The sequence below is a fragment of the Hahella sp. HNIBRBA332 genome, assembly GCF_030719035.1.
Taxonomy (GTDB): domain Bacteria; phylum Pseudomonadota; class Gammaproteobacteria; order Pseudomonadales; family Oleiphilaceae; genus Hahella.
Genome location: NZ_CP132203.1, coordinates 4266200 through 4381542 on the forward strand (window position 1 = coordinate 4266200; position 115343 = coordinate 4381542).

The 115343-nt window shown below is 54.9% G+C and carries 111 protein-coding genes and 1 riboswitch (2 of these 112 running past the window's edge); of the genes, 68 read left to right on the forward strand and 43 right to left on the reverse strand.

Translation table 11 applies throughout. The features are described from left to right. From amaB to O5O45_RS18780, 3 genes are all read left to right on the forward strand, one after another. Nucleotides 1-762, forward strand: the 3' portion of a protein-coding gene (gene amaB, locus O5O45_RS18770; RefSeq protein ID WP_305900886.1) for an L-piperidine-6-carboxylate dehydrogenase. The gene continues 741 nt to the left of window position 1, outside the view; only the last 762 of its 1503 coding nucleotides appear in the window; the start codon falls outside the window, past its left edge; it ends in the stop codon at nt 760-762. 412 nt (nt 763-1174) lie between these two features. Continuing rightward, nucleotides 1175-2218, forward strand: a complete 1044-nt coding sequence (locus O5O45_RS18775; protein WP_305900887.1) for a DUF1338 domain-containing protein — start codon at nt 1175-1177, stop codon at nt 2216-2218. A 79-nt stretch (nt 2219-2297) separates the two neighbouring features. Beyond that, entirely contained in the window at nt 2298-2924 is a 627-nt protein-coding gene (locus O5O45_RS18780) for a DUF6942 family protein (RefSeq protein ID WP_305900888.1), read from the forward strand. Here O5O45_RS18780 and O5O45_RS18785 read toward each other — a convergent pair. Next, nucleotides 2905-5385: a M48 family metallopeptidase gene (locus O5O45_RS18785; protein ID WP_305900889.1), complete on the reverse strand. Its 2481-nt coding sequence runs from the start codon at nt 5383-5385 to the stop codon at nt 2905-2907. The genes O5O45_RS18780 and O5O45_RS18785 overlap by 20 nt on opposite strands. A 228-nt stretch (nt 5386-5613) precedes the next feature. Here O5O45_RS18785 and O5O45_RS18790 point away from each other — a divergent pair, with 228 nt between their 5' ends. Continuing rightward, entirely contained in the window at nt 5614-7191 is a 1578-nt protein-coding gene (locus tag O5O45_RS18790) for a CRTAC1 family protein (protein ID WP_305900890.1), read from the forward strand. 390 nt (nt 7192-7581) lie between these two features. Beyond that, entirely contained in the window at nt 7582-8043 is a 462-nt protein-coding gene (locus tag O5O45_RS18795) for an EF-hand domain-containing protein (RefSeq protein WP_305900891.1), read from the forward strand. Between the two features lie 127 nt (nt 8044-8170). Here the strand turns inward: O5O45_RS18795 and O5O45_RS18800 are convergent, their stop codons facing one another. Then, entirely contained in the window at nt 8171-8641 is a 471-nt protein-coding gene (locus tag O5O45_RS18800) for an OsmC family protein (RefSeq protein ID WP_305900892.1), read from the reverse strand. A gap of 395 nt (nt 8642-9036) precedes the next feature. On the opposite strand from O5O45_RS18800, the gene O5O45_RS18805 reads away from it, so the two are divergent. The 6 genes from O5O45_RS18805 to O5O45_RS18830 all read left to right on the forward strand — a co-directional run bounded on the left by O5O45_RS18805 (nt 9037) and on the right by O5O45_RS18830 (nt 18911). Then, nucleotides 9037-10392 carry an HD-GYP domain-containing protein gene (locus tag O5O45_RS18805; protein ID WP_216735633.1) on the forward strand — a complete coding sequence of 452 codons (1356 nt, stop codon included), beginning with the start codon at nt 9037-9039 and terminating at the stop codon, nt 10390-10392. A gap of 628 nt (nt 10393-11020) precedes the next feature. Next, nucleotides 11021-12943, forward strand: coding sequence for a PrkA family serine protein kinase (locus O5O45_RS18810; RefSeq protein WP_305900893.1), 1923 nt, complete (start codon nt 11021-11023; stop codon nt 12941-12943). Between the two features lie 14 nt (nt 12944-12957). Further along, nucleotides 12958-14262 carry a YeaH/YhbH family protein gene (locus tag O5O45_RS18815; RefSeq protein ID WP_459077233.1) on the forward strand — a complete coding sequence of 435 codons (1305 nt, stop codon included), beginning with the start codon at nt 12958-12960 and terminating at the stop codon, nt 14260-14262. Beyond that, on the forward strand, nt 14255-15820 hold the full coding sequence (locus O5O45_RS18820; RefSeq protein WP_305900894.1) for a SpoVR family protein: 1566 nt from the start codon (nt 14255-14257) through the stop codon (nt 15818-15820). Before O5O45_RS18815 ends, O5O45_RS18820 begins: the two co-directional genes overlap by 8 nt. Nucleotides 15821-15853: 33 nt before the next feature. After that, nucleotides 15854-16348 carry an NUDIX domain-containing protein gene (locus O5O45_RS18825; RefSeq protein WP_305900895.1) on the forward strand — a complete coding sequence of 165 codons (495 nt, stop codon included), beginning with the start codon at nt 15854-15856 and terminating at the stop codon, nt 16346-16348. Between the two features lie 235 nt (nt 16349-16583). Further along, a complete protein-coding gene (locus O5O45_RS18830) occupies nt 16584-18911 on the forward strand; it encodes a pre-peptidase C-terminal domain-containing protein (protein ID WP_305900896.1) in 2328 nt (775 codons plus the stop codon). Nucleotides 18912-18930: 19 nt separating this feature from the next. Here the strand turns inward: O5O45_RS18830 and O5O45_RS18835 are convergent, their stop codons facing one another. Further along, nucleotides 18931-19632 carry a substrate-binding periplasmic protein gene (locus tag O5O45_RS18835; RefSeq protein ID WP_305900897.1) on the reverse strand — a complete coding sequence of 234 codons (702 nt, stop codon included), beginning with the start codon at nt 19630-19632 and terminating at the stop codon, nt 18931-18933. A gap of 252 nt (nt 19633-19884) precedes the next feature. Here O5O45_RS18835 and O5O45_RS18840 point away from each other — a divergent pair, with 252 nt between their 5' ends. Continuing rightward, entirely contained in the window at nt 19885-20754 is an 870-nt protein-coding gene (locus O5O45_RS18840; RefSeq protein WP_305900898.1) for a CHAD domain-containing protein, read from the forward strand. Nucleotides 20755-21015: 261 nt separating this feature from the next. On the opposite strand, the gene O5O45_RS18845 is transcribed toward O5O45_RS18840, so the two are convergent. The 4 genes from O5O45_RS18845 to O5O45_RS18860 form a co-directional block, all read right to left on the reverse strand. Continuing rightward, nucleotides 21016-21870, reverse strand: a complete 855-nt coding sequence (locus tag O5O45_RS18845) for an ABC transporter permease (RefSeq protein WP_305900899.1) — start codon at nt 21868-21870, stop codon at nt 21016-21018. Nucleotides 21871-21881: 11 nt separating this feature from the next. Then, nucleotides 21882-22742, reverse strand: coding sequence for an ABC transporter permease (locus O5O45_RS18850; RefSeq protein ID WP_305900900.1), 861 nt, complete (start codon nt 22740-22742; stop codon nt 21882-21884). Between the two features lie 9 nt (nt 22743-22751). Beyond that, a complete protein-coding gene (locus O5O45_RS18855; protein ID WP_305900901.1) occupies nt 22752-23882 on the reverse strand; it encodes an ABC transporter ATP-binding protein in 1131 nt (376 codons plus the stop codon). Nucleotides 23883-24050: 168 nt separating this feature from the next. Then, nucleotides 24051-25121 (reverse strand): extracellular solute-binding protein, encoded by a 1071-nt coding sequence (locus O5O45_RS18860; protein ID WP_305900902.1) that lies wholly within the window; start codon nt 25119-25121, stop codon nt 24051-24053. 196 nt (nt 25122-25317) lie between these two features. On the opposite strand from O5O45_RS18860, the gene O5O45_RS18865 reads away from it, so the two are divergent. From O5O45_RS18865 to O5O45_RS18880, 4 genes are all read left to right on the forward strand, one after another. Next, entirely contained in the window at nt 25318-25695 is a 378-nt protein-coding gene (locus O5O45_RS18865; protein WP_305900903.1) for a hypothetical protein, read from the forward strand. Between the two features lie 128 nt (nt 25696-25823). Beyond that, on the forward strand, nt 25824-27119 hold the full coding sequence (locus O5O45_RS18870; protein ID WP_305900904.1) for an NADH:flavin oxidoreductase/NADH oxidase family protein: 1296 nt from the start codon (nt 25824-25826) through the stop codon (nt 27117-27119). Nucleotides 27120-27256: 137 nt separating this feature from the next. Further along, a complete protein-coding gene (locus O5O45_RS18875) occupies nt 27257-28993 on the forward strand; it encodes an ABC transporter substrate-binding protein (protein WP_305900905.1) in 1737 nt (578 codons plus the stop codon). Nucleotides 28994-28997: 4 nt separating this feature from the next. Next, entirely contained in the window at nt 28998-29741 is a 744-nt protein-coding gene (locus O5O45_RS18880) for a substrate-binding periplasmic protein (RefSeq protein WP_305900906.1), read from the forward strand. A gap of 8 nt (nt 29742-29749) precedes the next feature. Here the strand turns inward: O5O45_RS18880 and O5O45_RS18885 are convergent, their stop codons facing one another. Beyond that, nucleotides 29750-32869, reverse strand: coding sequence for an efflux RND transporter permease subunit (locus tag O5O45_RS18885; RefSeq protein ID WP_305900907.1), 3120 nt, complete (start codon nt 32867-32869; stop codon nt 29750-29752). Further along, complete coding sequence (locus O5O45_RS18890; RefSeq protein ID WP_305900908.1) at nt 32866-34074, reverse strand: efflux RND transporter periplasmic adaptor subunit; 1209 nt, start codon at nt 34072-34074, stop codon at nt 32866-32868. The genes O5O45_RS18885 and O5O45_RS18890 overlap by 4 nt, the downstream gene beginning before the upstream one ends. 373 nt (nt 34075-34447) lie before the next feature. Between O5O45_RS18890 and O5O45_RS18895 the strand changes: the two genes are divergently transcribed. Next, nucleotides 34448-34732 carry a hypothetical protein gene (locus tag O5O45_RS18895; RefSeq protein WP_305900909.1) on the forward strand — a complete coding sequence of 95 codons (285 nt, stop codon included), beginning with the start codon at nt 34448-34450 and terminating at the stop codon, nt 34730-34732. Nucleotides 34733-34952: 220 nt separating this feature from the next. Here the strand turns inward: O5O45_RS18895 and O5O45_RS18900 are convergent, their stop codons facing one another. The 3 genes from O5O45_RS18900 to O5O45_RS18910 are packed head-to-tail and all read right to left on the reverse strand — an operon-like array spanning nt 34953 to nt 37378. Next, nucleotides 34953-35357 (reverse strand): GFA family protein, encoded by a 405-nt coding sequence (locus O5O45_RS18900; RefSeq protein WP_305900910.1) that lies wholly within the window; start codon nt 35355-35357, stop codon nt 34953-34955. A 47-nt stretch (nt 35358-35404) separates the two neighbouring features. Further along, nucleotides 35405-36250 (reverse strand): S-formylglutathione hydrolase, encoded by an 846-nt coding sequence (fghA, locus tag O5O45_RS18905; protein WP_305900911.1) that lies wholly within the window; start codon nt 36248-36250, stop codon nt 35405-35407. Between the two features lie 18 nt (nt 36251-36268). Next, nucleotides 36269-37378, reverse strand: a complete 1110-nt coding sequence (locus O5O45_RS18910; RefSeq protein ID WP_305900912.1) for an S-(hydroxymethyl)glutathione dehydrogenase/class III alcohol dehydrogenase — start codon at nt 37376-37378, stop codon at nt 36269-36271. A 242-nt stretch (nt 37379-37620) separates the two neighbouring features. On the opposite strand from O5O45_RS18910, the gene O5O45_RS18915 reads away from it, so the two are divergent. Further along, nucleotides 37621-40329, forward strand: coding sequence for a LuxR C-terminal-related transcriptional regulator (locus tag O5O45_RS18915; protein WP_305900913.1), 2709 nt, complete (start codon nt 37621-37623; stop codon nt 40327-40329). On the opposite strand, the gene O5O45_RS18920 is transcribed toward O5O45_RS18915, so the two are convergent. Next, nucleotides 40321-40491 carry a hypothetical protein gene (locus O5O45_RS18920; protein WP_305900914.1) on the reverse strand — a complete coding sequence of 57 codons (171 nt, stop codon included), beginning with the start codon at nt 40489-40491 and terminating at the stop codon, nt 40321-40323. The genes O5O45_RS18915 and O5O45_RS18920 overlap by 9 nt on opposite strands. Nucleotides 40492-40606: 115 nt before the next feature. Between O5O45_RS18920 and O5O45_RS18925 the strand changes: the two genes are divergently transcribed. Beyond that, the gene (locus O5O45_RS18925) at nt 40607-40876 is read left to right on the forward strand and encodes a PEP-CTERM sorting domain-containing protein (RefSeq protein WP_305900915.1); all 270 of its coding nucleotides are present in this window, start codon (nt 40607-40609) and stop codon (nt 40874-40876) included. Between the two features lie 9 nt (nt 40877-40885). On the opposite strand, the gene O5O45_RS18930 is transcribed toward O5O45_RS18925, so the two are convergent. Then, on the reverse strand, nt 40886-41467 hold the full coding sequence (locus tag O5O45_RS18930; RefSeq protein ID WP_305900916.1) for an NADPH-dependent FMN reductase: 582 nt from the start codon (nt 41465-41467) through the stop codon (nt 40886-40888). Between the two features lie 81 nt (nt 41468-41548). Between O5O45_RS18930 and soxR the strand changes: the two genes are divergently transcribed. Continuing rightward, on the forward strand, nt 41549-42010 hold the full coding sequence (gene soxR, locus O5O45_RS18935) for a redox-sensitive transcriptional activator SoxR (protein ID WP_305900917.1): 462 nt from the start codon (nt 41549-41551) through the stop codon (nt 42008-42010). Nucleotides 42011-42056: 46 nt separating this feature from the next. Here soxR and O5O45_RS18940 read toward each other — a convergent pair whose 3' ends face one another. Continuing rightward, the gene (locus tag O5O45_RS18940) at nt 42057-42998 is read right to left on the reverse strand and encodes a DUF4253 domain-containing protein (RefSeq protein WP_305900918.1); all 942 of its coding nucleotides are present in this window, start codon (nt 42996-42998) and stop codon (nt 42057-42059) included. A 245-nt stretch (nt 42999-43243) separates the two neighbouring features. On the opposite strand from O5O45_RS18940, the gene O5O45_RS18945 reads away from it, so the two are divergent. Next, nucleotides 43244-44380: an acyltransferase family protein gene (locus O5O45_RS18945; protein WP_305900919.1), complete on the forward strand. Its 1137-nt coding sequence runs from the start codon at nt 43244-43246 to the stop codon at nt 44378-44380. A 30-nt stretch (nt 44381-44410) separates the two neighbouring features. Here the strand turns inward: O5O45_RS18945 and O5O45_RS18950 are convergent, their stop codons facing one another. After that, complete coding sequence (locus O5O45_RS18950; RefSeq protein WP_305900920.1) at nt 44411-44860, reverse strand: Spy/CpxP family protein refolding chaperone; 450 nt, start codon at nt 44858-44860, stop codon at nt 44411-44413. A gap of 235 nt (nt 44861-45095) precedes the next feature. Between O5O45_RS18950 and O5O45_RS18955 the strand changes: the two genes are divergently transcribed. Then, a complete protein-coding gene (locus O5O45_RS18955) occupies nt 45096-45776 on the forward strand; it encodes a response regulator transcription factor (RefSeq protein WP_305900921.1) in 681 nt (226 codons plus the stop codon). After that, a complete protein-coding gene (locus tag O5O45_RS18960; RefSeq protein ID WP_305900922.1) occupies nt 45776-47080 on the forward strand; it encodes a sensor histidine kinase in 1305 nt (434 codons plus the stop codon). The genes O5O45_RS18955 and O5O45_RS18960 overlap by 1 nt, the downstream gene beginning before the upstream one ends. A gap of 1 nt (nt 47081) precedes the next feature. Here the strand turns inward: O5O45_RS18960 and O5O45_RS18965 are convergent, their stop codons facing one another. The 5 genes from O5O45_RS18965 to O5O45_RS18985 all read right to left on the reverse strand — a co-directional run bounded on the left by O5O45_RS18965 (nt 47082) and on the right by O5O45_RS18985 (nt 50133). Next, the gene (locus O5O45_RS18965) at nt 47082-48038 is read right to left on the reverse strand and encodes a PA2778 family cysteine peptidase (RefSeq protein WP_305900923.1); all 957 of its coding nucleotides are present in this window, start codon (nt 48036-48038) and stop codon (nt 47082-47084) included. 59 nt (nt 48039-48097) lie between these two features. Beyond that, nucleotides 48098-48508, reverse strand: coding sequence for a PA2779 family protein (locus tag O5O45_RS18970; RefSeq protein ID WP_011395367.1), 411 nt, complete (start codon nt 48506-48508; stop codon nt 48098-48100). A gap of 225 nt (nt 48509-48733) precedes the next feature. Continuing rightward, nucleotides 48734-49243: an OmpA family protein gene (locus O5O45_RS18975; RefSeq protein WP_305900924.1), complete on the reverse strand. Its 510-nt coding sequence runs from the start codon at nt 49241-49243 to the stop codon at nt 48734-48736. Nucleotides 49244-49261: 18 nt separating this feature from the next. Then, the gene (locus tag O5O45_RS18980) at nt 49262-49753 is read right to left on the reverse strand and encodes a BON domain-containing protein (RefSeq protein ID WP_305900925.1); all 492 of its coding nucleotides are present in this window, start codon (nt 49751-49753) and stop codon (nt 49262-49264) included. Nucleotides 49754-49830: 77 nt separating this feature from the next. Next, nucleotides 49831-50133: an EF-hand domain-containing protein gene (locus tag O5O45_RS18985; RefSeq protein ID WP_305900926.1), complete on the reverse strand. Its 303-nt coding sequence runs from the start codon at nt 50131-50133 to the stop codon at nt 49831-49833. 330 nt (nt 50134-50463) lie between these two features. Between O5O45_RS18985 and O5O45_RS18990 the strand changes: the two genes are divergently transcribed. The 8 genes from O5O45_RS18990 to O5O45_RS19025 all read left to right on the forward strand — a co-directional run bounded on the left by O5O45_RS18990 (nt 50464) and on the right by O5O45_RS19025 (nt 59137). After that, nucleotides 50464-51993, forward strand: a complete 1530-nt coding sequence (locus O5O45_RS18990; protein WP_305900927.1) for a sensor histidine kinase — start codon at nt 50464-50466, stop codon at nt 51991-51993. Beyond that, nucleotides 51990-52508 (forward strand): hypothetical protein, encoded by a 519-nt coding sequence (locus tag O5O45_RS18995; RefSeq protein ID WP_305900928.1) that lies wholly within the window; start codon nt 51990-51992, stop codon nt 52506-52508. The genes O5O45_RS18990 and O5O45_RS18995 overlap by 4 nt, the downstream gene beginning before the upstream one ends. Continuing rightward, entirely contained in the window at nt 52505-53866 is a 1362-nt protein-coding gene (locus O5O45_RS19000; protein WP_305900929.1) for a sigma 54-interacting transcriptional regulator, read from the forward strand. Before O5O45_RS18995 ends, O5O45_RS19000 begins: the two co-directional genes overlap by 4 nt. 219 nt (nt 53867-54085) lie before the next feature. Continuing rightward, complete coding sequence (locus O5O45_RS19005) at nt 54086-54847, forward strand: methylamine utilization protein (RefSeq protein WP_305900930.1); 762 nt, start codon at nt 54086-54088, stop codon at nt 54845-54847. Continuing rightward, nucleotides 54840-57191 carry a putative bifunctional diguanylate cyclase/phosphodiesterase gene (locus tag O5O45_RS19010; RefSeq protein WP_305900931.1) on the forward strand — a complete coding sequence of 784 codons (2352 nt, stop codon included), beginning with the start codon at nt 54840-54842 and terminating at the stop codon, nt 57189-57191. The genes O5O45_RS19005 and O5O45_RS19010 overlap by 8 nt, the downstream gene beginning before the upstream one ends. After that, nucleotides 57137-58072, forward strand: coding sequence for a DUF3034 family protein (locus tag O5O45_RS19015; RefSeq protein ID WP_305900932.1), 936 nt, complete (start codon nt 57137-57139; stop codon nt 58070-58072). Before O5O45_RS19010 ends, O5O45_RS19015 begins: the two co-directional genes overlap by 55 nt. A 35-nt stretch (nt 58073-58107) precedes the next feature. Further along, nucleotides 58108-58578 carry a group I truncated hemoglobin gene (locus tag O5O45_RS19020; RefSeq protein ID WP_305900933.1) on the forward strand — a complete coding sequence of 157 codons (471 nt, stop codon included), beginning with the start codon at nt 58108-58110 and terminating at the stop codon, nt 58576-58578. Nucleotides 58579-58654: 76 nt separating this feature from the next. Then, on the forward strand, nt 58655-59137 hold the full coding sequence (locus tag O5O45_RS19025; protein WP_305900934.1) for an FKBP-type peptidyl-prolyl cis-trans isomerase: 483 nt from the start codon (nt 58655-58657) through the stop codon (nt 59135-59137). Nucleotides 59138-59220: 83 nt separating this feature from the next. Here O5O45_RS19025 and O5O45_RS19030 read toward each other — a convergent pair whose 3' ends face one another. The 3 genes from O5O45_RS19030 to O5O45_RS19040 form a co-directional block, all read right to left on the reverse strand. Further along, nucleotides 59221-60174, reverse strand: coding sequence for a hypothetical protein (locus O5O45_RS19030; protein ID WP_305900935.1), 954 nt, complete (start codon nt 60172-60174; stop codon nt 59221-59223). A gap of 99 nt (nt 60175-60273) precedes the next feature. After that, on the reverse strand, nt 60274-60615 hold the full coding sequence (locus tag O5O45_RS19035; RefSeq protein ID WP_305900936.1) for a MaoP family protein: 342 nt from the start codon (nt 60613-60615) through the stop codon (nt 60274-60276). Between the two features lie 365 nt (nt 60616-60980). Continuing rightward, the gene (locus tag O5O45_RS19040) at nt 60981-61463 is read right to left on the reverse strand and encodes an SUF system Fe-S cluster assembly regulator (protein ID WP_305900937.1); all 483 of its coding nucleotides are present in this window, start codon (nt 61461-61463) and stop codon (nt 60981-60983) included. A gap of 298 nt (nt 61464-61761) precedes the next feature. Between O5O45_RS19040 and sufB the strand changes: the two genes are divergently transcribed. The 9 genes from sufB (at nt 61762) to O5O45_RS19085 (ending at nt 69329) form a co-directional block, all read left to right on the forward strand. After that, nucleotides 61762-63210 carry a Fe-S cluster assembly protein SufB gene (gene sufB / locus O5O45_RS19045; protein ID WP_305900938.1) on the forward strand — a complete coding sequence of 483 codons (1449 nt, stop codon included), beginning with the start codon at nt 61762-61764 and terminating at the stop codon, nt 63208-63210. A gap of 157 nt (nt 63211-63367) precedes the next feature. After that, nucleotides 63368-64126 (forward strand): Fe-S cluster assembly ATPase SufC, encoded by a 759-nt coding sequence (sufC, locus tag O5O45_RS19050; RefSeq protein WP_216738558.1) that lies wholly within the window; start codon nt 63368-63370, stop codon nt 64124-64126. An 11-nt stretch (nt 64127-64137) separates the two neighbouring features. Continuing rightward, nucleotides 64138-65457: a Fe-S cluster assembly protein SufD gene (sufD, locus tag O5O45_RS19055; RefSeq protein ID WP_305900939.1), complete on the forward strand. Its 1320-nt coding sequence runs from the start codon at nt 64138-64140 to the stop codon at nt 65455-65457. Then, nucleotides 65454-66692: an aminotransferase class V-fold PLP-dependent enzyme gene (locus O5O45_RS19060; protein ID WP_305900940.1), complete on the forward strand. Its 1239-nt coding sequence runs from the start codon at nt 65454-65456 to the stop codon at nt 66690-66692. The genes sufD and O5O45_RS19060 overlap by 4 nt, the downstream gene beginning before the upstream one ends. Nucleotides 66693-66705: 13 nt before the next feature. Further along, nucleotides 66706-67071, forward strand: coding sequence for a HesB/IscA family protein (locus O5O45_RS19065; RefSeq protein WP_127973050.1), 366 nt, complete (start codon nt 66706-66708; stop codon nt 67069-67071). 5 nt (nt 67072-67076) lie between these two features. After that, nucleotides 67077-67613, forward strand: a complete 537-nt coding sequence (sufT, locus tag O5O45_RS19070; RefSeq protein ID WP_305900941.1) for a putative Fe-S cluster assembly protein SufT — start codon at nt 67077-67079, stop codon at nt 67611-67613. Between the two features lie 64 nt (nt 67614-67677). Beyond that, the gene (locus O5O45_RS19075) at nt 67678-68139 is read left to right on the forward strand and encodes a SufE family protein (protein WP_305900942.1); all 462 of its coding nucleotides are present in this window, start codon (nt 67678-67680) and stop codon (nt 68137-68139) included. A 96-nt stretch (nt 68140-68235) separates the two neighbouring features. After that, complete coding sequence (locus tag O5O45_RS19080; RefSeq protein ID WP_305900943.1) at nt 68236-68628, forward strand: hypothetical protein; 393 nt, start codon at nt 68236-68238, stop codon at nt 68626-68628. 152 nt (nt 68629-68780) lie between these two features. After that, complete coding sequence (locus O5O45_RS19085; RefSeq protein ID WP_305900944.1) at nt 68781-69329, forward strand: DinB family protein; 549 nt, start codon at nt 68781-68783, stop codon at nt 69327-69329. 3 nt (nt 69330-69332) lie between these two features. Here O5O45_RS19085 and O5O45_RS19090 read toward each other — a convergent pair whose 3' ends face one another. The 3 genes from O5O45_RS19090 to O5O45_RS19100 all read right to left on the reverse strand — a co-directional run bounded on the left by O5O45_RS19090 (nt 69333) and on the right by O5O45_RS19100 (nt 71689). Continuing rightward, nucleotides 69333-69881, reverse strand: a complete 549-nt coding sequence (locus O5O45_RS19090) for an NADPH-dependent FMN reductase (RefSeq protein WP_305900945.1) — start codon at nt 69879-69881, stop codon at nt 69333-69335. Between the two features lie 102 nt (nt 69882-69983). Continuing rightward, a complete protein-coding gene (locus O5O45_RS19095; protein ID WP_305900946.1) occupies nt 69984-70526 on the reverse strand; it encodes a macro domain-containing protein in 543 nt (180 codons plus the stop codon). Nucleotides 70527-70633: 107 nt separating this feature from the next. Beyond that, nucleotides 70634-71689 (reverse strand): beta-galactosidase, encoded by a 1056-nt coding sequence (locus tag O5O45_RS19100; protein WP_305900947.1) that lies wholly within the window; start codon nt 71687-71689, stop codon nt 70634-70636. A gap of 166 nt (nt 71690-71855) precedes the next feature. Here O5O45_RS19100 and O5O45_RS19105 point away from each other — a divergent pair, with 166 nt between their 5' ends. The 4 genes from O5O45_RS19105 to O5O45_RS19120 all read left to right on the forward strand — a co-directional run bounded on the left by O5O45_RS19105 (nt 71856) and on the right by O5O45_RS19120 (nt 75464). Then, nucleotides 71856-72503, forward strand: coding sequence for a hypothetical protein (locus O5O45_RS19105; protein ID WP_305900948.1), 648 nt, complete (start codon nt 71856-71858; stop codon nt 72501-72503). Between the two features lie 6 nt (nt 72504-72509). Continuing rightward, nucleotides 72510-72998, forward strand: coding sequence for a thiol-disulfide oxidoreductase DCC family protein (locus tag O5O45_RS19110; RefSeq protein ID WP_305900949.1), 489 nt, complete (start codon nt 72510-72512; stop codon nt 72996-72998). 31 nt (nt 72999-73029) lie between these two features. After that, the gene (locus O5O45_RS19115) at nt 73030-73419 is read left to right on the forward strand and encodes a DoxX-like family protein (RefSeq protein WP_305900950.1); all 390 of its coding nucleotides are present in this window, start codon (nt 73030-73032) and stop codon (nt 73417-73419) included. A gap of 239 nt (nt 73420-73658) precedes the next feature. Further along, nucleotides 73659-75464 carry a thiamine pyrophosphate-binding protein gene (locus O5O45_RS19120; protein WP_305900951.1) on the forward strand — a complete coding sequence of 602 codons (1806 nt, stop codon included), beginning with the start codon at nt 73659-73661 and terminating at the stop codon, nt 75462-75464. A gap of 30 nt (nt 75465-75494) precedes the next feature. Here O5O45_RS19120 and upp read toward each other — a convergent pair whose 3' ends face one another. From upp to O5O45_RS19140, 4 genes are all read right to left on the reverse strand, one after another. Beyond that, entirely contained in the window at nt 75495-76151 is a 657-nt protein-coding gene (gene upp, locus O5O45_RS19125) for a uracil phosphoribosyltransferase (RefSeq protein WP_127973062.1), read from the reverse strand. A gap of 61 nt (nt 76152-76212) precedes the next feature. Next, complete coding sequence (locus O5O45_RS19130) at nt 76213-77487, reverse strand: DUF1688 family protein (protein WP_305900952.1); 1275 nt, start codon at nt 77485-77487, stop codon at nt 76213-76215. Further along, nucleotides 77487-78806, reverse strand: a complete 1320-nt coding sequence (locus O5O45_RS19135) for a GTP cyclohydrolase II (protein ID WP_305900953.1) — start codon at nt 78804-78806, stop codon at nt 77487-77489. The genes O5O45_RS19130 and O5O45_RS19135 overlap by 1 nt, the downstream gene beginning before the upstream one ends. Before the next feature lie 164 nt (nt 78807-78970). Next, a complete protein-coding gene (locus O5O45_RS19140) occupies nt 78971-81232 on the reverse strand; it encodes a TonB-dependent siderophore receptor (RefSeq protein WP_305900954.1) in 2262 nt (753 codons plus the stop codon). A 279-nt stretch (nt 81233-81511) separates the two neighbouring features. Between O5O45_RS19140 and O5O45_RS19145 the strand changes: the two genes are divergently transcribed. The 6 genes from O5O45_RS19145 to O5O45_RS19170 all read left to right on the forward strand — a co-directional run bounded on the left by O5O45_RS19145 (nt 81512) and on the right by O5O45_RS19170 (nt 88161). Then, a complete protein-coding gene (locus tag O5O45_RS19145; protein ID WP_305900955.1) occupies nt 81512-82303 on the forward strand; it encodes a siderophore ferric iron reductase in 792 nt (263 codons plus the stop codon). Beyond that, nucleotides 82296-83063: an ABC transporter ATP-binding protein gene (locus O5O45_RS19150; protein ID WP_305900956.1), complete on the forward strand. Its 768-nt coding sequence runs from the start codon at nt 82296-82298 to the stop codon at nt 83061-83063. The genes O5O45_RS19145 and O5O45_RS19150 overlap by 8 nt, the downstream gene beginning before the upstream one ends. A gap of 58 nt (nt 83064-83121) precedes the next feature. Further along, on the forward strand, nt 83122-84078 hold the full coding sequence (locus O5O45_RS19155; protein ID WP_305900957.1) for an ABC transporter substrate-binding protein: 957 nt from the start codon (nt 83122-83124) through the stop codon (nt 84076-84078). Between the two features lie 38 nt (nt 84079-84116). Beyond that, on the forward strand, nt 84117-86084 hold the full coding sequence (gene fhuB, locus O5O45_RS19160) for a Fe(3+)-hydroxamate ABC transporter permease FhuB (RefSeq protein WP_305900958.1): 1968 nt from the start codon (nt 84117-84119) through the stop codon (nt 86082-86084). 74 nt (nt 86085-86158) lie between these two features. Next, complete coding sequence (locus O5O45_RS19165) at nt 86159-87253, forward strand: PfkB family carbohydrate kinase (RefSeq protein WP_305900959.1); 1095 nt, start codon at nt 86159-86161, stop codon at nt 87251-87253. Then, nucleotides 87250-88161, forward strand: coding sequence for a pseudouridine-5'-phosphate glycosidase (locus O5O45_RS19170; protein ID WP_305900960.1), 912 nt, complete (start codon nt 87250-87252; stop codon nt 88159-88161). Before O5O45_RS19165 ends, O5O45_RS19170 begins: the two co-directional genes overlap by 4 nt. A gap of 280 nt (nt 88162-88441) precedes the next feature. Here O5O45_RS19170 and O5O45_RS19175 read toward each other — a convergent pair whose 3' ends face one another. Together O5O45_RS19175 and O5O45_RS19180 are read right to left on the reverse strand one after the other, a co-directional pair. Next, nucleotides 88442-88990: a response regulator transcription factor gene (locus O5O45_RS19175; protein ID WP_459077244.1), complete on the reverse strand. Its 549-nt coding sequence runs from the start codon at nt 88988-88990 to the stop codon at nt 88442-88444. Further along, nucleotides 88953-90293, reverse strand: a complete 1341-nt coding sequence (locus O5O45_RS19180; protein WP_305900962.1) for a sensor histidine kinase — start codon at nt 90291-90293, stop codon at nt 88953-88955. The genes O5O45_RS19175 and O5O45_RS19180 overlap by 38 nt, the downstream gene beginning before the upstream one ends. Nucleotides 90294-90538: 245 nt before the next feature. Between O5O45_RS19180 and O5O45_RS19185 the strand changes: the two genes are divergently transcribed. After that, a complete protein-coding gene (locus O5O45_RS19185) occupies nt 90539-90814 on the forward strand; it encodes a DUF6127 family protein (protein WP_305900963.1) in 276 nt (91 codons plus the stop codon). Between the two features lie 150 nt (nt 90815-90964). After that, nucleotides 90965-91112, forward strand: a riboswitch (FMN riboswitch). Between the two features lie 119 nt (nt 91113-91231). Then, on the forward strand, nt 91232-91894 hold the full coding sequence (gene ribB, locus O5O45_RS19190; RefSeq protein ID WP_305900964.1) for a 3,4-dihydroxy-2-butanone-4-phosphate synthase: 663 nt from the start codon (nt 91232-91234) through the stop codon (nt 91892-91894). Nucleotides 91895-91950: 56 nt separating this feature from the next. Here the strand turns inward: ribB and O5O45_RS19195 are convergent, their stop codons facing one another. Genes O5O45_RS19195 through O5O45_RS19205 form a run of 3 tightly spaced genes read right to left on the reverse strand, consistent with a single transcriptional unit; the run spans nt 91951 to nt 93105 of the window. After that, the gene (locus tag O5O45_RS19195; protein ID WP_305900965.1) at nt 91951-92409 is read right to left on the reverse strand and encodes a YbaK/EbsC family protein; all 459 of its coding nucleotides are present in this window, start codon (nt 92407-92409) and stop codon (nt 91951-91953) included. Between the two features lie 19 nt (nt 92410-92428). Continuing rightward, nucleotides 92429-92869: a GNAT family N-acetyltransferase gene (locus tag O5O45_RS19200; RefSeq protein ID WP_305900966.1), complete on the reverse strand. Its 441-nt coding sequence runs from the start codon at nt 92867-92869 to the stop codon at nt 92429-92431. Then, nucleotides 92866-93105 carry a hypothetical protein gene (locus O5O45_RS19205; protein WP_305900967.1) on the reverse strand — a complete coding sequence of 80 codons (240 nt, stop codon included), beginning with the start codon at nt 93103-93105 and terminating at the stop codon, nt 92866-92868. Before O5O45_RS19205 ends, O5O45_RS19200 begins: the two co-directional genes overlap by 4 nt. A 77-nt stretch (nt 93106-93182) precedes the next feature. On the opposite strand from O5O45_RS19205, the gene O5O45_RS19210 reads away from it, so the two are divergent. From O5O45_RS19210 to O5O45_RS19245, 8 genes are all read left to right on the forward strand, one after another. After that, nucleotides 93183-94736: a DUF6531 domain-containing protein gene (locus O5O45_RS19210; protein ID WP_305900968.1), complete on the forward strand. Its 1554-nt coding sequence runs from the start codon at nt 93183-93185 to the stop codon at nt 94734-94736. Beyond that, complete coding sequence (locus O5O45_RS19215) at nt 94733-96193, forward strand: DUF6531 domain-containing protein (RefSeq protein ID WP_305900969.1); 1461 nt, start codon at nt 94733-94735, stop codon at nt 96191-96193. Before O5O45_RS19210 ends, O5O45_RS19215 begins: the two co-directional genes overlap by 4 nt. Nucleotides 96194-96205: 12 nt before the next feature. Beyond that, nucleotides 96206-97711 (forward strand): RHS repeat domain-containing protein, encoded by a 1506-nt coding sequence (locus O5O45_RS19220; RefSeq protein WP_305900970.1) that lies wholly within the window; start codon nt 96206-96208, stop codon nt 97709-97711. 43 nt (nt 97712-97754) lie between these two features. Further along, nucleotides 97755-100598 carry a golvesin C-terminal-like domain-containing protein gene (locus tag O5O45_RS19225; protein ID WP_305900971.1) on the forward strand — a complete coding sequence of 948 codons (2844 nt, stop codon included), beginning with the start codon at nt 97755-97757 and terminating at the stop codon, nt 100596-100598. 12 nt (nt 100599-100610) lie between these two features. Then, nucleotides 100611-101471 (forward strand): RHS repeat-associated core domain-containing protein, encoded by an 861-nt coding sequence (locus O5O45_RS19230; RefSeq protein WP_305900972.1) that lies wholly within the window; start codon nt 100611-100613, stop codon nt 101469-101471. After that, nucleotides 101456-101827 carry a DUF5412 family protein gene (locus tag O5O45_RS19235; protein ID WP_305900973.1) on the forward strand — a complete coding sequence of 124 codons (372 nt, stop codon included), beginning with the start codon at nt 101456-101458 and terminating at the stop codon, nt 101825-101827. The genes O5O45_RS19230 and O5O45_RS19235 overlap by 16 nt, the downstream gene beginning before the upstream one ends. Before the next feature lie 192 nt (nt 101828-102019). After that, nucleotides 102020-102733 carry a transposase gene (locus O5O45_RS19240; protein WP_305900974.1) on the forward strand — a complete coding sequence of 238 codons (714 nt, stop codon included), beginning with the start codon at nt 102020-102022 and terminating at the stop codon, nt 102731-102733. A 155-nt stretch (nt 102734-102888) separates the two neighbouring features. Further along, nucleotides 102889-103266, forward strand: coding sequence for a hypothetical protein (locus O5O45_RS19245; RefSeq protein ID WP_305900975.1), 378 nt, complete (start codon nt 102889-102891; stop codon nt 103264-103266). Nucleotides 103267-103539: 273 nt separating this feature from the next. Here the strand turns inward: O5O45_RS19245 and O5O45_RS19250 are convergent, their stop codons facing one another. Continuing rightward, nucleotides 103540-103686, reverse strand: coding sequence for a hypothetical protein (locus O5O45_RS19250; RefSeq protein WP_305900976.1), 147 nt, complete (start codon nt 103684-103686; stop codon nt 103540-103542). Between the two features lie 198 nt (nt 103687-103884). On the opposite strand from O5O45_RS19250, the gene O5O45_RS19255 reads away from it, so the two are divergent. Both O5O45_RS19255 and O5O45_RS19260 read left to right on the forward strand, forming a co-directional pair. Then, a complete protein-coding gene (locus O5O45_RS19255) occupies nt 103885-104193 on the forward strand; it encodes a hypothetical protein (protein WP_305900977.1) in 309 nt (102 codons plus the stop codon). A 196-nt stretch (nt 104194-104389) separates the two neighbouring features. Then, nucleotides 104390-104677: a glycosyltransferase family protein gene (locus tag O5O45_RS19260; protein WP_305900978.1), complete on the forward strand. Its 288-nt coding sequence runs from the start codon at nt 104390-104392 to the stop codon at nt 104675-104677. A 187-nt stretch (nt 104678-104864) separates the two neighbouring features. Here O5O45_RS19260 and O5O45_RS19265 read toward each other — a convergent pair whose 3' ends face one another. Next, nucleotides 104865-105143 (reverse strand): hypothetical protein, encoded by a 279-nt coding sequence (locus O5O45_RS19265; protein ID WP_305900979.1) that lies wholly within the window; start codon nt 105141-105143, stop codon nt 104865-104867. A gap of 362 nt (nt 105144-105505) precedes the next feature. On the opposite strand from O5O45_RS19265, the gene O5O45_RS19270 reads away from it, so the two are divergent. Then, nucleotides 105506-105904, forward strand: coding sequence for a carboxymuconolactone decarboxylase family protein (locus O5O45_RS19270; RefSeq protein ID WP_305900980.1), 399 nt, complete (start codon nt 105506-105508; stop codon nt 105902-105904). Further along, nucleotides 105870-106202 carry a hypothetical protein gene (locus O5O45_RS19275; protein WP_305906226.1) on the forward strand — a complete coding sequence of 111 codons (333 nt, stop codon included), beginning with the start codon at nt 105870-105872 and terminating at the stop codon, nt 106200-106202. Before O5O45_RS19270 ends, O5O45_RS19275 begins: the two co-directional genes overlap by 35 nt. A 16-nt stretch (nt 106203-106218) precedes the next feature. Here the strand turns inward: O5O45_RS19275 and O5O45_RS19280 are convergent, their stop codons facing one another. The 3 genes from O5O45_RS19280 to norR all read right to left on the reverse strand — a co-directional run bounded on the left by O5O45_RS19280 (nt 106219) and on the right by norR (nt 109325). Continuing rightward, nucleotides 106219-106980, reverse strand: a complete 762-nt coding sequence (locus tag O5O45_RS19280; RefSeq protein WP_305900981.1) for a substrate-binding periplasmic protein — start codon at nt 106978-106980, stop codon at nt 106219-106221. Nucleotides 106981-107067: 87 nt separating this feature from the next. Continuing rightward, the gene (locus tag O5O45_RS19285) at nt 107068-107598 is read right to left on the reverse strand and encodes a hypothetical protein (RefSeq protein WP_305900982.1); all 531 of its coding nucleotides are present in this window, start codon (nt 107596-107598) and stop codon (nt 107068-107070) included. A gap of 128 nt (nt 107599-107726) precedes the next feature. Beyond that, nucleotides 107727-109325, reverse strand: coding sequence for a nitric oxide reductase transcriptional regulator NorR (norR, locus tag O5O45_RS19290; protein WP_305900983.1), 1599 nt, complete (start codon nt 109323-109325; stop codon nt 107727-107729). Between the two features lie 173 nt (nt 109326-109498). Between norR and O5O45_RS19295 the strand changes: the two genes are divergently transcribed. From O5O45_RS19295 to hmpA, 3 genes are all read left to right on the forward strand, one after another. Then, nucleotides 109499-109747: a hypothetical protein gene (locus O5O45_RS19295; protein ID WP_305900984.1), complete on the forward strand. Its 249-nt coding sequence runs from the start codon at nt 109499-109501 to the stop codon at nt 109745-109747. Between the two features lie 10 nt (nt 109748-109757). Continuing rightward, nucleotides 109758-110945 (forward strand): NnrS family protein, encoded by a 1188-nt coding sequence (locus O5O45_RS19300; RefSeq protein WP_305900985.1) that lies wholly within the window; start codon nt 109758-109760, stop codon nt 110943-110945. 146 nt (nt 110946-111091) lie between these two features. Continuing rightward, a complete protein-coding gene (gene hmpA, locus O5O45_RS19305) occupies nt 111092-112297 on the forward strand; it encodes an NO-inducible flavohemoprotein (protein WP_305900986.1) in 1206 nt (401 codons plus the stop codon). A gap of 41 nt (nt 112298-112338) precedes the next feature. On the opposite strand, the gene O5O45_RS19310 is transcribed toward hmpA, so the two are convergent. Then, nucleotides 112339-113568 carry a flagellar assembly protein FlgT gene (locus O5O45_RS19310; protein WP_305900987.1) on the reverse strand — a complete coding sequence of 410 codons (1230 nt, stop codon included), beginning with the start codon at nt 113566-113568 and terminating at the stop codon, nt 112339-112341. Nucleotides 113569-113584: 16 nt separating this feature from the next. Further along, nucleotides 113585-114163 carry an LPP20 family lipoprotein gene (locus O5O45_RS19315; RefSeq protein WP_305900988.1) on the reverse strand — a complete coding sequence of 193 codons (579 nt, stop codon included), beginning with the start codon at nt 114161-114163 and terminating at the stop codon, nt 113585-113587. A 291-nt stretch (nt 114164-114454) separates the two neighbouring features. Between O5O45_RS19315 and O5O45_RS19320 the strand changes: the two genes are divergently transcribed. After that, on the forward strand, nt 114455-115343 hold the 5' portion of the coding sequence (locus O5O45_RS19320; RefSeq protein WP_305900989.1) for a multifunctional CCA addition/repair protein. The gene runs 380 nt beyond the window's last position; the window shows 889 of its 1269 coding nt (coding positions 1-889); the start codon lies at nt 114455-114457; its stop codon lies beyond the right edge, outside the window.

Genomic DNA, 115343 nt, shown 5'->3' on the forward strand with positions numbered 1-115343 from the left:
GGCAAATCCATTCTGGAGCTGGGCGGCAACAACGCCATCATCGTCGCGGAATCCGCTGATCTGGACATGGCCACTCGCGCCATCGTTTTCGGCGCAGTCGGCACCGCAGGCCAACGTTGCACCACCACTCGTCGTATTTTCGCCCACGACTCTATTTACGACGAGTTGTTGAGCCGCCTGAAAGCCGCTTACAAACAGCTGCCCATTGGCAACCCACAGGAAGCCGGCACATTGATTGGTCCGCTCATCGACGGCCGCTCTTACGAGCAAATGGAACAAGCGCTGGCTGACGCCAAAGCGAAAGGCTGCGACGTATATGGCGGCGGACGCGCGCTGGAAAAAGAATTCCCTCAGGCTTACTACGTGAACCCTGCCATTGTGGAAGGCGGCAAAGCGCTGACCAACAACGCTCACGAAACCTTCGCGCCGATCCTGTACTTCTTCCGCTACTCTGATCTGGAAGAAGCAATTGAACGTCAGAACGACGTGCCGCAAGGCCTGTCTTCCGCCATCTTCACCCTGAACATGCGTGAAGCGGAACTGTTCACCTCCGCGGTGGGCAGCGACTGCGGCATCGCCAACGTCAACGTCGGCACCAGCGGCGCGGAAATCGGCGGCGCATTCGGCGGCGAGAAGGAAACAGGCGGCGGTCGCGAGTCCGGCTCCGACTCCTGGAAGGCGTACATGCGCCGCTCCACCGCTACGGTGAACTATTCTTCCGAGCTGCCATTGGCGCAAGGTATTAAGTTCGATCTCAACTAAGCCTTTGTTGAGTTGACTTGAAAGGAGAGCTTCGGCTCTCCTTTTGACATCCGCGCCAGGATGCGCGGTTCGACAGGTCAGGATTTTCCTTATTGGTTTAACGCTTATTAACATGGCAATGATATTGCTATGTTAATAGCCAGGCGCATGAATGCGCCTGCGCGGCTGCTAGCTGCGGGAGACAGGGGCTGACATGTGCAGGCCCTGTCGTGGCGGACAAATAGAAGGAAGCTATTTGTCCGCCTGATTAATATATACCGATGATGTACGGGAAGCTGTTTCCGATTGTGCGCCTGTAACCGGACTTCGACCGAAGCCGGATCTCCTCCTCTTCTTCCAGAACGCCCCTGGCGCCTGGACGCACGCCGGTCAGACGAACGTCAGTATTATTTTCAGGATTACGAGCCGTACCATGCAAACTACTGCGCTTTTCAAACTGTTGTCTTCGCTGACTGACGCCGCCAAGGCTCAGCAATTGCTTGATTCCGTCCAATTGCACCCCATTTTCGCCCAGCCTCACAATGACGACGAGCCGCTCAATCGCGCCGTCATCGCCCAGGCGATGAACATGATGCTGTTTGACGACCTGCTGGAGCGGGTGCCGGAAGGCAAGCAATACGTGGCTGAAAAACTGGCGTCTGGAGAAAAGGTCGTGTTCGACCATGGCGCGTTGCGCACCGTGGCTTGGGAAAATCAGGCGCTGCCGATGGGTTACAAAGCGTTCGCACGCATCCTGGAGCCCCTCGGATTTACCGTGGCCGGACAGTATCCGCTGCCCAAGCTGAAAATGTGCGGCTTCGTCTACACTCATGCAGACCTGCCTCACGATATCGCCCAGTACTTCGTCAGTGAGCTGTACCCGGAGCAATTCACCAAATCTTTCCAGGACGCCGTTGACCGAGTGGTGTCTGTGTCTTCCGATCCATTGACGCCTCGCTCCGCGGAGCTGTTGCAGAAGCTGGCCGCATTCGGCGCTCTGCCCTTGGCGGACGCGGCGGAATTGCTGCCCAACCTGTTGCAGTGTTTTGACCGTCAGCACGGCGTGCCCCATCTGCACGACTATCTGGCGTTGCGGGAAGAGTCCGCGGAAATGGCCTGGATCTCCACCGAAGGCAACGCTTTCAACCACGCGACCGATCGCGTAGGCGACATTCGTCAACTGGACGCGCAGCAGCGTGCGCTGGGTCGCCCGATGAAGGATGAAATTGAAGTGGCGCGCAACGCCAACATCATGCAGACCGCTTATCGCGCCACCAAGGTAAAACGCCAGTTCAAAACGGATCAAGGCGTCGAGACCCATGAGGTTCCCGGCTCCTTCTTTGAATTCATTCAGCGCAACGATATCGATGACAGCGTTGAAAAGGGCATGGACCTGCGCTTTGACAGCAGCAACGCCCAAGGCATCTTCACCATGACTCGCGCCGTTACGCAAACGGCCGAGACCGCGGAATGCTAACTCCAGCATATTGAAGGATTAGCGCACATCGTCGCTCCGGCCAGGCTTTGCAAGCCAGCGACCTGGACCGGGGTTGGCCATGTGCGCGTTTTTTTTCGCTTATTTCCAGCCAGCCATCAGGCTATACTCCCCCCACCCTACTTACTCCCACAACACCAAGCGCACAGACTTCGCCATGCAAGCGACAGGAATCGGCGACTCACGCCCATTGCTAATTCTTTACACACCTCATCGCCCGCCCATGCCCCAGTACGAACAGATGGAGGGTTATCGTGGCGGCATTCCTGGTGAGACGGAGGTCATCATCAAAGAAACAGGCAATCATTGGCGTAAAATTTTTTCCATCTTCGCCAAGATAGCGCAGGGGCTGCTGTTCCCAGAGGAAGACTGGCGTGTGGTGCGGGACAGGCGTTTATTCACAGAAGGCGGCGCGACGGCGTTGCTGTTTCAACAACGCCTGCTGGACCTCCAGACAGAAAACCGCCCAGCCCTGCATATCATCGGCGGCCAGCAATTCTCGGAAGGGTTTTCCACCCTCCCTCAAACACCTCAAGCGTTGCAGGAAGAGAGTCGCATCCTGCGGGCGGGAAACGTTTATCTGACGCCCTATCTGGACTACAGGCAGTTTCCCAATGCGTTGATAGCAACGCTGCTCGCAGACATAGAGCGTCAGGGGCTTTGGGCGACTAAGCCGTCGCCTGTTTAATCTCCACTTTCAGGGGAGGAACGCCCAGCTTTTCTTCCTCCTGCAGACATTGCAACGCCAGCTCTGAAATTGTGCGGCGATACGCGTAACGCATCACCCGCACACAGCGGTCGCTGATCTGGAAGATCGCTCCGGCGTTCAACTCATCCAGCTTCTCCTCTGGATTCACGCCCCAATTCACGGCGAACTCCGCCAGAGTCTGCTCCTTGCTGGTGGAGAAACGCAGGTCGATATTAGCGGATATCTGATGGAACTGACGCAGATATTCCCGCGCCAACTGCACATGCCGCGCCGCCGCCTGATTGAAAAATTTGGGACGTTCTTCTTCGTCCTGGCGGTACAGCGCATCGAGCGCCGCCATGCATAATGGCAGGCTGTCCCAAATATCCCGCAATAAAAACAGCTGACGGAAAGTGTTGTACAACGACTCCGCCCGCGCTTTGTCCTCGGCGGACATCTGCGCCATCGCCAGATGCATGCGTTGCGCCACATAGGCGTCCAGGCAGCGACTCAGTTCCCCCGCCATCCTTTTCACTTCCGTGCGTCGATCATCCAGGCTACGTTGCACAGAACTGATATCCCCCGCCTTCACGCCAAAATCAGCGGCGTCGATGTTATAACCCGCCTCCACATAAGCCAGGCCGACCTGAGCCGCCTCCATATGCTGATAGGCCTCCCAATACAGCTCCATTTGCACCGTCGCCCGCGGAATCTGGCCGCGCAGCTCGGTCACCGCCCTGGACAAGTCCATCTCCGCTGGCGTCGCATTAAACGGCTTCATCAGACGCATGGAGAACAGGTCCGCGAAGTAACGCTTCAAGGCTTCTTCCGACTCATTCATTTTGGAATGCACATCCCTGATTTCCTCAAAGGAGCACAGGTACTGTTCTGGCTTCTCCAGCCCCATCGAGTTGTATATACGCAGTGTGACGATTTTGCATAAGGCGTCAAAATCCGGCATCAATTCAGCGGCGGGAAATTCATCGGTCCAAACCGGCTCGTAGCCTAGAGATTCCGCATGGGCGATACGATCATTGTCGGCCGGATGCGTGTCCCACACATTGGTCTGGCGCTCATCCATTTTCGCCCGCACCGCGTCGATTTCTTCCTGGGATAGTTCCGCCGCCAGTTGCGCAATGGTTTGCGGCAGGTTATCGATCAGACGGTCTTCGTTCCAGGCGGATTGCCAGATCTCATCTCTGCGTTGCTGCGACAGGGACATATTCCACAGCGCCACCGCCGTGCTCTGAAAGGTTTCGCTGCCCGCGACCCAGCTTTCGTACCGGTCGGCGTCATACTCCATCTCCCGGGACATCCAGCGGGTGACGCGCAGGTTGAATAAAAACAGGTATTTCAGAATCAGGCGCGTGCCTTTGATCATGCCTTGCGCCGCGATCAACGCCACATCCAGCGCAAAAATCGGGGAATACTCCCGCCATTTGCTCAAGCGACGATCCCAGGCGTCGGGATAGAAGGCCCGGCTCGCCATCCAGGCATTGGCGGTGTTGACGATATAGTTGGCGATCATGGCGTTACGTTGCGCAAAGTGCCCGAATTCATGCCCTAATACGCCAATGAATTGCCGGCTGTTCATGCCCGCCAACAGAGGCAGGCCGACTGTCAGGGTCAAACGTCCCTGAAACAGACTCAGCAGTCCTTTTTCCGGGGCGACGTGAGCATTGACCTCGCCATCCACGTAGATCTTCACCGGGGCGGGCAAGCCCATGCGTTCGGTGAGCAGCTGCACCAGTTGATAAAAGCGGCGATACTTTTTCGGATTCAATTCCAGAGTGCGGTTTTCATAGTCGCGGCCAAAGAAGGGCTTCAACAGGAACAGGGCGAACACCGTTCCCAGGAGAACCGGCACGAACACCATCAATGTCCCCATCGCGTTGGTTTTACGCACCGCCAGAATATCCGGGATACTGATCCCGTACCAAACCGTTCCCACTATCGCGCAGATTGTCAGGCTGATGTAAATCAAAGGCGCTATCAGGCTCAACAAGGTCACGCTAAACAGGCCCAGTTTATAGGCGGCGGTTACCGGCAATTTGGGAATGGGTTGATGCAGACGCTCCTTCGCCAGGGCGAGCACGTCTCTCTGCAGATCTGCGTCTTTGGCCGACTTGGCGCGACTGGCTGTCGATGGGGCTGAGCTTTTGGCGGGCGATGCGGCTTCTGTCGGCGCTGGTTGCGCAGGCTTCGTCGCCATGTCCGCAGAGGAACAGGGCTGCAACGTCACCGCCAGTCCGAGACGAATAAATAAGGCCTGATATTTTCTGGCGTCCGAAGAAGACAAGGATTTCTTGATCACCACCGCCCCGGTCAACAGACGCTCGACTTGCGCGTTCGATAGCTTCAAACGCGCAACGAGATTATCTCGCACCTGACGCTCTTCGAAACCGGAAAGAATTTTACCCTGGCTGATAACATTGAACTGGGGGGAAGCAGGTGCGCTCAAATCGACATCCTTTGTGGAGGCAGCAAAAGGCGGCAATTTTATGCGCCAAAGCTGATATTTTCTAATCTTTTTAGTTGTTTTTACGCGAAGAAGTGTAACTGGCGCAGCCGGATTTATGAACAGTAAGCCGGGTATTTCAGACAAGCATCGCTTGAGCACTGATAACTGCGTCAAATCGACTATTTTTTCTTTACGTCCTATTCACTGCGAACCATGCGGAAATTGTTCATGAAAACACCAGCGGCTTTCAGCGTCCTCTTATCCTTACCTTTTTTGCTGACCGGCTGCGCCGCTTCTCTGGAAGATGTCCGCGAGGCGCCCGCCAGTCTGAAACTTTCCCCGTTTACGGAGGTTAAAACGGATTTCGTCCACCACTGGACGCAAAAGGTCCATCCTTTTAGCGGCGCGGCGGTGCTGGACATTAATGGCGACGGCAAGGAAGAGATATTTGTAGGTGGAGGCGAAGGACAGGATGACGCCTTGTTAAGCCTCATGGATGGCGAATTACGTAACATTATTCAGGACACAGGGTTATCAGCATCCGCGGCCACCTATGGCGCGACAGCGATGGACATGAACGCCGACGGCGAAGTGGATCTGATTATCGCCCGCAACGACGGCGTCTATTTGTACCTGAATCACGGCGGGCGCTTCAGTGCGCAAAAGCTGCCGGTTCAATTGCCGGACAATACCGTCTCCTTCGCCGTCACTGTTTCCGACATCGACCAGGATGGCGACGGCGACCTTTATATCAGCAACTTTATCTCCTTTGACGCCTTCAAAAGCGCCACCTTCAACGATCCCGGCCACGCCCGCGCCAACATACTGCTGCGCAACGACGGCGATCTGCAGTTCACCGATATTACTGCGCAGTCCGGGACTGCATCCCTGCAAAACACCTTTCTATCTGTCTTCGTCGACCTCAACGGCGATCGTCTGCAAGATTTGGTCGTGGCGCAAAACACGGGAGAAGTGGAAATATTCAAAAACCTGGGCGGAGGTCGTTTTGAATCCGTTCCCACCCAGTCCGGGTTTGGCTTCTGGATGGGCCTGGCGGTGGGAGACATTGATCGCGACGGCGACCAGGACCTGTTTTTCACCAACATCGGCAACTCCATTCCAGAGTTTCTCACTAGCGGCGACCTGCGCGAAGATCAGCGCCAGGACAGCGAATGGTTGCTATTGCGAAACGAAGGAGACTTCCGCTTCACTGATATGACCGAGCCCTACCAGTTGACGGGTTACGGCTTCGCCTGGGGCGGCGTGTTTGAAGACATCAATCTGGATGGCGAAATGGATCTGCTGGTGGCGCAGAACTACATTAAATGGCCGATTCATAAGGTCAGCAAACTGGCGGGCAAGGCATTTTTGCAACTGCCTGCAGGAACCGGCCATGCCACCGGCTTTTTTCAGGCGGACTCACTGGAGCTGGACAACCCCTGGTTTGGTCAGTCTCCCATTATCATGGATCTGAATGGCGACGGCCGCCCGGATATCGTCTGGCTAAATATGGACGGTCCCGTGCGGGCTTTTCTGAATAACACAGAGGCTAACTTCATCGCCCTGCAGATGCCTGACTCACCTGAATGGTCAGGTACTGAAGTCACAATCGAAATGGAGGATGCGCGCAGCTATACCCGACAAGCGACATCCGCAGTAGGCTTGATGACAGACCAGAGTCCCCGCCTGATTTTCGGGATCGGCGCCAGAGAGTCCGTCACCCGAATCCTGGCGCGCAAGCCCGACGGCAAGCGCCTGGAGTTACTGAACCCGGAGATCAATACAGTGATATCTCTGGGAGAATAAAAACGCCCGTCAGGCGGCCAGACGCAGCATCTGCGCCCGGCCGCCAAACTCCTCCGCTAATCATCCGCCTCTAACTGTTGCCTTTTTGCAACTCGTAACTTATTGATATTTATAATATTGCCTCCATAGTCGCCGCCACCGTCTCTTTTCTGCGACTTTAAGACACTCTCTCACTCGCCTCAGCCCCACCAAAAATTACTAATCATTTGTTTTTAAAGGCGTTTTAAAAACTGGCGCCGAACTTGATATACCTAGGACGAACACGCTGAGGCTACGCAGCCCGGCTACCTCACGAAGGGAGAGGTTAACAGGAGGAGCCTTGAATCCGCACATTCAGGCCAATCTCCTTAGAAATGGAAACAAGGACACCAACTTAGTAGGTATTAGAGTATGAATAAAGCACTCGCAATCGTAACCGCGTCATTCCTGGCAGCACTGACTGCTTGCTCTGACGAAACCAGCGTTCAAACCGAACAACCTGTGGCGGAGCAACAGCCTCAAACTGAAATGAGCGAACCTGTGCAAATCACAGAAGCGCCAGCCAGCTCCGACCAGTACGCAGGTCCTGCGGTAGAGCAGGTGTTTTCATACCTGGACACTGACCGCAACAGCGTAATCAATAAAGAAGAAGCCGCCGCAGACTCCAGTATCAATGAGTCTTTCGCCCAGATCGACATCGATCAGAACGGCGAAATCAGCCGCGACGAATTCGTTGTGTACAGCGGCGAAGCTACTGCAGCCGGTACCAGAGCTGGACAGTTATACCAAGCGGAACCCCAGCCTGAAATGGCTGTAGATCCAGCAGCTCCGGCTGATGCGCCGGTGGATCTGGAAACCGCTCCCGCCGAATAAGCGGCGACAGTTTCAGCCAAAGCGTGCGTCTATAAGTTAAATCCGGGCGCTACTTGACGCACGCTTTGGCTCCTTATCCCAGCGTTTTACTCTCTTCTGATCAGATCTCCTGACTCAGCTCCCCTGCTCACTCCTGAGCCTCTATTTCCACCACGACTTCCGTTTTCACAGAATTCGCGATAAAGCAGCTTTCATGCGCGCGATGATGCAATGCTTCCAGCTCCTCACGAGTCGGTCTGACTGAGCCGGAAAATTCAACGCGGGGACGCAGCCTCACCTGAGTCATCATCATCACGCCTTGCTCATTTTTGGCCAGAACGCCAATGGCGGGGTCCTCATAGCTGTCCACCACAAACTTGCGCTTCGCGGCGTAGGCCAGAAAAAACAACATGTGGCAACTGGAGAGTGAAGCAACGAACGCTTCTTCAGGGTCTACGTTTTCAGCTACAGAAAAAGGTAAGGGGACAATATGCGGAGAGGCGGAAGCGGGAACTCGAACGCCGCCGTCAAACTCCCATTCATGCCCGCGACTATATTGATTGGAGACAAAATCCTGCGCGCCTCTACGCCAGCGCACGGTAGCGAAATACTCGGACATCCACACCTCCTTGAATCAGCCAAATGAAAAGCGCGCCGAACCGACGACGCGCATATGCCGTGAAGGAGAATGTTAACAGACTTTTTCGATCGGCCGCTCTCTGGTCGCCACCACATATCGGCCCTCTCCAAATATAGAGCACTTTTTGTACGCCAATACAGCCAAACGAGCCAATTAACTGGCGAAATACGCCATCCAAGCCCTGATTTTTCAGGCTTTTTCTTTTTAGATACGTTAGTTACGTTCGTTTTCAAAATGTGAGCAGAAATACACCATCGACCTCCTATAACTGAGCTATATTTGAGCAATATTCGATCATCTCGCTCACGCCCCACAGATCTCATTCTCGCCCTAATGGCATGACGTCACATTCTGATTTCGGCAGGAAAACTGAAATGAAGCAATACGATCCGACAACGCCCGATCACTACACGAATCATCTAGCGGAGGTGAACGAGACTAATGCAGTAATCGCTACTGAGGACATATACAACAAGGACGGGATGCTGCTGGTTAAAAAAGGGCTGGCTATCAAGCCGGAGGTCGCACGCAGACTGCTTAACCATAAACTGGTGAAGCCGCTTGAGGTGTCCGTCAATGTGGATGACGCCCTCTATGGGAAAGAAATTCACCGCGACATTCATCAAATGTTCGATCGTTTCGAAGGACTGCTGGAGATTCATTCATCCATGCGTCTGGAAGCCAGCCTTATTGAAGTGTGTGAGAAGTATGGCGGCTACGATCTGCTGGTGCAGAAAGTCACCGTTCTGTGCAAGCGATTGCCGAAAGAGTATCAAAAGGGCCTGTTCTGCGCGTGGTTAAGCTTCGCCATGGCGACACGCCTGAACCTGAGCTTAGAAGAACGCGAAGCAGCATTTATGGCGGGACTGGCTCACGACGCCGGCATGCTCCATATCGATCCGCAGATTGTCGCAAAAACCGGCGAATACACGCCTGAAGAATGGCGCGCCATGCAGAGCCATACCCTTATCGGCGATCTGTTTCTGTCCTATATCAAAGAGATTCCTGACGTCACCCGTCGCGCAGTCAAAGAGCATCACGAACGCGCTGACGGCAGTGGCTATCCCGCCGGTCTGTTTGAAGACAGCCTGTGCATCGTCGGACAGGTTGTGGCGATGGCGGATGAAACCTACGCCATCTGCGAGAAGCGCCGTTTCAATGACAAAATTCATCTCGGCGAAGTCATGCCGGTTTTTCAGATCGACAGTTCTTTCTTCCCCAATCAGGTGCACATGGCGCTCATGTCCGTGCTGCGTCAGGTGAATCATGCCGCCACCCAGCTGGCCATTTCCGGCGACCTGAGCAGCATGTCAACGCAGCTTATGGAGAAGCGTCAGATGCTGGAGAATGTGGTGGAAAGCATCTATGCGCTGCGGGAAACCCTGGCGGAGAGAGAGCACATTAAACGCATGCGCGTCGCCAAAGTGAAGATAGATCGTCTGTGGACTCTGGTCACTCGCTCCGGCATGTTGAGCGCGCCTCTGGGCCGCTGGTTGCAGCACGTGGTGGAGAATCAGATCATTCAGACCGTCAGCCGTGAAATCGTGGAAATGGACCTGATGTATCAGGAACTGCAGTGGCAGCTGAAGCAGTTGGGAAGAGTGTTGTATCTCTACCTGGAAGAAGAGAAGAAAATCACGCCCGAGCTCAAAAAAGCTCTGACTAACTCCATTAAGGTTCTCGACATGGGCGCGCCCAAGCCCATGGAAAAACAGGAAAAAGTCGCCTGACTCTGCTCCGTGGCGGGCGCCGCTTTAGCGTACGTCCGCTGCGTCGATTTGAATCACTGCCCTGCTCCTTTGTCGCCCTCTTTTCGTTCCCTTTTTGCCCTCTTTTCACCCTCAGGCCGTTTTTGGGGCGCTGCCTCGCCAATATTCCTAGCGTTCCGCCAACACGCCCCAAACAGGCGCAAGGTCTGAAGAGTTGGGTGTCTAACGCGCATGACTAGGCGCTAAAAATCACCCGATAATGCCGATCAGATTAATGTGTCACCTAACGTAACAGAATGATATATAAAAAATTTTAATGAAACTAAGAAAATTAATTCCTATCCAATTGTATAGTTCTGAACTATGCTAATTCATAAGCGGAATACTTCATGCAAGTGGTGTTGGGGCGCATTCAGAAACGTTTTCTCACATCTGTTCAGCGGAGACGCCCGCGGGCGCGCTGAAAAAATGTCAGGAAACTTGTCTGCAGGCCAGACGCAGCCGAAAGGGGCGCATATAAAGCTCCAAAGAGGCGCATGATGACCCTGTCTGAGCAAGGCGAAGCCGCCAGTCCACGATAGCCGGTCACTGATCATGTTGACGTTTTAGCGCCACTAAGCGAGCTATTCATCACAAGAGGGGGCCTATAATGAGCATCTTCAGTCAATTCGCCAGTCGATACGACTCACGCAAGGAAGAAGAGTACACGTTGGAGGAGTATTTGGAGATCTGCAAAAAGGATCGCACCGCTTATGCATCCGCCGCAGAAAGAATGCTTCTCGCCATCGGCGAACCGGAACTGGTCGACACTTCCCGCGATCAACGGTTAAGCCGCATCTTCTCCAATAAAGTCATCAAACGTTACCCCGAATTTGAAGAGTTCTACGGCATGGAAGAATGCGTGGAACAAATAGTGTCGTTTTTCAAACACGCAGCCCAGGGCCTGGAAGAGAAGAAACAGATCCTCTACCTGCTTGGTCCGGTCGGCGGCGGTAAATCCTCCCTGGCGGAAAAGCTGAAGAGCCTGTTTCAGAAACAGCCCTTCTACGCCATCAAGGATTCTCCGGTATTTGAATCCCCGTTAGGCCTGTTCGATCCCGCTGAAGACGGCAAGATTCTGGAAGAGGAATACGGCATTCCCAACCGTTATCTACGCTTTATCATGTCGCCCTGGGCGGTGAAACGCCTGCACGAGTTCAACGGCGACATCAGCAAGTTCAAAGTGGTCAAGCTGTATCCGTCTATCCTCAATCAGGTCGCCGTTTCCAAAACCGAACCCGGCGATGAAAACAACCAGGATATTTCCGCGCTGGTCGGCAAGGTCAACATTCGCATGCTGGAGGATTTTCCTCAGCACGACCCCGACGCCTATTCTTTCTCCGGCGGACTCTGTAAAGCCAATCAGGGCATGCTGGAGTTCGTGGAGATGTTCAAAGCGCCCATCAAAGTATTGCACCCGTTGTTGACCGCTACCCAGGAAGGCAACTACAACACGACTGAAGGCATGGGCGCGGTGCCGTTCGAAGGCATCATTATGGCTCACTCCAACGAATCAGAGTGGCAGACCTTCCGCAACAACAAAAACAATGAGGCGTTCCTTGACCGGATTTATATCGTCAAAGTGCCTTATTGTCTGCGGGTGTCCGAAGAAGTCAAAATCTACAAGAAACTGCTCAAGCACAGTTCTCTGGCCGGCTCGCCCTGTGCGCCCGACACCCTGAGCATGCTGGCGCAGTTCTCCTGTCTTTCCCGCATTAAAGAGCCGGAAAACTCCAGCATTTACTCAAAAATGAAGGTGTACGACGGCCAGAACATCAAGGACACCGACCCCAAAGCCAAATCGATTCAGGAGTACAAAGACTCCGCTGGCGTCGACGAGGGCATGGACGGTCTCTCCACCCGTTTCGCCTTCAAGATACTGTCCAAGGTGTTTAACTTCGACACCACGGAAGTGGCCGCCAACCCGGTTCACCTGTTGTATGTGCTGGAGAAGCAGATCGAACAGGAGCAGTTCCAGCAGGAGACGCATGACCGCTACCTGCGCTTCATCAAAGAGTCTCTGGCGCCGCATTATGTCGAGTTTATCGGCAAGGAAATTCAGACTGCGTATCTGGAGTCTTACTCCGAGTATGGTCAGAACATTTTCGACCGTTATGTCACCTACGCCGATTTCTGGATTCAGGATCAGGAATACCGCGACCCTGAGACCGGCGAGATCTTTGACCGCGCCGCCATCAACGACGAACTGGAGAAAATTGAGAAACCGGCCGGCATCAGCAACCCGAAAGATTTCCGCAACGAAGTGGTTAATTTCGTCCTGCGGGCGCGGGCCAACAACAACGGCAAAAACCCGTCCTGGCTCAGTTATGAAAAACTGCGCACCGTGATTGAGAAGAAAATGTTCTCCAACACGGAAGACCTGTTGCCGGTCATCTCGTTCAACCCGAAAGCGTCCCAGGAGGACCAGAAGAAACACCAGGAATTTGTGCGGCGCATGATCGAGCGTGGCTATACTGAAAAACAAGTGCGTTTACTTTGCGAGTGGTATCTACGGGTTCGCAAGTCGCAATAACGTGAGGGTCCATTATGGGTATGACCCACATCATCGACCGTCGACTCAATGGCAAGAACAAGAGCGCCATCAACAGACAGCGCTTCCTGCGCCGCTATCGCGAACACATCAAGAAAGCGGTGGCGGATGCGGTCAACAAAAGGTCCATTACCGACATTGACCGCGGGGAAAGTATTTCGATCCCCAGCAAGGATATCAGCGAGCCGACGTTCAGGCATGGTAAGGGTGGCCGTCGTTCGGTCACCCATCCCGGCAATAAAGAGTTCGTCACCGGAGACAGCATTCCGCGGCCGCCAGGGGGCGGCGGCGGAGGCGGCTCTGGTCAGGGCAAAGCCAGCAACCAGGGCGAAGGCATCGACGACTTTGTTTTTCAGATCTCCCAGGAAGAATTTCTGGACTTCATGTTTGAGGACCTGGCTCTGCCCAACCTGGTGCAGAAGCAACTGAAAGACACCGCCAACTACAAATTCGTCCGCGCCGGTTACACCACGCACGGCACGCCGGCCAAAATCAACGTCATTCGCAGTATGCGCGGCGCTTACGCCCGCCGTCTGGCCTTATCCGGCAACACCCGCAAGAAAATTTCCGACATGGAGGAGCAACTGGAAGCGCTGAAACGCACGCCGGAAACCCCGGACCCCGTGTTCAGCAAAGAAGATCAAATCCGCGCGCTGGAAGAAGAGATCAAGCGGTTGAAAGGCCGCGTACAGCGCATTCCCTTCATTGATGAGATCGACATTCGCTACAACCAACACGTCAAACAACCACAGCCGGCCACTGCGGCGGTTATGTTCTGCCTGATGGATGTGTCCGGCTCTATGAGCCAGACCCATAAGGACATCGCCAAGCGCTTTTTCATCCTGCTGTACCTGTTCCTGAAGCGTAATTACGAGAAGATCGAAGTGGTGTTCATCCGCCACCACACCAGCGCCAAAGAGGTGGACGAAGAAGAGTTCTTCTACTCACGGGAAACCGGCGGCACTATCGTCTCCAGCGCTTTGCAGATGATGCGGGAGATCATGGAGGCGCGCTATCCCACTGACGACTGGAATATCTACGCCGCGCAAGCCTCCGACGGCGACAACTGGAACGACGACTCCCCCCGCTGCAGCAAACTGCTGGCGGAGTCCATCCTCCCCTACGTGCAATATTATTCTTACATCGAAATAACGCCCCACGAGCATCAAATGCTCTGGCATGAGTATGAAAAGCTCACTGAAGCCTTCCGGGAACGCTTCTCCATGCAACAGATTATGGACGTAGGCGATATTTACCCGGTATTCCGCAAGCTGTTCCAGAAGCAGGTGGACTATGCCTGAAGCGATTGAACATACCAACGCCGCTCCGCCTGCCGATCGCAGGCCCATATCCGAAGGTTCCGAGTGGACCTTTGAGCTTATCAACCGTTATGACGAAGAAATTCGTAAATGCGCGGAAGAATACGGTTTGGATACCTATCCCAACCAAGTGGAGATCATCAGCGCCGAACAGATGATGGACGCTTACTCTTCCGTGGGCATGCCTGTGGGATATCACCACTGGTCCTTCGGCAAACAGTTCCTGCAAACGGAAAAACTCTACAAACGCGGCCAGATGGGTCTGGCCTACGAAATCGTCATCAACTCCAACCCCTGCATCGCTTACCTCATGGAAGAAAACACCGTGATGATGCAGGCGCTGGTTATCGCCCACGCCTGTTATGGGCATAACTCCTTTTTCAAGGGCAACTACCTGTTCCGCACCTGGACCGACGCCAGCGCGATCATCGACTACCTGATCTTCGCCAAGAACTACATCGCCCAGTGCGAGCAGCGTCATGGGGTCGAAGCGGTGGAGCAAATTCTGGACTCCTGTCACGCCATCATGAATCATGGGGTGGACCGCTATAAACGCCCTGCTCCCATTTCCGCCGCGGAAGAAGAACGCCGGCAGCGGGATCGGGAAGAGTACATGCAGAAGCAGGTCAACGATCTGTGGCGCACCATCCCTTCCAAACCAGGAGAGAAAGAAGCCCAAAAGAAACGCCGTTTTCCCTCAGAGCCACAGGAAAACATTCTTTATTTCATTGAGAAAAACGCCCCCCTGTTGGAGCCCTGGCAACGGGAAATCGTACGCATCGTGCGTAAGATCGCACAGTATTTCTATCCCCAACGCCAAACACAGGTCATGAACGAGGGGTGGGCCACCTTCTGGCACTATACCTTGCTCAATACACTGTATGACAAAGGGCTGGTGACCGACGGCTTCATGCTGGAATTCCTGCAAAGCCATACGTCCGTGGTATATCAGCCTCCTTTCGACAGCCCCTGGTACAGCGGTCTCAATCCCTATGCGCTGGGTTTCGCCATGTTCCAGGACATCAAACGGATCTGTCAGGAGCCTACGGAGGAAGACAAAGCCTGGTTCCCGGATATCGCCGGCTCAGACTGGCTGGAGACGCTGCACTTCGCCATGCGCAACTTCAAGGATGAGAGTTTCATTCTGCAGTTTCTGTCGCCGAAAGTGATTCGCGACTTCAAGTTTTTCAACATCCTGGATGACGAGATGGACAGCGAATACCACGTTACCGCCATTCATGACGACAACGGCTATCGCGCTGTACGCGAGCAACTGGCGCGGCAGTACAACCTGAGCTATCGCGATCCGAATATCCAGGTATGGGATGTGGACGTGCGCGGCGATCGCTCGCTGACCCTGCGGCACACGCCCTTCGATCGTGTCCCTCTGTACGAAAAAGACGTGTATGAAGTGCTGCGTCATGTCCATCGCCTGTGGGGCTTCGACATTCACCTCAATTCCGTGGATGGCGAGGTCACCCTGCGCAGCTTCAGTTGCCCGCAACATGGCGAAGAAGAGGAGGAAGACGCTCATGACTGACGCCGCCGACAGGCATGCCTGGAGCCGGCGGCCATGAACTTCCATTTCTGCCCGCTCTGCGGCGACAACCTGACGACCCGCCAGATAGACGGCAAAGCGCGGCGTTGCTGCGCTTCCGACGGCTGCGACTATGTACACTGGGACAACCCAACGCCGGTCGTGGCCATGCTGGTGGAACACGAGGGCGACATCATCCTCGCCCGCAATAAAACCTGGCCTCAAGGCATGCTGTCCATTCAAACCGGTTTTCTGGAGTCCGGGGAGTCGCCTGAGCGTTGCGCTCTGCGCGAAGTCTCCGAAGAGCTTGGGTTGACCGGAGAAAGCGCAAACTTTATCGGCTACTACGCCTTCCATGAGCAGAATCAACTGATCCTGGCGTTCCATGTGCGCTGTAACGGAGAAATCCAACTGGGCGACGAACTCGCCGAGTACAAGCGCATCCCGCCGGAAAAACTCAAACCCTGGAACTTCGGCGCCGGTCTCGCTGTCCGCGACTGGTTGAGCAAACAGGGCTTACTGGCGCTCTAATAACCCTCTTGCGCACCACTCTTTTGATTATTACGTATCGGCGGGCCTTAAACCCGCCTTTTCGGCTCTATGTTCACTGACCGATAACTAACGTCATATTTTTACAATCCCGCCGTTCTCGCCCTCCCTATCATTGAAAGCGCTGAAACCCAATCGAGAGATCGCTCACTAGCCGGCGGCGACCGGCTGAGACATCGACGATTGATATCTTCATTGCTTAATTTAGGGAATCATTATGCAAGCACGCTCTTATAAAAAGGCGGTTGGACTACCGCTGAAAATACTTGTTTCCTCCCTGCTCCTCGCCAGTCAGGCCAACGCAGACCAGTTGACCAATTTCTCAATTCCAACGGGAGAAGGATTCTATAAAGACGCCCTGATCGACGGAGGTCCCGGTATATCCGCCTCGCCTGCCAGGCACTTTGAGTCACTGGGATTATCCTATGAGACGCTTAGCTATAACGCCTACGACATCTTGACCGGTGAAGTGGACGAGGAAGACAGACAGGAGTTCATAGAAAAGTTCATCGGCTCGGATATCGACCTTAACGGCCGTCTTCTGTACCCCGATGGAGCGCCCCGTTACCGCATGTTGAATATCGGTGCGGCCTCGTTTTTAAGTACTTCGACGACACCGAGCGGCGGCAGTGTGCACACAGGCATACTACACGAAACGTTGAGCCCCGTTCAGCGCACCGGCGCCCAGAACATTCAGGACTTTGTGAAAAACGGCGGCGGGTATGTCGGCTTCTGCGCCGGCGCCAGCATGGCGGGCTCTTCCGTCAATGGACTGCGCTTATATCCGGGTCAAAGCCTTCCCTTGCCGGACTCCACCGAAACAGTCTACCTAACGGACGCTCTTTCCGATTTTCTCGGGTACAGAGAGGTTCCCTATATCTGGAGCCTTGGAGGCGGTTACATAATGAAAACGCCGTCCAACCAATATCCTGAAGGCGTGGAAATCCTGGGACGGGCGGGCCAGCTTCCCGCCGTCTGGAGCTGGCGCGACCTGAATAATCCACACAGCGGAACCTTAGTGCTTAGCGGCCGACATCCTGAGAAAAGTCAGGGAGAAAGGGCCGAGGAGTTGACGAAAGCCATGTATGCGCTGGCGATCAAAGGCAGTCTGGACGGGAGCTATACGCCCCAAGTGCGCATCAAAGGCGACTTGGAAAACGGTCGCACCCGCTATATGGATGAAAACACTGGGCACTACGACGCCAGCCATATCAAGATCGGCGACAAGCAATATCACCACTTCAAGATCAACGTTGAAGATCCGCGTAAGAAGTACCTGACCATCGAGCTGAACGGCGAGTATGGCTACGACTTTAACCTGTACCTGAAGAAAGGCGCACCCGCCTTCGCCAGCAACGCCGATGTGGCGCTCACTGACGCAGGAAACTACAAGACGCTGCAGATCGACAATCTGACTTACGGGGAGTGGTACGTCAGCGTTGAAAACGCCACCTCTGTCACTGCGGACCGTTCCACTAACTCGGAATATTCCGGCCAGTTGGATGTACTCAATGGCGTCGCCTACGACATTACCGCCACCTGGGACAGAGAACCGCCCTGCCCCACCCGCATCAGTGACGTCAGTGCGGCGAATCCGGCTTTCGTTGGACAAAAGCTGCCGATCAGCTGGCGCGCCGAGTGCTTTGACGCAGGCAGCTACGCTACCGTAGATCTAGTCAAAGCGAGTAATGAAGCCAAAATCAAGACAATCACGTCCAGTGGCGGGCTTAACAACGGCGTCAACACCCTGGTCTGGAACGCGACCTACAACCAGGTGGGCGAGTACAAAATCCGCGTCAGCGACACCCTGAACCCAGGTAAAAAGAGCCTGAGCCCTGCTTTTGAACTGAAAAAGCCGGAAATGCTGATCGCCCCTCCCGTCTCTTCCGGGGAAAAGCTGAGCGTCATCTGGCGTTGGACTGGCGAGAGCAGTCGCGTAAGCCTGGATTTATACCAGGGTAATACTCTAGTGACCAATCTTACGCCTAGCTACACTCAGAAGAATGGCGCTAACTCGCTGGAGTTCGCCGCGAGCTGGACCTGGAAACCGGATGTGACCTACAAAGTGCGCATCAGAACCCGGGATCGCGCCAGCAACCTGACTTTGTTCAGCCCTGAGTTCAAACCGACTCTTAGCTCGAAAGTAACGGTTGACGGATTGGACGTAAACAGCGCCGGCGTGGGCGAAGTCATGCTGGACGGGTGCAATCCCGGTAAGAAATGCAGCCGTACGCTGACGTTCGCCAACCAGGGCGGCAAGAACGCCAACCTCGCGCTGCAACTCAGCTATATTGATGAGATTATCGCTAAAAGAAGCTGGGGGACTTACGGCTTGTCGTCGACGTGCATCAGCAACGCCAGTAATGGCCAGTACGCCATGCAGTTGCCTCCCGGCGGCGCTTGCGATGTCGACCTGACCTACTCCTGGCCGACAGGCATCTCCAACGCAAGAGGCGGATACTTATCCATGAGCTCTTCCGACAGCGAGATTGAATTGCCTTCCCCGGGACAGAAAGGCGTGTTGCTCTGCGCGGACTGCCGCTAACCCTGCTGACATGCGGCGCCTAAGGCGCCGCTTTTAACAACTCATCTGTCGGCATCTGAGTGTGGTGCTTGTCATAAATTTTCCTGATCGCCCCTTCCTTCCACATCTCCGACAGGGTTTTGTTGAAATTCGTCATGACGCTTTCTGCGTCTGGACGACGACGGGAAATGATGAGATGTAACCCGTTGACCTGCAAGGGTTTGGACAGCACCCGAAAATGCTCGGAATCCCCGAAGAGCCGCTCAATGGTGGAGCGACCCACCCTCACCCCAATCGGCACCAGATGCACGCGCTTACTTTCCAGCAGCTGGAAGCAGGTTTCCAGGTCATTGGGTGTCCAGAGCCTGACGATATTCTTCTCCAACAGCGGTTCAACGCTCTCCAGGCTATATCCCAGGGGACGGCATAACACCAGTCCGGCCAGATCTTCGTCGTCGGTGTATTTGATCTCTTCATCGCGACGGACGAAGAACAGCTCCACCGTCACATACAATGGCGAAGAAAAATAAAAGGCGTCCACACGGTCGCGATCTTTGACATAGGGGAATGTGCCCAGCACGTCACCCGCCTCCGCCATCCGGAAGCCACGGTTCCAGGGCAGGTACTCTATCTTGACGCCTGCGCCGCTGCGCTCCAGCACAGCCTGAATAATCTCCGTCACCAAGCCGCCATTAGGCAGATCTTCCCCGCTGAAAGGGGGATAAGAGTCCTTGCCTGTCACAAGAGTATATTCCACCGCCTCAGCCCAGCCGCTGAGAAGAATTAGGCATAGGACGCCCCACAAAGCTTGGCGCGCCTTTGTCAAATACAACGACATTTAGCCGGCTCCGTTAGTCGGTCTCAGGGTCTGAGAAGAAATACCTTAAGTATAGTCTCATGCAGACAGCCCGCCACGCGGGGTGATATCGTTGCTCTGGGGACGCCCTGAAAGGACTGTAGAGATTATTCGTTTAACTCTGGAAATCAAACTCTTATGCGTTATCAAACGCGCTTCGACAAGCCTCTGGAGCAGGAGCTGCAGCGCTATCTGGAGAGTCTGATCAATGACCTGGCGCTGGAGCTGATCAGAACCCGTTTCGACTTTGACTCCGCCGTGCACAACGCCCGCAAGCTGATCAAAGAACTGCGTGCGCTATTGCGGCTGCTCAAACCCGCCTGTCATGAAGCCCACGATGAGCTGCGACAAACCCTAAGAACTACCGCCCATGCCCTCGCGCCCTATCGCGACCGATTCGTCATGCTCAATGCCTGGAAGGGATTCGCCGCCTCTCTGCCTCCGCACCCGGATATCAACAAAATCAGCGTGTTCATTCAGCAAGAGGCGGAACGGGTTCCGGCGCCTGATCGAGAGCAAACCCAGAAGTTACTGCAGGAAACCAATTGCGAGCTTTTAAAGCACAAAGACCTGCTGCAACAGCGTCCCTGGTCCAATAACATTGACGCCGAATGGCTCAGCGCGCGTCTGACGCGCCTGTACAGGCGAGGACAGCACGAGTTTCAGCGTGTGCAGGGCGGCATCGACGCAGAGGACCGCCACGAACTGCGCAAACGCCTGAAAGATCTGATGTACGCGCTACGCGTGATCAAGCCCACATGGAACAAATCCCTGCGCCGCCTTCACAACGGCCTGAAGAAAGTCACTGAAGGACTGGGCGACGCCAACGACCTGAATCTGTTGGAGCACGCCGTAGCGGATGCGAACGTCAACGGACGCGAGCAGATCCGCCTGGAGCTATGCGCCGCACAACAGACGTTATGGGAAAAAGCGGATCAGCAGGCGGCCCGACGTTTCGCCGACACCGACGCAAAATTCAATGGATTGATACACAAGCGAATTTCCTGAGCTGTCACATCCCTGCAACGATCATCGCCTACACTGATTCCAACAGTGGCCGGAAAGGATTTCCACGCGGTTCGGCCACTGAAAAGAAGGCTCTGTAAACATTCGGCTTCCTTAAACAGCGATCACCAAGTTTTAGAGCGACATTCAGGCTGCCTTTGCAGCCTTTTTTTATGGTTTACTCAGACGCCGCGGCGGCGTTCGTCAATCCGCTAAGGGGAAAATGACTTTCCCCTTAATTCAGCTCGCGCCGCCGCCCCCTGATTATTCTTCCTTACGCCGCACGAAGATCGACAACGCCGCCAGTCCGCCGGAACCCGCCATGAGCAGCAGAGACACTGCGTTGAGCGCCGGAGTTGAACCTTCCCGCAGGCGGTCGAACATGGCGATGGTCAAAGGCGCGTCCGATCCCACCAGCATCAGCGTGGTGTTGAAGTTTTCGAAAGACATCAGAAAGCTGACAATGCCGGCGCCGACCAGCGCTGGTTTCAGGAACGGCAGCGTAATAGTGCGCAATACATCAAAGTGCGAGGCCCCCAGATTCAGCGCCGCCTCCTCCAGGCTGACGTCAAACTTACGCAGCCGCGCGGAAATCACCAGGGTGGCGATAGTGGTGATAAATGCAAACTGCCCAATCACTACCAGGACCAGTCCCGGCCGCAGTACTTCCAGATCATAGGAGAAAGTTTCCTCCACCCAGTTGGCGATGCTGCTGCTGAACACCAGCACTGACACCCCAAGAATCACTCCAGGAATCACCAGCGGCGTCAGCATCAACACATACAGCAGATTTTTACCGGGAAAGTCGTGCCGCTCGAACAGGAAGGCGTTACAGGTAGCCAACGCCAAGCTGGCTATGGTGGTGCACACCGCCACCTGCAAGCTCACCAGAATGCTTTCCAGCAATTCGGTGTCATGGAAGATGCCGAGCTGGGGCGACTTTTCCCCCAGAAACCAATCCAGAGTCGCGCCTTTCCACGGCATCGCCGGAAACAGGGAGTCATTGAACGCAAACACCGCCACCACCGTCAGCGGGGCAGCCAGATAAACAAAGAACGCCACCACATAAGCGTGATAAGCGCCGCGAAAATAGCGGCTGGACGGAATTGAGGTCAGCATAAAAAGACTCCTTAGCTCATCACTTTGGTGAAGGACTGCCGCGACAGACGCAACCCGATCCAGACAATCAACGAAGACAGGATCAGCAGCAATATTCCGAAAGCGGAACCCTGCTCCCAGTTAAAACGGGTAATGAACTGGGTGTAGATCTGTTCGGTGAACCAAAGGCTGTCTTTGCCGCCCAGTAAAGTCGGCGTCAGATAATTGCCCAGAGTGAGCATGAACACCACGATGCAGCCACTGACAATGCCCGGCGCTGCATGGGGAATCACCACATCGCGCATAACTCGCCAGTGACCTGCGCCCAGATCATAAGCCGCTTCAATCAGGCTGTCGTCGAGGCTGTCCAGGGTGGACACCAGCGGCACCACCATAAACAGCATGGACGTATACACCAGTCCCACCATTATGGTGGCGTCCTGATACAGCATCTCCACCGGGCCGTCCACCCAGCCCAGCCATTGCAGCAAAGAGCTGAGCACACCGGTTTCCCGCAACAGGATCATCCAACCGTAAGTCCGCACCAGTTCGCTGACCCAGAACGGCACCAGACACAACAGAAATAACAATGGCCGCAGTCTTCCACGCGCCACCTTGGCGATGTAAAAGGAAATCGGGAATGCAATCAGCAGCGTTAAAGCGGTCGCCATTATCGACATCACCGCCGTGCGCGTGAAAGTGCGCCAATACAGCGGCTCCGTGAAGAAGGCGGTGTAATTGCTCCAACTGAACGCATAGGTTCCGGCGGAAACACGTTCACGCAGAGAAATCAGCGCCATATCCACATGAGGCAGCGCGATCAGCAGCGTCAGCCACAGCAGAATCGGCGTCAGCAGCAACGCCAGTCCGAATTTGAAGTGTTGGGGTTTCATGGCGCCCCCTTACACTGGAAAACAGCTACATTGGCCAGCCGCCCACGACAACAGCACTCGCTGGCCTTTACCAATATTGTGGAACATTGGCGTTTGCGGCAGCGCCACGGAGATGGATTCGCTGCTATGCTCCAGGCTCACCTGCACCTGACTGCGCGCGCCATCGAACAATACCGCGTCCACCACGCCGTCGAAACGATTTTCCCCTCCGCGGCCGGCGCCCGCATCACTATGCGACGACGCAGACGTCAACTCGATTTTCACCGCCTCAGGCCGCAAGAATACCTGCGCTTCCTGTCCCTGCTGCAGATTCTCCAGTGCGCCCTCCACACGAAATTGCAACCCGCTCGCCGTACGAATCGCCGCGCCTTCTGAGTCACGACTGACCAAGGTTCCGCGCCAGCAGTTGCTGTCGCCGACAAAGCTGGCGACAAATGCGGTATCAGGCTGGTAATACAGTTCTTGCGGCGTACCTACTTGCTCGAAACGCCCTTTGTTCATCACCGCAATATGGTCGGACATAACCAATGCTTCGGATTGGTCATGGGTGATATAAACAAACGTGGTTCCGAACTTTTCCTGCAGGTGCTTCAGCTCTACTTTCATCTGTTCGCGCAGCTTCAGGTCAAGCGCCCCCAGCGGCTCATCCAGCAGCAGGACATCCGGTTTCAACACCAGACATCGAGCGATGGCGATACGCTGTTTTTGTCCGCCGGATAGCTGATCAATACGCTTGCCGCCTGAATCCGGCAATCCCACTCGCGCCAACATATCCTTCACCAACGCCTCTATCTCATGGCGCGGCGCTTTTCTGCGGCGCAAACCATAAGCCACATTTTCCGCCACCGTCATGTTGGGGAACAGCGCCAGGTGCTGGAACACCATATTCACTGGACGCTTGTTTGGCGGCGTATCCAACACTGAGCGCCCCTTGATGAGGATATCCCCCATGTCAGGCTGCTGAAATCCCGCCAGCATGCGCAGCAAAGTGGTCTTGCCGCACCCGGAAGGGCCAAGGATGGAAAAAAAACTGCCTTGAGGTATTTGGAAGGAGACGTCGTTCACTGCTGTAAAGGCGGCGAAATTCTTGCTGACGTTACGACACTCAAGGTCGAAGGAGGTGGTGACTGGATCGGACATAGGCGTACTTACACACTGAAGTTGGTCGGCGCATGACGACGGTGGGCGCGCCCAACGACAGTATCATAAACCGGGCTTGCCTTCGTCGATCTCGCCAGAAAAAAGCAGCCCGTCACGATACGAACGCATCGTGACGGGAGTTTCGTTATGACAACAGAGTACCGGGAGTTACAGTCTGGCGGCTTTCACCCGATCCAGAACCTTGCCTTCCATCTCTTCCAGGCCGGGAGGCACCGGCGGATACCATTTGATGTTATCCACGGCTTGCGTGGAAAAGCTTTCCTGAAACTGCTTCTTGAGCGTGGCGTTGACGTACTCGTCGCTGCCTTTGGAGGCAGTGAAGTTACCGGCGGATTCGGTGATTTTCGCCGCGATGTCTGGACGCATCACGAAATTGATCCACTTATAGGCGGCGTCTTCCGCTTTGGTTTTACGCGGCAGCGCAAAGGTGTCGATCCAACCCAGCGCGCCGGACTTCGGCGCTACAAAAGTGACGTCCGGCATTTCGCTGTTCAGCTTCCAGCCGCCGGAGTCCCAGGCCATAGCGGCTTTGACTTCACCGGAGCGAATCAGGTTGAGCAGGTCGTCGCCGCCGCTCCAATAAGTTTTCACCGCGCCTTTGCAGGAAATAAGTTTTTCTTCGACTTTATTCAGAATGGCCTGGTATTTGTTTTTGTCGCTGTAAGCGGAGAACGGGTCCTCGCCCATGGCGAAAGCAAAGCCAATCAGCGTTGGACGCTTCAAGCGGTAGGACACGTCGCCGTTCAGGCCGGCCGCGCACAGATCGGTGTAGTCCGCCACCGCAGGCGCGCTTTTGCGGTTGACGATCAGGCCACTGGTGCCCCAAACGTGAGGAACGCCGTACACTTTGCCGTCCAGTAAGGTGTTCTTGCGGGTCGCCTCCAGCATGGAGGGAATGAATTTGTCGGCGTCGATTTTAGACAGGTCGATGGGTTTGTAGATGTTGAAGTCCGCCTGGGCGCTGGTGACGCGATCCTGGCTCGGCTGCGCCAGATCGAATCCGGAGCCGCCGGTGGCGCGCAGTTTGGAGATCATATCTTCATTGTTGGATTTGGTGACTTCCACGTCGATGCCGGTTTCCTTCTCGAACTGCGCCACCACTTCGTCCGGAGCATAACCGCCCCAGGTCAGCAATCGTAAAGTTTCAGCATTGGCGACACTACTTGCCAAAGCGCCGATTAATAACGTCAGGGATGCTCTCTTAAATACTTTCTTCATGATCTTTCCTTATTTCCCAGTAAAGCGCGGGACAAAAGACCCCGTCGCCGATTCAGGTCAGCAAACCACGTCAACCTAACAGTGTCATATGACTGAAATATGACAATTTATAGATGCTCACCCACTGACGCAATCCCTGAGGAAGCGTGCTAAAATTATACGTTTTGCGATACTGCGATCTTTTATGATCGCCAACATGATTGTTATGCTCAGCGAAGATTTCGATATCATCACCGCCCGCCTCGCCGCCGACGCACTGAAACAGGTGCTGGCCGCGCGCACTCACAAGAAAAAAGTGTGGGGGCAGGTAATCGTCAGACCCGGGCAGTTGGGCGACGCCTTGCGTCTTCCCACCATTACATCCGAGCTCAACAGTAAAGTCGCCGTCCGCCGCGAGCGCGGCCTGGAAAACTTCCAGGCGCTTTGGGACACCCTCTCCGAGCATACCCGTCAGGCAGTATTGCACAGTATCGGCTGGTACGATCCGAAAAACCTTAGCTGGGACGATAAACGCTCCAACCGACGCCCCTCCACGAGCGAGACGCCGGAAGGCGCCGGCAACAACGACGCCTGATACCCCCCGCCACACCTCCAGATACTGGCGCCTGAACGCATTTGCGGTTATAAACTCCATGCCGCCAACACATCACTGCATAGCCAGAGCGGCATCTCGATTTCAGATCAGGTTGTCAGGAGCCATCCATGTCCCTCGCCATCGCTTCAACGCCCACGCCCGCCGTCGCTGCGAATATCGCTTCGCCGCTGACATTGCCCTGCGGCGCCGTGATTCCCAACCGTATCGCCAAATCAGCGATGACCGAGGGACTGGCGGACGGCGATGATCTCCCGACGCCGCAGCTCAACCAACTGTACCAACGCTGGGCGGAAGGCGGCGCCGGGCTCCTGATCACCGGCAATGTCATGGTGGATCGTCGCTATCTGGAACGCAGCGGCAACGTGGTGCTGGAAAATGCCGACGGCCTCTCCCGTTTTCGCCTGTGGGCGGAGGTGGTTACCGAATGCGACGTTCATCTGTGGATGCAGCTCAATCATCCGGGGCGACAATGCTCCCGGTTCAGCAATAGCAAACCCGTCGCGCCTTCAGCCGTGCAATTACGCATGGCGGGTAATTTCGCCATGCCCCGCGTTCTGCCGGACAGCGAGATCAAAGCCATTATCCGCCGCTTTGGCGTCAGCGCCGCACTGGCGCGAGAAGCCGGCTTCACCGGGGTGCAGATACACAGCGCCCATGGCTACCTGGGCAGCCAGTTCTTATCGCCCCTGACCAACCAACGCAAAGATGACTGGGGGGGATCGCTGGAGAATCGCGCCCGTTTTCTGCTGGCGACCGTAGCGGAAGTCAGGGCGCAGGTCGGCGCCGACTTTCCCGTCGCGGTGAAACTGAACTCCGCCGATTTCCAGCAGGGCGGGTTCGCTATTGAGGAGTGCGTAGAAGTTGCGCGCTGGCTGCAACAGGCTGGCGTGGATTTACTGGAGCTGTCGGGCGGAGCCTATGAAAACCCCGCATTTCTGGCCACAGAGAGCGATAAGCGCCCCGCCGGAGCCTGGCGTCGGGAGGCGTTTTTCCTGGAATATGCGGAAGCGGTCGCCAAAGCGGTGACGACGACGCTGATGGTCACAGGCGGTTTCCGCAGTCGTCCCGGCATGAATGACGCCATCGCCGCCGGCGCGACACAGATGATCGGCGTCGCCCGCCCCTTCTGCACAGATCCGGATTTCCCCCGCAAGCTGTTCGCCGGCGCTATCGCCCGGACGCACCCGACAGAGAAAGAACTGGCGCTGGCCGGCTACTGGGGGCCTCAAAGCCCTTCTAAACTGATACGGGCGCTCAACAATCAGGCTCAGGCGGCCTGGTATTATCAGCAGATTCTGCATCTGGCCAATCACCGTCAACCGGATCTCAACCTGGGACTTGGCGGCGCGTTACGCAGGCACTTGTTGAACGAAATGCGCCTCTCTCTGCACCGCTCAAGGTAACCTGCTTAACTACTGTAATTTAACAACTTTCAACCGCTTTTCGGATGCAGATCATGGATGGAAGCCGCATATTGGGCTAGATTGTTGTATTAGATCGACAATAATAACCCCCAAAGACAAGCGAGCGTTCAATCCCGGTGCTTTCCAACATACGGTGTCGCAGCGCATCCGCGGCGCCCAAAATCCTCGCCTCCGGAGTGCTCTGCCTCGCGTTGTGCGGCGATGTCCTCGCAGCGCCCAAGCTCTCGGAGGAAACCGTCTCCTATTGGCTGGACGGGGAATTTTCCGTTTCCACTCTCAGCAGGAAAGAGCAGGCCGCTGAGCTGGCGTGGTTTCATCAGGCCGCATCGCCTTTTCGCGGCATGACCATTTATGTGGTGTCAGAGACGATCGACACGCACTGGTATGAAGCCAACATTCTCTCCAAAGCCTTCGAAGACATTACCGGCATCCGCGTCGTACATGAAATCACGGGGGAAGACGATCTCGTCCGCAAACTGCTTTCTCAAATCGAAACCAGGATCAATATTTACGACGCCTTTATCAGCGATTCCGACCTGATCGGCGCTCACTATCGCAGCGGCGCGGTAGTCGCTCTGTCCGACTATATCAAGCAGGACGGGGCCTCTGTCACATTGCCGACGCTGGATCTACAGGATTTTATCGGTCTCAATTTCACGACTGCGCCCGACGGCAAGATCTATCAACTTCCCGACCAGCAATTCGCCAACCTGTATTGGTATCGTTATGACTGGTTCAACCGCAAGGACCTGCGCGAGCGCTTTCGCAGCCTGTACGGCTATGAATTAGGTGTGCCGGTCAACTGGACCGCCTACGAGGACATTGCGGAGTTTTTCACCGTTCACGTTAAGGAGTTGGATGGCCACCCGGTCTGGGGACACATGGATTATGGCAAAACCGATCCGTCTCTGGGCTGGCGCATCTCCGACGCCTGGCTGTCCATGGCGGGCATGGGAGATCGGGGCATTCCCAATGGCGCTCCCGTGGACGACTGGGGCATCCGGGTGGAGGGCTGCCGCCCGGTGGGCGCCAGCGTGCAACGCGGCGGCGCGCTGGACAGCCCGGCGGCGAATTACGCTATCCGCAAATTCGTCGACTGGTTTAAATACGCGCCGCCTCAGGCGGCGAACCTGACATTCACTGAGGCTGGCGGCTGGGTCGGCACGGGGCAGATCGCGCAGCAGATATTCTGGTACACCGCCTTCGTCGCCCAGGCCACGCAACCCGGCCTGCCCATCGTCAACGCAGACGGTACGCCTAAATGGCGCATCGCCCCCTCCCCTGTAGGCGCTTACTGGGAGGAAGGCATGAAGTCCGGCTATCAGGACGCTGGTTCCTGGACGCTGCTGAAAAATACTCCCGCAGACCGTCGCCGGGCAGCTTGGCTTTACGCTCAATTCACCGTATCCAAAACAGTCTCTCTCAAGAAAACCCTGATGGGGCTCACGCCCATCCGCCTGTCTGACATCAACTCGTCGGTCATGACGCAGAAAGCCCCCATGCTAGGCGGTCTGGTGGAGTTTTATCGCTCCAACGCCCGCAACTACTGGACGCCGACCGGCTCCAACGTGCCCAATTACGCCAAGCTGTCGCCTTTGTGGTGGAAATATATTTCTCTGGCGCTGGAGGGCAACCGCCCGGTGAACGAGGTCATGCAGGATCTCGCCCGAGCGATGGACCGAGGCCTGGACACAGTGGGACGGGAAGAACCCGGCGTCTGTTCGCCCCGCCTGAATCCGGAATCCTCCCGCGAGTTCTGGCTGAAGGCCCCGGGAGCTCCCAAACCGGAACGCAACGAACATCCTCCTGGAAAGACGTTAAGCTATGAAGAGTCAATCAAAGTCTGGAATTAGTCCCATGACGCGACTGCTGGCCGCTTGCGTAACCTGGGTCCTGCTTCACTCCGTTCCCGCTCTCGCGGAAGGAGAGAAAATTCAAGTGCTGGCGTATGCGCAGCCACCTTTTATGGAGCTGCGTAATGACCGGCCGGCGGGCCTGGCCATCGACATCCTTAACATGCTGTTCCAACGCGTGGAAGTGGACTACAGCATTCTGTTTCTGCCCCCCAAACGCGCTTATGTCACCGCTTTGTCTGAGGCTAATAACTGTGTGCTGGCGATTGAGCGCAGTCAGGCGCGAGAAGCCTTGTTTCAATGGGTCAGCCCGATTCTCATCACCCGGCACGGTTTCTATTCCAACCTGACGGATAATTACAATATCCGCACGCTCAACGACGCCAAACCCCTGGTGATAGGCAGTTATCTGGGTAGCGGGGTCGGCGAGTATCTGGAGAAGCTGGGTTTCAACGTGGATCTCACTTCCAGCAACGACCTGAACATCCGCAAGTTGCAGCTCAAACGGGTAAACCTGTGGGCCAGCGACACCATTTCAGCAGCGGTGATCATCAATCAGAGCAGCCTTCCTATCAAGCTGGAGCATGTCTTTCTCACCACGTTAAGCGCGATGGGCTGTAACCTGAATACGTCGTCCGCCTTGGTGGAGCGGCTGCAAAACGAGCTAAAGAGCATGTATCAGGACCAGTCCATTCGGCAGCTATATCGCAACTACCTTGGCCAGGATGCGGATTGGCTGAGCAATTGACGCCGCTTTCAGGCGGCGTCTTCTCGCAGTGCTTGTTTGGGATGGAACAGCCGCTTCAGATCTTCGATGACCACGTAGTTTACGGGCACCAGCAGCAACGTCAGGACCGTGGCGAACAGTATTCCAAACCCCAACGACACCGCCATGGGAATTAGAAACTGCGCCTGGGTGGACTTCTCGAACAGTAACGGCATCAAACCGATAAAAGTGGTCAATGACGTGAGCATGACCGGGCGGAAACGGGCCACACCCGCATTCAGCACTGCGGTCATCAGATTGCCGCCGTTCTCCCGATCATTACGGTGCTTGTTGATGAAGTCCACCAGCACCAGACTGTCGTTCACCACCACCCCGATCAGAGCCAGCATTCCCAACAAACTGGTCAGGCTCAGATCCATCCCCATGATCCAATGGCCCAGCACCGCGCCAATGCCGCCGAAGGGAATCACAGTCATAACAATCAACGGCTGGACGTATGACTTAAATGGAATCGCCAACAGACTGTAGATCATAAACAGCACAAACAGTAGTCCCCATTTGAGACTGCCGAACGACTCCCGCTGCTCTTTCGCCTCCCCTTCCCAACTGTACTGAATATCTGGATGCTGCAGCATCAGATCGTCGAGAAAGCGGGTCATATCTTCCTGCAAGGCCAGCATGTTGGTGTTCTGCTTATCGATATCCGCACGCACGTTCATAGTGCGATAACGGTCTATGCGATAGATCGTGGTGGGACTCAGGCCTGGCTTGAGTTCAGCGATTTCGCCCAACGGAATCAGGCGTCCGTCGGAGGCGGCGATACGCAGGCTCTGCAAATCGCTGACTGACTGCCGGTCGGAGCGTGGGTAGCGCACCATGACGCGCACGTCGTCACGCCCCCGCTGGATACGCTGCACCTGATAACCATAGAACGCCTGCCGGATCTGATTGATGACGTCCGCCCGGTTCAATCCCAGGGCGTATGCTTCAGGCTTCAGTTCCACCTGCAATTCTTCTTTGCCGTCGGACAGGCTGTCGGTAATGTCGAATACCGTGGGATAGCTCGCCAGGCGTGCTTTCACCTGCTCTCCCACCGCCTCCAGCGTCTCAAAATTATTACCGGAAAACTGAATGTCGATGGGGTCGGACACCCGACCGATCTCCGCCCGGAATGTCAACGACTCGGCGCCGGGAACCACGCCGATCAGGCGACGCCACTCATTGACCAGTTCGTTACTGGTGACCGCCGTTTCCCGTTCCTCCGGCGCCACAATCTCAAATATCACCCGGCCCACGTGGGAGCCACTGGAGCCGCCGCTGGTGGCCAGCACATCCAGAATCAGATCTTCTCCGGTCTGCGGATCGCGATACTTCTCCTTAAGCTTAAAGGCGGCGTCCGCCATCTTGGAGACATAGCGGTCCGTCACCTCAAATGGCGTTCCCTGGGGCATGGTCAGCGACGCCCTGGCGATCTCGCTCTGCACCCGGGGGAAAAACACAAAATTGATCCAGCCGGACGCCACCAACGTGCTCAACAAGATAAAAGAGCCCACTGCAAACGATAAAAACAGGTAACGATTGCGCAGGGTCCAGTGTAATACCGGGTGATAGTAACGCAGGATCGCATTCTCAAAACCATCGGCGAAAGCCCGTTGCCAGCGCTCCAGACGGGAACCTGCATTAGGGTCCGGGTTGATGCGCACATGCTTCAAGTGAGCGGGCAAGATGAGCTTGGACTCGATCAGCGAGAACACGAAAATCGGCAGCACCACCACCACTATCTGCGCGAATAACTGACCGCGCACGCCTTCGATAAAGGCGATGGGCATAAAGGCGGCCATTGTGGTCAGTACGCCGAACGTAACCGGCGCCGCCACTTCCTGAGTACCCTGAATCGCCGCCTGCAAGCCATTTTCCGCACGTCGCAAGTGGGTATAAACGCTTTCGCCGGTGACAATGGCGTCGTCCACGACGATCCCCAGCACCAGAATAAAGGCGAACAAGGTGAAGATGTTAAGGGTCACGCCGAAGTACGGCATCACCAGGAACGCCCCCATAAAGGAGATAGGGATGCCGCAAAAAACCCAGAAAGCCACCGACGGCCGCAAGAACAACGTCAACAGCAACAACACCAGAATGCCGCCCTGAATGGCGTTATCCGTCAGGGTCTGCAGACGTTTTTTCACCAGCTTGGAAAAGTCGCGCCAGTAGGTTAACTCAACTCCGACAGGCAGGCTGCTCTGCTTGCGCTCGATATACTCTTTGACCTTGTCGGCGACGCCAATGGCGCTTTGATCTCCTACCCGGAATACATCCACGAACGCCGCCGGCTGGCCGTTGAAACGGGTGAGCACGCGCCCTTCTTCAAATCCGTCCACGACCGTCGCCAGATCTCTGACGCGCACGAAACTGCCGTCGCGCTGGGTCAGTACGACGATATCTTCAAAGTCATCGCGGCGGTAGGCCTGACCTTTGGAGCGAATCAGCACCTCGCCGCCATCGGTCTGGATATTGCCCGCAGACACGTCCAGGGAGCTCTTGCTGATGGCCTGGGCGATGGTTTGCAACGTAATGCCATAGCGCTGCAGCGTCGCCTTGGGCACTTCAATGGAAATTTCATAGTTGCGCACCCCATCCAGGGCCACTTGAGTGACGCCGTCCAGGCGCAACATGTCATCGCGCACATGCTCCGCCAGCGTGCGAATTTCCGACTCAGGGTAAGGTCCGGCGATGGCGACGGTAATCACCTCACGGGTATGCTGGGCCAGACTGATAACCGGCTTTTCCACATCTCCCGGGAAGGAGTTGATGGAATCCACCCGGCTTTTCACATCCGCCAGCAGCTCACGGGGATCGTAATCACTGTCCACTTCGACCGTAACGGATGCGCTGCCTTCAGAGGAACGACTGACAATTTGCTCAACGCCCTCCAGATCCTGCACCGCTTCTTCAATTTTGACGCTGACGCCCTCCTCCACTTCTTCCGGGGTGGCGCCGCGAAGCGAAACGGAAATCGAGATAGTGGAGGGTTCAACAGAGGGAAATACTTCCAACGGCAGGCGCTGACTCAAAGATCCCAGGCCCAAAGCCAGGATCGTCAGCATCAACAGGTTGGCGGCGACATGATTACGAGCGAACCAGGCGATCACTGCACGTCTCCACCGGTTGCGTCAGCTGGCTTTTCTCCACTGCGGCGCGCCACCTTTTCAGATTCATTCTGCGCTCGTTTGATGCGCACGCCGCTATTGACCTGTCCCAGTGGGGTGAGAATCAGTTCGTCGCCAGCCTGCAGCCCCTCGCTGATCAGTGCGGACTTACCGCTCTGCCAGCCAATCTCAATGCTCTGTCGGTGCAACACCTCCCCTTTGGCGATGTACACATAACTCCCCTGATAAATAGATGAAACGGGTACTACCAGGGCTTCCGGCAAGCGCCGTCCCTGAATTTCCGCACTGACGTACTGACCTATTTTGAGAGGATATCGATTCGCGTCCTGAAGCCCGAAAGGGTCATCAATCTGAGCGACCACATAAAGCTGCTGGGTCGTAGCGTCAATAGCACCTTCCGTCCGCACGATCTTGCCACGCCACTTTTCTTTCGAGGCAGCGAGATTGTTGAAAATCGTCACCGCTGGCGGCTCTCCACCCCGGCGCTGCTCGGGCAGATCGATAAAGCCCAGATCTGTATTGTTGAGAGGCAGGCGCACTTCGACGTAATCTGTGGCGTAAATTTCCGCCAGCGTGGTCTGCGGCGACACGACGGAGCCCAGATCCACCTGTTTCTTGAGCACGCGACCGGCGTATGGCGCTTTGATTTCAGTCCGCTGCAGGTTGATGCGCGCCTGCGTATGCTGGGCGATAGCGGTCTGCACTCGGGCCTGGGCCGCAGCCAGCTGCGGCTTGCGCAGCGCAAGGTCCGAGGCGTTGTTGACGCCACCGATTTTTTCCCAGTCTTTCTTCGCCTGCCGCACTCGCGCTTCTTCCTCCGCCAACGCCAGCTTCGCTTCCGTCACGGCGCCTTCAGCAATGCGCAATTGCACCTGATAGTCCACAGGGTCGATTTTCAGCAGCACCTCGCCTTTGGCGAAAAAGCCGCCATCCCGCAAATTCGGCGACACCTCGATCACCTGTCCGGACACCTGCGCAACAATGGCGCTTTGCGTACGCGGTTGCACGATGCCGAACGTGGAAATGCGCACTGGAAACACTTCGGTTTGCAGCGTCTGGGTTTCAACGCTGATAGCGGGCTGCGGATGCTCTTTTTGAGGCTTGGCCTGAGGTTTCAACTCAGTGGCGAGATAGGCAACGCCAACAAACAGGGCTAACACCGCTAACGGCAGGACTTTCTTTAACATCTGACTTCCGGGCAACTGTCTGATCGAGGGGACTAGGCCTATTTATACGCCGAGGCGCAAAGCGGCGTCCACCGCGAACGCAATATAGGCGATTAACATTGGTTAATTAAGTGTAGTGGGTTGGCGCTGAATGGGTGATGAACAACGCTTAATGGATTTTATGAAGAATCACAGAGCGGTCTCTGTCAAACCGTAGCAGATTCATACAAATGACTCTAAGATAAGTTCTTTCGAGGCATATTCTAAATTCATATTATTATAATTCGGCGCATTGAATATGATGGATATTTGGATAGCATTCACAAAAAGCAGACCCTTATCAGGGTGCTCCATTGATGTTGATGGTTGTGAATTCTATTTTGCGGAAGTTTACGTGCCTATGGTCTCCGTTGGAGAGTCTCTACCCAACTTTGAAGCTATTCTGAGTAAAGTAAAGAGCGAGCTGTTGGAAAACCGCCTGGAGCTGGCTGACGTATCGACGCTTATTCGCTACAAGGAAGATCAGTGGGAAATACACAGTGGTAGTGAAAATGATGTGAACGCGTTTGCGACGCTTGCGCGAATATCAGAGTCTATTGTATTCAGTGGGTTTCGCTCAGAAGAAATAGAGGCGTTAACCTCGTACCGCTACTCAATTTCCGATTTGGATTACGATTAAAGAAGTAAGCAGTCCAACTGGCCAACTTTCACTTATCAAGATTTAAAATATAGTACAACGAAAAATATATAGAATATAAAAACGCCAACTTTATTTGATATGTCGTCATTATTTCCCATACCGCTCACTTTTATAGCGAGATGTAGAATTGTTCCAGACTTTCATGTAACCGAGAGTCTGGAACTGATTAGCAAGCCTTGCTTTTATCTGGCGGGTTGAATCAGTCGGAAGTCAACCGCACCCCAGGATACTGAGGCAAACCATCGCCAATCACACACCATTTCGCCTTGAATGCGGTATAGATGTGGTCTTTCGGCAAGTGGTCCGGCTCTTCATCCAGAGTTCCCAGGGCGATGTCGATATAGTCGGGGTTGCTGAGAAACCGGAAAAACAGGCTGGAGCCGCATTGGGGGCAAAAGCCTCGTTCCGCCGTTTCCGATGAGCGGTAAACCGCGATGCGGTCTTCACCTGCGGACCAGGTAAAGTTCGCCATGTTCACCACGCCGTAGGTTCCCGTCGCCGCACCGTGGAACTTACGACACTTGGAGCAATGGCAGTGGGACACGTTTTCTTCAAAGGTCTTTACTTCATATTGCACGGCGCCGCACAGACAACTTCCTTTCATATCCCACTTATCTCCGCATTGAATTAAAGTTTACGCTGCATTCTCAGTCAGCCATTGGCGTCATTGAGCATCTTATGATGATGTTTCACATGATCGCGAATGAATGTCTTAATGAAAAAGTAGCTGTGGTCATATCCAGCGCGATAGTTCAGAGTCAGAGGGATGTCCTTCTCCGCGCAAGCGGCCTTCAATAGCTCAGGGTTCAACTGTTCCGCCAGGAACTCGTCTTTATCCCCCTGGTCCACCAGAATCCGGCTTACTTTCGCCCCGGACTCGATCAACGCCACAGAATCATAGGCTTTCCAGTTTTCCTGATTGGTTCCCAGATACCCCGCCAAGGCTTTTTTACCCCAAGGGCAGGACATGGGCGCGCAAATCGGCGCCAACGCAGACACAGAGCGAAACTTCTCCGGCTGCTTAAGCGCGATGGTCAGTGCGCCGTGCCCGCCCATGGAGTGTCCGAATACGCCTGTGCGCTCGGGGTCCATGGGCAGATTATCCGCCACCAGCGAGTACAGCTCTTCCGTCACGTAGGAATACATGCGGTAATTCGCGCGCCAGGGCTCTTCCGTGGCATCCACGTAAAACCCGGCGCCAGAGCCGAAGTCATAGCTGAGATCTTCGCCATCCAGGCCGACATTGCGGGGACTGGTGTCAGGAGCCACCACGATAAAGCCATATTCCGCGGCGGCGGCCTCCACGTCCGCCTTTTGCACGAAGTTCTGGTCTGTGCAGGTCAAACCGGAAAGCCAGAACAAGGTGGCGCACTTCCCTTCCTCCGCAGCAGCCGGAACGAAGACGGAAAAGGTCATCAAACAGCCGCAGGTCTCCGAGTCGTGTTGATAGCGACGCCAGTATCCTCCGTGGCATTTATTTTCCTGAATCAAGTGCATAGGGTTCCTCCCGGTGCGTTAAAAGAGAATGACGGAGCGAATGCTCTTGCCTTCGTGCATGTAATCAAAGGCTTTATTGATGTCATCCAAGGACAGGCTGTAGGTGACCATCGGGTCCACTTTGATCTCGCCGCTGAGATATTTATCCACGTACCCCGGCAACTGACTGCGCCCTTTCACGCCGCCAAACGCCGTGCCTTTCCAGGTGCGGCCAGTGACCAATTGGAAGGGCCGGGTGGAGATTTCCTGGCCGGCGCCCGCCACGCCAATTATCACCGAGGTTCCCCAGCCTTTATGACAGGACTCCAACGCCGCGCGCATCAATTGCACATTGCCGACGCATTCAAAGGAATAATCCACGCCGCCGTCGGTCATTTCCACCAGGGCTTCCTGAATTGGCGCTGACAGCTCTTTGGGATTCACGCAGTCCGTAGCGCCCAGGGCTTTCGCCATCTCGAACTTATCCGGGTTGACGTCAACGGCGATAATCCGCCCCGCGTTGGCCATTGCTGCGCCTTGAATCACGCTCAACCCAATGCCGCCCAGGCCGAATACCGCCACCGTCGAGCCTGGCTCTACTTTCGCCGTATTCAACACCGCGCCAATGCCGGTGGTGACGCCACAGCCCAACAGACAGACTTTCTCCAAAGGGGCTTTGGGATTAATTTTGGCCAGCGCGATTTCCGGCAGTACGGTGTACTCGGAAAAGGTGGAGGTGCCCATGTAGTGATAGAGCTGCTTACCCTGATAAGAGAAGCGCGAAGTGCCGTCAGGCATCAGGCCTTTGCCCTGGGTGACCCGGATAGCCTGACAGAGATTGGTCTTGCCGGATGCGCAGAACTTGCATTGTCCGCACTCCGGGATATAGAGAGGAATAACGTGATCGCCCGGTTTAACGGAAGTCACGCCTTCGCCGACTTCCATCACCACACCGCCGCCTTCATGACCAAGAATAGCGGGAAAAAGTCCTTCGGGATCATCTCCTGAGAGCGTATAAGCGTCGGTATGACAGACGCCGGTGGCGACAATCTTGACCAGCACTTCCCCGGCTTTTGGGCCTTGCACGTCCACTTCGACAATTTCGAGCGGCTGGCCGGCGGCGAATGCGACTGCTGCGCGTGATTTCATATTAAGCTCCCTGGTAGCTATGGTTATGCGTTGTTATGGGTTCCAGTGAGACACTATAGGCGCCGCCCGAAAGCATCGCAATGCCCGCCGCCTGCATCGCAGCCCTCCACCAAAAGGCGTACTTATCTGATTCAAAACGGGAATTGCTCGACACTTTTGACGACAGTCTATCGCTTTTTGCTTGCGAGGCGCTTAGAGCCGGACCGATACTGAGCGCGACTCAGGACGTCGCGGCAACCATCATGATTCTCACAAGCAAACTGCAACCGCCTCAGCTACCCGTGCAACTTCTGCCTCGGGACGCCTTGCAACAACGACTTGGCGGCATAATAAGAAAGCCAGTCACATTGGTGTCGGCGCCGCCGGGCTTTGGCAAAACCACCGCGCTGGCGCAGTTCCTTCATCGCGAACAACTCCCCTACCTGTGGTACGCCCTGGACGAACAAGACAATACTCCCGGCATATTCTGGCGTTATGTGTGCGCGGGATTCGAGTCCGTATTCCCTAAAGTCGGCCCGCGCAGCGCGCGCATCCTGTCTGTGGATGACGACGCTTTGAACGCTGTGCGCAGCTTGCTGGATGAGTTGACGCAACTGGGACGCACTTGGCGGCGCCCAAAGAGCATGCTGGTGGCGATTGACGATGTGCATTACCTCAACGATCCGGCCTTGTTGCAGCAACTGGATTACTTTCTTGATCATCTGCCGCCCTACCTTCATGTCACCCTGATCAGTCGAACGATACCTGCACTGCATATCCCGCGTCGTCAGGTCCGCGACAGCGTTCTGTTGCTGAATGCGGAACACCTGAGGCTCTCTGAAACCGAAGCGCCGCAATTTCTGCAAACCCGCCTGGGGATAAGCCTGGACGCATCGGAGATGAAAAAACTGCATCGCCTTACGGAGGGCTGGATCGGCGCATTGCAACTGTATGGCTTGAACCTGCAGTCACAACCCGCCAATAGGCTGCTCACTCTGAACGCGCCGCCGGAGAATGTGGCCGCCTATCTGGCGGAAGAATGTTTTCAGCAACAGGACGATTGGGTGCAGACAGGCTTATTGAATCTGGCCCTGGTTCCCCGTTTTAACTTGCAGCTCGCCAACCAGCTTTGCCCTGGCGTCGACGCCGCCTTGTTGCTGGAAACCTTGTTAAGGCGGCAGCTGTTTTTATCTGAAACCAGCGCCGATGGCGCCTGGTATCGCTTCCATGATTTGCTGAGGGATTGGCTGCTATTGCGCAATCAGGAGCGTCCGCCAGGGGACCTGCAAACGCTGCATGGACAAGCCGCACAATGGTACGCGGAGCAAGGCTATTTTTTGGAGGCCATGGAGCAGTGGACTCTGGCTGGCGACTGGGAGCAAACCGCATTATGCGCAGGCCGCGCGCTACCGGAGATTCTACGCATGGGGCATTACCCTCTGGTGGCGCGTCTGCTGGCGAAAATCCCACAAGAGCAACTGCACCGTTATCCTAAGCTCTTGGCCCAGCGGGCATTTTTGCAGTTGACGCGGATGCGCTTCGACGAGGTCGAGGCCGACCTGGATCAGGCGGAACGCTACGTGGACGCCATGCTGGAACAATCGCAGAATCCTCCCGCGCTGGCGCAATTGAAACGCCAATACGGGTTACAGGAGTCTGAGTCCGTCAGGGAGCTGAAATGCATGATCATTCTCGGACGCAGCCACATCGCCCGGATGACGGATAGGCCCAAACTCGCCACCGAACAGCTTGAGCAAACCCGCGACTTTCTACCGGAACAGGATTCGCCCTTCACCGCCTGGCTGTTTCAAGGCCTGGGCGCGGACGAATACATTCGTGGTTCACTGCATGCCGCGCAGTATCTGCTGATGCGCGCCTTGCGCAGCAGTCGTAAATATGAAGAGGGTTTCTGCCTACTCGCTACCCTTTCCTGGTTGATTCCTGTGCTTCTCCAGCAAGGCAAGCTGCAATTCGCCAAAGAGCTACTGGAGGAGCAGCAGTCCTGGTTGGAAAGCCGCCACATGCATTGCCTGCCGAACTGGGGCGCCCTGCACTATCTGCGCCTGTTGATTCTCCTTGAGTTGGAACAACCTGAGGCGGCCAATCAGGAGTTGGAGCGCCTGTGGGACGCCACCGATGACCGAGTCATGGCGGTGGACCGGGTCTACCACAAATGGGGCGAATTCGCCCTGCGCCTTGCTCAACAAGACTATCCGCAGGCGGAAAAGGCGCTGAATCAGCTGGACGCCTATTTCCAGCAACATTTCACTCAGTGGAATTTTGTCGTCCCCAGCCCCGCCACGCTCAAAGTCCTTCTCGACGCGCTGTCAGGCAATCCCTTCCCCTTGGCGCAGTGGGCCGCGGCTTATGATACCCAGGCGCCTATCGTCAATTTACAGCGACAAACCATTGAGCTGATGATGTACGCCCGCATCAAGATCTACCAGCAGGCGGACGTACTGGACCTGCTACTGGAGCGCCTCACTCTTATCCAGAAAGCCGGCAACCTGTACTTTTCCATCAACCTGCTGGTGCTCTGCTGCCTCAATGAGCTGGCCCAAGCGCGCCCCAGCAGCGCAAGAGAGTTTCTCAGTCAGGCCGTGAACGCCGCGGCGCCTCTCGGCGTGCGTCGCCCCTTTCGGGAAGAAATCAGTCTATTGCAACCGCTATTAACGGATATGGCGCGACGCGGACACGCGGCGACATTTATCTCAGAACTGACGGCTTATTCACCCTCTCAGGTCCGCCCGCAGCCTGGCCGCAGCAAATCCCCGTTATTGGAAGAGCTCAGTCAACGAGAAACCACTATTCTGAATCACCTGTCCGCAGGGCGCAGCAACGAGGAAATCGCACTCGCGCTGAATATCGCCGCCTCCACGGTAAAGACTCACTTGCGCAACATCTACGCTAAACTGGGGGTGCGGCGCAGAACGCAGGCGCTGGCCATCGCAAGGGAGAACGGCTTAGTGTGATAGGTTGAAGGTGATATTGAAAAAGCGCTGGGATATGGATGGTTTCAGCAGCCTCTTCTGGAAGTCGTCAACCATCGAGCCATACCCTGAGCCTTGCTGAGTGATGGCTGAAGCCAGCTCTCTACCCAGGATTTCCTGTATGTCACGCACTTTGAGTTTCATTCATTCGCCGCTGTTACGACACTATATGTCGTAGCAAAAGGTATCATTTCAGCTCTCTCTGGGAGAGAGTCCCCTTCATTCAATATTCGTCCAACTCACTGAAGATAAAAGGCTTATGCAGTTCAAAGCAATTCTATTCATTGCGGCCTCATCGCTTTGCGCAACGGCGGCGGCGTCCACACTAGCGACGCAAGCCAGCGTTGGCGATCAGACGCTGATCCCGGTCGAATCCGAAGCTCACTTACAGAATGTGGATCTGCCGATATATCACGCCAACACACAGTCGGCGCCGCCACATGATCTGGCCGCGCCAGAACCCGCTTATATCGCGCTTCTGGGGCTGGGAGCGATGGCGCTGCTTTTGCGCCGACGCTCCTCCCACTGACAATCAGCATCAGGCAGCCTGTTTACCGTCATATGGGGTTGTCTGACGCGCTCCTTGTAAAGCTTGCGCCCACCAGACCAGACGATCCAGCATAATGTCCATGGACTTTTGCGCGCGCGCAGGGGCCAACAGCTCTCCGTTCTCGTCAAACTGCTCCCAGGCGCTGACGAAACTGACGGTATCCCTTACTGTCACTGCGTGCAGCTCCGCAAACACCAGACGCAGCTGCTCCACCGCCCGCAGACCACCGGAAATACCGCCATAGGATACAAACGCCACCGGTTTGGCGCGCCATTCGCTGTTCACGGAGTCAATCACGAACTTCAAAGGCGCGGGATAGCCATGATTATATTCCGGCGTCACGACGACGAACGCGTCCGCCTGTCCAATGCGACGGCACAGCGCTTCGACCGCAGGCGGACGCTCACGTTGATGGTACGGAGGCAGCGCCAGTTCCGCCGGGTCAATCATATCCAGATTCAATCCCTGACGATTAAGAATGCGTCCGCCAGCCCAGCGCGCCACTTTGTCGCAGAAGCGCCCTTCCCGAGTGCTGCCATAGATCAACGCCACGTTAATATCATTGCCCATAAATCATTACTCCAAAGAGGTTGTTATCAAGTCTGCGGCAGTGTAAAACCTCAACTTAACTTTAGGTCAAGAGGTATTTTTATGGCGAAGCTCAATGCCTGTAACGCCTACAAAGAACTCAGCGTCGGAGAAGTGGCGAAACGTAGCGGCGTCGCGGTGTCCACCCTGCATTTCTACGAATCCAAAGGATTGCTGAAGAGCCGTCGCAACTCCGGCAATCAGCGTCGTTATCCAAGAGGCGTCCTGCGGAGGGTAGCGATCATCAAGGTGGCGCAGCGCACCGGAGTGCCTTTGTCAGCGATCAGGGACGCCTTGTCCACCCTGCCCGAAGGGCGCGCGCCCAGCGCGGCGGACTGGCGGCGTTTATCAGAACAATGGAAAGAAGTGCTGAATGACCGTATACGCAAACTCATCCAGTTAAGGGATCAACTGGATGAGTGCATCGGTTGCGGCTGTCTTTCGATGGAGGATTGCCCACTGCGCAATCCCTGGGACGAATTGGCGGCGCAAGGCCCTGGGCCGCGCTTATTGGAGCAGGATTAACGCCGGCTAGCGCCAGGGCGGTTAAATCGTTTATGAGTGTTGAAGCTCAGGGACGCTCGTGTAAAAACCAACGGCGGGTTTTCATGAGCGAACGGGCGTGATCACGCAGGAGAACCCCAGCCAGCGCCGTGGTGCAAGGCGCCAGCGCTTCCTGTTCACAGGCCAGCTCAAAGGATTCGAAAATATCCTTTGGCCCCGACTTGGCGTTGAACTGCAGCATGGTTCCGTAATGGGCCACCAGCTCTGCGCCGTACTTGTCATGCCAATGTCGCAACATGGCGATACAGGCTTCCGACCCCACATTCTCGGCGCCGTACCAATGCATATACGCGAGCGCTTCCCAAGGTTTTGTGGTCGGCAACAGCATTAACGCCTGCGCCTGCCCCTGGGGCTCGTACCAGTCGATATGGTCGCAGTACTCCGGCTCCAGCACGTCGCCAGCGCCGGAGTATTGTATTTCCCATTCCAACATCCAGCGCTCGAATTCAAAGTAGCTATTGATCCGCTTCTCGGCGATCAATTTATTGATTTCATCCAGAGAGGGAACTTTGCCAAAACGCTCTTTGGTATGACCGATGCTGTACTCGAAGTTCTCCTCCAGATCTTCGGAGTACAGGCGATTATGGGCCGCCAGGACCGCCTGAATATCAGCCATCTCCGCGCCGGCGCAGATCGCCTGCGGCGAGAGATCCCGATCCGCTCCCGACGGCTCCCACCCATAAGGACGGCGCATAAACGCATCCTCGTTGAGCACCGCCTCGCGCCAGCTGCCGGCATCATTCAACCAGCATGCATGCAACACCGGCCACATGCCGGTCTGTTCGGAAATAGAGCGAAACTCCGCCCACAAATCCATCGCCTCTCCGGCGGTAATTTCAACAGCGAAGGCCTTCCGTGCAACGCCCGGCACATCCATCATCACGACTTCATGCTCGTCATAACCGATCCCACTGAGAATCTCACATAACTGGTCTTCGGTTTCTAACATTGCGCAACCTTCCTTCACTTCTAACAGGTTCTATATGTGGCCAACTTTTTTACTCATATCTTGAGTTTAGTAGCAGGAAAACTTTAAACCAAACACCAGCTGGCAATCCTATGTAAACGATTGTGTAATCTGTGCAATACCGCAGCCAATCTATACCTGCGGGATATACTGTACTGAAAGCCGAGTCGTTGCAGGTGAATTTATCGGATCGCCCTTTTCTATAAGGGCCTAGACAGGAGACTCACATGAAGTTGGCGGAAGGATCCCGGTTCCAAGCACTGGATGCAATGCGTGGCATAGCAGCGTTAGCTGTGGTGTTCTTTCACCTGTATATAAACCTGTGGCGCGAACTCCACTGGTTGCCCGAACCCATACGCGCGATGCTTAACTATGGCTACCTCGGCGTATCGACATTTTTTGTACTGAGCGGCTTCGTTATCGCTCATACCGTTCGTTGCGAGGAGGCTGATTTCCGTTATATGGGAAAGTTCGCCCTGCGTCGGGCGATTCGCCTTGATCCGCCATATTGGGCTTCCATCGCCATCACAATTATCCTGGCGCTGCTGGTGCAAAGAGTATTTCAGGTGGCGCAGATATACCCGACAGTGGAAAATGTCATCGCCCATATTTTTTACCTGCAATACTTTTTAGGATATCCACCAGTCATATCAGAGGTGTACTGGACACTTTGCATTGAAGTCCAGCTCTACCTCTTCCTCGTTCTGGTGTATGTATTGGCTAATAAGTTAAAGGCATGGCGCAATATCGATATATTGCGATACAGCTTACTGTTTATGTTCGCTGTAGGCGTAATATCCGTTCTACAGACCCATAAAACGTTACCCGGCCTGCTGCAAGGCTTGTTTCTCCCTTACTGGCATTATTTCTTTCTCGGGGTATCGGCTTATTATGCATTAAGCGGTGTCGCCTGGATGAAGTATCTGTTTTTTGCGTTTGTGGGCGTAGAAGTCTTACTCCAAAGCACCGCCAGTGTGAACGGATATGTCGTCGTAGGGCTCGCCAGTGTGGCGCTTATCTACCTATTTGGCCTGGCGGGCTGGCTCGCCACAGGATTGACGCAATGGCCTCTGCAATACTTGGGAAAAATATCCTACAGCCTCTATCTGATACACTCCGATATCGGTTGGAAAGCCGTCTCTTTCGGCAAGCGACTGCTCGAAGACCAAACCATAACGCCACTTTTATCCATGCTTCTGTTTTTGCTTGGATTGATAGTCAGCCTTGTTGCGGCGCAATGTCTTTATTGGATGGTTGAGCGTCCTTCCATTCAGCTGGCGAAAAAGATAAAACGCCTTTCCTCTAAAAACACTTCCCCCAGACATAAGGCCACAGGAAACGTTCCAGAGAAAGGCGTTCATTAACGCACTTGAATGATCAGTCAGGCTATTTACTTACCAGTCCCTTCTCCCATGAAACCCGCGTTTGGCGTGTTTCTCAATAAACGCCACCAACGTGGCTTTCTGTTCTGCAGTCAGGGTGCTGTGCAGTCTGGTGAGAGTAGGCAGTACGCCAGCGACCGCTTCATTCATTTGCTGTTGGTGCGCTTCAAATGCCGTCAGGATTTTTGCTTCATCCAGTTCCTCACTGTTGATCTGCGCGATCAGCAACTCATGGGCGCCTTCCCGTTCTGATTTCATTTTCTGTTTCGCCGCCTGGATCTGCGCAAGCAGTTCATCCAGTATGACCTGTTGATCTGCGTTGAGTTCAAGCTCATCGCTGACCCACTCCTTGGCGTGCTCCCAGCGTTTTTCAGGATCATAGCGACAGGCCATCGCTCCTAAAGACATTGCGGCGATCAATATCCACAACATAGGTTTTCTGACGTACTTACCCATTTTCATAGCGCGTATCCTCGTGATGTTTAACATGATGATCAACGTGCTCAGTGTAGGATGACGCTCGCGGCTATTCTTTTCACCGCCGTATCGGCTTGTTTCACTTTGTAACGACATATCGCCATGATAAAAAAGGATTTTTTCGACAGAGAAACAAATCCTTGAAACTTTGCCGCTACAGCGCCGATTACAGTCGCACTATGATGTCATTCCGATTTCCCTTTTTTCGCCGCGAATACTTATGAAGTTGTTGCTGATTGATGACGATAATGACCTGGCGCGTCTGCTAAACCGCTACTTTCAGCGTTTTGGCTGGGAGCTTCGACATGCTTCCGCGCCGTCAATCGCCTATGCGCAATTAAAGCAAAGCCAGCCCGACGCGATTATTCTGGACGTCATGTTGCCGGAGGAAGATGGGTTTTCCGTGTGCCGCAAGCTTCGCCATGACTACACAACGCCCATCATCATGCTGACGGCCCGGGGCGAAGTGACGGACCGGATCGTTGGCTTGGAGTTAGGCGCCGATGATTATCTGCCGAAGCCGTTTGAACCAAGGGAGCTCGCCGCGCGTATTCAAAGCATTACCCGTCGCCACGTCTCTGCGGAAAAACCCTCGCCTGTAATGCAATTCCGTGATTTGGAGATTAACCCAACGACACAGGAAGCGCTCGTGTCCGGACGCCCGCTTACGCTGACCACGTCCGAGTTCCGCCTGCTGCAGCTATTCGCCTCCGCTCCCGGTAAAGTGTTTTCCCGCGACGAAATCATGAACAGTCTCAAAGGTACGGAAGTGGAGCTGTTCTCCCGCGCAATAGATATTACAGTCAGCCGCCTGCGTCAGAAAATGAAGACGAAAAGTAAAAGGGAGTTCATAAAGACCGTCTGGGGAGCGGGTTACCGATTTGTCGGAGAAGCGCCGTAATGTTCAAGCATAAACAACAACGTCGACACTCTCTGTCGGTCAGGCTGATTTTGATATTTCTGGCCGCCGCCTTTGCAGTTTTAGTGCTCATCGTGGCGGCCTTCCAGAATATTTCGCAGGAACGCGCCCATGTTTTCTGGAAAGATATTTTTTCCGATTACTTTTACTCCCTCAGCAAAGACATCCAACCGCCCTACGACTCGACGTTCATCGCATCTATAGAAAGCCGCACCCATACTCAAGTCAGCGTCCAGAAGACCGCTGGAGGCTGGGTATCCGAAACGCCCCCGTTCGCCAGCGCGACTCTTGAATTTCGCGACGCCGGCGATGGGCGTATCGAATTCACTCATTGGAGACGCTACTTTATCCTGCGCATTCCACGCCCGGACGCCACGATCTATTTCTACGCCAGGCCATTTGAAAGCGAGGACGGCCTGACTTTTACCGGCATCGCCCTGCTGTTGTCGATCTTACTGGTGATCTTTCTCTGCTTTCTGGGCATTAAGCGACTGCTTAAACCCATAGGCTGGCTGAACCAGGCCGCGCAAAAAGTCGCTGGCGGCGACTTCCAGCAACGCATTCCCACCTTGAGGCAGGATGAGCTGGGGCAGTTGAGCGACACCTTCAACACTATGTCCGCGCAGATTGAATCCATGCTTAACGCCAAGCGGCAGTTGCTGCTGGCCATCAGCCATGAGCTCAGATCGCCCCTCACCCGAATGCGCGTTGCTGGCGAAATGATTGATGACGAAGAGCAACGAAATGAATTGGTGCGTGAAATACAGCATATGGACAGACTGATCACTGAGCTACTGGAATGCGAAAGACTGGAAACCGGCCATCGCGCGCTCCAGTTGCACGACGTCGATACCGCCAAACTATTAACCGAGCTGATCGATGAGCGTTTCGCCAGACAGCGCTCCATGATCAGACTGGATTGCTCCGCAAATAGTCAGGCGCACCTGGACCCAGTGCGCTTCAAGCTGCTGACGGCCAACTTGCTAGATAATGCGCTGAAACATGGAGAGGGCAAAGACGTTGTCGCCAGTTGGAGACAGCAGCCGGATTATGGCGAGCTGACGATTGAGGACAAAGGCCAAGGCGTCGAATCGGAGCATTTAGCTGCGCTGACGGACCCCTTCTATCGTGGAGACCGATCTCGCGCGCACACTGGTGGCCTTGGATTGGGGCTCTATCTATGTAAACAGATCGCCAAAGCCCATGGCGGCGAGTTGCGCATCGACAGTGAAAAGGGCAAGGGAACCCGCGTCACAGTGAGGTTCCCGTTGAATAGTACTAGTTAGGTTACAGGCTGGGACACTTAGGAATCACGCAGGAGGCGGCAGGCTTGCGCGCCAGGATATCCGCCACGTCCTGCGACGTGGTGGCGATAGTAACATCGTCAGGGGCCAGCGCACTGGCGCATTTCGCCGCTTCCGTCGCCACATGGCATCCTTGTTGGGCAAGTGCATAGGACAGATTATTCCAGCCTTCCGCCTTCTGCGGTTGCAGCGCCACCAGTTGTCGAAAGGCCGCTTCCGCAACAGCGTAATCTTTGGCGGCATAGGCGAGGTTCCCCAATCCCAGTTGCAAAATAGCGGAGTCCGGCCAACGCTTCACCGCCGCGGCATAGGTCGCACGGGCCTCCTGCGGATGGCCCGTGTTCGCTAGATCCTGCGCCGCCTTGGCGACAGGAAAAGGTTCTCCTGTGGCGGGCAACTCTCCGGGAGGCAAAATGACCCGAGCCCAATAGCCGCCATTTTTCCAGGTGCGCTCAAAGGTGCGCAGCAACAGTGTTTCACGCTCAGTGACGCCAGAACGTAAAATGATTTCCGCGCCGGCGAAGTCATACCCTACCACCACAGCGAAATGCCAAACCGGACTCCAGCTCAACCCCAGATTCTGAAACACCAGGACAGGGTGTCCCGCAGCCACTTCGCGCAGGATGTCTTCTATCTCAGGCTGCAATGGATATGCGAGCCGCCCATAACTGCGGGCGGCGGCGACCATCTCCACCTGGAAACTCCCCTGCCGATCCGGCACATACACCAAACCAACCAGATCGTCGGGAAGAACCGGCCGCTCGGGCGTAGTCAGCACCGTCGCCAATGCCGCCGGGCCACATTGGTATTCAGATTGGGGATAAAAAGGAGTTGCGGTGAGTTCCGCCTGAGGGGGGATATCGCTGGGCGGCTCCGTCATCAGCGCCGCTGACTGCGGCAGGGAACCGCAGCCAGAAAGCGCTGCGGCGATTACCAGCATAATCGCCGCTATATAAGCTTGAACCTGCTTAAACAAAGCTTGGACGACGTTACGTCTGCTTAGCGCTTACCAATAGGTTTGATCACAGGGAAAATGTTGGTTGTACCCAACAGATCCAACACGATCAAAATAACGAAAATTACCAGAATTATGCCTACCGCAGAACTCGCGCCCGCAGGCATTTCATTGATTTGTTTGTTGAACTCCGCGATTTCATCCGCAGTCATGTTCGCCACGCGAGCTTCAACGTCTTCCTGGCTTACGCCCAGGCTCAGCAACACTTCTTTCGCCTCGTCAGAGCCGGTAATACGCATAATCTGCTCGCGATCATAGTTTTGCTGCTCAACCTGAATCTGAGTATCAGTTGAGACCATCGCCGCACGCACCGCAGCACTTTGCAAGCTCAATACGAACATGCTCATGCTCAGCAATACAGCGGTAACTTGCTTAATCAGGCGTTTGGATTTCATAGTCATTCCTCATTTCTTAAGTAAGAGATTCGTTGGAGTTATTACAGCGACATCGCGTCGCGTCGACGAAAGAAACAGAATTCTAAGTGTCGCAACGGAATTGCGAAAGTGCAAACGCCCTGCTGCAACAAATTTATTCACAACAGGGCGCTTACATTGTTTCCGACGTCGGACCTGCGACGTCGGCAACTCAGGTTACGCAATCCATCGCGATCCCAGAGCTGATTAGAGGCTCGCGCCTTGTGGAACGATTTCCACGCGACGATTCATCTGACGACCTTGCTCATCTGAGTTTTCGGCCAGAGGCTGCTCTTCGCCGTGAGGTACGACTACGAAATCAACCTGTCCTGAAACCAGATTGCGCAATGCCTGCACGGTGCTGTTGGCGCGATCGGCGGACAGCTTGCGGTTGTAGTCCGCGGAACCCGTGTCGTCTGCATGGCCGTGCACTTCAACGCGGTTGTAGGCGCCTTCCTGAATATAACTCGCCCACTGTTGCAGATCGCTTTGCTCGCCAGGACCGATTTTGGCGGAGTCAAAAGCAAATTCAATATTGGCGCTTGGCATTGGCGCAGCTTCCACTACAGGCTCAGGAGCCGGTTCAACCACAGGCTCTGGCTGGGCGGGTTCGATAACAACCGGCTCTTCAACCACAGGCTCCGGCTGGCTGGACGCACACGCGGACAGGCCAATCACAGCAGCCGCCAACAAACTGAATTTAGACAGGTTTTTCATGTTTTTTCCTCATTTCTACTATCTAATTGTGGGGCAACCATTCCTTAGGCGGCTCCCTATCTTTGGGCGCCCGGTTAACTTACCAAGCGGTTTCTGTAATTCTCTTTCACTGGTCCCTCTCCTCATCCCGAACTCAGTACGGGACGGCGCCTCCTCATTCCGGCCAGGCTCAAAAGAGGGATCGGCTTCCTGGCGCTCCTCACACGTCAGCAGTTGGTTATCCACGCGGGACACGCCATCAACTGAGAGCGCCACTTGCTCCGCCAATACTTTTTCAATCTCGGTGTCGACATCGCCTTCCAATACAGCTCTGTCGCGAATCACCGTCACCTGGATTGCGAATGAGCGCAATGCCGGGTTCAATAAATAACGGGTTTGAATCACCCCTTCCTTCCACCCTTCCGCGAAGGGGCTGCGTCCGCTGTCATTGGCTCTGGCCGCCATCGCCGAGACGGTCAACACCGCCAAGACGAAGATATGCACCCATTGCGTAACTAATCTCGAACACATATTGCTTCTCCCTTACAGCCAACCCGACGGCCCCTCCCGGACTCGTTAGCGTCTTCAGCTCTTTGGCGTTACTAATGCTATGAACTGATCTCCGGCGTTGCATTACGCTTTACGAACGCCGACTTGTTGTGCGCCGAAGACATAAAGTCCGCATATTCAACTAGGGAGATATCTCCGCTCCGATCCATATCAAACATCTCAAAAGCTTCAATCAGGTCCTGTCGATTCCGCGCCTCAAATCGAGTGATCAAGGCGTCTGCGTCCTTGTCCATCTCCACGAACCCTGGGATGGTGATGTCAAACTGGTTGTCGACCGTCGCCGCCTGCGCTCCGCTAACTACAGCGCACAGCGCCAGAATTAAGGTCAGCAGAGATTTCATGTTGCGGCTCCTCTTAAGGTCATGGGCAAATATCAGCAAAGGATGACTAGCTTGGTTATCGCCAATCCGATTAACAATACAAGAACACTCACAATTTTCGCTCCACAAAAAGATTAAACATTATAAATCAATAGGTTAAAAACATTTTCATTTATTAACGCTTTTTTCTCAGCCCTGTAAACTGTTGCCTAACGGACACAGCCCGGTTTAGGAGAAACCCTATAACACCATATATTTCAATAAGTTAATGCGTTGCATTTTTGCAACTATAGGAATAAAGAAGAAAACTCGGTATGGTTGCGAAAACTTTCCGGATTGCAAAAACGACCAATGGGTTTTCCTTTTTACTCTATCTCTCTTACCCGGCAGTGGGCCCTGGGCATGCTGCTGGCGGTGGCTCCGCTGATCGTGGCGGTTGGCTACGCGATCTGGTCGATGGATAAGCACAACCGTCGCCAGAATGAATTGGTGGAATCCACCGCTGCGATTAACCGGCAAATGTCAGCGTTGCAAGAACTGGTGAAAGAACTGGAGCGCTCTGCGCGCCAGTTTGTTGTCTTGCAGGACGCGCGTTTCGAGAAGATCTACGGAGAGAAGTACGCCAAGCTGCAAGAACAGGCGAGCGCTTTGGAGCGCAACATCGGCTCAGCCAAGATGAGCGACATGGTCAGTCAGTTGCTGCGGGTTACCCACCGGAGCGCGCTGTCCATCACCTCACCGGCTAAACGCGATGCGGCGCCAGAACAATTGACGACGCCCAAAGGGGGTGAAGCGGAAGAAACCCTCAATGAGGTAGTAGGCCCCGAATTTGAAGCCAATAGTCTGGGACGCCTGACGGCTATCTTCAACAGCGCGGCGGAGATTACCTCCAATATCACTGTCCTGGCCAATGACGCCTTGAACGCCTCCCTGGCGGAGCAAAAAGAAGGCTTTCGCACCACCCAGTGGCGGCTGGCGATTCTCGGCTTGCTCGCCCTGCCGGCCTCCTTTGTGATCATGGTGATCTGGTCCTATGTCATTACGCGCCCGCTGAATAATCTCTCACAGACAATACGTCGCATCGGAGAGGGCGAACTGGAGGCCAGCGCCAAAATAGAAGGACCGGAAGAGTTTCAGGTATTGGGCAAGCGACTGGAGTGGCTACGTGAAAACCTGGAGTTGATTGAGCAACAGAAAAGCGCCTTTTTACGCCATGTCACGCACGAACTGAAAACCCCGTTGGCGGCGATTTTCGAAGCCAGCGCACTGTTGACGGAAGAGATTCCCGGGCCTCTGACCGGCGAACAAAGAAAAGTGGTGGAAATCCTGTTCGACAACGCCACCCGCTTGCAGGAAATGATCCAACAGCTGCTGAATTTCAACAGCGTTCGTCTGGCCGCCGGCGGCCCGCGCCAAACGCTGGAACTGCCTGAATTCCTGCATAAGCCGATTGAGCGCTACCGTTCGCTGGCTAACACCAATCAGGTCTACATAGAAATACCCAAAACTTCGATCAAAGTGGAGAGCGACCCGGTTCTATTGGAGATGATCTTTAATAATCTGCTCAGCAACGCCATTCATTTTTCTCCTCCCGGCAGTCGCATCGCCCTGGGATGGGGGAAAGAAGACGCCAATGGCGAACAGCCGGGATGGTGGCTGGAAGTTCGCGATCAGGGACCGGGGATTTCCAAACATGACAAAGAAAAAATATTCACGCCGTTCTTCCAGGGCGACAATAAGCGCCAGGGAGCGACGAAAGGAAGCGGACTCGGGCTGGCGATCGTCGCCGAGTGCCTGCGCCATCTTGGCGGCGACATACAGGTCATGGATGAAGAGCCCAATGGGACCCGCTTTTATATCAGTTTCACGGATTACACATGACAGCATTGAACTCAAGAAAAGTGATTTTTTCCCTTGGCGTCGCCCTGGGCCTGCTGGTCCAGTCAGGGTGTAAAAACCTGGCATTGGTGACGAACGCGGTGGGAGGCGATCCCAACTCGCCGCTGCTGCTTGAGCGGGTTCCCAGCCCTGACCTCGCCGATATCCTTGAGCAACGCGACAAACATTGCCAAAGAAGCAAAGAAGCCCGTTCCCGGCGCTTGGAGCACATGTCGTCAAAACAAAGGGCGGAAGCGTTCGAGACCATTATGATCGCCAGTTGCGAGCCGGATTATTATCCCGGCGTCATGCAAACCGCATTGCAGTCACTACGTAAATATCAGGACTGGAGCTGGGGCGCGCAGAGCTTCATAACGCTCATGCAGGACGTTTCCGACTCTCAGCAACGCATGCTGGCTTACAACCAGAAGCTGAAACTGAAGCTCGAACAAACCATCGAAGCCATAGGCGCCATAGAAGAAGGCATTAACCAACGTACGGAAGAGTCTCCCAAATGAACGATCCTATCGCCAGCAACAACGATATTCTCGTCGTCGATGACGACTCCGGGTTATTGCAACTGATGTCCATGCGTCTGAAAGCGCTGGGATACGCTTCCCGATTAGTGGAAAGCGGCGAGGAAGCATTGCGGGAAATTCGCCGCAAGCAGCCGATTTTGGTGATCTCCGATCTGAAAATGGACGGCATGGACGGCATTCAGCTGCTGGAGCATATTCAACGGGACTGGCCCGGCACCCCTGTAATCATGCTGACCGCCCACGGCTCAATTTCGGAGGCGGTGGTGGCCACCCAAAAAGGCGCCTTCGCTTTTCTCACCAAACCGGTAGACCGGGAAGAGCTGCGCACCACCATTGAAAAAGCCCTGGTTGGCCACTCCGCCAACGAAAGCGCCGCCAATGTATTTCAATCCATCGTCACCCGCAGCGCCAAGCTCTATCAGCTACTGGAGCAAGCGAAAATGGTGGCGCAAAGCGTCGTCAACGTATTGATTCAAGGCGAAAGCGGCACCGGTAAAGAAGTACTGGCGCAAGCGATTCATGACGCCAGCCCGCGCCGGGACAAGCCATTCATACCGATCAACTGTGGCGCCATTCCGGATGAGTTGATGGAATCTGAACTGTTCGGCCATAAAAAAGGTTCTTTCACCGGGGCCGTTCGCGATCATGTGGGACTGTTTGAAACAGCCGACGGCGGCACCGTATTCCTTGATGAGATTGGCGACATGCCCATGCATCTGCAGGTCAAACTGCTGCGGGTGCTGCAGGAGCGCAAAATCAAGCCCATCGGCTCCACGACCTATATCGACGTGGACATTCGCATCGTTTCCGCCACCCACAAAGACCTGCTAAACATGATCGAGGAGCAGACATTCCGCGAGGATCTGTACTACCGGCTTAACGTGGTCAATCTGGTGCTGCCGCCTTTGCGCGAACGCCGTGAGGACATCCCTCTACTGCTGAGCCATTTTCTGGAGCGCGTGGCCCAACGCTACGGTCAAAGCTGCAAGCGCATTGCGCCGGACGCAATGGACGCCCTGATTTCCTATTCCTGGCCAGGCAACATCCGCGAATTGATTAATCTGAGCGAAAAGTGCCATGCCCTCAATGCCGGCGCCGTCATTTCCCGCCAATTGATTGAACAGGCGCTGCCCCGGTTCCAGCGCGAACAAAACCAGGAGGTGACGCTGTCCGAGGCCAAGCGAATCTTTGAGAAAGAGTACGTGGAAAAGCTACTAAGCATGACCAACGGCAACATCCCGGAAGCCGCACGCATGGCGGATCGTAATCGCTCAGACTTCTACAAAATCGTGAAAAAGCACGGTATTGATCCCGAATTGTACAAAGTTGGTCAATAAACCCCGCCGCCAGGAACAGCCGTCCTCTCTTCCGGCGCCAAGGGACGTCCATTGACGTCCCGTCATTCGTAAAACATTGAAACAGTTCGTACCTGCGGACTTCGTCGCCAAAACCCTTTGCTATACTGAAATTCATTAAGAGATTTAGGGTCTGTTGACGTTTCGGCGTCGTCACTGCTGCGCTTGGGAAACCGTCAATCAAGGCGTGAGGAACGAAGTTTGGTAATTCCAAATGAGCGACGTGTAATCAGGGGCCGCATCGACCCAGCCCGAGCCGCCATATCTCCCGGTCGTCCCCGTCGAGCGCTGGCGCTGGCATTTGTCCTGGCGACTCCGACAGTCGCGGCGCAAACGCTTCATTTCCTGGCCTTAAGCGATAATGACGCTCCTGTGGCGGACGCGGTCATCAGCCTGCCAGCAGAGCAAACGCCATCCCCCGCCCCGACTTATGCAGGCTCCCCGGCCATCATGGACCAAGTGAAGAAGCAGTTTCGCCCAAAGATTCTCACCGTAGCGGCGGGCGCTCAAGTTGCGTTTCCCAACAGCGATAACGTGCGCCATCACGTCTATTCATTCTCTCCCGCCAAGGTATTTGAACTGAAGCTCTACAGCGGCCAGCCGGAAGCGCCTTTGCTTTTCCAGCAGCCCGGCGTCGTGGTGCTGGGTTGCAACATCCACGACAGCATGCTGGGCTACATCTACGTCGCGGAGACGCCCTACTTCTCCCTGACCGATGCATCCGGCAAAGCGACGTTGACCTTTCCAGACGCCATACCGGCGCCGAAAGACATTTTGGTCTGGAGCCCAGAGCTTTCCATTGATTCTCAAACCATAGTGCGACTGTCTTTATCTGAACTCCCCACCAGCGCCGCGGGTCGCGACGCTTTCGTTATCCGACTGAACATGCAGGGAAATAGCGTGGAACGCACGCAGGGCAAGTCCGGCTTCGGCGGCAAATTCCGCAAGCAACTGCATGAATAGTCTGCGCAACCAAATACTCCTGCTCTCCGTCAGCTTAGTCTGCGTGGCGTCTCTCACTATCCTGGGCGCTTACTGGATCTCCATTGGTCACTACACCACCGACCGTATCAACCAGGATTTCAGCGGCGCCGCCAAGGTTTTTGGACAACTTCTTGAATCCCGGAAAGTGCAGTTGACCACTACCGCTGAGGTGCTCACGTCGGATTTTGGCTTTAAGCAAGCCGTGGCGACCCGGGACACGCAAACCATCCAAAGCGTGCTCAATAATCACAGCGAACGCATCAGCGCCGACCTGATGCTGCTACTTGATCTGAGCGGAACCTTGCAAGCGTCCACTCAGGATTCGCCATCCCCCATCGCCAAATTCGCTCACCAGGATCTGTTGCAACAAGCCTTGACCCACAGCGGCGCAGCGGCCTTTGTCGCCTATCAGGGCGAGCTGTACCAGATGATCATCCTGCCGGTATACGCGCCGGCGCCGATAGGATTCGCCGCCATCGGCTTCCGCCTGGACAGCGAACTGGCGGAGGAGTTGAGGCAGATCACCAACGTGCATATTTCCTTTGCATGGCGCGATCAAGGCGCCGCCAAAGTGGTGTCCACCCTGCCCCGCAGCCAACTGGATGAAGCACTGCACGCTCCGGAAACCATCCCAGACACATTGCTATCCCTGATCCAGCAAAAGCAAACGTTCAGCAGTAAGCGCCGCCCGCTGTCGGGGATGGGCGACAACGCTATCGAAGCCGTGCTGACCGTTCCCCTGCACAACGCCTTCGCAGAATTCGCCATACTGCGCGACCGCATCCTGCTGATATCCGCGTTGACGTTCCTGCTCTCCATCGCCGGCAGCATGGTGTTGTCCCACAACCTGACCAAGCCGCTTGGCCGCATGGTGAAAATCGCCAGCGACCTGTCTCGCGGCCAATACCGCAGCCTCACCCCCATTTCCATCGCCACCAGCGAAATCAAAACTCTGTTTCAGGCCTTCATCAAGATGGGCTCGGATATTGAAGAGCGGGAATACAAAATTACCTATCAGGCCACCCATGACGGCCTCACCGGCTTATTCAACCGCAATAAAGTGATCGCAGAAGTCGAAGACGCCCTCAGACGGCACAATGCCCCGTTTCTGATTATCAGCCTGAACATCAACGGCTTTAAAAACATCAACGACACCTTTGGCCCCAAAGTCGGCGACGACTGCCTGCGCGCAGTAGGACAAAGACTGGTCGAGTTCATTCCCAAGAACCCTATCTGCGCGCGCCTGGGCGCCGATGAGTTTCTGTGTCTGGTGGATGTCTTCGGCAATGAGAACGCCCGCTCTATCTGCGACAAGTTGCTGACCCATTTATCCCGCCCCTTCAAGGTGGATGACTTACGTCTGACCCTGTCATTCAGCATCGGGGTGGCCCAATACCCCGAGCATGCGGCGGCGGCCGAGGAGCTGCTGCGTCGCGCCAGCATCGCTCTGGACAAAGCCCGCAGCGAGCGTTGCGCCCTGCGCTTTTATGAGTCCGGAGAAGACGAAGCGCACCTGCGCAGACTGCAACTGCTGCAAGATCTGAAGCTCGCCATTGCGGAGGACGACGGCCAGCTTTGCATGTATTACCAGCCCAAGATGCACCTTGCCTCCGGCCGGGTCGACAAATGCGAAGCGTTGATTCGCTGGAGTCACCCCGAGCAAGGCTTTATTCCTCCGGATATCTTTGTGGAACTCGCGGAGCAAGCCGGACTCATCGCGCCACTCACCGACTGGGTGACGCGCACTGTCATCAATCAGGTCGCAGAGTGGCGCGACCAGGGCATCGACTTGCAAGCGGCGATCAACCTGTCAGCTCAGGATCTGGAGCGCGATGAATTACTCGACAACGTACTGAACCAGCTGGAGGCGTTGAAGTTGCCCACTCGCGCCATTTCCTTTGAACTGACCGAAAGAGACATGATGAGCGACGCCGACCACGCCATCGCCCTTATGCAACGTTTCCGTCAACGTGGATTCACCCTGTCCGTAGACGACTATGGCATTGGCTATTCTTCGCTTTCCAAACTGAAGCAAATGCCGGTGTCAGAGATCAAAATTGATAAAAGCTTCGTAATACCACTGGAACAATCCGCCAGTGACAAAATTATTGTCCGCTCCACTATCGAACTGGGACATAGCTTCAATCTCAAGGTCATTGCGGAAGGCGTTGAATCTCAACGCAGCATGGATCTGTTGGCGGAAATGGGGTGCGACTATATTCAAGGTTACTTTCTATCCAAACCCATGCCTGCAAAGGAACTGGCTCCATGGCTACGACAACGCGCGCAGCAACTTCCCTCTCAAGCTTTCGGCAAGGTCTAAGTCGTATTTGTCACCGTTTATTTTTCTCGACTGGCGCACTCATCCGGATCTGCACGTTAATCATCACCGCGGCTGTAACCCTTCCCGACGCCTACGCAGGTGAAGGGAAAATACTGGCGGCGCCGGGCGTGACGCAGATAGAAGGCAGCGCAGGCGGCGGCCTGACGCCCTGGGCGGTGCTGGCGGGCTACGCCTCCCGGGACGACATCGCCGGCAGCGTCTTCAGCTCCCGCGTCGGCGTTGACGACTATCGCCTGGATGTGTGGGGCGGCGCGCTGAACTTCTATGACCGGGTTGAGATCAGCGTCGCGCATCAGAAGTTTGACCTGAAGCAGGCTGGCGCGGAGATTCGCCAGGACATTTATGGCGCCAAAGTGCGCCTTTACGGCGATCTCATATTCAGCGATTGGCCCCAGGTAAGCACAGGCGTTCAATATAAGCGCCTGCAGGACACGGCGATCGCCAAGGCGGTCGGCGCAGCGGATGCGGAACATGGAACGGACGTCTATCTAGCCGCCAGCAAGCTGCATCTTGGCGCTGTCGGCGGATACAACCTGCTGTGGAACCTCAGCGTAAGGGCCACCAAAGCCAATCAACTCGGCCTGCTCGGGTTTGGCGGCGATAAACGCGACCGCTACAGCCCCCAGGTGGAAGCCGCCGTCGCCGTCTTGCTTAACGCCCATCTCGCAGTCGGGGTGGAGTACCGCCAAAAGCCCGACAACCTGGGATTCGCTGAAGAGGAAGACTGGAGAGATGTTTTTATCGCATATTTCCCCAATAAACACCTGAACCTCACTCTGGCCTGGGTGGATTTGGGCGACATCGCCGGCCAGGACAGCCAGCGTGGGGCTTATTTATCCCTGACCGGCTATCTATGGTGAGCCTCCCATTGACTCTCAGCGTGCGGAGAACACAGATGACGCGAACCAACTCTCAAGCAAGTTCATTACTCCGCGTTGCGACGACAACCATCGCCATCGCCCTCACCACTGCGACGTTACACCTGACCGGCTGCGCAAGCGTCAGTCAGGATGCCTCGTTATATCGCGCGCTGGGCGGTGAGCAAGGAATCGCCCGTCTGGTGGACCGATTCATGGAGGAAATCAGCTACTCAGAAGAAATTGCGCCCTTCTTCGTGGATACAGACCCAGACCGCTTCAGAGAAAAGCTGTCTGAGCAACTCTGCAATATCAGCGGAGGTCCCTGCGAATATACCGGCGACAGCATGCGCGACAGCCACGCCGGGATATCGATTTCCGAAGCGGATTTCAACAGGACCGTCGACTTGCTGATCAACGCCATGAACAAGGAAGGCGTGCCCTATCCCACGCAAAACCGGTTGCTCAAGCGCCTCGCGCCAATGAGGAAGGACATTATTTATCTGTGACAGGGACGTCTGCAAAATTGCTGTAACCGGCGCGCAATTGCGCTAAAATCCGGCCAGTTTTTTACGGAGACCGATTATGGCGATTAGCAAAAATAAAGTGGTCCAGTTCCACTACATCCTGAAAGATCAAGAAGGCAAAGAACTGGAAAACACCTATGAAGACGAAGTCATTACCTACCTGCACGGCCATGACAATGTGCTGCAAGGGTTAGAGGAAGCACTGGAGGGCAAAGACGCCGGCGACAAATTCGAAATCACTCTGCCCCCGGAAAAAGCCTTCGGTTTACGCCAGGAAGACAGCATTAAGCGCATTTCCAAAAAGTATCTGAAGCATGCGGGCCGTTTTCAGGTCGGCGACGCTATCCCGGTTAAATCCGAGCAAGGCGTGCAAGTGGTCACGGTCATGAAAATTGGCCACTCCATGGTCGATGTCGACATCAACCACCCTTACGCAGGCCAAACGCTGACTTTCGCTCTGGAAGTCGTCAGTCTGCGTGATGCGGCGAAAGAAGAAATTGATCACGGCCACGTACATGGCCCCGGCGGACATCACCACTAAGCCGCCCGTCACCTGCCAGCGCTCCAGGTTCAACACTCACACGAAAGTCAACCCATGGAGCGCTGGACAGTTTCAACGTCGTTTCAGCCGACGCTAAACGCCATCACCAGCCAAACCACCGCCAGCGGCGCCAGCAACAACAGCGGCAACGCCTTCGACGCATATCGCAACTGCTCATCAAATGACTGACGCACCACCTCGATGATGCCTGGATCCCATAGACGAGCCGGTTTGCCCTTGCTTTGCTCCGGGTGCGCAGTAATTCGCGTTTCGCTCAATACGCCGCTTTCCAGAAAGGCCTTCGACAGATTCATGCCTTTCCCCACGGACGCCGCCACGAGATGATAACGCTGACGCAACCAGTCCACCGGCTCCGACTTGGCGCATACGCCGAGCGTACGCGGCAGATCCATTCCCGCCTGCACGCACAGCCCCAAATTCAGCAGATACTGATACACACTGCGCGCCACCACCAGTGAACGGATTTGCGGCAAGCGTGAAGCCTGATTCCAAAAGCGGGAATCCGGCGCTACCCAGTTACCCAATAGCGTGGGGGCCAAACGTACTCCGACGCCGATGCCAACGACCATCAGCGCCGCGCCTGAGCCAAGAGACATCCACGACGCCTGTGCGCCAAAGCCGAAAAAGTACATCAAGTAAGCCAGGGTGAAACAGGCCAACAACCAGGAACCCGCCACCCAGGCGGATAACTGACGGGATGAGCGCCCAATCAACACATAGTAGTCACAAAGACGGGCGAAGACTTCCGCAATACGCAAGGTAGCAAGACCAAACTGAATAAAACGCACTTCCCAGGGCAGGAACACCCCACTCTCACGGATAAGTTCCAGCAGGGGCTTATCCGCCTTTTTCCTGACGCTCTCCGCCAGTTGGTTCAATTTGGCCGCGTAGCAGCGGGGCGAAATGTCTGCGGCGGAGTCGAACACCCCGGGAAATTTCTCACCGTTCAGCAAAGCCTGTCCCAGGTTTGCAAACAGCACAGCCCGATTGGCGGGTAATAATTCTGAATATGACATTGAATGAGTATAGAAAAGGATTCTGCATGGAAATGCAGTTGAGTATAGAGTCGAGAAAGAAAAAAGGCACTGAAAAGCGCCTTTTTTCAAGAGTGAGCGTCAATCGGTTTCGACGTCGGTAAAGTCGCCGCCCTCTGACATGGCGAACGCCATGCCGGTGGTGTAGGACACGCGTTTGGTGCTGATATGCTTGAGATACTTAATCCACACCTTTTCAAGGTCCGTACCAGGCGCCCTTTCACCTCTCAACACTGTCAGAAGCTGTTCTTCCGCCGGTGTCGCAGGTTTGCGATTGCCGTTTGTGAGCTCTTGCAATGCATACCCGGAACGCTCCAGCATGTCCGCCTCTTTCTTGGAAAAGAAACCTGACCGGCTGAATCCTCTGGGAAAGTGCTTCGTATCGTAAAACACTTTACTGCTTGCAAAATCTTTTTGGTTCATAAATCAACCCCTTCCGCAAGAAGCATAAAACCAAAACCCGGATACTAAGCTAAACCGCTTGTTTCCCGGCGATTACTGTAAGGATAGTCCATATTGTTGGGCGCGATTATCTGCAAACAATGCGCTGAGTACAACCAAAAATTGCTCTTATAGGAAAAAAGTCTTGATTTTTTATTTTCTTTCTGTAATCAGACGCCGAAAAGCGCCTAAATAACTGGGCTGAGAGGAAATTTCGGAGTTGGTTAAAATTCAGAAATAATCAGAAACAAATCATCGTTAGAGCCAAATGCGCTAACTTTGCAACGAATGGATATATGAGCGAATAGAGAGTAAGAATAGATACCGGATAGGTAAGGTGTTCAGCCTTAGGAGGCCAGCTCGCTCAACATAACGAGATCGACGGCGTCGTCGTCCGTACGCACTTTGCTGATGACATCGGCCTTGCTTAGACGGCGGGACATATCCCGCAGCGTGAGCCGCTCAAAAATCTCATTGACTGTCTGATTGATAACCGACCAGTTGCTATGCACTGTACACGCGTGCATGACATCGCAAACGCGCTCTTCAGCACAACAGTCAGTCAGCGCCACGCCGCCTTCCACCGCTCGGAGAATGCGCGCAATACTGATATTATAGGCCGCGTCGGAAAGGCAATAGCCGCCTTTGACGCCGCGCTCGGAGTGAACGACGCCGCCATCCACCAGCAATTTCATGATTTTGCGTACGGTGGGAATGGGCAACTTGGTCTGATCGGCGACCTGCTCCAGTTTGACCAGATCTTTACCTGGCTCATCCAGACAAGAGGCGATCAACAGCCCATAATCGGCAAGTCTAGCTAAGCGCAACATAGTTGAAGTCCTGTATCAGCTTCATAAACGCATGGCTCGGATTCGCCAAACGAACCCGCCGCGTAAGGAATACACGCCTTTTCGATTCTAACTGCATTCCCGATTGATTACCAATTTAGTATTGATTTGAAATGGGCTTTTCAGTACCCTAGCATTCAAGTCAAGAATAAGAAAACTCTGATTTGTCAGCGCTCTTAGCCAAGGTGAAAAGGCTAAAAAAATTCAGGCGCGGACGACTCGGAGCTTTCTTTTATATGCGCGCTGTTAAAATACTCTTTTCGATCATCGAGGCCCTCTCATGAGCACGCCAGAAAACTCAGTTGACCAATACATCAAACGGGAATACCAGGCCGGCTTTATCACCGACATTGAAAGCGACGCCCTGGAGCCGGGATTAAACGAAGACGTTATCCGCTTTATCTCCGCTAAAAAGAACGAACCCGAGTTCATGCTCAACTGGCGTCTCAAGGCCTATCGCGAATGGTTGAATATGGAAGAGCCGCAATGGGCTCACGTGCATTATCCCAAGATCGATTACAACGACATCATCTATTACTCTGCGCCTAAATCACAGAAAGACGGTCCCAAGAGCCTGGATGAAGTCGATCCCGAATTGTTGAAAACCTACGAAAAGCTGGGCATCCCCCTACACGAACGCGCCGCTCTGGCTGGCGTTGCGGTAGATGCGGTGTTCGACAGCGTTTCCGTCGCCACGACGTTCAAAGAAAAGCTGTCTGAAGCCGGCGTCATTTTCTGCTCCATTTCTGAAGCAGTCCGAAATCATCCTGAGTTGGTGGAAAAATATCTTGGTAGCGTCGTACCTACCCGCGACAATTATTTCGCCGCCCTCAACTCCGCGGTCTTCAGTGACGGTTCATTCGTTTACATTCCCAAGGGCGTGCGCTGCCCTATGGAACTGTCCACCTACTTCCGCATTAATGCGGCGAAGACCGGTCAGTTCGAACGTACGCTGATCATCGCCGATGAAGGCAGTTACGTCAGCTACCTGGAAGGCTGCACCGCTCCCATGCGCGATGAAAACCAGTTGCACGCCGCCGTGGTTGAACTGGTGGCGCTGGAAGGCGCGGAAATCAAATACTCGACCGTACAGAACTGGTATCCCGGCGACGAAGAAGGCAAAGGCGGCATCTACAACTTCGTCACCAAACGCGGCCTGTGCGCCGGCGCGCATTCCAAGATTTCCTGGACCCAGGTGGAAACCGGTTCGGCCATCACCTGGAAATACCCCAGCGTCGTGCTGAAAGGCGATCACAGCGTAGGCGAATTCTACTCTGTCGCTCTGACCAACAACCTGCAGCAGGCGGACACCGGCACCAAGATGATTCACATGGGTAAACACACCCGTAGCACCATCATCTCCAAAGGCATTTCCGCCGGCCGCAGCGACAGCAGCTATCGTGGTCTGGTGAGAATCGCTCCCAATGCCGAAAATGCGCGCAATTATACGCAGTGCGACTCTCTGCTGATCGGCAGCAAATGCGGCGCGCACACCTTCCCTTACATCGAAAGTAAGAACAACAGCGCCGTGGTTGAACATGAGGCCACCACCTCCAAGGTGAGCGATGAGCAGTTGTTCCTGTGCCGTCAGCGCGGCATCGACGCGGAACGCGCCGTATCCATGATCGTCAACGGCTTTTGTAAGGAAGTTTTCAAAGAGCTGCCCATGGAATTTGCGGTGGAAGCGGGCAAGTTGCTGGAAGTCAGTTTGGAAGGCTCCGTCGGCTAATAAGCAGCGGAAGCATAAACGCCTGCGGCGGGCTGCGATGCGCAATCAGGCAACCGCAAGAGCAGGCAGCGAATATTTGATGAGTTAAATTCCGCGACCCAATAGACCAATTAAAGTAGCGGTCGCAGAGTTGTCTTTCTGATACATGGGATCAAACATGCTAAGTATTAAAGACCTTTACGCTCGGGTAGAAGAAAAAGAGATTCTGAAAGGACTGACGCTGGACGTAAAGCCCGGCGAAGTCCACGCCATCATGGGCCCCAACGGCTCTGGCAAAAGCACCTTGACCCACGTATTGTCCGGGCGCGAAGGTTATGACGTCACTTCCGGCGAAATCAATTATTTCGGCCAGAATCTGCTGGACATGGAGCCGGAAGAACGCGCCCGCGAAGGCATATTCCTGGCGTTCCAGTATCCAGTGGAAATCCCTGGCGTCAGCAATATCCAATTCCTGCGCACAGCGATGAACAGCATCCGCAAGCATCGCGGCGAAGAAGAACTGGACGCGGCGACCTTCCTGAAGCTGGCCCGTCAGAAGATCGGCATGGTCAACCTGGACCCCGACTTCCTCAAGCGCGGCGTCAACGAAGGTTTTTCCGGCGGCGAGAAAAAGCGTAACGAAATTCTGCAAATGCTGATGCTGGAGCCCAAGCTGGCGCTGCTGGATGAAACCGATTCCGGCCTCGACATCGACGCCCTGCAAGTGGTGGCCAACGGCGTCAATGCGCTGCGCAGCCCTGATCGCGCCGTAGTTCTGGTGACCCACTATCAGCGTCTGCTGAACTACATCGTACCGGATTACGTACATGTTCTGGCCAATGGCCGCATCGTCAAATCCGGCGGTCGTGAACTGGCTCTGGAACTGGAAGAGAAAGGGTACGGCTGGTTGAATCTGGACGACGACAAAGTAGCGTAGGCGAGGTATTCATGGCGACCCAAAGCAACCCCTACGCAGACTTTCACCGCCAATGCGTGGAAGCCTCGCAATCCTGGAGCGAACAACTGGGCGACAGCCTGCGCTGGCTTGACGACGCCCGCAGTGAAGGCCGCAGCCTATTCGCCGGCCTGGAGCTTCCCACTCGCAAAACAGAAGCCTGGCGCTACACACCTATCGCCCCCATCGTTCAGGGCGATATCCTGCGTTTGCGGACATCGGATTCTGATGACGCCCCGCAAGGCATTACTGGCGACTTCTATACTCTGACATTCCACAATGGTCAGCTGGCCGCATCCAACATCGACGACTCCGCACTGGAAGTGATCCCCTTCTCGTCAGCGGACACAGCCGGTCAGACGCTGATCAAAGAATACCTGGGCAAGACGTTCGACGCCGTCAAGCATCCTTTTGCCGCGCTGAATGCAGGCACCCTTCAGGATGGCGCGCTTATCCGTGTCAAGAAAGACAGCAAAGCCCTCAAGCCGGTGCAGATCGTCCATACTGCAGACGTTTCCGGCGATGCGGCGTCCAGCTATAACCGCGTGATCGTGGTGGTGGAGTCCGGCGCCAAACTGGAACTGCTGGAAACTTACGTCGACACCCATGAGCGCAAAGTTTTCCAAAATACTGTGACGGAAGTGTTTCTCGCCGCCAACAGTACGATGACGCACTACGCGCTGAATTGCGAAGGCGCCAGTCAGATTCATACCGGTTGCGTGTTCGTCGAGCAGCAAGGCGGCAGCCACTACGAGCAGCATGCTTTCGCCACCGGCGGCGCACTGAAACGTCGCGATATCAATGTAAAATTGCTGGGCCAACTGGCGTCCTGCAAGCTGAATGGCGTTTATCTGGCGGGCGGGCGTGAGCATGTGGATTTCCACACCACGATTGAGCACGTGGCGCCGCACTGCGTCAGCGAAGAAACCTACAAAGGCATCATCAACGGTAAAGGCAAGGCGGTATTCAACGGCCGCGTGCATATCCATCGCGACGCCCAGCAGTCTTCGGCGGCGATGAACAACAATAATCTGTTGTTGACCAATACTGCGGAAGTGAACACCAAGCCCGAATTGGAGATCTACGCCGACGACGTCAAATGTGCGCACGGCGCCACCGTGGGCCAGTTGGACGACATGGCGCTGTTCTACTTCCAGTCCCGCGGCATCCCCCGCACCGAAGCGCACCGCATGCTGAGCCGCGCTTTCGTGGAGTCCGTCATGGCGGAAATGGAGATCGAAACGGCTCACGCCTATGTGCTTGAACTGGCTGAGCGTTTCTATAATGAAGGAACGCAGGAGACAACAGCATGACCCAGGCGATTAAACGTCCCTTTGATGTTCTATCCGTCCGCGAGGACTTCCCTATCCTGCAACAGCAGGTGAACGGCAAACCTCTGGTATACATGGATAACGCAGCCACGGCGCAAAAGCCGCTGGCGGTTATCGAGGCGATGAACACGTATTACCGGGAGTTTAACGCCAACGTGCATCGCGGCGCCCACAGCCTGAGTGACCGCGCAACCGGCGAATTCGAAGCCGCTCGCGATAAAGTGCGCGCCTTCGTCAACGCGCCGTCTCGTGAAGATATCATTTGGGTTCGCGGCGTCACCGAGGCCATCAATCTGGTGGCGCAATCTTACGCCCGCAGCACCCTGCAGCCCGGCGACGAAATTATCGTCAGCCAGCTTGAACATCACGCCAATATCGTGCCCTGGCAGATCGTGGCGCAGCAGACCGGCGCGCAGATCAGAGTCATCCCAATTACGCCTGACGCCGAGCTGGACATGGCCGCCTATCAGGCCCTGTTGAACGAAAAGACTCGCATCGTCGCGGTGAACCATGCATCCAACGCGATGGGCACCGTGAATCCCGTTAAAGAAATGATTCGCTTGGCGAAGGCGGTCGGCGCGGTGACACTGATAGACGGCGCACAAGGCGCGCCGCACCTGGAAATCGACGTACAGGACTTGGACTGCGATTTCTATGCGATTTCCGCCCATAAGGCGTTTGGCCCTACCGGCATCGGCGCGTTATACGGCCGCAAAGCGTTGCTGGAAGCCATGCCGCCTTATCAAAGCGGTGGCGAAATGATTGAGCGCGTGTCCTTCTCCGGCACCACGTTCAACGTGCCTCCGTTTAAGTTTGAGGCCGGTACGCCAGCCATTGCTGAAGCCATCGGTTTCGCAGCGGCGCTGGACTATCTGAGTCAATTCGACAAAGCGCAACTGAAAGCCCATGAAGACAGCCTGCTGCAACTTGCGGCGGAGCTGGCGCCGACTGTTCCCGGCTTACGCCCGGTGGGTACGGCGAAAGACAAAGTTTCCGTTTTTTCCTTTTTGGTGGACGGCCTGCATCCCAGCGACCTGGGCACACTGCTGGATCAGCAAGGCATCGCCGTACGCACCGGACACCATTGCGCGCAGCCATTAATGGACTGCCTGGGCGTTCCTGGCACCACCCGCGCCTCTTTTGCGTTCTATAACACCCGTGAAGAGGTTGAAAAACTGTTCGCCGCCCTACAGAAGATAACCAGACTGTTTATTTAGGAGATAGACCACTATGTCCGCGCAAACCTTTACGCCTGAAGTGGGATTGCGTATCACCGACGCTGCGGCTCAACACATCCGCAAGCAGCTGAGGCAGCATCCCGACGCCCAGGGTTTCCGCCTGGGCCTCAAAGCCAGCGGCTGCTCCGGCTTCAAATATATCGTGGATCTGGTTAAGGCCCCTTCCGACGATGATCGCAAGTTCGTGCTCGCTGACGACATTCCTGTTTATGTTGACGCCAAGAGCCTGCCCTACATTAATGGCGCTGAGATCGACTTCGTCAAAGAAGGCCTGAATTACGCCTTCAAGTTCAACAACCCAAACGTTGATTCATCCTGCGGCTGCGGGGAAAGCTTTTCCATAAAAGAGGACGCCTGATCGATATGGAAAGAGAGGTTGTACTCACCAAACGGGACTGCGTTGCGCGTCTCGTTCCCGCGGGCACGGAAATCACCATCCCGGCGGATACTTTCGTCACTATCACCCAGGCGCTGGGCGGCACATTCACTGTTGTCGTCAACGGCAATCTGGCCCGGGTTGAGGGCAGAGACGCCGACGCTTTGGGTAAGAACGTCGCCGACTTCAATTTCGACGACATCACGGAAGGCGAAGTCAATGAGCGTCATGTCTGGGAAGCATTACGCGCCGTTTACGACCCGGAAATTCCTGTAAACATTGTTGATCTGGGCCTGGTGTACAACGTCGCCGTCAACAAAGAGGACGGCAAGAATTGCGTCAATGTGGAAATGACCCTGACGGCGCCCGGCTGTGGTATGGGGCCTGTCATCGCCGATGACGTAAAACATAAGCTTACGCTGGTGCCCAATGTGGACGAAGCGCGAGTGGAGTTGGTTTTCGATCCTCCCTGGAGCAACGACATGCTCAGCGAAGAAGCCAAACTCGAACTAGGCATGCTATAAGCTAACCGCAGGCGCCCAGTTCACCGCCTGCAGACGATGAATTACGCAGACAGAACCGATAACCATGACCGCCGTAGATCAAGCCGATATTTTCACCGCCAACCCATTGGGAAAAGACACCACCATCGCAGACATCAAAGACAGTTTTGAGTTTCTGGATGACTGGGAAGAGCGCTACGGTTACGTCATCGACCTGGGCAAGCAGGTCCCTGCTATGCCGGCGGAACACAAAGTGGAAGAAAACTTTGTGCACGGCTGTCAGAGTCAGGTTTGGTTTATTCACTACTTGGACGCCGCATCCGGCAAGATGTACGTCCTGGTCGCCAGCGACGCCATGATCGTACAAGGCCTGGCCGCTGTCGTCATGTGCGCCTTCAACGGCAAATCGCCGCAGGATATCGTCAGCTTCGATATGGATGCGCTGTTTACAGAACTGGACCTGATGCGCCACTTGAGCCCCACACGCGGCAACGGTCTGCGCGCTATGGTGAAAAAAATCCAGGACGCCGCCCGCAGCGCTTTATAGTGGACGGCCAGTTGCGGACGGCTAGTTGCGGACGGCCAGTTGCGGACGGCCAGTTGCGGACGGCTAATCACCCAAGGCGAGGAATCTGTGCACGCCATGAATCTGGTTAAATGGATTTTTGACGATGAGATAGAAGTCGCCTTAAGCCAAGACTTTGATAAGACTCAGCTGACTCAGTTAGGTCTCAAGCTCAACAAAACCTCCAAGCACAGCCGCGCTACGCCAAACGTTTACTACATCCCCTATCCCGCTGACGACGCCTTCAGCCCCACCACTTACGTGTTTACCCACAACGAACGCCTCAGTGATATCTGCTTGCGCCTGCATGCACTCGGCTTCGTATTCTGGGGGACCTTCAAAACGGAAAAGTCTCCCATTGATTACATGCGGGAACTGCAATACCGCGGTGTGCTGACAACGCCTTTTCGCGCACTTAATGCGGGAGAGCAAGAGACAGTAATGATAGATGAGAGACAACGAGGCAAGTAGCCACGACACGACCTCAAGTCAGCATTCTCTCTTTTTATTCGCCCCCCCTTTTTTTTCCCAAACAAATATGCAAAGCCTCGCTCAGGGCGCTTGCCTATGCCCCTGTTCTGCTTAGACTACGAAAAACGACGATAAAAATGAGAGCAGCATTCATGGGATTCAAACAACACTATCAACTTATGGCCGGATACAACCAACGCATGAACAACCAGGTTTATGCGGCGGCCGCAAAACTGGACGAGAGCGTCCTGACGAGAGATTCCGGGGCATTTTTCGGCTCCATCCTCGGCACTCTGAATCACATTATGGTGGCTGATTTGGTCTGGCTGGGCCGCTATTCTTCATTGTCGAACCGTTATCAATCCCTGCAAGGTCTGTCGCAATATCCCAAGCCCAATGCGCTGAATGAGACTTTATATGCGGATTTTAATGCGCTAGCGGAGAAACGACGTCAATTGGACGCCTTGATCATTCGTTGGCTTACCGACGAAGTATTGGAAGAAGACTACGCTCTCAACCTCCACTACAGCAGCATGACCGGCGGGAAAAGCGTGCGTAACTTTGGCGAACTGCTGGCGCACTTCTTCAATCACCAAACGCATCACCGGGGTCAGGCGAGCACACTGCTGTCACAGGCGGGGCAGGACATCGGCGTCACTGATTTTGCAATTGATATCCCAAATCTCGCGCCTTCAGACTGAAGCTCAGTCGTCGGCTTCAGCCTGCGCCTCAATTGCGTCGATGAACTGTTGAAGTCCCTGTAGCAGGGGGCCGGCAATCTCAGGGGATTGCACAATCCCCTCCGCGTCCAGATTGGAGCTGAGCAGAGGCACGGAAACGCAGGCGTTGTCTATGATACGGCCTGACATGGTGGTCACCACTTCGCGTAAAGCCGCCTGGGCGTGACTGGCCCGGGGCGATGTGTTGATGAGCATGACGGGCAAATATACAAACTCCTCGCCGCTCACCAGCCAATCAAGGGCGTTCTTCATAACGCCGCTGATTCCATGGGCGTATTCCGGACTGGCGATAATCAATCCGTGCGCTTGCGCCAATGCGGACTTTAACTCCCTTACGGCGGCGGGTAATTCATTTTCCAGGTCAGGATTAAACAGCGGCAGGTCGCCCAGCCCCTGATAGACTTTCACCGTTACGTCCTTCGGGGCCAATCTGCTTAAGGCCTCTATCGCCGCGGTGTTATAGGAGAGCTTCCTGAGGCTGCCGGAGATGGCCAGAATGTTAAGAGGTTTCACAGTACAGTTTTCCCGTCCGCCGAGTCGAATCCAGCAACGACGCTCTTAACGCCGCGCCTATGAGCGATCTATTCTAACGACTCATGCGGACATAACCAGCCTTCAACCGGTTTTGCGGGATTGCTCCACTCTTCTGGCGAAAAAGTCCTCATAGGTGCGCCGCCAGGTGTCCAGTCCTGCCTCCCAATGCAGGCAAATGATCAGACGCTCAAAGCTGTCAGCGTATTTCACCAAAACTTCCAACCCTTCATGAGCGGCCATAGACTGCGGGGTCTTATTGGTTCCCGCACCGAGGGCGGGAAAAGCAATGGTTTTGACGCCCTGCTCCAGCGCCAGCCGCACCACACTGTGATAACAGTTGGCCAGCAAATGCAGATCAGAACCGCCCCACTGGTCGCCGCCCGTCCATTGTGGCGTCACAGTATGAATAATGTGTTTGGCGGGCAGCTTGAATCCCGGCGTCAGGCAGGCATCGCCCACCTTACATTCCCCCGCTTGAGAACAGGCCGACTCCAAGGCGTCCTCTCCCGCCTGCTCAAAAATCTGCGCGGATAAGCCCCGGCCTTTACTGAGATATTTATGGGCGGGACAAACTATAGCGTCCACCTCCAACTCGGTGATGTCGCCGCATAGAAACTCAATCATTCCACTCACCCCGTGCGATATTGTCTACATGCAACCCTGTAAAACGCTTCTACAAACAAGTATTGCACAGATCGGGGGAATGTCTTTGCAGGATGGCAAACCGATTATCAAGCGCCCGGCTCTCCCTGCACAGCCTCACTGCGGCTGAACCCCTCAATGGATTGGGTGACTTCCGGGTTGCGGTTGCGGGTGATTTCGTAGTTCCAGACTTCGATGTAGCGAATGCCGAGTTTTTTGGCTTGTTCGAACATGCCGCCGTAGCCGCCGGCGCCGAAGCGGCGGCCCTGGTCGGAGCGGCCGATGGCTTGCGCGTATTTGTAGCCGCGAAAGTCGCGGACTTCCTGTAGGAGAGCATTCTGGTAGTTTTCCCGTCCTGACAGCCACCAGACAGCGATGCCCACCCGGTCGCGGTAGTTCTTCTCTATCAGGCGCATGATGCGTTCCGGCGTTTCCACCGTACCGATTTCATGCACTTCGAAAGCGAGGTATTTTTGCGGGAACGCCCGGTAAAAAGAGTCTATGGCTTCTCCCGCCGCGCGCACCCATTTGTCGGGAGTGAAGCCTTGCCGCTGCAGGTCTTCATAGCGGTTGCCGTTGAAATGGCCTTCAATGCCATTGGACGTCGCTTGCGGCACATACACCAGCTTCAGGGTCTCATCGTTTCCGTACTTCTTCCCCAACGCCTCCGCCAGTAATTTCAGGCGTGCCTGCAAAAGCAGATCCCAGTAGGGAACGATGCGGACGCGGTCCCCACGAAAGCGTATTTCCATGGAGCCGGCGCCTTCATCGAACAGCCAGTCCGGCGCCCGGGGTCCCGCCAGTACGGCAAGCGACCATAACTTGCCATAGCGACGAACGCCCTGCAGCTGCGCTTCGATGGCGGAGAAATCATAGTGGCCGGGTTTGGGCTCTATATCCGACCAGAACACTCTGACCAAGCCCCCTTTCACGAACGCCGGACGTAATGAGTCCGCTTCCTTACCTACCACATGGCTGCTGAAGATGCCCCGCGGCGGCGCGCTTGTTTCTTTATCCTGCGCTGGCGCCTTCAATGACGTGGACGCCTTCTGCGACGCGACGACAGCGTCCTCTGACCAAGCGGAGGACGGGATCAGTCCCGCCAATGCCGACAAAAGAATGATGAGTTTTCCAATCTGTTCCATGACAGCGCTCCTGTCTCCATCCGTTATGTCAGATTCTGCAACCGGCATCCTGCAAAATAAAGCGCTACGGCGGGTTGTTAAGGGGATTTAATGCCGGGCTTTGTCGTCTCATAATAGTCGGGCATACTGACGGCATATGACCGCAATCACCTCTCCAAGGAGTTTTATGGGGACTTTTTCCTACAGGGCGTTCAAGCGTAGATTCGCGTCGTTGCCATGCATGGCTGCGCTGAGCGCGCTGACGCTCTTCACAGCAGTCGCCCATGCCGAGACCATCGCGACGGGCGAGATGGGCCAATGTCAGGGGAGCGTTGAATTTAACATCAAGGCGCTAACGTTTCGTCTTGCACACAGTGAAGTTTTTTATTGCGGCGCCACTCAAGAAGAAACAATCGCGTTGTTGGAGGCTGCGTTAAAAGCGTTGCCTGACGACGCCCGGATTGAATATCTCGTCATCGGCAGACTGATCGATTACGACTGGATCGGCGCCGCCCTTGTCGCCAAAACAATGCAGGATAAAAGCTGGAACGCCGCCCAGGCGCGCCCTCAAATAAGCGCAGAAAATGGACCCAACGCCTATGCCTATGCCTATGTGGGCGCCATGCTCGCAGACGAACCTTTTGCTTCCGTTTGGAACAGGGCGTTGAAACCTCGTGGGCTGGGCATCGCCGGCGCCAGCATTGAAAAACTGTTGATCAGCGGCCCGGACGTGCAGCAGAGCCCGGCCTGGGTCCCCTCACAAAAGGGCTATCCTTTCGATGCGATTCTGTATTACCGCCTGCGCCCGTTGAGCGCGTCTATTGCAACGGAGTAGAACGCCATGATTCAACCTACGACGCCTCAAACCAATATGCCTCCCTATATGCAGAGCGACGACCGGGTCGTCCTGTTCGATGGCGTCTGCAAACTCTGTAACGCCTGGTCGAAATTCCTGATCAAATACGACCGACGCAGACAGTTTAAAATGGCCTCTGTGCAATCCCCCGAGGGACAGGCGATCCTGACCTGGTTTGACATGCCCCTGGATCGTTTTGACACCATGCTTTATGTCGAAGGCGAGCACGCCTTTGAGAAGTCCGAGGCCTTCCTGCGCATCATCGCGCAGTTCCCCCCGCCCTGGCGCTACCTGAAAGTTTTTCGTATTCTGCCGCGCTTTCTGCGGGACTGGGGCTACGATCTCATCGCCCAGAACCGTTATTCCCTCTTCGGCAAGTATGACCATTGCCTATTGCCTACGCCGGACCATAACAGCCGTTTTCTGCAGGGCGCCCAAGCACCGTCTATAGCCAAACACACAACGCATGAATGACCTAACGCAAGCGGACAGGAACGCACTCATAATGGATGTACTGCGACGTATTCACTGGGTGGCGCGCCTCAGCGTGGCCGGCGTCTTTCTTTATCATGGCCTGGTTCCCAAAATACTGTGGCTCAGCCCAACGGAGCTGGCCATGATTGAAGCCCAGGGCCTGGGCCAGTATGCGCCGCAGATCGCCCTGGCCGGCGGCGTGGCGGAAATCATTCTGGGGCTGCTGATTGCACTGCCGCTGCGCAGCCGCCTTCCGCTGCTGGCCGCTGGCGTCGCGCTGGTCGGCCTCTTGGCGGATGTAGCGTTATTTTCCCCGGGCTTATTGGTGGACGCCTTCAACCCGGTGACCGTCAATCTGGCCACCCTGGCGTTGGTCTGGATCGCCTGGATAAGCAAAGAGAGTCACAAAAATCACTCGTAAGCGGAAATTATTTTTCTCCCACCCTGGATTTCCGCCTGCTTTTGCTATGCTGATAGGGATAAAAAAGCGCCTGATGTCTGTGAGTAGAGTTTGTTGGACGCGTAGATAGTTTCGACAAGCCCGCTAGTCCCCGCCAAGAAAGACGCCGCACCGATGGGCTCCGCGCAGATATGCCGGAAGCTGGGCCCTGGTGGGGTTTCGCGCCTGTTGTTTAACTTTTTCAACACAGGACAACGCCCATGGAATCAAAACCCCTAATTACACAAACTGGTCAGGCCAACGCGATCAGTTGCGCAGAATTAATTGTTAAATATCTCAGTCTGTTAAAAGTGCCCTACGTATTCGGCGTATCCGGCGGCAACATCGACCCTCTGGGCTGCGCTCTCACCCGCCATGAGGAAAATACCCATGTACGCTGGATACTGACGCGCTCCGAAGCCGGAGCGGGCTTTATGGCGGATGGCTTCGCCAGGGAGAGCGGCGTCATCGGCGTATGCAGCGCGACCTCCGGCCCAGGCTGCACCAACTTGTTAACGCCCGTGAGCAACGCCTTTGTGGACAGCGTTCCCATGCTGGTTATCACGGGACAAAGCACCATCAGCACCTTCGGCCGCGGCGCCATGCAGGAAAGCAGCGCTTCCGGCGTCGACACCATCCTTATGTTCAAGGGCTGCACCCGCTACAACACCCTGGTCTCCCACCCCGAACAACTGGAGCACAACCTGCTGGCGGCCCTGAGTCACGCCACCGGCCCCACTCCCGGACCTGTACATATCAGCATTCCTCTGGATATTTTCGAAACCCCGATCCCATCCAGCCGCAACCCCATCTCCCTGCATACGTTTCTGGGTCAGGAGATCACCCCGGACCGAATCGTGCTGCAACGTCTGAACACTATCTTGCGGGGCTATCAGCGCGGCGTCATCGTCATCGGCAACGGCTGCGCCGGCGCGATGCGGGAGATTCTCTGTTACGCGGAGCGGCGCGCCTGGCCAATCGTCACCACGCCCATGGGACGGGGCCTGATGTCCGCCGACCACCCTCTCTATCGGGGCGTGTTCGGCACGGCGGGGCATGAATCAGCCCGCAAAACCCTGACGGCGGAGGAAGCGGACATCATTATGGTGGTGTGCGCCAATCTGGATGAGCACGCCACCTGCGGCTGGGACGGCAGCACTATCCTGTCGCGACGTCTGGTGCACATCAACAACAACCCGGAGCACCTCGCCAAATCCCATATGGCGCAACTGAATCTGATGGGCAGCCCACGCATTGTCTTCGACTACCTCAATCAGGAAAACCAGGCCGCTCCCGTCCTGGAAACCAGCGAAGAAACTCTCCCCGCGCTACGCAATGAAAACAACCTGCCCAAAAATATCAGCGTGCTGCATATTGAAGACTGCAACACCGACACTACGCCCATCAACCCGCGCCGACTGTTTTGGCGGCTGAGCCAATGCGCGCCCAAAGGCGTGCATCTCTACGCGGACGCTGGCAACGCTTTTTTCTGGGCCACCCATTACTGGCATCCTCGCTCAGCCTCAGTAATTAACGTGAATAAAATGCCGATATCCATGGGGTTCGCCGCCATGGGCTGGGCGATCGGCGCGGCCATCGGCGGCAAGTTCGCCAACCCACATATTCCGGTGCTTTGTATTACCGGCGATGGCAGTTACTTGATGACGGCGCAGGAAATCACCGTCGCCAAGCAGCACAACCTGAACGTGGTGATTCTGGTGCTGAATAACGGTGTGTTGGGCACCGTCATGCACGGGCAGCGCATGCGCGGTATGAAGAGTTTCGGCAATGAGTTACCTCAGACCAACTTCGCTATGCTCGCGCAATCCATGGGAGTGGAGTCCTATCGCATCAGAGACTTTGAAGAACTGGCGCGTCTGGACATTGCATCCTTGTTTCAACGTCAGGGACCTGTCCTGCTGGATGTTGTGGTGGACAAGGAAATCCCCCCGCCGATAGGGCAACGCGTTAAAAATCTGGAAGCCTCCCGCCCGGCTCCGCGCGCGCCGACACTGACCAAGGCCTAGCCCTTAAACATCATGCAGGCGGGAGCCGCCTCACTTCGTGCCGTATATCCGATCCCCAGCGTCGCCCACGCCGGGTCGGATATAGGCGTGATCATCCAGATGGCTGTCGATCACTCCCGCATAAACCGGCACGTCCGGGTGTTCTTCACGAAACAGGCTGACGCCTTCCGGCGCGGCGAACAGACAGATAAAGCGAATATCCTGCGCCCCCAGATCCTTGATTTTATGCACCGCCGCCGTCGCGGAGTGTCCCGTGGCGAGCATGGGATCAACGCAAATCACCGTCCGTTGATCCAGATCCGGCGGCATCTTGACGTAATACTCGATAGGCATCTTGGTCTGCGGGTCGCGATAGAGGCCGATATGTCCCACCCGCGCCGAGGGCGACAGTTGCAGCACGCCTTCGGTCATGCCATTGCCCGCCCGCATGATGGTGACGATACAGAGCTTCTTGCCTTTCAATGTCGGCGACATCGTCTTCTCCAGAGGCGTTTCCACTTCCACCAGCTCCGTCTCCAGATCACGGGTGGCTTCGTAGCCGATCAGTACGCCCAGCTCCTGCACCAGCATACGGAATTCCCGGGTTGAGGTGTTTTTGTCACGCAGACTGGTGAGCTTATGCTGCACAAAGGGATGATTGACCATGTACACGCCGGGATGCTTTTCCACTAATGAAGTCATTGTCATAGCTGTCTCTCAACCATTGCTGATATAGATTTGCGGGAAGTCTGGAGCGACTTCCCTCGCCTCAAAACAAAGTGCCGTCCGCGCGGTAACGGATCGGCGGCGCGCCGCTTTGCGAGCGCGCAAAGGCCAGTTTGCGCCCAGCGCTCCAGGTTCCGCCTTCCAGTATTTGCGACATCGTCAGGGCCACGCCACGCTCCCTAAGCTGCGCATTCAAATGCGCGGCGAGCTGATCCACAACGGTGACGGTCATCGCCCGCAACTCCACCACTTCCGGCGCGCCTGGCTCATACTCCGTCGCCGCGAAGGCGGGATCTTTCGGCGCCAGCACACCCATATCCAGCAGTAACCCGCCATTGCGGTATTCCGCCAGCGCCGTCAGCGTATCGACCTCAATCACCTCCATGCCGGCGATGCGCCAGGCTTCCGTCAGCGAATACATCATCCATTGGGAAAGCTTGTGGAAGGGAATGAGCCCTGCGCCCGGCTCATTCGCTCCGACGCCAGGATACGCCCAGACATCGCCGAGCGCGCCTAACTCAGAGTTTCGCACTGGCCAGACGCCGGACAACAGTTTCAGCAACTCACGAAAAGCGAAGTCCACAGACAGACCACCTGCCACTCCCGCTCCTCTGGCTACACCGGCCGCCTCCAGATACAGGGCCAAGGCGCCAAGCCGACCCTCTCCGCCGAAGACGCCCGGCGCGCTCGCCACAACATCGCCCAATCGACGCAGCAAGGTCACCCGTTCCTGCAGACCTATCAGCGGATTACGTTCACTGACTTGAAAGCAGGCCGCCAGTTGCGCAGTCGTCAATCTCCTCAAGCCGTCCGCATCCACTCGGAACGGCATCCCCGCCGAGCACAACGCCCCTTGAGCATAGAGCGCCACGCTGGCGGCTCCCAACCCCTCAGAACGAGATAACGTCAGCCCGCTGGCGGACTCGACATAGCGCCAATCAGCGCCGGCCCCGGCATCCAGCAGCACGCTGATCATAGTCAGTTCCGTCGCCCGCATTTTCAGTTCATTCAGATCGCCTGCGCCATCAGCGATAGGAGACCACCGGTCCACGCCGCCGCAGGAGAAGTGACGCCAGCGGCTGTGTGGCGGTATGTTCAGATCAGGATAATTCTCCAATATGACGGCCATGACATAGTCCGCCGCCGCCTCAACCCGCTCCGCCCGATAGTCATAAGCAAGTAGTTCGCCCGCGCATGCGCGCTCAAAGACCTCGCCGCAGCGCGAGCGCACGGTTTCTGCGCGCCACAGGTGTAATTGCGTTGGCGTATAGACGGACGCTGCCTGCGCCGTCGCGAAATTTTCCTGCAAGTTCGACATCAATAAGCCTCCAGATCCCTGCCGGATTTAGCGCTGAGCGCGTCTTTGGAAAGCGGAGCGCCCGGTGAGAAATAGCCCGCCGCCACTTTGGCGTCGATCTCCACCTTGGCGTCCTCTGGAATCATGTCGTCGGGTATCGTTATGCGATTGACGATCTCGATGCCCTGGCTGGTCAGCGCCTCAAACTTCATGTTGCTCATGGACGCCATATGATCGATGCGAGTCACCCCCAACCAGTGCAACGGGTCCGGCATCAGCGGCTGAAAGCGCATATCCTCAACGCCGGCGATACATTCCGTTCGTTCAAAGTAGGCGTCCGCGCGGTCGCCGCCCACCTGCCGTTTACGGGCGTTGTACACCAGGAACTTGGTCACCTCTCCGAGGGCTCTTCCCTCTTTGCGGTTATACAGGATGATCCCCACGCCGCCACGCTGGGCGACGCGAATACACACTTCGATGCCATGGGTCAGATAGGGACGGCAGGTACAGATGTCCGAGCCGAAAACATCAGAGCCATTACACTCGTCATGCACCCGACAGGCGACTTCCCGCTCAGGATCAACGATAGCCGCATGATCACCGAACAGATACAGGGTCACGCCGCCAATAGGAGGTAAAAACACCGACAAATCCGGCCGCGTCACCAGCTCGGGAAACATGCCGCCGGTGTGCTCAAACATCGCCTTGCGCAAAGTCGCCTCCGCCACGCCCAAACGTCTCGCGACGCCAGGCAAATACCAAACCGGCTCAATGGCGACCTTGGTGACATTGGCTTCGCCGGTCGCCAGCAATATTTTGCCGTCGGCGTGAATCAGCCCTTGCTTCACTGCATATTGAATTTCGGGGATGGCGATACGCGCTTTGGTGACAGCGATGGTGGGACGGATATCCAACCCCTGTTGCAGAGGCGTTTTGAAGTCAGAGGCCACGCGGTGCCCCCAGGGATCGAGAGAGACAATCCTGTCCGCGTCGCTCCATTGCGGGTGCGGCCCCAAATCAATCACCGGTTCGGTATTGGTAAGATCCGGCCGGTGCAGCGGCGATAAATCGCCCTTCGCCACCGCCAGGGCGCGATACAGACTATAAGCGCCGGCATGAGAGCCAATGGTGTTTTTACAGGCGGGATCGGACAGCGTTCCGATTATCGGTCCGCGCTCGCCAATATCCGCAGCCCCCCATTTGACGGGATGTTTCACCCCATTGCGCGTATGCGAGGTCAACGCGATCGCGCGCACTTGCTGGTCTACCCCCATAGCCAAGTCCTCAGCTATCGACGACAGGTCGTCGAGGTTGTAAACCTGATGTATAGCAGATTTCATTCCAATAATTGACCAGGCAGTCAACTAATGAGCATAGCTATTAAAATCAATGGATTGAATAGATTAAAAGCGGCGCAGACGGCAAGGGAGGGCACAAAAAGGAGGAGGATTAAAGACGCCGCTGCGCATTCATTGTGCAGCGGCGCCCGGAGACTGTGCAGCGATCAATAAGTCCAGTTAACCGTCAGCCTGGCGCTGCGGGGGGCGCCATAGTAACTCTGCGCCCAGTACAGACTGTTCAGGTATTTCTCATCCGTGATGTTGTCCAGATTCAAGGTAGCGCTCCAGTTATCCGTAAAGTCATACTTCGCCATCAAGTTGACCAGCATGTAATCCTCCTGAGTGGTGCGGATGGATTCGCCCGCATTCGGACCCGTCGTAGCCACGCCTTGCTCCCTGTAAATGTCGTCCTGCCAGCTCACACTGGCGCCCACTTTCAGCCGCTCCAGTTCGGGAACGCGATAGCTGGAGGACAAACGCAGCATACGCCGGGGCACGTAGGACTTGGCGTCCTCGCCATCTTTGTCTTCGATGGAAACGTAAGTGAAACCGCCCGCCACTTCCCAGCCGGGAGACACTTCTCCGGCGATCTCCAGCTCATACCCCTGACTGGAAACGCCATCCACGCCTTTGTAGTAATTCGTACTGGTTCCAGGATAAACGCCCGCCACTTCCGCGACGTTATCCTGTTCGGTTTTGAAGACAGCGATGGTGGTGTTGAGACGCTCATTGAACAGCTCGCTCTTCAACCCCGCTTCGATGTTGTCGCCCTTCACCGGATCGAGGCGGTTATGGTCAATATCGTCCTTGAACTGAGGATCGAATATTTTGGTGTAGCTGACATACACCAAATGATTTTCGTGTATATCCGCCACAACACCAGCGTAGGGAACCACTTCTCCACTTTGTGTTTCTTTCTTGCTGTCGCCGTAGGTAACGCCGCTGCTATCCAGGTCCGTCACCCGGAAGCCGGTGATCAAGGTCAGACGATCCATGGGCTTGAGGCGGGTAGCGGCGTACAGGCTTCGGCGCTTGTCGGTGAAATCGCTGCCCGCTACGCCTGCGTTATATTCCGGGTCGGGGTAATCGCCATCCCAATCTTCGATGTCATCAATTTCCGTCCCAATACCTGCGCCATATTTGGACTCGTCCCACACTTCGGATTTTGACCAGTTCAAACCGATCACCGCTTCGTGCTCCCGTCCTCCCAGGGTGAATGGCCCTGTCGCATAGACATCGGCGATCCACTGCTCATTATCGAAGCCATACAAACTTGGATACGCGTAAAGATCAGACCCGGGCGTATCCGGATTAGGCGTCCCGTATACATAAAACAGCTTGGTATCAGCTTTGACTTGCTGCCGGGTAACCACGCCTTTGATACGCCAGCCGTTGGCGAAGTCATGCGCCAGCTCAACAAAGGAGCTGTCGATACGGCCATCCCAATACGCCCAATCCGTCGCCGTACTGACCGACGCATCGTAATTCGTCGCCGAACCATCCGTCCGGTACAGTGGCAATGCGCCCCACATTGGGCTGTTGGAGAGCGTATCCTGGCGACTGTGGCCCAACGTCAGCGTGGTGCTGTCATTCAAATCGGCCTCCACCACGCCATAAAAAATGGTCTTTTCCTGCTCATAGCGATCCAGATAGGACTCTTTATCCTGATAGGACACCACCAGCCTGCCGCGCACTCTCTCTGACTCCAGCAAAGCGCCGGAAACATCCGCGTCGACACGGCGGTTATCCCATGAGCCATAAGAAAGCCCCACGGAAGCCTGAGTGTCCGCCGTCGGCCGCTTGCGCACAAAGTTAACCGTGGCGGAGGGCGTTCCCGTGCCAGTCATGAGTCCATTGGCGCCGCGAAGCACCTCAATACGGTCGTATATTGCCGTATCAATATCGCCGTACAGGTTGCCGTATACGAAAGGGACGCCAATGCCATCGAGCTGGAAGTTGGTGATATCAAACCCTCTTGCCGTAAAGTAGGTGCGGTCGGTTTCCACCTGCTCCACGGTGACGCCGGGACTGTACGCCAGCACATCGTTGATATCCGTCAGCGCAAAGTCCTGCAGTTGCGTTCGGGTGATCACCGACACCGACTGCGGGGTCTCCCGCAGCGACATGTCCATCCGCGACGCCGTATTGCTGGCGCGGGTTGTGTAAGACCCGCTGCCTTCCGTCGGGGCGACGCCGCCAGCCTTAGCGTTTACCGTCACCGGCTGCAACACCTGTACGTCATCGCTATCTTCCGCCGCGACGCCTCCTGAGGCCAGCAACCCCAGCGACAACGCCGCCACCCAATACGCCAGTCCGTTGGCGACATAGGGCGGCGCGTGACGGACAGATCGTCCGGCGCTGCAAGTTTGGGAAGAGATTGGGAATAAACGGGGCGCAAATTTACCGGGGCTACGGTGCGTCGCCATACTGCGGGTTCCTCTCAGGTAACAATTAGTTCAGCAGACAAGCAGCTTCCGGCTAATTGTCTGAAACGATAGGATCTGGATGGCGTCCGGGCCAATGCGGCAATGCATTATTTGATAATCTAAACGCAAATCATTATCATTTGATTTATTTTTCGCGTCAACCTGCAGGGAAACGTCGCCGTAACGCAGTTTCAATTCGGCGACCTAACTCCCCCAGGTATCGGCGACATTGAGTAAGCCATCATTCGCAGCCATTAACTCGGACAGTCCAATCACCCCGTGAGACCATCATCGCCCACGCACAACTGTCAGCCCGGCGCAGCTTTGGTTCCGCTGGATGCGCTGCTGCGCGCCGCCGCGCTGGCGCACCCCGCGCTGACGGGAGAGATTGGCTTTGATAACGCGGGCTTGATTCGCGCCAAGGCTGATAACCAGGAGATTCTGACGCAATTACACAGCTACTGGCGCGATGCCTGCCCCGAGGCCGGCGCCCCATACTGGGCCGTGCGCAGTTGGACCATGCTGGTATGGCAACCGACCTTTCTTGCCGTCGCAGCGGTGCATCTGGTCGGAACCGCCGCGCCTTTATCAGAACTGGGGCAGAAATACGCCCAGGGTGTAGTAGCCGGCTTCCGCATGCCGCCTGTCGCAACGCCATCCGACGCCGTCGAACGCCTGATCGAAGTCAGCGGCGCAGAGCTGGCGCAAGTGTGCGAAATCTTTCTTAATCAGCTAAACCGCATCGCCAGGGTAAAGCCGCTGATCGCCAAACGCCTGGTTGCGGACAGTCTGTTATCCGCCCTCGCCCGCCTCAGCCTGCTCGCTTCCCCTCCCGACAACCAACAGATACAGCAATGGGCGCAAGCCTGGCTGAAGGCCATGGATCTTATTGGATACAGCAACCTGACGCCCATTGCGCTGTGTAACGGAAGACTGCAACTGACCCTGGACCGCAAAGCCTGTTGCCTGCACTACCTGCGGCAGGACGGCGAACTGTGCGCATCCTGCCCGAAACAAAAACCGGAAGTGCGCGTACAGCGACTGACGGAAGAGTGGAACGCCTATGCTTGAACTTGAAGATATCCGCGTGCGCCGCGATGGCCGTGACATTCTGTCTCTGCCCCAGCTGTCTCTGGACCCGCGCCGCTTCAACGTTATCCTGGGGCATAACGGGTCTGGAAAATCCACCCTGATCAATTTGCTGGCGCGGCAGATCCAGCCGGACTCCGGCGTCATCCGGCTGCAAAACCGTCCTTTGAATGATTACTCGCAACGGGATCTGGCGAGGAATATCGCGTTTCTGCCGCAAAATCTGCCGGAAGTCGCCGGCCTCAATGTCAGGGAGTTGATACGCCTGGGCCGCTTTCCCTGGCGAGGGACATTTGGACGCTGGCGTCAGGAAGATACGGCGATTATCGAGGCGGCGATGGCGCAGACGGACGTGTCCCGCTATGCGGAGCACCTGACGGATCAACTGTCCGGAGGCGAACGCCAGCGCGCCTGGATCGCCATGCTGTTAGCCCAGCAAGCGCCGCTGTTAATGCTGGACGAACCCACTTCCGCTCTGGATTTATCTCATCAATACGAAGTGATGGGGCTGTTGCGCCGCCTCAACCAAGAACATGGACGCGGCGTTGTCGTCATCCTCCACGACGTCAATCTGGCCGCCCGTTTCGCAGACCGCATCGTGGCGCTGAAACAAGGGCGACTGGCGTTCGACGGCGCGCCGGAAACACTGCTGTCCGCGTCTCTGTTAGGAGAGCTGTACGGCATTGATATTGATCTTGTCGATCACCCGCGCCAGGACGGCAAAATCGCGGTGGTGGCATGACGCTAATGACTTCTTACCGCAATTCAAGTAACCCTTCGCCTTTCATTTGGGTATGCCCATGATTTTATTTTCCGATCTGATTCGCCCTTCCCGTCGCCCGCTCACGCGCAGCAGCGCCTTCATCGCTTTCGCCACTATCCTGGCGCTGACGACCAGCGTCTGCGCCCAGGCGCTTACCATTACCGACAGTCGCGGCGAGCATGAATTCACGCAAACTCCGCAACGGGTCATCGCGCTGAACTGGTCCATGGCGGAAAATCTGGTGGAGCTGGGCGTCACGCCCATCGGCGTCGCCGATATCAAGGGTTATCAGGAGTGGGTAGTGCGACCGCAGCTGGCGAATTCCATCACTGACGTAGGCACGCGCTCCGAACCTAACCTGGAGCGCATTGCGGCCCTGCAGCCGGATGTGATTCTGCTTTCCAGCATGCAGGAAGGCATGGTGGAAAAACTGGAGCAAGTGGCGCCGGTACTGTTTTTCGACTCTTTCCGCGCCGACCACGATAACTTCGATGTCTCCCGGCAGATCTTCCTGCAACTGGCCCGTCTGTTCGACAAAGAAACGACAGCGAAGCAAAAGCTGGACGCCATGGACGCCCGCTTTGGCGAACTGCAGGCGCAACTGAAGGCGCACTATCACGGCGACTTGCCCAAAGTGGCGGCAGTGCGCTTCACCACCCCCTCGGTCCTGCGCATCTTTGGCGACAACTCCATGGCGCAAGCGGCCATGACCAAACTGGGACTACAACCCGCCCTGCCACAGCCGGCGACCCAATGGGGCATCACGCAGAAAAAGGTGACGGACCTGGGGCGCATCAAAGACGGCGTGGTGATTTACATCGAGCCTTTCGAGCAAGCGGACGATCTATTCTCCACGCCATTGTGGCGGGCTATGCCCTTCGTTCGCAGCGGACGCTTCGCCGCCGCCCGCTCCACCTGGACTTACGGCGGACCGCTGTCGGTGCGATATCTGGCGGAGTCCATCACCGACGCCTTATTAACGCTAACGCCGTGACCAAACCGGATCAGCTTATCGCTACAGGTTGAAGTCGTATGCGCCGCTATCTGGTCACCCTGGCGTTATTGCCGGTTCTGCTGTTCGCCTACCTGCAACTCAGCTCACCGCCGCCGCTCAACGTGCAATGGACGTTGCTCAGCGGCGGCGCAGCCGTGGAGTTTGAAGACTTTCAGTTCTTTTACGCCACCCTGCCCCGCGCCGCGCTGGCCTTGCTGGTTGGCGGCGCCATGGGATTAGTCGGCAGTCTGTTGCAACAAATCACCCAGAATCGCCTGCTCTCCCCCATGACCCTGGGTGCCGCTTCAGGAGCCTGGCTGGCGCTGGTCTGCGCCAGCGTCTGGGCGCCTGCACTGATGGCGGACTATGGCGCCTGGATCGCCATGGCGGGCGCCAGCCTTTCCGTCACGCTGGTGTTATTGATCGCCGGCAGCGGAGGTCTTGCCGGATTGCCCGTCGTGCTGGCGGGCATGGCCGTCAACATTCTGCTGGGCGCGGCAGCTTCCGCCATCGTGCTACTCAACGACCAGTATGCGCGTAACCTGTTCATCTGGGGCGCGGGCGACTTAACGCAAACAGACTGGAACTGGGTGATCTGGCTCGCGCCCAAACTAAGTATCGCCCTGCTGATCCTGCTGTTTGCGCATCGCCCCCTAACCTTGCTGCGCCTCGGAGAGGCCGGGGCGCGAGGACGCGGTATGGGCGTTTTCGCCACACTGGCGTTGCTGCTTCCCGCCGCGCTTTGGCTGGTGGCGTGCTCTATCACAGCGGTAGGAGTTATCAGTTTTATCGGCCTGCTGACGCCCAATCTCGCTCGCGCCCTGGGAGCGCGCCGCGCCGGCGATGAGTTAGCCTATAGCCTGTTACTGGGCGGACTGCTGTTGCTGGCGACTGACGCCATCGCCGTGCTGGCCAGCCAATGGACAACCGATCTGGTTCCCAGCGGCGCCGCGGCGGCGCTAATCGGCGCGCCTGGATTAATCTGGTTCACACGCCGCAAGTTAACCGCCGCCGATCATAGCTCTCTACAACTGCCCGCCGGCGTGATGAAGTTATCCAAAACCGTTCTGATCATGCTGGCGCTGGGCGTGCCTGCAACAGCGGCGATAGCGTTGCTATGGTCTCCAGAAGGGGCCGGTTCCGTCAACTGGCGCTTTGGCTGGCCGTCTGAACTGGTTTTCTCCCTGCGCTGGCCGCGCATTGTCACCGCGGCGGCGGCGGGGGGCGGCATGGCCCTCGCGGGCGTCATCCTTCAGCGGCTGATTCGCAACCCCCTGGCAAGCCCGGATATTCTGGGCATGTCCGCCGGCGCATCACTGACTTTAGTGCTTTCCGTGTTGGCGTTTGGCGGCTCAATCTATCAAGCCGGGCCATTGATCGCTTTCGCCGGCAGCCTGGGCGTTCTTTTGATTCTGTTACTGTTGGGACGTCGACATCACTATGCCCCTGGCGTGATGGTGCTGACCGGCATCTCCCTGGCGGCGTTGATAGACGCCCTGGTGCGTTTCGCCCTGGCCAAGGGCAGCGACAGCGCGTATTCAATTCTGGGCTGGATGGCCGGCTCCACTTACCAAACCACCGACGGTAAAGCCTGGCTTCTGCTGACCGGCGTTATCGTCCTCGCCACGTTATGCGCGCTTTGCTCCCGCTGGCTGACATTGATCTCCGCTGGCGATCAGGTCGCACTGGCCCGTGGTCTGAATATCAAACGCGCCCGTCTGGCGCTACTGTTTCTGGCTTCCCTCGCCTGCGCGCTGGTCACGGCAGTGATGGGCCCCGTCGCCTTCGTAGGCCTGCTCGCGCCTCACATGGCCGCCATGCTCGGCGCCCGCAAAGCGCAGCAGCAGTTACTTCTCGCCATCTTGTTGGGCGCGTTGCTGATGATTCTCTCCGACTGGCTGGGACGCACGCTGTTGTACCCAGCGCAAATGCCCGCCGGCGCAATCGCCTCTTTGCTTGGCGGCGGCTACTTCATCTACCTGCTGACACGTCGACGCGCCGCTTAAAACGATTTTCGCTTGCCTGTTGGCGAAATACCGGTAGACTAACAAACAAATGTTAGACATACGGACATTTGTTTGTGATAACCGAACGCGAACAAGAGATCCTGGATTTAATCCGCCAGGACCCGCTCATCTCTCAACAGGCCCTGGCCGATCGTCTGGGCGTCAGCCGCTCCGCCGTGGCGGGTCATATTATGAACCTCTCCAACAAAGGCGCGATTCGCGGCAAAGGCTATATCCTCGCGGACAATCCCTACGTTGTGGTGATTGGCGGCGCCAACATGGATATCCTCGGGCAGCCCAAAGACAAACTGCTGCCCCGTGACTCCAATCCGGGGCATGTCAGCTGCTCTCCCGGCGGCGTCGCCCGCAATATTGCGGAAAACCTGGCGCGACTGGGCCTGGACGTGCGGTTGATCGCGCCGCTGGGCAAGGACGTATACGGGCAGACGCTGCTGGAGCAAGGCCTGCAATGCGGCATCGACATGCGTCATTGTCTGCAGCTGGACGACGCCGCCACCTCCACCTATCTGTCAGTGCTGGACGCATGCGGCGACATGTCCGTCGCCATCAACGACATGCAGATTCTGGATCGTCTCAGCGTCGAATACCTGCGCAGCCATGCCGATATGATCCGGCGCGCCAGCCTGCTGATCGTCGACGCTAACCTGTCCGCCGGCGTATTGGAGTACCTGCTCAGCCAGTTCCCTGATCTGCCGATATTCGCGGACCCTGTGTCTGGGCCCAAGTCGGACAAGTTACGCGGGCTGCTCGACGCCATCCACACATTCAAACCCAATCTGGCGGAAGCGAAACGCCTTTCCGGGATGGACGCCGAGGATGACGGACAGTTATCGCAGCTGGCCTCCTGGTTTCATCAAAAAGGCGTGCAGCGCGTTTGCATCAGTCTCGGCGCCCAGGGCGTTTACGTCAGTGAATCCGGCCGTCACCAACTGTATCCGCCGCCGCCAATCCAGCCGGTCAACGCCAATGGAGCCGGCGATGCGTTTCTCGCCGGCCTCGCCTATGGCTGGCTGGCGCAGTGGCCCACGCCCAAATCCGTTAACTTCGCCATCGCCGCCTCGGCGGTGGCCATGTCGCACCAGGCGACCATCAACCCGAATATGTCCCTGGCGACTGTGAACCGTTTACTAGAGGAAGCTTTTTTATGAATACTTATCTGGACGTATCTCCCGAAGTACAAGCCGCTCTGGCGGCCGGCAAACCGGTCGTGGCGCTGGAGTCAACCATCATTTCCCATGGCATGCCCTGGCCGCAAAACGCGGAAACAGCATTGCAGGTGGAGCAGATCGTGCGCGACAACGGCGCGGTTCCCGCCACTATCGCCATCATCAAAGGCCGCCTGAAAGTCGGTTTGAGCAAAGAAGAGATCGAATACCTGGGCCAGGCCGGTTTGAGCGTCACCAAAGCCAGTCGTCGTGACATTCCCTTTATCGTCGCCCGTGGCGGCGACGGCGCCACCACTGTCGCTTCAACAATGATCCTGGCGGCCATGGCGGGAGTCAAAGTCTTCGCCACCGGCGGTATCGGCGGCGTGCATCGCGGCGCCCAGGAAACCTTTGATATTTCCGCCGACCTGCAGGAACTGGCGCACACCGACGTGGCGGTCATCTGCGCCGGCGCCAAATCCATTCTCGACCTGGGCCTGACCCGGGAATATCTGGAAACTCATGGCGTGCCTCTGGTGGGCTATCAGACGTCCACCCTGCCTGCGTTCTACACCCGCGACAGCGATTTCGATGTGGATTATCAATTGGATACGCCAGAGCAGATCGCTTCGGCGCTGCAAGCCAAATGGGCAATGGGCCTGCGCGGCGGCGTGGTGATCGCCAACCCGATCCCGGAAGCCTACGCCATGGACCGCGCCAAGATTGACCAGGCCATCAACGCCGCGTTGACGGAAATGGAAGAGAATGGCGTCAGCGGTAAAGACTCCACGCCGTTCCTGCTGGCGAAAGTCGCGGAAATTACTGGCGGCGACAGCCTGAAAGCCAACATCCAGTTGGTGTTCAATAACGCAGCCCTGGCGGCGCGCATCGCTGCCGCCTACTACGCTTAAATTCTTTATCTACGGAGTGGTTTGTCGGCGCTCGTCAAACCGCTCCGTCTGATCCTTTTCAGCCTGCCGATCTAAGCCATTCCGGGTGCGACAATTTGCCGTCTTCCCGACAGCGGCCCACTCCTTCTAAACTTCCCATCACAGCAAGGTACAGAGCGTCCGGCGTAAACTCCCCTTTGCGCAGTTCCGGTCGCATTCCTTCCCAGGGTCGTTGCTTGTCCGGCTTCACGGTGGGCCTTCAACGTCCCGAACACTCTGCGGAAACTTTATCGCCCGGCCATCAACGCCGGGCGGGTTTTTTCTGTAGTTTCCGCTGCAAAGTACGGCGGTGCATGTTCAGCGCTCTCGCCGTCGCTGAGATATTGCCTTCATTCTCCTGCAACACTCGTTGAATGTGCTCCCATTCCAGGCGCCGCACGGACAGCGTCGCATCCGTATCCACTTCAGACTCAACCGGCGCTTCTTCGCGGGATTCGCCAAAAGCGGCCAGCAATTCCGTCGCCGTCACCGGTTTGCAGAGATAATTCAACGCGCCGCGTTTGATCGCTTCCACTGCGGTGGCGATACTGGAGTAGCCCGTCAACATCACTACCTGTAACTGCGGCTGGCGTTGCAGCATCTCGGTGAGCAGTTGTAGACCGCTATCCCCCGCCAGATTCAGATCCAGCACCGCCCGGCTCGGGCTACTGTCTTCCAGGTGAGCCAGCGCCTCGTCACCACAACTGGCGGTGAGCACAGACTCACCGCGTCGGCTCAGAGAGCGGGCCAGAGTTTGCAGAAAAACCTGATTGTCATCGATTAATAGCAGCGGCGTATTCACCGTTTGGATTTCCTTGTGAAAGGGTCGCATTCTCCCCGTCGCAGCGCGCGCCCTGCGGCATCGGCAACAGGATTTCCGTAATAGTTCCATCAGCGGCGTCGAGCAGACTCAAACTGCCGCCCAGGCGTTCAATGGTGGAGTGGGACAAAAACAATCCCAGACCATTACCGCCTTCCCGCATAGAAACAAAAGATTTGCCCAGATTCTGTCTTACCAGCGCCGGCAGACCCGGGCCTTTGTCATGGATGCGCAATAACAGTTCGCCATCGCTCAGACACGCATCCATTACCGGGTCCTCCGCGCTGGCTTTAGCGGCGTTATCGAGCAGATTCAGAATCGCCATATCGAGCATTTCTTCTGAACGCACTTCCGCCTGTGGATTCTCAATACTCGCCAAACGCAATGACCCCGCAGGATGCAACAGGGAGAATTCCTCACGCAGGCGCTGCACGAAGCCTTCCAGGGATTCGCTGCGCACCACGCCGGTACGAATGTCCTCCGCCTGACGCATCATTGAAGACAGGGTCTGTTTGCACAAATCGATCTGCGTCGCCATGGAGCGCAGATCCTCCTGGGCCTGGGCATCCGCCACATCATGACGTAGATCGTCCACCAACAACGCCAGGGTTCCCAGCGGCGCGCCAAGTTTATGCGCAGCGCCGGCGGCGAAGATAGCCGTCGCCACCAACCGCTCGTCGCGCAGCATCTGTTCCCGTTGCGCGGCGATCTGCTCACGCTGCCGCCGGATGGCCAGGGTCAGCGGCGCCACGACAATCAGCAGCAAGGCGACGGACAACAAAAACGTCAGCCACATCCCCGCCAGATGCAAGCGCATGAAGTTCTGCAAACCGTCCGGACGACTACTGGTCAGCGCAACGAAGTCCTGCGTCAACGCAAAATAGATACTCACGCAGACCGTCGCCAGAATCAGGCTGGACTGCCATCCCAGCAACGCAGCGCCCATGGCCACTGGCATCAGCAATAATGAAATGAATGGATTCGTATGTCCGCCAGTGTCATGCAGAAACCAGCCCAGCAACAAAGTGGACGCCAGAAGCACCGCCAAATAGCGCCCGGTGGTCAGCTCCCTTATCCGTATGGAAGCCAGACAGGTTAACGCGGTGATCGCCAACTGCGCCGGCATGACCGCCCAGGGCAAACGCGGTGGCAGCTCCAACCGCCAGTGGCCGCTGAACAGGGCCAGCAAAGCCACCAATGAGATGGACTGCATGGCCAGATAATAAGCCAGATAGCGCAGACTATCGCGCTGTAACGGCGTAGACAGCCAAGCGAAATATTTTGTTGTGTTCATAACGATCAAACCCCGGAATTGTGGGCATGATACCACTTGCCAAGCCGTCCGCGCCCAATGCGACATTTTGCCGCACTTCGATGAATTTCACCTCCACAATATACCCCTGCGTTTTTTGGTCGTTTCGATGGATAAGCTGCAACATAGCCCTCTCTAAGAAAGGGTGCGCGAAGAACGCAAACGAAGAAGGAATTTCGATCATCAATGCAAGTCATCGATACGCCAATACACCTCAGGAGGAGAACATGGACACCTCAAAAGCCCAACTCATGGTGAGCCTCGCTCGGGAGGAACTGGATGCGCTGCTGGACTGCGCAGCGGAGAAAGGCGCCCGACGGGCGCTGCTCGATCTAGGTCTGACAGGAGAGGACGCTTTTTCCGATATCCGTGAACTACGCGCGCTGCTGCAAGCGCTGCGACACGCCAAGCAGACCGCCTGGCATACGCTGATCCGGCTCGGCACCACCGGGCTGATTCTAACGCTGATGGGAGGGCTGGCGGTGAAGTTTCAACTGCTGTAACCCACCGGCTTTGCAGTAAAGACGTCCCCTGACCGCTAACGGTGCGGGCGACCTTCGTCGTTCAGGCCGCCCGCCTCTCAGATTGAACATTGTGAACCTGTTTCCGCTGGGGTATCCTGCCTCCGCTTTTTTAAAGCGCACATTTAATCAACTTATTCTCAGGGCAGGGTGAAATTCCCTACCGGCGGTATGTCCCCCAGTGGACGAGCCCGCGAGCGCCTGCTGTCGTTCAGCAGGGTCAGCAGATCCGGTGAGAGGCCGGAGCCGACGGTAACAGTCCGGATGGGAGAGAATAAGGCCAATGTCGCAGCGGGGCCGCGGATTTCACCACGGCCTGTTGCGGTCGTACGCCTGTTGACCGGTGTAAGTCGGTCGTATTCCCACAGCCCTGATTCTGGTAACTCAAATGGAGAACCCATGAATCAGCCACAAACTTCTTTATTAGCGCCGTTCGGCGATGCTATTACCCGGGTGGAAAAAGCCCTGGAAGCCATTCGCAATGGTCAGGGCGTCCTGCTGGTGGACGATGAAGACCGTGAGAACGAAGGCGATCTGATTTACGCCGCAGAAACGCTGACCGAGCAGCAAATGGCGCTGTTGATCCGCGAATGCAGCGGCATCGTTTGCCTGTGCCTCACTGATGACGTTATCCGCCGCCTGCAATTGCCGATGATGGTGTCGGAAAACTCCAGCAAAAACGGCACCGCGTTTACGGTCACCATTGAAGCGCGCGAAGGCGTCAGCACTGGAGTCTCCGCCGCGGACCGGGTCACCACCATCCGCACCGCTATTGCTGACGACGCCAAACCGGAAGATCTAGCCCGCCCGGGTCACGTTTTCCCCTTGCGCGCACAACCCGGCGGCGTGCTATCCCGTCGAGGACATACGGAAGGCACGGTTGACCTGATGCGTCTGGCGGGCTTGAAGCCCACTGGCGTGCTCTGTGAACTGACCAATCCCGATGGCACGATGGCGCGCCTGCCGGAAATCGTCGTATTCGCAGAGAAACACGCCATGCCGGTCTTAACTATCGAAGACTTGGTGAAATATCGCACAGGGACAATGGGTCAAGCGGTTTAATCACCCGACGCCGCGAACCTGTCTCAGACGGGGCCGAATGGCTCCGTCTACTCCGCCTACCGCTCAGTCAGATACACCACGGGGTTGTCGCAACAGTCCAGCACCTTGCGAACATCCTCAACGCTGATCTCCACCGTCTTCTCAGGCGGCCCGGGAGAAAACACCAGCCTCTCGCTGGAAAAAATGCACTCATCAATCACCAGCGTGATATCAGCAGGATGTCCAAAAGGACAGGCGCACATCGGCTCACACCCGGTCTTTTCTGTTAACTCTTCATCGCTGCAAAAAGACGCCTTTCCGCCCAGCGCATTCTTTAACTGTTTCCAATCTAGGCGCTGATGCTGCAGCGTCACCAACATACAAAAACGCCCGTCTTTCAGTTTCATGAACAGACTTTTGCTTTCCGCGCCGGTGAAGCCAAAACGTCTGGCCACCTCTTCCGCCTTCTCATAGGTGAACACGGGTTCGTGAGTTTCTTCGCGGTAATTCACATTGGCCTTCTGCAATAAAGCCATCGTATCCCTATATAAATCGTCAAGCGTTCTCATTGTCTGGTTGAATCAATTCTTTGGTAAGGAAATGCTTGGCCTGATTGTGCTTGGGGTACGACTCCAATGTAAATTGCAGCGTGTACCCTTTCTTTTCATAAAAAGGCAATGCCTGAAAACTGAATGTATCCAAAACAGCATAACGACAACCACGCTTGATCGCCTCCGCCTCAGCGCGAGCCAACAACTCCCCGCCAATCCCTTTACTGCGCAATGATTCGGACACCCACAAATATTTAACCTTAAGCCAATTCCCAAACGTCTCTCCAACCACCCCCGCCAACTTGGCGCTCTGATCATCAGAATAAAAAACCGCCAGATCCTTCATCTCCCGCATATCCATATAGTTCAGGTTGTAAGCAATCAAACCATTATGAATGACATCGATATCTTCTTGAGTCGGGGAATCCGTTAATACGAAGTTCATATTTTTCCTTTTAAATAAAATGATGTCGTTTCGATCCTTACCCTCAAAATCGGCAATAAAAAACCACTGCCCTGAGAGATAATACTTTTGGCATATGGAGAGACCATTAAATTTTCGTTATGATTTTCAGCCATTCCAATTCCTTTATACTTTTTGACCAAAGCATAAGGACGATAGCTGTTTTCAATGATATGCATGGAGGCAAATACACATCTCATCCCTGCCACTTTTCTCACTCTTAAATCGTTGCTGCTTTCTGTGATCCCAGTTAAAGCGTCTGAGCCTATACAAATTCGAATATAAGGAGCTTAGTTTGAAACACTTGTTGAAAGGCAACCCTCGTAATGGTTCTGCGCTATCTCTACTGGGCCTGCTTATAATTTATTCTCATGCCGCAAAAGCAGGAGAAAGTGTCACGATTCCTGGTAAATTTCTTAACTATGAGGCAGCCAGGCTAGCTGTTGAGAAACAGCCAAGAGATTCTTCAGATGGCGGGGGAATTTGCTGTAGTCATCACGAGTTAGGGTTCAGAAAAGCTTGGAAAAGCGTCAAACTTGATGGTGTAAGCATCGAATACTACGCTTCGTTTTACTACCCAAATAAAGAGTCTTGCCCTACTGGAACCGAGTCATACTCAAACAACTCCTGTTTGCCGGTTCCACAGAGCAAACCACCAGAAGTCTGTGCGGGGAATCCTATAGATGTATCTACAGGCGAAAAACGCCAAACAGAAGTCGACTATCAGGATGCCAAGTCAGGGCTTCTTACTTTTTCACGTACATACTCAAGCGCCACAGGCCAATGGAGAGATAATTTATCCCGCAGTACGACAGACAAAAAAGTACTTCGCACTGATGGATCTGTCCTTGTTAGACCCTGGATAAAATCTAATCTAAGCGATGGCACATCCACTTATTATTTAGCCACAGGAAATGCAAAGAAAATTGAATACATTTCCATCAAGCCTTCGACTGGCGGCATTACACCAACCACCACAAAAAGCACCTCCGGCATTACATTAGATGAAAATGGAGTGCGCTATACCTATAACAGTGATGGAAAGTTAACTCGTGCAGAGAGGTTGGCTACGGGAGCATACGCCGAATACTCCTATGAGGATACGGATACTATCGTCACGGATAACTTGGGGCGAACACTTCGCATGAGTAAAGATGCGAGTGGAAATGTGACACAGATGATTACACCTGCCGGGGTGACGTTTAATTATACGTATATTGATGGAAATCTAACCCGCCTTGATAACTCCGCGGATATATCAAAACAATACCATTACGAAGACTCCCGCTTTCCCCATGCCCTAACAGGCATTACCGATGAAAAAGGCGTTCGCTTCGCCACCTGGAAATACGATGACCAGGGTCGCGCAGTTCTTTCAGAGCATGCTGATGGCGCAGAGAGGGTTACTCTCAGCTTCAATTCCGATGGCTCAACCACCGTCACTAACGAGCTGGGCAAGCAAACTACTTACCACTTTACTCATCTATATGGAACGAATAAGCCAACGTCAGTGGAAGGACATGCGTCAGAGAATTGCATCGCAGCAAACTCCTCTTACACCTACGACCAATATGGTTATAAAGACTTGGTTACCGACTGGAAAGGGAACATAACCGACTTCGATTACAGCCCCACAGGTCTGGAGATAAAGAGAGTCGAGGCAAAAGGCACATCAGACGAACGCATTACTGTAACTGAGTGGAACCCGACTTTAAGACAGCCGATTAAAATCACCGAGCCGAATCGCATTACTGAATTCACGTATGACGATGAGGGCAAATTGAAGAGTAAATCCATCCAACCTGTTAATTCCAGTAGCTCCACCATTTCAACAGAGAACAGTATATGAAGCATTTCATTTTATCCGTGCTCACCACCTCTTCACTACTACTCTCACACGCAAGTGCAAAAGAATGCGGAGAGTGGAAGTATGCAGGCCGATTTTGTAATGGGTACAAGGAAGGCCCAGGATCAAACTATAGCGAGTGTGTCTCAAAAATGGATTCCAACTGGAGCGATGGAAAATTCATGAGACTTGTGAATTTCAGAAGTGGAGACGAACCTGCATTCGCCATATATACCTACATATGGGAAGGAGCAAACTGTAAGCCATGTAATTATACAGAGTGGAGAGCAAATAAAGGTTCTTGCACACCGCCTAGTAGTGAACCCAATGGTCCGCCAAGCTGTAAAACGGGAAACCCTATCGATATTAGCACAGGCAATAAATACCAAGAAGAAAATGATATTTATTTTAGCCAAGAGCTTAATTTCACTCGATATTATAATAGCCTCGACCTTAGATGGCGCCACAGCTATTCAGCTAAGCTAATAGACTCTTGGACAAAAATTTACGTTATTGAAGACTCAGGAAGAAAAAGCGAGTTTATATACGACCAAGAAAAGTCTTCGTACATCCCTATAACTCACCTTTCAACAGAGTTATATAGGGATACAGTCAAAGATGAATGGAGATTTATAAACGAGGAAGGAAAAGAGTACAGCTTTGACAAGCTAGGCGCGCTACAGGAAATTATTTATCCAAACAAGAAAAAAATAACGATTACACGCGATCCCACTCAAAGCTTTATTGCAAAGGATGAACATGGAAATCAGATAAAAGTGGAACTTGATGGTGGGTATTACCTATTAAGCGCGGAACTCAACGAGAGTTTAAGAGTAGAGTATGTCCTTGACTCAGACAACCCCAACAACATCTTGAAAGCATCCAACTCAAATGGAAGCGAGAAAGCTTATCATTATGAAGATGCTCGCTTTCCAAATGCATTAACCGGAATTACCGATGAAAATGAGGTGCGTTATGCCACCTGGACATACAATGAGGACGGCAAGGCTGTTACATCTGAGCATGCAGGCGGAGTAGAAAAGTCCACGGTTATTTTTAATGAGGATAACTCAGCTACTGTAACTACTGCCCTAGGCAAGAAGACAACCTATCACTTCGAACGAATTCACGGCGTACGCAAAATTGTTCGGGTAGAAGGCCAGGAAAGTGAGCATTGCTTAGCCGCCAACTCGGCCTATACCTACGACAACAAAGGCTTCGTGGATACGGTTACTGACTGGGAAGGCAACATCACCGACTACGACTACAACGAACGCGGCCTGGAAGTAAAACGCATTGAAGCCAAAGGAACCCCGGAAGAGCGAGTGACGCTCACCGAGTGGCATCCAACATTGCGTCTTCCCACCAAGATCACCGAGCCTGAGCGTACCACTCAGTTCACGTACGATAATGTTGGGAAATTGGAAAAGAAGGTAATTCTTCAAACTATTGCAGAATAAATAGGAATTTCTATGGGATATAGTAAATTAAAATTCGCTATAAACACGTTATTTATTTCGACTATTGGTTCACTTTCGATTGCGCCATCAGTAAAAGCTGCACTTGTCTGTGAACAGTGGATTACTGAAGGTGGGTGTTCCTCATCGTCCCCAGTCGCAACAGCACAGTGTGGATTTTCATGGGCACAAAGCAAATGGCCTGGGCGTGTTATGGAAAAAGGCCCTTTACAGCCATGGAATAAGGGATACGTGCAGCGTTGGAAATGGGGTGATGAGGATGACTATGGTAGAGGGATGGTTATTAGTGGGAAAAACTGTCATAAAGCAAATCCCCCCAACAAGCCACCAGGAAACGGAGCACCACCTCCAGATATATGCACTGGTAATCCTGTAAATGCTCTCTCAGGAGGTAAATACCAGAACGAGAAAGACATCGAAATGCCCTTAGGCTTTGATGTTGCCCGCTACTATTTTTTTGACAATAGTATTGGAAAGTGGGGTTTCAGTTTTGATTATTCACTTACTATTTCCGATAACGAGATAAAAGTTAACTTCCCTGATTCGAAAGTATTTACATACGTTGATTCCGGCCAAAACAACTGGGTAACCGACTCAAATATCGCCTACGACCTAAACAGGGTCAATAACGGCGAGGTAGTTTGGGTTCTGTCGGGCAACGATGGAAATCGATACAATTTCAATCTCTCTGGCAAACTGATCAGCGTAATAACCCGGGATTTGAAAGAGCTGGATATATCCATTCATCCTGACATTCAACGGCCAGTGCAGTTACAGGCGTTAGGCGTAATTGTGGATATCCTATACAACGAGCAATCTAGAGTTGCATCTATCTCATCATCCGATGGACAGACTGTAAACTATGAATATGACTCGCAAGGTCGTCTGTTTAAGGTGAGTCGCTTTAATGCAGAAGGCGCTTTCACAAAGACCTATCACTACGAGCATGAAATATTTTCTACCGCCCTGACAGGTATTACGGATGAGTTGGGTATCAGATTCGCCACGTGGGAATATGATTATATAGGTCGAGTCACAAAGTCCTACCATGCAGATAAGGCAGAGCTTTTTCAATTCGATTACTCCAAAGCGGACAATGCATCCAACCCAAGCGTTAAAATTACCAACCCTTTGGGCAAGATTAGCACCTACTACTATAAGTACATCAATGGCGTTCGAACATTGACTCAAATTGAAGGGGACGCAACCGCCAATTGTGCAGGAGCCAATACTTCATATACCTATGACGCAAATGGTTACGTTGACTTAGTCACTGACTGGGAAGGCAACATCACCGACTACGACTACAACGAACGCGGCCTGGAAGTAAAACGCATCGAAGCAAAAGGAGCCCCGGAAGAGCGAGTGACGCTCACCGAGTGGCACCCAACATTGCGTCTTCCCACCAAGATCACCGAGCCGGGTCGCATCACCGAATTCACCTACGACGATGACGGCAAACTGAAGAGTAAATCCATCCAGCCTGTGGCCGCCAACTAAGCGCACAGGGATGTTACGTTTTTGATTAAGGGTTAATACACACATGATGTTAGCAAAGAAAACCGCTTTGGCGGCGGCTATCGCCAGCGTATTCATGAGCGCCAACAGCTGGGCCGATCGCTCCTGGAGTTACACCTACAACAGCCAGAATCTGATGGAGACCCAGGACGGTCCCCGCACGGACGTCAACGACGTCACCACTTACGGCTATCATGACGACGGCAACCTGCACACCATCACCAATGCGCTGTCTCAGGTCACCACGTTGGAGAACTACAACGGAGCGGGTCTGGCGCAGAAGATTATCGACGCCAACGGCGTCGTGACCCTGTTGGAATACAACTGGCGCGGCCAGCCGGTTAAGCGCACCGTAAAAAGCAGCCAGGGCGACGCCATCACCGTCTTCGTTTACGACAAGGTCGGGCTGCTGGAGCAGATCACCCTGGCGGACGGAACCTTCCTGCATTACGAATACGATCCCGCGCGTCGTTTGCGCAGCGTCACTAACCGCGCCGGCGACAAGATCGTCTATGAAGTCGACCCCATGGGCAACCGCACCAAGGTGGAGATCAAAGACGGCGCCGAAAACCTGTTCAACGTGCAGCGGCAGGTCTTTGACGAGCTGGGGCGGTTGATCCGAAGCATCACCGCCGCCAATCATGAGACCCGTTACGGTTACGACAAAAACTCCAACATGACGTCCGTCACCGACGCCAACAACCAGCAGACCGTACAGGGCTTTGACGCGCTGAACCGGCTGATCAAGGTGACCGACGCCAAACTGGGCGTCACCCAGTATGAGTACGACGCTCAGGACAATCTCATTGCGGTTACCGATCCGCGCAACCTGAAGACGACCTACAAGTACGATTACGCTGGCAACATGTACGAGCAGAACAGTCCGGACACTGGCCTGACTGTCTTTACCCATGATGACGCAGGCAATGCGCTGACCCGCACCGACGCACGCGGCGTGGTGACTGAATACAGCTATGACGCATTGAATCGGGTGACTCAGATTCGCTACCCCGCGAATCCCGCCGAGAACATTTCCTACAGCTATGACGACACCGCCAACGGCAATAAAGGCGTCGGTCGCCTGACTCGCATCAGCGATCAGTCTGGAACCATCAGCTTCCATTACGACGACCGCGGCAACCTGGTGAAGGAAACCCGCGCGCTGGAGGGTCAGACCTACGTCACTCTGTATGCTTACGACTTGGCCAACAAGTTGACGGACATCACCTACCCCAGTGGTCGCATCGTGCGTTATCACTACAATGAAGAAGGTCAAATAGATCGCGTCGCGACGCTGGCCAATAGCGGCGCAGCGGAAAAGGTCGTGGTGGAGAACGTCAGTTACCTGCCCTTCGGCCCCATGCAGAGCCTTACCTACGGCAACGGCCTGACGCGCACCATGAGCTACGATCAGGACTACCAATTGACCGGCATCGACAGCAGCGTCATGCGTCGCAGCTACGGGTATGATCCGCTGGGCAATATCACCAGCATCACGGACCAGCTTGACAGCGCGCAAAGCCAGAGTTTCGGCTATGACGCCCTGTCACGCCTGGAAACCGCGGACGGCGGATACGGCGATATACGTTACGACTACGACGCGGTGGGTAATCGTACCGCGCGCACCCGCACGCAAAACGGCAAGACCCTGTCGGAGAGCTATGAATACGCCAGCGACAGCAACCGCCTGACCCGTGTCGACATCAATGACGACGGCGCCGTCAGTGAACGCACGTTCGCCTACACCGACAACGGCAATATCCGTCAGGATCAGAACAATGCCCGCAATCTGGAGCTGATCTACAACCAGCAGAACCGTTTAGAAGAAGTGAAGAAAGGCGGCGAGCAGCTGGCCATGTACGTACACAACGCCCTCGGCCAGCGCGTCATCAAAGTCGCGACCGACCCCGCGGCCAACGTGCATTTCCACTACAGCCAAAGCGGTCAATTGCTGGCGGAGACCAAGCCGAGCGGCGAAGTCATTCGGGAAATGATTTACCTCAACGGCGTTCCTGTGGCCATGCTGGCGGAAGGCGGTGGCGGCGCAACAACGCCCGTGTCCGACATCATCGTCGACAACCATGACAGCGGCGTCACCACTGTCGGAGCCTGGAGCGCGTCCAGCTTCTCCAGCGTCCGCCATGGCGCAGACTATCAATACGCGCCTGCGGGCAGCGGCGGGAAATCCTTCACCTGGAAACTCCCCGTCAGCAAAGCTGGCGTCTACAAAGTCTACGCCTACTGGAACGCAGGAGACTCCCGCGCCAGCAACGCCACTTACAGCCTGCAGACCAGCGCCGGCGCGCAAAGCATAACCGCCAACCAGCAACAAGGCGGCGGCTGGGGCCTACTGGGCTCCTACTCACTAAATAGCGCCGCCGCCATCACGCTGAGCGACAACGCTAACGGATACGTGATTGCGGACGCCATTAAACTGGAGTGGGTTGGCTCGACCGTAACACCTGACCCCGCTCCGCTCACGGTAGACAATAGCGACGCCGCAGCGACGCAGACTGGCGGCTGGAGTGTTTCCAGCTATTCCCCCGCCCGTTATGGCGATAACTACCACTACGCCCCCTCCGGAACTGGAAGCAAAGTCTTCACCTGGAACCTTGCTATCGAGCGGGCAGGCAATTACCGCGTTTACGCCTACTGGAACGACGGCTCCTCCCGCGCCAGCAACGTGAAGTACGACATTCAGACCCAATCAGGAACGCAAAGCGTGCAAGTGAACCAACAACAGGGCGGCGGCTCCTGGAGCCAGATCGGCGTATTCCCCCTGGACGCCAACGCAAAAGTCTCCGTCTCTGACAATGCCAACGGCTACGTCATTGCAGACGCCATCAAAGTGGAATGGGCCGGCGAGTAAGGAGTAACAGACATGAAAAGCCTAAACCAATTAACAACGATTTTATTCAGCGCCCTATTCTCACTGGCCACCCTGCTCAGCGCACAAGCGCACGCGGAAGCCGACCTGTACTTTATCCACTCAGACCACCTGGGCACGCCTCAGGCGATGACCGACAACGAACAAAATGTCGTTTGGAAAACCCAGCAGACTCCGTTTGGGGAGACTGTGAAGGAGACAGGGACTGCCGTTCAGCCCCTGCGTTTTCCAGGGCAGTATGCTGACTTAGAGATGGGATTCAGCTATAACTATTATAGGGATTATGATCCAAGCTTAGGCCGGTATGCTCAAAGTGATCCGATTGGGTTAAAGGGAGGGCTGAACACTTATGCTTATGTTTCACAAAACCCGATAACCAAAGTTGATCCTTATGGTTTAGAAGAGTATCCAGATGACTTTATAGGACCACTTCCTCCTAGTGGGTATTACACATCAGAAATGGATCAAACCAAGTGTGGAAAAGTCCCGCCATCTCCAGTTGGAACAAATATATATTTAAATATAATTGTAGCAAAAGGAAAGCTTAGTCCATTTTGGTTTTATAACCAAGTCCGCAATAGAGGACCATGGGATTACAAGCAGCAGGGGGCAAAATATCAGGATTTTGGTAATTTTCACTACGGAGCTACAGGAACAGCCCTTGGTTTTTCCTCAAGCACTTTGTACAGAGAAGCTGGTCGTGCTCAGCAAAGCGCGGGCACATCACTCCCAAATTGGGGAGAACCCGGCTCCAGATTTAATCCTTGGGGAGGTAGTCCGCCTTATGGGGATGATCCTACTGACCAAGCTCAAATTGAAAGTGGTATAAATTTTTGCGAGTGTTATTTAAATTAATAGCGTTAAGCTTTATCGCCTTTCTTTCGGGGTGCTCATCAAGCTGTGGAAATAGAATAATAGATGAAGTGAGCTCCCCTAATGGGATGAATATTGCTACGATTTTTGAGCGTAACTGTGGCGCAACAACAAGCTATGTTCAGGCAATTATCATACGAGATAGGAATTCAAATTTTAATGGCAATAATGTGGACGACTTCATATTTACTATGAAAGGTCAAGAAGAAGTTAAAGTAAAATGGCTTGGCGACAATAGGCTTGTCGTCATACGGCCTGAGAAAACAAAAGATATTTATATAAAGCTCAGCGATTGGGAAGACTTTAAAATTGACTACACCACCCCCAATTATAAATAGTGTACTTATGGATAATTAAAGCCCCCTGAGTAGGAGTATAAGGAGGGGTACAGCTTACACTACCACTATAATAGCCTCGGCAGGCTACTCCTGCTTAGGCTATATCCCATCAATCAATAGGGTCAGAGTCATTGATCCTTACATGCGTAAGAGTTAATCTACCAACCTCAATTTCAGAAACTGATTATTCTGATGGCTCGTTTACCTCGCCTTTATCTCCCAGGCTGTGCTCATCACATCATTCAGCGGGGCAACAATCGTGAGCCCTGCTTTTACGATGAGGCGGACTACAAGGCTTATCTCTCTTTTCTAAAGGATGCGGCAGACAAATATCAGGTTGACATCCATGCTTTTGTCTTGATGACCAACCATGTTCATATGCTTGCCACCCCTGTAAACGACCAGGGAATAGGTCGAATGATGCAGGCGCAAGGACGCAAGTATGTTCAGTACTTTAACTACACCCATAGCCGCACCGGCACTCTGTGGGAAGGGCGTTACAAGTCCACCTTAGTTGATTCTGAGACATACCTGTTAACAGTTTATCGCTATATTGAGCTAAACCCTGTCAGAGCGGAGATGGTGGAGCATGCTTCTGAATATCCATGGTCAAGCTATCGGCACAATGCCCTTGGGAGAATGATTCAGTTGATCAGGCCGCATTCGATTTACCAGCAACTGGGTAAAACGGCGGAAAAGCGCCAGAAGCATTACCGACTATTATTTCGTGGTCGGATGCCAGAACAAAATTTATCTGCGATCCGGGAAGCGACTAACAAGGCTTGGGTGTTGAGTAATGATCGTTTTAAGGCTGAGATAGAAGCCAAAACTGGAAGACGGGCAAGGCCATTGGGACGAGGAGGAGATAGGAAGTCTGAGAAATTTCACGTGATGAAAGATCAATGACTCTGACCCTATTGATACGACTTCCGTGAATAACGATGCGAAATATCCTAATTTTGTGCATGAGTTAGGACAATTAATTAAGGGTGGCCTTCAATCTCAAGAACAACTTAACAATTGGAGCAAAGCTAAAAAACTAAAGGAACAAGCAAACTCACATGCAGAAGGAAAGTTTTAGTTCAAAAAAGCTAATTAGGAAAGTCGCGGTTAACTTATTAGCCATAACATCCTTATTGGCTGCATCGACCTTCTTGGTCATTGATGAGATATTGATTTTCATCTTTGGTGATACAACACTATATTCGAGAAACTATTCGGATCAAGCATTTACCAACTTGGAGATTGGCAGCTCACAGGAAAACGCCATCACTTTTCTTGGACCACCATTGGAATCTTATTTAGTCGATGATGATAGTACTGAGATTGAAATATGGGTTTACTCAAAAAGCAACTCAGATTCTCATTTCAGAAAAAAATTAATACACTTCAAGAGTGGTATTATGGTAAAAAAAATCGATGAGGTAGTCATAGACTAACGGCGCAGATAGTCATTGGGCTGCAGCATAATCTGCCAACATCATAATGATTGAATTCTGATAAGTAACGATTATTTCAGTTATTGCGCCTCAAACAGTTCATCGAGGCGCATTTTTCCATAAATAAATGTCACATCATAAGCACTTGCATTGTAAGGGGGCTCAATGATGTATGTTGGGAACAGTCGATAGGGTCAGGGTCATTGATGCCTGCATGCTTGAGAGTTAACCTGCCAGCCTTTCTTTCAGAAACGGATTATTCTGATGGCTCGTTTACCTCGCCTTTATCACCCAGGCCGTGCTCACCACATCTTCCAGCGGGGCAACAATCGTGAATTCAGCTTTTACGATGAGGCGAATTACAAGCCTTATCTCTCTTTTCTGAAGGATGTAGCAGACAAATATCAGGTCGACATCCATGCTTTTGTCTTGATGACCAACTATGTTCGCATGTTTGCCCCCCTCTGCAGACGGCCGGGAAAGGGAAGCGGATACCAACTTAGTTATCTCGACCATCTAATATTTGGCAACAGTTCAGGGCCTTTTGAGTTGAAAAAGACAGACCAGAACGGGCAGTATTGTCCACTCAGATTTTACACATAATGATTTAGATAAAATATGGATATAGAAAGTGTGGTTTGGTTATCTGTACCAATTATTGTATTTTCTGTGTGCAGTTTTTTTATGCCCCGGTTAATTAACAAGCAACGATTCGGCTTTGTTTTTATTGGAGTAATTATTGGCTTTTCCGGATTATTAATAGGACCTCGCTGTCTAAGCATGAAATTAGAAGAGAAAATATATGGAGCGTTAATTTATTCTATTTGCCTCTCCCTAATAATTATATTTTTTTATCTTGCCTCTTCATTTTCAGGAAAAAATAAGGATAGAAAGTCTGTGAAGTTTCGTGTAATGAAGAATTTATGACTCTTATCCTATTGACACAAGCATTCTGAAACGTATATATCTATACTCTTTAATGAAAAAATACAAACCATTACTTATCGTCGTCCCAATAATACTTGCCGCCCTCCATTATAGCTATGAATGGAGGAGGCAAACGTCCTTACTATCAGAGTTAAAAAGCTCCATCTTATCCTCCGATGAGCTCTGGTTATGCAACTTGGATGGTTATGAAATTACAGGTGAATGTTTCAAAGCTGACAAGGAAAAACTGGCGCAAGCACTACCTCAAGAAATACCAAATTTCTCACCAGGAAAGGCGGGAGCCATTCATAAATATGCATTAAAGTTTTTCGGAGAACATAAAGCAAAGTGCTTCCTATTAATAGAATATAAAGATAGAGCTGATTCGATCTGGATATCAAAGATAGATACAGATCCAAGCTGCAATAGTATTTTAAGACAATATGGCGCAAAGATACCGACCATCAAAAACTGGTTTAATTAAATACCTACAGCGTTAGTAGTACCTTTTAGCTATCAAAGAGGCTGTCTATTCGAGAACTAAGCTAGTAGCTTTAATAGGTTATTAAACTATATGGCCCCGCAATTGTCGGGGCCATTTTTTACAAGCTGCTAAAAACGTTAGAAGGAGTGAGCGGGAGCTATTTTCGACAAAAGACGCGCAGCCTTCCTCAAACAACCCCACTCTCCCCCTCAAAGCTCATCTCCACGAAGTTGCGTACGGTGACGCCTTCTGGGAGTTCCGGCACTCTAAGGGTGTCCAGGTCCCAGACTTTTTCTCCGTCGATGGTGACTTTCAGGCTGCTGCCGCACCAGGCGTAGATAGTGTAGGTATCGTCTTGGATCCGCACTTCGAATTGACCTGCCGTTTCGCTGTCGGCGGTGAATAAGGCGGTTTTTCCCGGTGGGACTTCCACTTCAAGAGCCCAGGGCTCTATCCATATGGTCATTGATTTGCCTGTGGGATTCAGGATTCGCTTTTCGTCTGTGTATTTCATCGGGCGCTGTCAGGATTTCGTCTGAAAACGAGCCGCAATAATACATCATTTTTCGTATTTTGGGACATTCACTACATTACAGACGATTTTTTCTCTTTGATTCAATGGGTTGAAGTCAAATAAAACTGTATTCCCAGGCCTCTTTGCTTCTGCCGCAATGTTCTAACCGGCCACTCTTTAGGCGCTAAAAAATCTAAGAGCAAGCTTTTGAAAAGTGGACGTTTTTTCAACGCCAGTCAACACCAGAGAAAAACCGGTTACCCCTGGTGTTATACTGATCAGGCTTCCCTAACGGGGGAGCAAGGGGGTGTCACATGACAATTCAAGAAACCTATCGAGAAATCGAGCAAACCTTAGGACTGGTTCCGGAATGGATCAGGCAAATGCCAGAAAGCGGTGTGAACGGCTTTTGGACAATGGCCCGGGATTTCTGGCTGTCGGAAACCAAAGTCCCCAATAAATACAAAGAACTGATTGGCCTCGCAGTGTCCGGCGCAACCCGCTGCAAATACTGCGCACTATTCCATACCGAAGCCGCCCGGCTTTTTGGGGCGACTGATGATGAGATCGCCGAAGCCAGCCTGATGGGCGCGCTTTCCATGATGGGCAGCACCTTTATCAACGCCCAGCAAATTGACTACGACACATTCAAACAGGAAACGCTTGATATTGTCCGCCATGTTAAAAGCCAGCAAACCTCTCAAGCGGCATGAAGCGTTCAAGGACCCTACGTTATTGCGATTGGAGCAGGATAAGTTGATTCAACACACCGACGGAGGTCCCAAGACCTCCGCCCGGTGGCAGGCCGCCGTGATGAGGGCGACCGGCGAATTGATGCAGAACCCGGAGTACGCGCAGCCAACCAGCCAGGACCTGCGCATCGCCTATGCCAAAGCATTGTTCAGTATTTACGACGATACCGTGACGGATTTGGAGCTTACTGAAATGCTCCTGGCTCTGTGGCGTATTGAAATGGATAGCCTCTCCCCTGTTCAGCATTCGCAGGACTAAAGCAAACCGCTGGAAATCAATGTTCCCCCAGCCATTTCTGAGTAATATGCTGCATGCGCCCGTCCCGCTTCATTTCATCCAGAGCATCCTGCCAAGTCTGAATCACGTTATCCGGAACCTCTTTGGAGAAGGCGATATATTTGGGCTGCTCCTGGATGACATAAACGATTTTCAGCAGTCCGGGGTCGATGCCCTGCAACCTTGCCGTAAATACGCCGACCACATCCACCGTCACCCAGAGATCCAGATACCCCCGCACCAAATTACCCGGATTAAACTGCTCGCTCCCCGGGTTACTGACCAAATTAGTGAATCCTTGTCGCTGCAGTAACTTTTCAGCGGAGTACCCCTGCACCGTACCGATGCGAGACACAGCGCGGGCGTCGTCCATGTTGTCTATCTGAACATTGGCGTCTTTAGCGGCGAAAAACACCAGATTGGCAATCGCCACCGGCCCCACCCACTTATACAACGACTCCCGTTGCTCAGTGCGAGTCACCGTAAATAACGCCGCGTTGGACTTGTTGGCCAGGTAATACAGGCCCCGTTTCCAAGGCGTGGATTGAATTGGATAAGCCTCCCCTACCGTTCGCATGATTTCCTCAACGGTTTCAACCGCCATGCCTTTGGCGACGCCATTTTCCGTGTAGCAGAAGGGAGGATATTCAGAGATGTAGACGTCCAACGCCGCTGTCGCGCTTCCCGCCGTTTCAGCATAAGTTGGCAGGGCGCGACAAAGCATCAACATGAAGAAACAGCACCAGCGTGAGACCAGCATGACTTCCCGCCGCAATATTCATGGGGGTGGCTATAAGTCTAGCCCCTGTCATATCACTGTAAAGTCTCCGAGGCCTTCAGAGCCCCTTTAGAGCAGGCTCTCCACACGTTGCAAAAACGCTCTCGCCTCCGGCTCTGGCCCATCCCCCATGTTGGCGTGGGAATCGCCGCGCCACTCACACATGACGGTACGCAATCCGCCTTCCGTACTTACGCCAAGTTCCAGTGTGAAGTAGCGGAATGGAGGCGTCCCATTTTCTAGTTTCATCTCCGGTCCCGCCGTCAATACAATCGCCACCAGCATCGCTTCAGCGACGGCTTTGGCTTCCGGCATTTTCATCAGGATTGTCGGGTAGTCCTTCACTCGTAAGGTGGCGAATTCGATGTCACCCGGATCAAAATCCGCTTTGCCTTCCGCGTCGCAGTTTTCACACACTTTGGACCAGAGGAAATCAATCAGGTGCGTGCGCTCCTCGGTGGGGATCAAGGCGAATAACTGTAACGGATCACTTTCGCAAAACTTACGCATGGCGATATGGGCGAATGTGTAGTGATGCGGCCTGGGCTCGCTTAACAGTTCGGCTTCATTCTGCCCCTTGTTTTGCTTTTTCCAGAACATAAACGACTACTCCAGTTTTCGATTTTAGGTCTTTGTTCGCGCACTATTGTTTGTAGCGCACTATTGTTTGTAGCGCACTATTGTTTGTAGCGCACTATTGTTTGTAGCGAACTGTTGTTTGTTGCGAACTACGGTTTGTCGCGCACGATAACATGCCGCCTTTCCACATGAACGCCCAGCCGCCTGGCCAGCCTGATCAGGTTGGCGCGGTCCAAAGATAGGGCGCGCGCCGCGGCGGCCCAATTGCCCTGCTCTTCGGCTAGAGTGCGGTGAATCAGTTCGCGCTGGAACCGTTCCGTTTCTTCTTTCAGGTTAACAGGCTTAAGCGATGAAGCCAGCTCAGCGGAGACAGCGTGATCCGGCTGCAACATCGTTGCGGAAGAAGGCGGAACAGAAAGATCACAGTGCTCCGGCAGGATCGTCACGATCCGCTTGCCCGCCTGCTCGCTTCTGGCGCGTAGAGCCGCCCGGCTGATGGTATGCTCCAGCTCGCGCACATTCCCCGGCCAGGGGTAAGCCAGCAACGCCTCATTCACCGCCGGAGCCAGACGAATCTGCTCCATACCCAGCTTGCGACGCGTCGCGGCGATAAAATAACCCGCCAGCAACAAGACGTCCTGGTCGCGTTCACGTAAGGGTGGAACCTGAATGGGATAGACGCTCAGACGATGATATAAATCTGCGCGAAACGTTTCTGCTTTCACTTCTCGCGCAAGGTCCCGGTTAGTGGCGGCGATCACCCGCACATTTACTTTTTCCAGCTTGTCCCGCCCCACTTTTTGCACTTCTCCGCTTTGCAGCGCCCGCAGCAGTTTGCTCTGCACCGCCAATGACAACTCGCCGATTTCATCGAGAAACAGGGTGCCGCCATCCGCCAGCATGAACTTGCCCATACGATCACTGTTAGCGCCGGTGAAGGCGCCTCGCACATGACCAAACAGCTCGCTTTCCGCCAAGGCGTCCGGCACGGCGGCGCAGTTGACGTACACCAGAGGTTCGTTACAGCGGGACGACTGCATGTGCAGAGTGCGGGCGACCAGCTCTTTCCCCACACCGGTCTCTCCAGTCACCAGAACATTAAAGTCCGAGGACGCCACCAGTCGGATCTCCCGCCGTAACTGCGCCATGGCGGCGCTTTCACCAATCAGCTCGCCGCCGTCACGGCTCAATGCCTCCTGGGTCAGCGCCAACGCCACTTCATGGGCGTGACTGGCCTTGTACTCCAACATGTTCAGCAGTTCGGCGGATCGTAATGTTGCGGCGGCCAAAGCATTAAGAATGGATAGCGTCTTCAGGGAAATATCGTCGAACACGCCCGCGCTCAGGCTGTCCAGAGTCAGCAGGCCGATCAGGCGATTGTCCGAGTACAAGGGAAAGCCCATGCAAGCGTGCACCGGCAGATCCCCTTGCGTCGCCAGCAGCAAGCCGTCATAGGGGTCTGGCAACTGACAGTCTGCAGCGAAGCGCACCGGCTGCCGCGACTGCGTCAATCGCTCAAAACGCGGGTGCTCGTCCGCCTTGAAACGACGCCCCAAAATATCTGGCGACAAGCCCTGCGCCGCCAATGGAACCAGCACATCCTCACGCAAAGCGAGCAGCGCCACCGCATCGCAGGGTATCGCCGTGCGCACTGCGCTCAACAAGCGATCAAAGCGGTCTTCATTGGTCAGACTATTGGCGAGATCCACAGCGATCTCCACTAACACGGAGAGAGGCGCATCAGTCATATCAAATAAACCCTTATGTGTCTTTTTGACTCGTTTAATCAGGGTCATTTTAACCCTCTCGCCGCTTAAATCCAGCGCTTTCCCCTTTATTTTCAAGCTATTCCAACCTGGCAAAGCAATTGCACATACAGATTCAATACTTCCGGTTAATACGCATCTTGAGGAGGAATGCTATGAACCAGACCCACGCAAACCTCGACGGTTTCGCCGCCAGACTGATGAAGATTGGCGACAGAACGCTGGCGACTTCAATAGTCGTTATCGTCGCCACCGCGCTGATTTGCTACCCCTATGCGGACAAATTCAGCATCGGCCAGCAAGTCGCCGCCCATATCACCATGGTGGTGTCAGCCGGAGCCCTGAAACTGGGCTATGTTTTACGACTGATAGGTAATCGTCGCATCGCCCTGAATGGAGGCTGATTAAAATCTCATGACCACTATCGCCAGCGACCGCAACTCGCGCCCGCCCCTCCCTTTATTGGGTTTGGCTTTCCGACCGTTTTTCCTGTTTGGCGCGCTGTTCTCCATTGTCGCCATCGTCTACTGGATACTGCTGCTGAATGGCTCGACGCCCTGGCTCACCGCCATGTCGCCGGTAGTCTGGCACGGCCATGAAATGTTGTTTGGGTTCGGCGGAGCGATTGTCGTCGGCTTTCTGCTCACGGCGGTGCAAACCTGGACAGGCCTACCCAGCGTGAAAAATAAGGCGCTGGCGACATTGGTTCTACTGTGGCTGACCGCCCGTATCGCATTTTTTCTCGGCGGTGATGCGCTGCGTCTGGCGATTGTCGCGGAGATACTGTGGTGGGCCCTGTCGGCGCTGGCGTTCATCAATTTACTGGTTCGTTCAGGCAACCATCGCAACCTGATTATCGCGCCGGTTTTGATACTGATGGCGACACTGGACATTGCTTCAGTAGCCGTCACCGATGCGGGGTTAGCTCTGCACCTTCTAAATACCGGCATCCTGATGATGGGAGTGCTGATAACTCTTTTAGGCGGACGGGTCATTCCATTTTTCACGCAGCGAGGATTAAACCTCGACGCCGTCACAGCGCCCGGCTGGTTGGAAAAAGCCCTGGCGCTGCTGATGCCTCTGACTGTGCTGGCTTTTTTCAGCGAACGCTTTCTCCCTGCACTGACGCCGACTGTCGCAGTGCTGTTGCTGGCGACAGGCGCGCTGCAGCTATTGCGGATCGCGCACTGGCGCAGCCTGAAAACATTCGGCGCGCCGCTGCTGTGGTCACTACACTTATCTTATTTGACGCTGGCTCTCGGGCAGTTATGCATGGGCTTGAGTCTGCTGTCACAGGGTATGCATTTCGCGGACGCCTTGCATCTGGTGACCGTCGGCGCCATTGGCGGCATGATACTGGCGATGATGTCCCGGGTCTCTTTGGGACACACTGGCCGCCCTCTACAGCCGCCAGCGCTGATGGCCTGGGCGTTTGCGCTGATCCTGGCGGCGGCGGTCGTCCGCGCAGGGTTGCCGCTGTTTATGTCGGCTCCCGCCGCCTGGCGCATCTCCGCAGCACTTTGGGCGCTGGCGTATCTGGTTTTCGTTATTCATTACGCAGGCATTCTTAGTGCGCCTCGTGCGGACGGAAAACCTGGCTGAACCTAACGTCTATATGTCGGTCCGTCTGTCTTTCGCACCAACTGACCGTTGCTTCAGCTGATTTTCATGGAAGCGCCGCCACACAATTCGGCGGCGCTCTCCCTTTAATACCACTACGACTATTTACCATCCAAGAAGGAGTTAGAGTGTTAGATTCCAACACTATTGCAACCATCAAAGCCACCATCCCGGTATTGGAAAGCGGGGGCGTGGCGATCACTGAGCATTTTTACCGCAGATTGTTCAGCCACAATCCTGAGCTGCTGAATATTTTCAACAGCAGCCATCAACATTCAGGTGGGCAGCAGGTCGCCCTGTTTAACGCCATCGCCGCCTACGCCAAGCACATTGAAACGCCTGAAGCGCTGCAAAGCGCCGTCGAGCGCATCGCTCACAAACACACAAGCTTCAACATCCAACCCGCGCAGTACGACATCGTCGGCCATCACCTGCTGGAAACGCTGCAGGAACTGCTAGGCGACGCCTTCACTCCGGAAATCAGAGAGGCCTGGACCAAGGCCTACCAGTTTCTCGCCGGTATTTTCATTGCGAAGGAAGGCGCGTTATATGAGGCGCGCGCCACAGCCCATGGGGGCTGGAAAGGAACCCGGACGTTTATCGTGCAGTCGAAACAAAAGGAGTCCGAGCTGGTGACCAGTTTTGTCTTGGCGCCCAAGGACGGCGGAGCCGTCATCGGCTTCCAACCCGGCCAGTACATCGGGGTCAAGGTCAAGCCAACTGCTGACGGCTACGAACAGATACGTCAGTATTCTCTGTCGGCAGCGCCTAACGGAACCACTTATCGCATATCCGTGAAACGCGAGTCTGGAGAACAGCCCGGCTTGGTGTCCAACTATCTGCATGACCATGTTCAAGAGGGAGACGCACTAGAATTAATGGCGCCCGCAGGCGACTTTGTGTTACACGAAGAGCGCAGCCGCCCCACTGTCCTGATTTCAGCCGGCGTCGGCCTGACCCCGATGATGTCCATGCTGGAACGTCTGAGCGCCGCAGACGACAATGCGCCGATTCACTACCTGCACGCCTGCGAAAACGGCGCTCAACACAGCTTCAAACAGCGTCTGAACGACTTGCAGAACCAGAGGAAAAACCTGTCCGCGTATGTCTGGTATCGTGAGCCCCGCAGCGAGGATCAACCCAGTCAGGACTATCATGCTCAGGGCCTGATGGACATACCCAGTGTCGCCGAGACGCTTCCACTGGCGCAAGCCCGCTTCTATCTGTGCGGTCCCGCGCCATTCATGGCCATGGCGAAACAACAGTTGTTGTCATGTGGCGTGGACGCAGAGCGCATCCATTATGAGGTATTTGGTCCGCATAGCGATCTGTAAGCCAATAATGGGTATACCAGTAATAGGTAAACAAGCAAAGGTCACCAACGGATCAGGACATCATCCATCTGAATGTTCAGACGGGTGGGATCGATATTCAGGCGGCCAATGGAAAATTCAGGCTGCACCTGATCCACCTGCAAGGCTAGTTTGACGTCGCGCAGCTCGGTTCCCTGGAACCGGGTTGCGTCAAACAGCTGGCGCGAACGATAGATCTGAAAAGTATCCCCTGGGCGGATGCCTGCATTGGCGCCCGCCTCAAACATGATCTGACGCCCTTCCACCCGCGAGATGCGAGTCATAAATGGCTGGCAGGACACATTTTCTTCGATATCGCCCGCCATGCTCATGAGCGCCCGCTTCACTGCTCTACCATATTCCATTTCGTTAAACCCGGCGGACAGCAAACCATAATGCTCATCCGCCCGCGCCTCCCAGTCAGCGCCGGTGCGATAGCGTTTCTGAAACAGAATGGCGCCGCTGAAACCATCATGGATAAACATCTCCACATCGAATACCCGGTAGGTATCCTTGAAGCCCACGAAGCGTAGCGTATTGTTGAGAACAGAGCGTTTCAGCCCTTCAGGGTCACGCAGGGTAATATTCCTGACCACGCCGGACACCACAAACTGCACGCCAAGATCCCGCGACGCCGCCACCGCTTTGGTCAACGTGCGCTGCTCGGTCTCATGGGTCGGCGCATTGGCGAGTTCATCGTAAAGATGTAACTGGCTGGCCTCATGCACCGCCAGACGTGGAGAAGACTGCAAAAGCTGATTGAGGTAACTGGGGATATCCCGCTCCACGCCATATAGACCGCCGACTGAAGCTTGCCGAGGGTCCTGCAGGGAGAAAGACAGCAGCGCCAGCTTGCGCCGATAGGCATTGACGGAAGCGCCATCACATAACGGCTGCTCATACATGTCCGCATCCACAGTTAGCACCAGCGTCTCGTCTTCCACCTCCTCGCTAACCGGGACGACTCGCTTGGCCTTGGCGCGACTGCTGACGCTCACGCTGGATTGAGTCAGACGACCCAGCTCCATCTGATCAGTGCTGGAGACTTCCGCCCCGAACATCAGCGCCGCCTGCCGCAGAGCGTCTTCCTGCGCCGCCTTGCGCGCCTGCTGGTAGTCGCCACCGTATATCAACGCCCGTCCCGTAACCCGCACCCACTCTGCATGCGCCGCGCCGGCGCCCAAGGTCAGCAGCAGCCCCAACATGCTGGATAATGACAGCAACGACAGTCTTCGGTTGAACAACAGTGTCATGATAGGCCCCCGCGTTTCACTTCTTCACATCGCCATCCAGAAAGTACAGGCCGGTTCCGGCGCTGCTTCCCGCCGCTCCCGCCGGAGAGTCCATGCTTGCGCGCAAGTCCGGATCGCTATGGGGCAACGGCATGCGGCATTCTTCGGTGTAGCGGAAATAGTTGACGTTGGTCAGGCAGCGGCGAAATCTTGCCTCCAGCACCACTTCCAATACGGTCTCATAACCTCCGCCCTGCAGCTCCGACACGCTCATCACCCTGGCGCCGCGAATCACGCTGTCCACCATGGTCTTAAAGCCGTCGTTCTGCATCACCAGCGCTTCCACCGTGGAAGAGCCGTATATCACCGTTCCGTAGATGCGCTCCGCCAGAGCGCGATAGGCGTCCAGCTTCGACGCGCGCATCGCCAGCAGACGGTGACGCTGGGACGTGGCGTGGCGGGGGTCCTCATAGGTGGCGTACCCTGACACCCTCACCACGATAGGATCTTTGCCGATGTTGTCGTCAATGGGCTCTTGCTTCTGGCCGTACAGGCCACAGGCCGACAACAGGTAGGCGAGCGCCGCCAATACCACTGCTTGAATCTGTTTACTCACGCTGGAAGCCCTCAGTACCAATACAATTCCTGCGGCGACGTCCAATGACGCCCGCGTTGTATTGAGTCTTCTAGAAAAGTTCGTGCCAAGACGGTCTGCGGAGCGGAGAAATAAATAGAATTGCATTAACAATCAAACTATTAGGCGAGTATCCGATGGCTTCTCCTGTGTCCCTGAGCGCCCTCAGGCGCCTGCATAGCGGAACGATCTTGCCTCACCGGTCTGGCGGCCTTGTGACCCCTGGTCATTCCAAGTAACCTACCCTTTCAGAAATCACCTATTCGAGACTCTATGCAACGATATTTAGTGGGCGGAGCTGTACGAGACGCCTTACTCGGCCTGCCTGTCAAAGACCGCGACTGGGTCGTGGTCGGCGCCACCCCGGAACAAATGCTGGACCAGGGCTATCAGCAGGTCGGCGCGGACTTTCCTGTATTTCTACACCCGGACAGCAAAGAAGAGCACGCCCTCGCCCGCACGGAACGCAAAAGCGGCAAAGGCTACACAGGCTTTATCTGCGATTTTTCCCCGGATATTTCTCTGGAAGACGACCTGCTGCGTCGCGACCTGACCATTAACGCCATGGCCATGGACGACGACGGCAATCTGGTGGACCCCTTCAATGGTCGCCAGGATCTGGAGGCGCGCATTCTGCGCCATGTTTCTCCGGCCTTTACCGAGGACCCGCTACGTGTGTTGCGAGTCGCCCGTTTCGCTTCCCGTTACGCCGATCTTGGCTTCACCGTGGCGCCGGAAACCCTGCAACTCATGCAGGATATTCAGGCGTCAGGAGAGCTGAAAGCGCTGACTGCGGAACGCGTCTGGCAGGAGACCGTGCGCGCCTTGGGACAGAAACAGCCCCGCGTTTACTTTCAGGTGCTGAAAGACGCCCACGCGTTGCAGGATATTTTCCCCGAATTAAACGCCTTGTTCGGCGTGCCGCAAACACCGCAATACCACCCGGAAGTGGACACCGGCCTGCACAGCCTGATGGCGTTGGAGCAAGCCTGCCTGCTAAGCGAGCGGGAAGAAGTGCGTTTCGCCGCCTTGATTCATGATCTGGGCAAAGGCGTCACGCCACAAGAGGAATGGCCCAAACATCACAACCATGAAGCGGCCGGCGTCGACTTGGTGAAAGCGCTGACGGAGCGGGTCAAAGCGCCCAAGCTGTTCAAAGAAC

Excerpts from the sequence above, each read along its gene's own strand:
- O5O45_RS18870 (WP_305900904.1), top strand. The coding sequence starts at position 25,824 with ATGTCCCTCGCCATCGCTTCAACGCCCACGCCCGCCGTCGCTGCGAAT.
- O5O45_RS19075 (WP_305900942.1), top strand. The coding sequence starts at position 67,678 with ATGACCGCCGTAGATCAAGCCGATATTTTCACCGCCAACCCATTGGGA.
- O5O45_RS18830 (WP_305900896.1), top strand. The coding sequence starts at position 16,584 with ATGCAAGCACGCTCTTATAAAAAGGCGGTTGGACTACCGCTGAAAATA.
- O5O45_RS19085 (WP_305900944.1), top strand. The coding sequence starts at position 68,781 with ATGGGATTCAAACAACACTATCAACTTATGGCCGGATACAACCAACGC.
- O5O45_RS18820 (WP_305900894.1), top strand. The coding sequence starts at position 14,255 with ATGCCTGAAGCGATTGAACATACCAACGCCGCTCCGCCTGCCGATCGC.
- O5O45_RS19040 (WP_305900937.1), bottom strand. The coding sequence starts at position 61,463 with ATGTTGCGCTTAGCTAGACTTGCCGATTATGGGCTGTTGATCGCCTCT.
- O5O45_RS18965 (WP_305900923.1), bottom strand. The coding sequence starts at position 48,038 with ATGCTGGTAATCGCCGCAGCGCTTTCTGGCTGCGGTTCCCTGCCGCAG.
- O5O45_RS18850 (WP_305900900.1), bottom strand. The coding sequence starts at position 22,742 with ATGAAACCCCAACACTTCAAATTCGGACTGGCGTTGCTGCTGACGCCG.
- O5O45_RS19110 (WP_305900949.1), top strand. The coding sequence starts at position 72,510 with ATGATTCAACCTACGACGCCTCAAACCAATATGCCTCCCTATATGCAG.
- O5O45_RS18865 (WP_305900903.1), top strand. The coding sequence starts at position 25,318 with ATGATTGTTATGCTCAGCGAAGATTTCGATATCATCACCGCCCGCCTC.
- sufT (WP_305900941.1), top strand. The coding sequence starts at position 67,077 with ATGGAAAGAGAGGTTGTACTCACCAAACGGGACTGCGTTGCGCGTCTC.
- sufD (WP_305900939.1), top strand. The coding sequence starts at position 64,138 with ATGGCGACCCAAAGCAACCCCTACGCAGACTTTCACCGCCAATGCGTG.
- sufC (WP_216738558.1), top strand. The coding sequence starts at position 63,368 with ATGCTAAGTATTAAAGACCTTTACGCTCGGGTAGAAGAAAAAGAGATT.
- O5O45_RS19025 (WP_305900934.1), top strand. The coding sequence starts at position 58,655 with ATGGCGATTAGCAAAAATAAAGTGGTCCAGTTCCACTACATCCTGAAA.
- O5O45_RS19130 (WP_305900952.1), bottom strand. The coding sequence starts at position 77,487 with ATGTCGAACTTGCAGGAAAATTTCGCGACGGCGCAGGCAGCGTCCGTC.
- O5O45_RS18920 (WP_305900914.1), bottom strand. The coding sequence starts at position 40,491 with ATGAAACTCAAAGTGCGTGACATACAGGAAATCCTGGGTAGAGAGCTG.
- O5O45_RS19030 (WP_305900935.1), bottom strand. The coding sequence starts at position 60,174 with ATGTCATATTCAGAATTATTACCCGCCAATCGGGCTGTGCTGTTTGCA.
- O5O45_RS19000 (WP_305900929.1), top strand. The coding sequence starts at position 52,505 with ATGAACGATCCTATCGCCAGCAACAACGATATTCTCGTCGTCGATGAC.
- O5O45_RS18980 (WP_305900925.1), bottom strand. The coding sequence starts at position 49,753 with ATGTGTTCGAGATTAGTTACGCAATGGGTGCATATCTTCGTCTTGGCG.
- O5O45_RS19010 (WP_305900931.1), top strand. The coding sequence starts at position 54,840 with ATGAATAGTCTGCGCAACCAAATACTCCTGCTCTCCGTCAGCTTAGTC.
- O5O45_RS18880 (WP_305900906.1), top strand. The coding sequence starts at position 28,998 with ATGACGCGACTGCTGGCCGCTTGCGTAACCTGGGTCCTGCTTCACTCC.
- O5O45_RS19140 (WP_305900954.1), bottom strand. The coding sequence starts at position 81,232 with ATGGCGACGCACCGTAGCCCCGGTAAATTTGCGCCCCGTTTATTCCCA.
- O5O45_RS19150 (WP_305900956.1), top strand. The coding sequence starts at position 82,296 with ATGCTTGAACTTGAAGATATCCGCGTGCGCCGCGATGGCCGTGACATT.
- O5O45_RS18890 (WP_305900908.1), bottom strand. The coding sequence starts at position 34,074 with ATGTTAAAGAAAGTCCTGCCGTTAGCGGTGTTAGCCCTGTTTGTTGGC.
- O5O45_RS18910 (WP_305900912.1), bottom strand. The coding sequence starts at position 37,378 with ATGAAATCACGCGCAGCAGTCGCATTCGCCGCCGGCCAGCCGCTCGAA.
- O5O45_RS18795 (WP_305900891.1), top strand. The coding sequence starts at position 7,582 with ATGAATAAAGCACTCGCAATCGTAACCGCGTCATTCCTGGCAGCACTG.
- O5O45_RS19295 (WP_305900984.1), top strand. The coding sequence starts at position 109,499 with ATGAACCAGACCCACGCAAACCTCGACGGTTTCGCCGCCAGACTGATG.
- O5O45_RS18840 (WP_305900898.1), top strand. The coding sequence starts at position 19,885 with ATGCGTTATCAAACGCGCTTCGACAAGCCTCTGGAGCAGGAGCTGCAG.
- O5O45_RS19100 (WP_305900947.1), bottom strand. The coding sequence starts at position 71,689 with ATGGAACAGATTGGAAAACTCATCATTCTTTTGTCGGCATTGGCGGGA.
- O5O45_RS18805 (WP_216735633.1), top strand. The coding sequence starts at position 9,037 with ATGAAGCAATACGATCCGACAACGCCCGATCACTACACGAATCATCTA.
- O5O45_RS18985 (WP_305900926.1), bottom strand. The coding sequence starts at position 50,133 with ATGAAATCTCTGCTGACCTTAATTCTGGCGCTGTGCGCTGTAGTTAGC.
- O5O45_RS19225 (WP_305900971.1), top strand. The coding sequence starts at position 97,755 with ATGATGTTAGCAAAGAAAACCGCTTTGGCGGCGGCTATCGCCAGCGTA.
- O5O45_RS19255 (WP_305900977.1), top strand. The coding sequence starts at position 103,885 with ATGGATATAGAAAGTGTGGTTTGGTTATCTGTACCAATTATTGTATTT.
- O5O45_RS19310 (WP_305900987.1), bottom strand. The coding sequence starts at position 113,568 with ATGACACTGTTGTTCAACCGAAGACTGTCGTTGCTGTCATTATCCAGC.
- O5O45_RS19065 (WP_127973050.1), top strand. The coding sequence starts at position 66,706 with ATGTCCGCGCAAACCTTTACGCCTGAAGTGGGATTGCGTATCACCGAC.
- O5O45_RS19250 (WP_305900976.1), bottom strand. The coding sequence starts at position 103,686 with ATGGATGTCGACCTGATATTTGTCTGCTACATCCTTCAGAAAAGAGAG.
- O5O45_RS19270 (WP_305900980.1), top strand. The coding sequence starts at position 105,506 with ATGACAATTCAAGAAACCTATCGAGAAATCGAGCAAACCTTAGGACTG.
- O5O45_RS19220 (WP_305900970.1), top strand. The coding sequence starts at position 96,206 with ATGGGATATAGTAAATTAAAATTCGCTATAAACACGTTATTTATTTCG.
- O5O45_RS18945 (WP_305900919.1), top strand. The coding sequence starts at position 43,244 with ATGAAGTTGGCGGAAGGATCCCGGTTCCAAGCACTGGATGCAATGCGT.
- O5O45_RS19180 (WP_305900962.1), bottom strand. The coding sequence starts at position 90,293 with ATGAACACAACAAAATATTTCGCTTGGCTGTCTACGCCGTTACAGCGC.
- O5O45_RS19280 (WP_305900981.1), bottom strand. The coding sequence starts at position 106,980 with ATGCTGGTCTCACGCTGGTGCTGTTTCTTCATGTTGATGCTTTGTCGC.
- O5O45_RS18970 (WP_011395367.1), bottom strand. The coding sequence starts at position 48,508 with ATGAAATCCAAACGCCTGATTAAGCAAGTTACCGCTGTATTGCTGAGC.
- O5O45_RS19215 (WP_305900969.1), top strand. The coding sequence starts at position 94,733 with ATGAAGCATTTCATTTTATCCGTGCTCACCACCTCTTCACTACTACTC.
- O5O45_RS18990 (WP_305900927.1), top strand. The coding sequence starts at position 50,464 with ATGGGTTTTCCTTTTTACTCTATCTCTCTTACCCGGCAGTGGGCCCTG.
- O5O45_RS19265 (WP_305900979.1), bottom strand. The coding sequence starts at position 105,143 with ATGACCATATGGATAGAGCCCTGGGCTCTTGAAGTGGAAGTCCCACCG.
- O5O45_RS19240 (WP_305900974.1), top strand. The coding sequence starts at position 102,020 with ATGGCTCGTTTACCTCGCCTTTATCTCCCAGGCTGTGCTCATCACATC.
- O5O45_RS19120 (WP_305900951.1), top strand. The coding sequence starts at position 73,659 with ATGGAATCAAAACCCCTAATTACACAAACTGGTCAGGCCAACGCGATC.
- O5O45_RS19060 (WP_305900940.1), top strand. The coding sequence starts at position 65,454 with ATGACCCAGGCGATTAAACGTCCCTTTGATGTTCTATCCGTCCGCGAG.
- O5O45_RS18930 (WP_305900916.1), bottom strand. The coding sequence starts at position 41,467 with ATGGGCAATGATATTAACGTGGCGTTGATCTATGGCAGCACTCGGGAA.
- O5O45_RS18960 (WP_305900922.1), top strand. The coding sequence starts at position 45,776 with ATGTTCAAGCATAAACAACAACGTCGACACTCTCTGTCGGTCAGGCTG.
- O5O45_RS18925 (WP_305900915.1), top strand. The coding sequence starts at position 40,607 with ATGCAGTTCAAAGCAATTCTATTCATTGCGGCCTCATCGCTTTGCGCA.
- O5O45_RS19095 (WP_305900946.1), bottom strand. The coding sequence starts at position 70,526 with ATGATTGAGTTTCTATGCGGCGACATCACCGAGTTGGAGGTGGACGCT.
- O5O45_RS18825 (WP_305900895.1), top strand. The coding sequence starts at position 15,854 with ATGAACTTCCATTTCTGCCCGCTCTGCGGCGACAACCTGACGACCCGC.
- O5O45_RS18855 (WP_305900901.1), bottom strand. The coding sequence starts at position 23,882 with ATGTCCGATCCAGTCACCACCTCCTTCGACCTTGAGTGTCGTAACGTC.
- O5O45_RS19185 (WP_305900963.1), top strand. The coding sequence starts at position 90,539 with ATGGACACCTCAAAAGCCCAACTCATGGTGAGCCTCGCTCGGGAGGAA.
- soxR (WP_305900917.1), top strand. The coding sequence starts at position 41,549 with ATGGCGAAGCTCAATGCCTGTAACGCCTACAAAGAACTCAGCGTCGGA.
- O5O45_RS19245 (WP_305900975.1), top strand. The coding sequence starts at position 102,889 with ATGCAGAAGGAAAGTTTTAGTTCAAAAAAGCTAATTAGGAAAGTCGCG.
- O5O45_RS19155 (WP_305900957.1), top strand. The coding sequence starts at position 83,122 with ATGATTTTATTTTCCGATCTGATTCGCCCTTCCCGTCGCCCGCTCACG.
- O5O45_RS19015 (WP_305900932.1), top strand. The coding sequence starts at position 57,137 with ATGGCTACGACAACGCGCGCAGCAACTTCCCTCTCAAGCTTTCGGCAA.
- O5O45_RS18900 (WP_305900910.1), bottom strand. The coding sequence starts at position 35,357 with ATGAAAGGAAGTTGTCTGTGCGGCGCCGTGCAATATGAAGTAAAGACC.
- O5O45_RS18975 (WP_305900924.1), bottom strand. The coding sequence starts at position 49,243 with ATGAAAAACCTGTCTAAATTCAGTTTGTTGGCGGCTGCTGTGATTGGC.
- O5O45_RS19170 (WP_305900960.1), top strand. The coding sequence starts at position 87,250 with ATGAATACTTATCTGGACGTATCTCCCGAAGTACAAGCCGCTCTGGCG.
- O5O45_RS19105 (WP_305900948.1), top strand. The coding sequence starts at position 71,856 with ATGGGGACTTTTTCCTACAGGGCGTTCAAGCGTAGATTCGCGTCGTTG.
- O5O45_RS18845 (WP_305900899.1), bottom strand. The coding sequence starts at position 21,870 with ATGCTGACCTCAATTCCGTCCAGCCGCTATTTTCGCGGCGCTTATCAC.
- O5O45_RS19195 (WP_305900965.1), bottom strand. The coding sequence starts at position 92,409 with ATGGCTTTATTGCAGAAGGCCAATGTGAATTACCGCGAAGAAACTCAC.
- O5O45_RS18955 (WP_305900921.1), top strand. The coding sequence starts at position 45,096 with ATGAAGTTGTTGCTGATTGATGACGATAATGACCTGGCGCGTCTGCTA.
- O5O45_RS18810 (WP_305900893.1), top strand. The coding sequence starts at position 11,021 with ATGAGCATCTTCAGTCAATTCGCCAGTCGATACGACTCACGCAAGGAA.
- norR (WP_305900983.1), bottom strand. The coding sequence starts at position 109,325 with ATGACTGATGCGCCTCTCTCCGTGTTAGTGGAGATCGCTGTGGATCTC.
- O5O45_RS18800 (WP_305900892.1), bottom strand. The coding sequence starts at position 8,641 with ATGTCCGAGTATTTCGCTACCGTGCGCTGGCGTAGAGGCGCGCAGGAT.
- O5O45_RS18790 (WP_305900890.1), top strand. The coding sequence starts at position 5,614 with ATGAAAACACCAGCGGCTTTCAGCGTCCTCTTATCCTTACCTTTTTTG.
- O5O45_RS18950 (WP_305900920.1), bottom strand. The coding sequence starts at position 44,860 with ATGAAAATGGGTAAGTACGTCAGAAAACCTATGTTGTGGATATTGATC.
- O5O45_RS19300 (WP_305900985.1), top strand. The coding sequence starts at position 109,758 with ATGACCACTATCGCCAGCGACCGCAACTCGCGCCCGCCCCTCCCTTTA.
- O5O45_RS18915 (WP_305900913.1), top strand. The coding sequence starts at position 37,621 with ATGATTCTCACAAGCAAACTGCAACCGCCTCAGCTACCCGTGCAACTT.
- O5O45_RS18995 (WP_305900928.1), top strand. The coding sequence starts at position 51,990 with ATGACAGCATTGAACTCAAGAAAAGTGATTTTTTCCCTTGGCGTCGCC.
- fhuB (WP_305900958.1), top strand. The coding sequence starts at position 84,117 with ATGCGCCGCTATCTGGTCACCCTGGCGTTATTGCCGGTTCTGCTGTTC.
- O5O45_RS19135 (WP_305900953.1), bottom strand. The coding sequence starts at position 78,806 with ATGAAATCTGCTATACATCAGGTTTACAACCTCGACGACCTGTCGTCG.
- O5O45_RS19115 (WP_305900950.1), top strand. The coding sequence starts at position 73,030 with ATGGATGTACTGCGACGTATTCACTGGGTGGCGCGCCTCAGCGTGGCC.
- upp (WP_127973062.1), bottom strand. The coding sequence starts at position 76,151 with ATGACAATGACTTCATTAGTGGAAAAGCATCCCGGCGTGTACATGGTC.
- O5O45_RS19285 (WP_305900982.1), bottom strand. The coding sequence starts at position 107,598 with ATGTTCTGGAAAAAGCAAAACAAGGGGCAGAATGAAGCCGAACTGTTA.
- sufB (WP_305900938.1), top strand. The coding sequence starts at position 61,762 with ATGAGCACGCCAGAAAACTCAGTTGACCAATACATCAAACGGGAATAC.
- O5O45_RS19275 (WP_305906226.1), top strand. The coding sequence starts at position 105,870 with ATGTTAAAAGCCAGCAAACCTCTCAAGCGGCATGAAGCGTTCAAGGAC.
- O5O45_RS18780 (WP_305900888.1), top strand. The coding sequence starts at position 2,298 with ATGTGCGCGTTTTTTTTCGCTTATTTCCAGCCAGCCATCAGGCTATAC.
- O5O45_RS18815 (WP_459077233.1), top strand. The coding sequence starts at position 12,958 with ATGGGTATGACCCACATCATCGACCGTCGACTCAATGGCAAGAACAAG.
- O5O45_RS19200 (WP_305900966.1), bottom strand. The coding sequence starts at position 92,869 with ATGAACTTCGTATTAACGGATTCCCCGACTCAAGAAGATATCGATGTC.
- fghA (WP_305900911.1), bottom strand. The coding sequence starts at position 36,250 with ATGCACTTGATTCAGGAAAATAAATGCCACGGAGGATACTGGCGTCGC.
- O5O45_RS18940 (WP_305900918.1), bottom strand. The coding sequence starts at position 42,998 with ATGTTAGAAACCGAAGACCAGTTATGTGAGATTCTCAGTGGGATCGGT.
- ribB (WP_305900964.1), top strand. The coding sequence starts at position 91,232 with ATGAATCAGCCACAAACTTCTTTATTAGCGCCGTTCGGCGATGCTATT.
- O5O45_RS19035 (WP_305900936.1), bottom strand. The coding sequence starts at position 60,615 with ATGAACCAAAAAGATTTTGCAAGCAGTAAAGTGTTTTACGATACGAAG.
- O5O45_RS18860 (WP_305900902.1), bottom strand. The coding sequence starts at position 25,121 with ATGAAGAAAGTATTTAAGAGAGCATCCCTGACGTTATTAATCGGCGCT.
- O5O45_RS18775 (WP_305900887.1), top strand. The coding sequence starts at position 1,175 with ATGCAAACTACTGCGCTTTTCAAACTGTTGTCTTCGCTGACTGACGCC.
- O5O45_RS19080 (WP_305900943.1), top strand. The coding sequence starts at position 68,236 with ATGAATCTGGTTAAATGGATTTTTGACGATGAGATAGAAGTCGCCTTA.
- O5O45_RS19230 (WP_305900972.1), top strand. The coding sequence starts at position 100,611 with ATGAAAAGCCTAAACCAATTAACAACGATTTTATTCAGCGCCCTATTC.
- O5O45_RS19020 (WP_305900933.1), top strand. The coding sequence starts at position 58,108 with ATGACGCGAACCAACTCTCAAGCAAGTTCATTACTCCGCGTTGCGACG.